The organism is Chitinophaga sp. ARDCPP14 (genome assembly GCF_051362515.1).
Taxonomy (GTDB): domain Bacteria; phylum Bacteroidota; class Bacteroidia; order Chitinophagales; family Chitinophagaceae; genus Chitinophaga.
The window spans coordinates 288,356-403,698 of the sequence record NZ_JBKIXB010000005.1 but is presented as its reverse complement, the minus strand read 5'-3'; the positions used below and the strand labels follow the sequence as shown (position 1 = coordinate 403,698).

Here is a 115,343-nt window from a genome sequence, read left to right as displayed (position 1 = left end):
TGTTATTTTGTATTGTATGTTTTCAAATTCTTCTAAAGAGATGATGTCCTTTTTAAGCATCACTTTTGAATTGTGCAGAATGTGTGCTGTCAGGTTCTTTCTTAATTTCGGTGAATTCATTTTAAGGGCTTCCAGGAAGAATTTTGGTCTTGGTATAATATAAGCCAGGGCAAGCGATTCGGTCAGGGTGAGCTGATTAGCTGGTTTATCAAAGTAGAAGTAAGCAGCTTCCTGGACGCCATAGATACCCGGACCCAGCTCAATGATATTAAGGTATATCTCCAGTATCCGGTCCTTTCCAATGGAAAACACTTCTTCCAGGTACCACGTCAGTATAACTTCCTCTATTTTTCTTTGAAAATTTTTTCTATGATACAGGAAAAGATTTCTGACCACCTGCATGGTTATGGTACTGGCGCCGCGGCTTAATTTCCTGCTTTTTATATTGGATGCCATAGCAAGAAAAATAGCCTCGGAGTCAATTCCTTTGTGAGTGTAGTAATGAGGGTCTTCGGTGCAGATAATTACCTTTTTAAGATCTGCTGATATCTTGTCCAGTGGAAGGAAAAAAGAATTGCTGCTGTCAAGGTTAATTGATTTTACAGCGATATCTCCATCATAGACGGTATGAACAAAAGGTTGTTTTAAATAAGAATAGTCTGCGCCGCCATGATCCAAAATGCGAAGGTTGTTATCCAGTTTGATTTCAAATTCTCTTTTGAATGAGTTGGTTAACTCAAACCGTAGACGGGAAAGGAAGCCCAGGGTGCCGGAAAACGAACTCCTGTATAAACTTTGTGTGCTGAAGTCCTGAAAAGATTTCAATATATCCCCCATTTGACAAGAAACCAGGTTTACTCCCAACTCGATAATGTCATTTTCCCTGTAGAAATGATCCAGGTAGAAGGGGAATCTGAGATTATTCAGATGAAAACTGGATTGACGGTCGATATGAAATCCTTCTAAGTCGGGTTTGGCATACAGCATCATGCCCAGGTCACACGCAAATGCCTGCTGATTACTTACCTTACTATTGTGCAAGGTGAGGTCATGCGTATTGGTTTCAAGATCATAAGAGATCCCGTTGTTTTCGTCTTTACCCCGGCTAAGCTTCAATGTTAATTGTTTGGCGGTTACTGTGGTGGAGGGAGTATCTGTTTGTAGATCAGCCACCATGGTGAAATTACCTACATCTATTGTCAGCTGTTTTTCCGCAACCAGCTTCCTGGATATTCCTTTTGGCTGGAAGCGTCCATCCAGGTGACGGGCGTCTGGCGCCGTGTTGTAATAGCGCTTGTTCAAAGCAAACGAACTGATTTTTACCTGTACATTTTTGGGCCCCGAAAAAATTATTTCCAGGTTCTCCATATTGACCTGCGGAGGAATCGATTCAAAAGCAGTATCTACCCGGGTGGATATGCGCTTGTAAAAGTTTCTGATCATATCCTGGGGATTGGCAACTACCGTACTCTTAGCTGTCGTACTTGCAGGTATAGTTTCTCTTTTGTTAATAATAATTTTACAATCAGATATTTTTACAGCGATCAATTTTATCCTGCCTTTTAAAAGGGAATACCAGCTGAACTTAACCTGAATGCTGCCGGTTTCACATATCATATTCCGGGCGTTATTATGTAAGCTAACAGGCTTTATTTTTATGCTGTTAATACCGGTGATGCTGATAATACCGAGATCTACGCTTATCCGGTAGCGTGATTTTATTTTAAGCAGGATTTTTTCTTTTAAGGATCTGGCTACAGATGAGGTTTGGAGCTTCGTTAATAAACCGGGTTTTGTAACGTTGGATTGCATAAACAGAAATTAATTGATAATTGAAGATTCAAAATGTGTGATGCGCTATAGGAAGGCATATGGATACAGCACAGTAAACATTGGGTTATTATACAAATAATAGAAAAGCAGTTTTGACTCTTCTAATAATTTTGAAATTATCATTTAAAACATTATTTTGCAAATATTAAACCCGAATTTCTCAATTTTTTTTATTGACCCTCGATTTGTAACAACCTTCAGCGGAGCTGTGTCTTGCTCCATTCAAATTCAACCTGATACTCATTTTGCCGTCAGCGTACTTATTTTCCGGAATGTAATAATTCTGCGAACAGAGCAAGCTATGCGATAAAAATTTATGCTATGCCGCTACGTGATTGTACTGACAGGATTTTCCTGTAATTCCACGTGAGCATCCCGCTGAGTTTGGAAGCCAGATCTGAGTTAACTAAGCGATATGCGTATAACAAACCTCATTCAACTTATACAGGCACAAAGTACATTAGGAAATGCTGGTATTACCTTTATTGAAAGCCATACTGATGAACATTTCCTGTTGTATGAAGATTTGTATGAAAAAGCATTGCAGTGCTTACTGGTGCTACAGAAACGGGGCGTTTGCCGGAATGACGAGGTGATCCTGCAAACTGATGATAATAAATCTCTTCTTATTGCTTTCTGGGCTTGCATATTAGGAGGAATGATACCGGTGCCGCTGGCAACGGGAGGAACGGATATGCATCGGCAAAAGCTCTTTAATGTCTGGAAGATATTGAACAGGCCTCACCTCATCTCCTCTGCGGCGCACTTTGAAAAGATGACAGCATATGCCCTGTCAAACTCCCTTTTTGTAAACAGTGACGAGATCGGCACCCGTTACATTAATGAGTCGGAAGCGCTATCAGCAGGTGCGGCGGCTGAGCCGGTAATCGTAAGCCCGCAGGACATTGCGTTTATCCAGTTTTCTTCAGGCTCTACCGGAAATCCCAAAGGCGTTGTACTCACTCATGAAAATCTTATTGCCAACATACAGGGCATTAGTAATGCTGCCCGATATTCGGTTTCAGATTCCACGTTGAGCTGGATGCCACTGACCCATGATATGGGTATGATCGGCTTTCATCTTAATCCTTTACTACATGGAATGAATCAGTGCCTGATGCCAACGAGCCTGTTTGTTCGCAGGCCTGCACTGTGGCTGGATGCACTTTCCCGGCACAGGGCCACCATTACCTGCTCACCTAATTTCGGCTACCGGTATTTTCTGAAGCATTATACGCCCGATGATCATCACGACTGGAACCTCTCCAGCCTGCGGATTATCTATAACGGCGCTGAGCCCATATCTACAGAAATCTGTAAAGAGTTTACAGATAGCATGAAAAGATATGGGTTGCAGAAACAGGCAATGCGGCCGGTGTATGGACTGGCAGAAGCTAGTGTGGCAGTTACCATATCGGATCTTGACAGCGATGTAGTATCTGCAATGGTTAGCAGAAATCATGTTAATATCAATGATAAGGTTGTGTTTAGTGAAGAGACTGCTGACGCTGTTTCTTTTGCAGATGTTGGCAAACCGGTGGACGGCTGCTCACTGAGAATAGCGGATGATAATGATCATCCGGTTGATGCTGCTGTAATAGGCCATATACAGATAAAGGGAGATAATGTAACAAAGGGCTACTACAATGACAAACATGCTTCCGGACAAGTATTCAGTGCTGATGGATGGTTGAAAACAGGTGACCTTGGCTTCCTCAATGATAAGGGATCATTATTTGTCACGGGAAGAGCAAAAGATATCATCTTTATTAATGGTCAGAATTTTTACCCGCACGACATCGAACGCATAGCGGAGGAAATTGATGCCATAGAACTAAACAAGGTAGCCGTTGGTGGCTTTTTTAACAGAAATACGCAGAGAGACGAAGTAATTGCTTTTGTGCTTCACCGGGGTGAGCTTTCTTCGTTTATTCAAACCGCCATGCAGCTGAGGAAATTGATCAATACCAGGTGTGGATTTGAGATTGACCAGGTGATTCCCGTAAAGAATATACCCAGAACTACCAGTGGTAAGCTGCAACGTTTTAAGCTGATAGCGCAATACCTCGAAGGTAAGTACAGGGAAACAACAAATGCATTATTTCGCTTAACGGAAGATGCAGCCAATGATTTTGACGTGTTTCACCCGGGGACACCTGTCGAGCAAAAGCTATTTGATATCTGGCAGCGGATTCTGAAGCATCAGCATTTTAATGGGAAAGGTCACTTCTTTGAAAATGGCGGGGACTCTTTAAGGGCATCTGAGGTATGCATGTTGGTGAAAAAGGAATTAGGAGTGGAGTTGGGCCTGGAAGTATTCTTCCGCTATCCCACCATCCCGGCGCTCGCTGCTGAAATAGCCAACCTGGAGAAAGCGGCGCCTTATCATTCCATCTCCCGTACAGCACCGGCAGATACATATGTATTGTCTGCTGCACAAAAACGGATGTACTATACATGGGAAGTAGATCAAACGTCTACCGCATACAATATACCTGTTATTTTAAAGATAGACGGTCCTGTTAACCGGGAAAAGCTGAAGGCAGCCATAGAAACACTGGTATCCAGGCATGAAGTGTTACGTATGTCATTTAAAGGCCCTCAACAGCCGGTATACAGGATTCACGAAGCAGTGGCTTTGCCGTTCGATTATATAACTTCCACTCCGGAGAACCTGGATCAATTGTTACAGGAGTTGGTTACCCCTTTCGACCTGCATCAATCCCCACTGTTCAAGATTCGCCTGGTAAACATTCCGGGGCAGCAACATTACTTGTTTTTAGATTTTCATCATATCATCTGCGATGGTATATCCGCGAATATTTTTGTACAGGAATTATTCGAATGCTACAGGGGACATGAGTTGCCTTCCCTTCCCGTTAATTACAATGATTATTCGGATTGGGAGCACCGTATGTTTGCATCGGGCAACCTCCAAAGGCAGGAATTATTCTGGAAACAGCAATTGGCTCAATCCGTTCCGGTACTGGACCTGCCCATTGATTTCAACCGTCCCGTTATTTTCAATCCTACAGGAAAAAAGCTGGAAGTACTGCTGGATAAAGATATTACCGCCAGTCTTTCCCGGATAGCCACACAATATGCCTGCTCACTGAATACACTCCTGTTCACATTATACAGCGTGCTGTTATCAAAGTACAGCGGACAGCCACAAGTTGCAATAGGTATTGCCGCCGCGGGCAGAACTCACCCCGATCTATTAAATATAGTAGGCATGTTCGTCAACAGCCTGCCTGTGATAAGCGATATTTCCGCCAGCACTTTTTTTCCGGACCTCCTGGAAAAACATCATCACCTGTTAACGGCCGTGTTGGATAACCAGGATTATCCTTTTGAAAGAATGATACAACAGGCGGGAGTACCTGCTGATGCCAGTCGTAATCGCCTTTTTGATACCATGTTCGTTTATCAGAACATTGGCTACGATCATATGACGACCGGCGATCTGCAGGTGCAGCGCCATTTCTTCGATCCGGGAATTGCCAAGTTTGATCTTTCGATGGAAGTATTTTATTATGACCAGACATTAAAGTACGTCATCGAATACAACACAAACCTCTTCAAAAAGGAAACAGCAGAACGGATTTCCGGTCACTTTGCCAACCTGGTAAAACAAATAACGCAGAAGCCGGACATCAGCCTTCATGAAATAAATTTGTTGGGTGAGGTAGAGTACCGGGATATCATTCATCATTTTAATGACACCGCCACAGATTTCCCGCGCCATACCACTATCCATGAGCAGTTCCGGCGGCAGGCGGAAGCCACGCCAGAGGCGATTGCGATAGAATACGGGGAAGACACTATCACTTACCGTGAATTGAATGAACAGGCTGACCGGTTATCATTTATTCTGAGAAGCAAAGGTATCAACACGGAGAGTATTGTGGCAGTACTGATGGACAGGCGTCCTGAACTGATGGTGGCCATACTGGCAGTGCTGAAAGCGGGTGCCTGCTTTTTGCCCATTGATATATCAACGCCTGTCCGGAGAATCAGCTACATGCTTACAGACAGCAGGGCAAGCATGATGATCACAGGCAAAGACCTGCCGGAGGTAGCTTTGCTGCTTTCTGAGCTGCCCTTGTTGGAGGTATTGGATATCAGTTCGCTGACACTGCCGGAGAATGTTCCTGCTACTTATAGCCCGGCTGAGCCAAACAGCCTGGCTTATATCATTTATACTTCCGGTACCACCGGCAATCCCAAAGGCGTAATGATTGAGCATCATTCATTGGTCAATTATATTACCTGGGCTTCAGACATGTATGTGAAAAAAGAGAAAGCTGCTTTCCCGCTGTATACCTCTATTTCATTTGATTTAACCATCACCTCTTTATTTTTGCCGTTGGTAACCGGTAACAGGATCGTTATTTATAGCGCCGCGGAAGATGAATTTTTGATGCGGAGAGTAGTGCTTGATAATAAAGTGGCGGTAGTTAAAGCCACTCCCTCGCATTTGATATTGATCGCCTCCTGCATTTCCAGGGAAGTTGCGCGCAACAGTAAAATAAAACGCTTTATAGTTGGTGGTGAGGAATTGACCCGCTCCATTGCGGCGGAAATACACCTGCTTTTTGGCGATCATATAGAGATCTATAATGAATATGGACCGACAGAAGCAACTGTTGGATGTATGATTCATCAATTTGACCCGGCAGACAAGGCCGTGGCAGTGCCTATTGGCATACCTGCTGCTAACACCCGCATATATGTGCTGGATGATTCGCTTAGGCCGGTACCTATTGGAGTTAAAGGGGAATTGTATATTTCCGGCGAAGGGGTGGCAAGAGGATATTTGCGTAGCCAGGACCTCACCGGGCAGAAGATCATCAGCGACCCTTTTGTGGCAGGGTTAAGGATGTATAAGACGGGCGATATTGCGAAGCGCCTTCCTTCCGGCCTTATTGAGTATATAGGCCGGACAGATAAGCAAATTAAGATCAGCGGCCATAGGATTGATCTGACTGAAATTGAACACCAGGTGGCAACTTACGAGGGGATTGCTTCTTCGGTAGCCATCATAAGAGAAGGGAAGAAGTCACCTGTTATAATAGCTTATTACATTGTTTCGGGGATGCAGGAGACCATAGCTGAACCGTTGCTCAGGTCGTACCTGTCAGACAGATTACCCTACTATGCTATGCCGGCTTATTTTATTCAACTGGATGCTTATCCGCTTACCTCTAATGGAAAAATAGATCACGCAGCACTTCCGGCAATGGAATTTTCTGAAGCTTCGAATGTTCAGGAGATAGATGCACGCGATAAAACTTTTATAGCCATATGGAATGAGGTATTTGGGGTAGATAATATTTCGGCCAGTGATAATTTTTTTGAACTCGGAGGAGATTCTATCAAGGCTATTCAGATATTATCCCGGTTGGCTGATGAAGGTTTTATGCTGACCATAAAGGATATTCTTATCTATCAAACAATCCGGCAGATCGTTTCTAACCTGCAGAATACAGAAAGTCGCCGGGAATATGAGCAGGGATATATAGAGGGGGCCCGTGAGCTGATGCCTATTGAAGCCTGGTTTTTTGATCAGGATTTTCAATGTCCTGATTTCTACAATCATTCTATGTTGCTTTCGTTTCATGAAGAGATCGATCTCCATTTGCTGCAGTTGTCGTTTCAGGCGCTCATCAGGCAACATGACGGAATGAGAATCAACTATGATCCCCGGCGGAAAACATTATTCTATAACAAGCATCACCGCGATAGCCCATTTGCCATAACATCGTTTGAACTGGATGTTCAGGGCGAGGAAATGAAGGGAATATGCATGTCTCTTAAAAGCAGCTTTGATATTTCAAGGGACCTTCTTTTGAAAGCAGCTGTTTTCAAAATGGGAGGAAACCACAGGATGTTATTTATCACCGCACATCATTTAATTGTTGATGGTATTTCCTGGAGAATTTTGTTGAAGGATCTTTATACTACCTACAAAAGTCTGAAGAACAATAACCCGGTAAAATTCCCCGCTAAAACAGCCACTGCCAGAGAGTGGTATGATGCTTTGCTGCGATATCCGCATGTTGATGGCAATGCGGCGGAACTGGCATTCTGGCAATCAGTGGCCGATGTTCCATTTTCACTTCCCCTGGATAAGCGGCCGGCAGACTGGCGCACGATGAATGCTGCAAATGAGAAACGCACGATAGATAAAGCAGGCACGCGGGCGTTATTGAAGCTTGCACACCAGGTATATAAATCGGACATCACCATTCTGCTAAATGCGGCTTTGGCACTGTCTGTCAGGGACTGGATAGGAAAGAATGTATGTGTTATCGAGCAGGAAAATCATGGAAGATATCTCGATGATCTGAATATCTCCAGGACTGTTGGCTGGTTTACTTCTATGTATCCACAGCAACTGCAACTCCATGAGGGGTCCCTTGAAGCTGTTATATGGGGGGTCAGGGAGCAAATGACCAATGTTCCCGGCAATGGGCTGGGATACGGCATTTTCAGGTACCTGCATCAGGCCCTGCAGGTTAGCAGGGAGAAATTGTCTGAAATCAGGTTTAACTACCTCGGACAATTTGACCAGGAATTCGACAATGATCTGTATGCTTATTCTGATGACACCAGGGGAAGTAACACAGCCCCGGACAATGTAATGACGGCTAAACTGGAACTCAATGTTATTGTGTTAAAGGATTCACTGGAAATAGATATACAGTATAATCGTTTGGCCCATGAAATGGCTACCATTCAATCATTTGCGGACAACCTGGTGAAATGGCTGCTCCATATGATGGCATATAATAAATTCCGGGAAGAGTTACCAGTTACTTCTTTTTCCCTGGGCGCAGGGGCGGATGGACTTGACGACGATGAGTTGTCAGTTCTTTTTAATTAATACCTACCGGTTATTCTTCAAAAATATTACCCACTTAAATCTTATTCCCTTGAAAAAGAAGCTTGAGAAATCAAATGTGCAGGAGATCAGCGAGCTTAGTATGGTCCAGAAAGGCATGTTGTATCATTATTTGAAGGAAGCAGATTATAATCTTTACAATGTCCAGATATCCTTTGCGGTATCGGGGCCGCTCAATATGAACATCCTGAGACAGGCATTCTCCCTGGTACAATCGGAGAATGATGTATTGAGATCTGTATTCAGATGGGAGGAAATAAAGGCTCCCATACAAGTAATTCTGAAGTCCTGTGACCTCGACATTAAATATTACGACTACTCAAAAGATAGCCCTGAGACAGCTGCCGGTATAATCACGCAGGAACTGTTGAACGATCAGCAGGAGAAATTTGACCTCACAGCCTTGCCCCTGCGGGTTAGGATATTTCAGAAGGCAGCGGAAGATTTTATCATTGTCATCACGCATCATCATATTTTATATGACGGATGGAGTACGGCGATAGTGATAAAAGACTTGCTCCGGTATTATAACAGCCTTAATAAGGGGGATACGCCTGAACACACTGATAAACCTGCCTTCGGCGCTGTTTATGCGGATAGCTGGCAACTGGTGGATCACGAGGCGTCAGAAAGTTACTGGAAGAACTACCTGGAGGGATATGAAATCGGACACCCCTTGTCGGAGGCTGCTAACCAGGGAGAACTGTCGCAGGATGTCAGCAAGCTGAGGATCAATAAAAACCTGGATGGCCTTAATGAATTTGTGAAAAAGAATAAAGTTACCAAAGCGGCAGTTATTTATACGGCTTATGGCTTGCTGCTGCAACAGTATGGTAATACAAATGATGTGGTGTTTGGAACGACCGTATCTAACAGGAACCCCTTTGTGCAGGGAAGCCAGGCGGTAGTGGGAAATTTTATCAATTCTGTCCCAATCAGGATTCATGTTGATGAGCGGATAACGCTCGAAGCGCTGGTGAAAAGTGTGAATACGGGATTGATAGAGAGAAGTCAATTTCATCATTCATCTTTGCATGAAATTAACCAGGCAGTTGGCATCACTGCAAATGAAAGCTTATTTCAGTCGAGTATTGGCTTTGAAAATTATCCGGTTGATCAAAACATCCTCGACAGCGTAGAGGGGCTGAACATAGCGCTGCACGGGTATTATGAGAATACAAACCTGCCGCTGTCTATCCAGGTTTTTACCGATGACGCATTGGTGATCGACTTCAACTACAAAAGCAGTATTTTTTCAACGGACTATATAGAGCGATTTTCAAGCTACTTCATTCATCTTATCGGGGATGTGCTAACTTACCCGGATAGGCTTGTCAGTGAGGTGTTGTTGTTAAACGAGGCTGAAAAGGATACCATCCTGTATGCTTTTAACGATACGAAGGCCGATGTACCATCTTATCAGTCTGTTATTGAAATGTTTGAGCGGCAGGTGGCTGCTTACCCGGATAATATTGCGGTCGTTTTTGGAGAAACAAGGCTTTCCTATGCCGCATTGAATAAGCGGGCCAATCAGGTGGCGGCCGTGGTACTCAATAGTCATCCGGGGCTGGATATCATCGGTTTGCGGGTAGAACCCTCCGTTGAAATGATGATCGGCATGCTGGGGATATTAAAAGCCGGGGCTGCGTTTTTGCCTGTGAACCCTGAAACATCCGTATCCAGGCTGAAGAAAATTTGTGAGGATGCAGGCTGCCGGTTAATATTGACGCAGCAACAACTATTGGTTGATGTTCCTGTTGGAATTGATCAACTGGCGATGGATCATCCGGACCTGAATAACAGTTCTCCTGAAAATCCGTTGGTGACCATTACACCCGGTGATCTGCTGTATGTGATATATACTTCAGGAACCAGTGGCCTGCCTAAGGGCGTGATGATTTCAAATGAGAATGTGATTAATTATGCCACCTGGATCAACAAATTTGCAAGAATAAACCATACCGATAAAACCGCATTGGTAACATCATTTGCGTTTGACCTGGGTTATACAGGAATATTTTCCTCCATATTGTCCGGTGCGGAACTGCATATATTGCCTGCGGAAGTTTACATGCAGCCTGCCTTTTTTCTCCGGTACCTCCGGCAAAATCATATTACTTACCTGAAGCTGACGCCTTCCCTGTATGGCGCTGTAACAGATCATCCTGATTTTAAAACAGCCACGGACTTAAGGCTGGTGATACTGGGCGGAGAAAAGATCAGGGTGAGGGCAATAGAACAAACATTCGCACTGCATCCGTCTATCGAAATTATCAATCACTACGGACCAACTGAAACAACTATTGGCGCGGTAGCGAGATATGTTCACCGCGATCAGCTGTTGGACTTTCAGAAAGCACCTACTATTGGAAAACCAATCAGCAATGCCCGGTGTTATATATTGAATCAGCACCTTATGCCTGTTCCTATCGGCATGAAAGGAGATTTGTATATCGCAGGAGCAGGAGTAGCCATTGGATATCTGGAGCAACAGGACTTAACTGATGAGCGGTTTATCGCTAATCCTTTTGAAAGCGGCGCCAGAATGTATATGACAGGGGATGTTGCCCGGTGGCTGCCGGATGGGAATATTGAATTTTTAGGAAGAAAGGATCACCAGGTAAAAGTAAGGGGATACCGGATAGAGCTGTCTGAAATTGAAACGGCGATGCTGTCGCTTGATGGCGTGGACCAGGTATTGGTGAAGGCGGAAGCGCAGGATGACGATACTGTTTTGATTGCCTACTATCTCTCTGAAAGCCTGTTGAGCGAAGTGGCCATCAAAGATTTTCTTGCTGATCTGTTGCCGGACTATATGATTCCTGCGTTTATTGTTCATCTGACAGCGTGGCCCTTGACTGCGAATGGCAAAATCAATATGAACGCCTTGCCGGCGCCATCTGTAAAACAACTTGGTTATACCGCTCCCACCACCGAAACAGAAGAAAAATTGATTGAGATCTGGTCGGATATTCTGAAACGGAATAAGGAGGACATTGGTATCGATCGTACGTTCACGGAACTTGGCGGTCACTCCCTGCACATTATAGTGCTGGCGAGCAGGGTTTATAAGGTATTTCAGGTATCTGTTTCCATAAAAGACTTCTTCCAACACCAGACGGTAAGGAGTTTAGCGTTATTACTGGCACAGTCGGAAACCCGTAAGCATATAGACATTCAAAAGGCGCCGGCGCAGGAATATTATAAGCTTTCATCCGGGCAAAACCGCCTTTATTTCTTATATCAGTATGATAAGCATTCCATTGCTTACAATGGTGGTATCGTAATGATGCTGGAGGGATCCCTCGACAAACTGAGGACTGAGCAGTCATTAAAAACACTCGTATCCCGTCATGAAATTTTACGGACTGGTTTTTTTGTGAAAGAGGGAGAACCCGTGCAGCGTGTGTTTCCGGATGTATCGATGAATTGTGTATATTATAAAGCACAGTTTCCGGATGTGGAGGAGATAGTAAAAAACTTCATTAAACCATTTGATCTTGAAAATCCACCATTGATCAGGGTAGGTATTATTGAGTTATCGGAGAAGGAGCATATCCTGATGGTAGATACCCATCATATTGTTAGCGACGGTGTTTCCCAGCAGGTGCTTTTTGATGAGTTTATGTCCTTGTATAACGGAGTGCACCTCCCTGAACTAAAACACCAGTATAAAGATTTTGCAGTTTGGCAGGCGGGCGAAGTACAACAACGCCAGATGCGTACCCAGCGGGATTTTTGGTTGAAGGAATTTTCAGAATCGCCTCAGCAGCTGGATTTGCCGGCGGATTTTCCAAGACCTGTAATTAACAGCTTTAATGGACATGCGGTTGATTTTTCTATCCCCATCCGGGAAACGCAGCAGCTGAAATCAATAGCAGAAAAGGCCGGCGCTACCATGTATATGGCAGTAATGTCCGTCTTTAACATATTCCTCAGCAAACTAACCGGGGAAGAGGATATTGTTATCGGAACAGGGGTAGCAGGGCGACAGCATGCAGACCTGGAAACGATGGTAGGTATGTTTGTTAATTCATTACCTATACGAAATCATCCTGCTGCCGGCAAATCTTTCAGCGGATTTTTACTGCAAGTGAAAAATAAGATGTTGTCCTGCTTCGATCACCAGGACTACCCATATGAACAGTTAATTGATGACCTCAGTATTGAAAGGAAGACGAACCGCAATCCTTTGTTTGATGTGGCGCTTTCTTACGAGAACTACAGAGAAAAGGAGCTGTTACTCCCTGGTCTGAAGATTTCTGTTTTTAAAACAGCACATGCCATTTCAAAATTCGATATTACCCTGCGGGCATACGAGAAAGACAGTCAGCTGTTTTTAAGTTTTGAGTATGCGACAGATCTGTTTAAGGAAGCCACCATAAAAAGGTTTGTACATTTTTTCACAAATGTAGTATCGGCGGTAACTTCCGATAGCAGCATCAGTATCGCTGCGATCCAGCTGATTAATCCTGTTGAGCAGCATCAGATCCTGCACGAATTCAATAGTATTGCCCCTGCCGGCGCACCGGCGGCTACCGTGCTGGAACGGTTTAAGCAACAGGCAGCACAACATCCGGATGCCGTGGCCATTCGGGATGAGGTAGCTAACCCGATGGAGTTATGGCCTTCTACGGCAGAATATTTTATTTATGACGACATGTTGTACCATGCGATGACGAACGATGTAAGAAGGAATGCGTGGTATGAAAAGGAGATCAGAAGACATGTGAAAGGAAAGGTGGTGGTGGAAATAGGAACAGGGCCTAATGTTATATTGTCGAGGTTATGCATAGAAGCTGGTGCAGAAAAAGTATATGCCATCGAAATACTGGAAGAAACCTATAACAAAGCAAAACAGTTTTTAAAGGATGCCGGATTGGATCAGAAAATTCACCTGATTCACGGGGATGCCATGCTGGTAGACTTACCCGAGAAAGCTGATGTATGTTTGTCGGAGTTGGTAGGTCCTATAGGTGGCTGCGAAGGCGCCGCCGTAGTGTTGAATAATGCCAGGCGTTTTCTGAAGGAAGACGGTATTATGATTCCCGGCAGAAATCTGACCAGGATTGCGCCGGTTAGCTTACCCGGATATTTTATTGATACACCCGGTTTTTCTGATGTTTCGGCTCCTTATGTCCGCAAAACATTTGATTACATCGGTAGAAGTGCCGATATAAGGCTTTGTCTGAGGAACTTTTCACAGGAATATCTTTTATCCGGCGCTGAAACATTTGAAGACCTGGATTTTAACGGGGGAGCGGTAAAACCGGAAGATAGCCATGCTGTGAAATTTTATATCCGGAGGGAGGACACTATACAGGGATTCCTGGTATGGTTAACGATGCCGGGTGCAAATGGGGAAGTACTGGATACACTTGAATATGAATATTGCTGGCTGCCGGTATTCGTGCCTGTTTTTTACCCCGGGCTTCCGGTTGGCAAGGGCGATATGATTGAGATGGTGATTGACAGGCGGCTGAATGATAACGGCATTAATCCCGACTTTAGCATCAAAGGTTGTTTGACCCGCATCTCCGGTGAGAAAATTGATTTTGATACCGATTTGCCTCATTTCCCGCAACGTTTCCGTAGTGAACCATTCTACCATAAAATTTTTGGCGAAGAGGGCGCCGTTGCAACAACAGGCAACCGGAAGCTGTATGAAAGCATGACCTATAAACGGCTGGATGAGAGGTCTGATCAGGTAGCCGGGGTCCTGATGGAGAAAGGGGTATCGCATGGTGACATTGTGGGCATCCTGCAGGAATGCTCCGCAGCTACCATCGCCAATATACTGGGCGTGATGAAGGCGGCAGCCGTTTACCTGCCACTGGATCCGCGTTGGCCGGCGGGGAGGATCTGGTCAATCCTGGAAGAGAGTAAACCGGGATATTGTATTACAGACAGGCTACATCGTGACTTTCTTTCCGGAGGCACAGGGATTATAACAGGCCAGGAAGGCCTGCCAGACAGCCTCCTGCCGGATTTTTTATTACAGGATGATTTACTCATTGAAGGAGATCTGTTTTCCGGTACGCCTGGTGGCCGGGAAGTGCAGGAAGGGGATAATGCTTATATTATTTATACATCCGGATCTACCGGCAGGCCGAAAGGCGTGCTCCTGGGACATAAAGGCCTGGCTAACCTGGCAACGGTTTTTACAAACGTATTGGCACTCGCTCCTGAAACCAGGTTGCTACAGTTTTCGTCCCTGGGATTTGACGCGTCTGTTGCGGAAATTTTCCCGGTACTATCTTCCGGAGCTACCTTAGTCATCTTCAAAAGATCTGATACTTTTTCTACGGATGTTTTGTATTCAGTGCTGAAAGAACAGGCTATTGATGTTGTTACGCTTCCTCCATCTGTTTTAAGGGTGTTACCCGCTGACGGCCTGCACCAGCTGAGGGCCATCATTTCGGCAGGAGAGGCCTGTGACAGGAAGATTGCATTGCAATGGACGCCTGGGCGGACTTTCCTGAACGCATACGGACCTACGGAGTATACAGTTTGTACTTCCATTCTTGCTATGAAAAATGAGGCGCCGGCGCAGATTACTATTGGAAAGCCGATAGCAAATACCAGGATATTGATCCTTGGATTGAATAATGAATTGCAACCTGTTGGCGTACCAGGAGAACTTTGCATTTCCGGGTATGGACTGGCAAAGGGGTACCTGCATAATGAAAATCTCACCTCGCAGAAATTTGTGCCAAATCCTTTTTATCCCGGTGAAATGATGTATAGAACAGGGGATTTTGGGATGTGGCATGCTGACGGTAATATCGAATTCCTGGGTAGAACAGATGATCAGGTAAAGTTGCGTGGCTTCAGAATAGAACTGGGTGAAATTGAAAACCGGCTGCTGGAGCACGAAGAGGTTCAGGGAGCAGCGGTGATCATCAGGGAAGGGAATGGAACAAAATCACTGATCGCCTATTACGTATCAGCATCACCCGTTCCGGTAGCTTCGTTGCGTGCGTTCCTGCAGCAGCAACTGCCGGATTACATGATGCCTGCCTTGTTTGTACAACTGGAATCTATGCCTTTGACTTCGAGCGGAAAGATCAACAGGCGTGGTTTACCCGATCCTGAAATATCTTCAGCCGGAGAGTTCATACCAGCCGTTACAGCGGAGGAAAAACTGTTGTCAGAAATATGGGTAAGTGTACTGGGAATCACAAGGGTAAGTGTAACGGATAACTTCTTTTCACTGGGAGGTGATTCTATCAAATCCATACAAATCATGTCCCGGCTTCGTTCGGGAGGATATGAAACAACGATCAGGGATATCTTCGACAGTCAGACCATCAGGGGATTATCGTTAAAACTGAGACGCTTATCAGCCATCTCTTCCCAAACAGCAGTAACAGGAGAGGTTGGGTTAACGCCCATCCAGCAATGGTTCTTCCATCACCCATTTGAACAACGCCATCATTTTAACCAGTCGGTAGTGCTTCATTTCCCCGGGAGGATAGAGACAAACCACGTACTTGACATATTCAGAAAGCTGACTGATCATCATGATGCTTTACGCATGGTGTTTGAAGAACAGGGAGGGACAATTGTCCAGCGCAACCTGGGTACTGGTGTGCCGGTGTCCCTGGAAGTAATTGAACTATATAAAAAAGACGACTGGCAGGCAGATTTCATATTACATTGTAATGTTCTTCAGTCAGGTATCAACCTGGCCACGGGCCCGCTGTTGAAGCTTGGCTTGTTTTATACGCCAGGCGGCAGCCGCCTGGTGGTGATCGTTCATCATCTGGTTATTGATGGTGTTTCCTGGCGGATCCTGTTCGAGGATATCGAAACGTTATATCGTCAAACCGCGCAGGGAGAACCACTATTGCTACCGTTGAAGACGGATGCTTTCCAGCAGTGGTCGGCTACTTTATTGCGGTATGCAGAAAGCGATGCCTTCCGTTCGGCCAGTGCGTACTGGTCCCGGATCGATGAGCAGCCTGCCTTCCGGCTGCAGCGGGACTATCCCGTTGCGCTGGGAAGACGCACTTCCTTACGCCGTGAAGCCTTTACCTTAGACAGTAATACCACTGTAAAGTTACTCCACCATGCGCAGCACACGCAGGTGAATGATATGTTGTTAGCCGCCCTTTACCTGGGTATGCGCAGGCGGTATGCGATACCGGTGTTACGGGTTGACATGGAAGGACATGGCCGCTCGGATATTGGCGCTACGGTGAATGTAAGCCGCACCGTAGGCTGGTTTACGACTATTTACCCCGTAGTACTAACAAGCGACAGCGATGACCTGGGCATATTGATCCGCGACATCCGGCAAACGCTCAGCAGTGTTCCAAATGGAGGGATCGACTACCTGCTCATGCAGCAGCGCAGGTCAGCTCCGGAAAGGCAGGACAAGTACACCGGAATCAGCTTTAACTACCTGGGACAATTCGACAGCGACACCATGGGCAGATCTTATGGTATCTCTTCAGATCCGCATGGGGAAACCATCTCACCAGAAGAAATACGGTTGTATGATTGGGACATCATCGCGATGGTCAGCTCAGGTCAGTTACAGGTACAATTGAATTATAGCACGTCACAGTATCATCCGGATACGATAGCTGCGTTCATGGATGTATACAGGGAGTGTTTAAGTGAAGTCATTGATTACTGCAGCTCAGGACAGAAGATATTACTGAGTCCTTCTGATCTCACCTGGAAAAGCATCCCGGTAAGTTTGCTGGATGAATTACAGGAACAACAGGAGGTAGAAGACATATACCCGCTGTCTCCCACACAGGAGGGGCTTTTATTTCACGCCTTGCTGGATAAAGGATCCGATCATTACTTTGAACAGATGCTTATCCATATGGATGGCGAACTGGATATTGCAGCGGTTGAATCGGCCATGAATGCGCTGGTAGCACGTTATGCAGTACTGCGGACGCGTTTTTTGCATGATCGTTACCATCGTCCGCTGCAAGTGGTGTTAAAGCGTGGAAAAATCGACTTCCAATATCACGACGTTCGTGAGGAATGCCTGGAATCAGGCAGAAAGCAGGTGCTGGAAGCTTACCGGCATCTTGACAGGTCCCAACCTTTCCTGTTGGAGGAAGGCAGGTTAATGCGGCTGACAGTTCTCCAAACGGGACACAGGGAGTATGAGCTTTTATGGAGCCATCACCACATACTGATGGATGGTTGGTGTATTGGTATTATCGTCAGGGATTTTAAAGAAGTTTATACCAGGATGTTGTCCGGTGAATCCATCTCAATGGGTATGGTTACGCCATATTCCCGGTATATAACGTGGTTAGAGACGAGAAACAGGAATGAATCAGCTGCCTATTGGAAGGAGTATCTCCGGGGATATAGCCAACAGGCGGATTTGCCTGGGAAAGCATTGCGTATTTCAGATAGTTCATCCTATACGATCGTTACACATCAGGCGCCTATCAGTGCGGAGCTGACAAAATCCATTGAATCACTTTCTGCAAAAGTGGGGGTAACCATTAATACAATATTTAAAGTAGCCTGGGGAATAATGCTCGGTCGCTATTGTAATTTGGACGATGTGGTATTTGGTACGGTCGTATCCGGCCGCCCCGGTGAAATTGCCGGTGTGGAATCTATGGTCGGTTTATTTATTAATACTGTGCCGGTACGAATCATACTGGATAATGCAGCGGTAGTGGAAAAACTACTAAAAGATACACAGCAGCAGGACCTGGAAGCGAATTTGCACCATTATTACCCGTTGTCAGAAATACAGGGCGCAAATGAATTGGGCAGCCGTTTGTTCACCCACATTATGGCCTTCGAGAATTACCCGCTTGATGAAGACGTAAAGAACATCAGTGATGGACTCAGCATCACAGCGGTAGAAACATACGAGAAAACGAACTATGACCTTTGGATAACGATATATCCCGGCAAAGACATCCTGCTGAAAATCAGTTATAATAATAACGTATATGCTGATGAGATTATCAGAAATATGTTGCATCATTTACAACAGGTACTTAGCCGGATGGTCGCCGCACCTGCATTAACCCTATCCGGAATCGAGCTGCTTTCTGAATTGGAGAAAGCAGCACTGGTAAATAACCTGGACTATACCAACAGCCACTATCCTGAAGATAAAACGATACTTGACCTGTTTGATGAACAGGTAACAAAGTGGCCTGGGAATACAGCCGTACAATATGAAGGGGCTGCTATTACCTATGCACAGCTGGATGAACAGGCCGGGCAGGTGGCCGCGCAGCTGACGGCCCGTGGAGTGAAACCAGATGCGGTAGTAGGTCTTTTGATGGACCGTTCGATAGAAATGGTGGTAGGCATGTTGGGTATTCTGAAAGCCGGTGGCGCCTATTTGCCGGTTGATATTACCTATCCGGAAGAAAGGAGGAATTACCTGCTGGATAATAGTCAGACCCGGTTGGTGCTGACAACAAAGGAGTTTGCAGACCTGGTAAAGCCAGGTATAGCGGTGGTGTTAATAGAAGACAGGGATCAGTTCAGCGCTGTTTCGCCTGACAAGCCGCTGCCATCGGACTTATGTTACGTTATTTATACTTCGGGAACAACAGGAAATCCCAAAGGCGTGATGGTAGAGCATCGTAATGTAGTGCGGTTGCTCTGCAACGATGATTTCCAGTTTTCCTTTGGTCCGGCAGATGTTTGGACGATGTTCCATAGCCACTGCTTTGATTTCAGTGTATGGGAGATTTTTGGGGCATTGTTAACCGGGGGTAAGGTGATTATCGTTCCGAAGATGACAGCGCGTGATACGGGTTTGTATCTTAAATTATTGCGGGAGGAAGGGGTAACGGTGCTGAATCAGACGCCCAGTGCTTTTTATAATCTTTTGCAATTGACTGTAACGGGTCTGTCTTTACGCTATGTTATTTTCGGGGGAGAAGCACTGAGCCCTGGGAAATTGCATTCATGGCGGGAGCTGTATCCTGCTGTTAAGCTGATTAATATGTACGGGATTACGGAAACGACGGTGCATGTTACCTATAAAGAGATCACAGAAAAAGAGATCAGCAGTAATATCAGCAACATTGGCAAACCTATCCCTACTTTATCAGTTTACCTGCTGGATGAGCATCAGCGGCTGGTTCCGGCTGGTATCACCGGTGAATTATACGTAGGGGGATCTGGTGTTTCCAGGGGTTACCTGGGCAACGAAGTCTTAACATCTGCAAAGTTTGTACAGGATCCGTATAAAATGGGAGGGCGGCTTTACCGCACCGGCGATCTTGGGCGTTTGCTGCCCGGAGGTGAAATTGAATACCTTGGCAGGAAAGACCACCAGGTACAGTTACGGGGTTTCCGTATAGAGCTGGGGGAAATAGCGCACGCCTTATCAGGTAACAGCCGTATTGGTGAAGTGGTGGTGGAAGCCCGTGAAAAAGAAGACGACAAATACCTGGTGGCCTATTATACCGCGGAGGAAGAAATAAGCAGTACCGCATTGCACACTTACCTGTTGGAGAAAATACCGGACTACATGGTCCCTTCTTATTTTATCTACCTGGATCACTTCCCGCTAACCTCAAACGGAAAGCTTGACAAAGCAGCGTTACCCGTGCCGGGGGCTGGAAAACAGGACGCGGGTATTGCGCCTGAAACAGAAAGTGAGAAGATAATGCTGGATGCGTGGGAAGAAGTACTTGGTACGCGTGCCATCTCTTTAACAGATAATTTCTTTGCTATAGGAGGCGATTCCATCAAGGCAATAAGGCTGCTGCCTGCCATCAGGAAACGAGCCGCTACGGGTATCGGGTTAATTGACATATTTGAGTGTCCTACTATCTCCCTGTTGGCTAAACGATTGGAAACAAAGCAGCAGGAGCCGCTTGCCGTTGCTGCTGCCAGCCAGGTGATGCAGGAGCTGGATGAGCTGAATGCCAGGTTTATGGACCGTGAAAATGTAGCGGAAGTTTTCCCGATGAGTGATATCGAAAAAGGAATGATCTATCATTCTCTTTCTGCCAGTGAAGGCGCTTTGTATCATGATCAGAGTACATTCAATGTTCGCTATATCTCATTCAACGCAGATTTGTTTCAGCATGCCTTGCAGTTGATGGTCGAAAAGCATGGGGTGCTCCGGACTGCCTTCAATATGAGTGATGATGAAGTGCCGTTGCATGTTGTGTACAAACACATTGATGCAGCTATCCGTTTCTCTGATATTTCACACCTGGAGAAAAACGAGCAGCAATCCACTGTAATTGAATTTATGGCATCCGACAGGCAGGCGCCCTTCAATTATGAACAACCTCCTCTCTGGAGAATGAATATTTTCAGATTGTCTCCCGAAAATTACTTCCTGGTATGGGTATGTCACCATTCGATTATGGATGGATGGAGTGTTGCCTCATTCATGACGGAACTCAATAATACTTATCTGAAATTATTGGCGGATCGCTCATTCCGCCCGGCAGCCATCAACGTTTCCTATAAACATTATGTGATACAGGAACTGCTTGCCAAACGTAATAAGGCAATATCCCAGTATTGGCAGGAGGAATTGCATGACGTCGCCAAACAGGAACTGGCGGATACAGGGCATGTAAAACGGCACAGTGTAGGACAAGAACAGCAACGACTTTCAGGCGAGCTATATGAAAGACTGACCTCCTTTTCCAGGGATAAAGGGATTGGTATAAAAACAATCCTGGTGTCGGCTTACCTGGCCGTCCTGAAGATGTTTACTTACAACGACGAGGTAATTGTAGGATTGGTATCCAGCAACCGGCCCGCGGAAGAAGGCGGAGACCAGGTACTGGGCTGCTTCCTGAATACCGTGCCTTACAGATTCAGGTTCCCCAATGAGCTTTCCTGGAACGGATTGCTGCAGTTGGTCGATAAAAAGATGATTGATGTTGGCAGGTATCAGCAGTTGTCATTATTTGACATACTTAAACTCATTGACCGCGCAGGATTTAACGAAAACCCGCTATTTGATTCGATCTTCAATTACGTGGATTTCCATATTTACAATGAGGCCTTATACGAGACTGACAGAAATGCTCCCGCAGCGATATCCGCCGACCTGGATATCAAATCTTATGCAGTTACAAATACCGATCTTGATTTTAACATCAGTACCAGGAATGGGAATTTTGAAATCAGCATAAACTACTCGACACAGAAATTCAAACAAACTTTTATTCAACGGTTTATTCAATATTTTGAAAGCGCCCTGAATAATATTGTAATGTCCCCTCAGGCCCTGGTAATTACAGGCAACCTGATGAATCAAACAGAAATAGACCAGCTGCTGGTTGAGTTCAATGATTCCGCTGTTGACATTGACCAGGAAGAAAATATTATTTCACTGTTCGAAAAACAGGTAGCAAAAACGCCGGATAATATTGCAGTCACATCTGGTAACATAGCCGTGACATACCTTGAATTAATGTACAAAGCCCGCCGGATCGGACTGTGTCTGAATAAAGAGCATGGTATCGGCGTAAATCATGTGGTAGGGGTACTGATGCAAAAATCAGAACGCCTGGTGTTTACTATCATGGGAATTTTACGGTCGGGCGCCTGCTATCTTCCGATTGATCCCAAAACGCCTGTTGAAAGGATCAGGTTTATGGCCAGGGATAGCGGAATGAAAGTACTGATCACTGATATTCCGGAAGAAGGTGTATATAGCATAACTGATACAAATATTTTGCGGTATGATGCACTGGAACAAAGCATAAAGGATGTTCCCGTGACCGGGACTTTCCCGCGGGTCTCTGCCGGCGACCTGTTTTATGTGATCTATACTTCGGGGTCTACCGGAAACCCGAAAGGTGCCGCCATTAAAAATATTTCGTTCCTGAACCTGGTGAACTGGTATGTCAGGGCGCTGGATACAACCACATTGGATAACTTCCTGCTGATCGCCCCTATCGCCTTTGACCTTGCACAGAAGAACTTTTTCGCACCATTAGTAACGGGAGCAAGGTTGACTCTGGCAGAGGAGATACAGCATGATTATCTTAAAATGTCAGCTACAATAGCGGCTGAAAAAGTAACCGTGGTCAACTGTGCGCCTGCAGCCTTTTATCCTTTACTGGAAGAATGTGCTCCCAATAAATATGATCGCCTTAAACACATCAGATATGTTGTATTAGGAGGAGAGAATATCAATATGGGTGCTTTTGCCGGCTGGATAAAATCCGGCCACTTCCAGGCAAAGGTCATGAACTCCTACGGCCCTACCGAATGTACGGATGTAGTGTCCTACTATGTAGTGGAAGATTATGATGTACAGAAGAATCACATTATACCGATTGGAAAGCCGGTAGACAATACCCTGTTATACATACTGGATAGTCGTCAACAACTGCAACCGCCTGGTGTAAAAGGAGAGATTTGTATTGCAGGTATCGGTGTGTCAAAAGGATACCTGAATAATAACGATCTGACCAACACGAAATTTTTACCTGATACTATCAGCGGGTCGGGATTAATGTACAGGACAGGCGATTTTGGCGTATGGCTGCCTGATGGTAATATCGAGTTCCTGGGCAGAATAGACAACCAGATAAAGTTGCGTGGGTTCAGAATAGAATTGGGTGAAATCGAGAACTGCCTGCTGGAACACGAACAGGTTCAGGCAGCGGCGGTGATTATCAGGGAATTGAATGGAACGAAATCCCTGATTGCGTATTACGTATCGGCTTCACCTGTTGCGGCAGCTTCATTGCGTGCTTTCCTGCAGCAACAGCTGCCGGATTATATGATTCCTGCCTTGTTTGTGCAACTGGAATCCATGCCTTTAACTCCGAACGGAAAAATAAACAGGCGTGGTTTGCCTGATCCTGAAGTGTCATCATCAGGAGCGTTTTTACCAGCCGTTACCCCGGAAGAGAAACTGCTGTCAGAAATATGGTTAAGTGTACTGGGCATCGCACAGGTAAGCGTTACCGACAACTTCTTTTCTTTGGGTGGCGATTCTATCAAATCTATACAAATAACCTCGCGTCTTCGTTCCGCAGGATATGAAACAACAATCAGGGATATCTTCGGCAGTCAGACTATCCGTGAGTTGTCGTTAAAACTGAGACGTTTGTCCGCTATCTCTTCTCAGGCAGCGGTATCGGGGGAGGTTGGGCTGACGCCAATCCAGCAATGGTTCTTTGATGGTCCACTGGAACAAAAGCATCACTTTAACCAGTCGGTGGTGCTTCACTTCCCGGAGCAGCTGGCCGCAGACCGGGTGCTTAAAATATTCAGGAAGCTGACGGATCATCATGATGCATTGCGTATGGTGTTTGAAGAACAGGAGGGTACAGTGGTTCAGCGCAACCAGGTTACTGGTATGCCGGTATCACTGGAGGTGGTTGACCTGTATAAGAAAGATGACTGGCAGGCCGATTTCATATCACATTGTAATGTCCTTCAATCAGGTATCAACCTTGCCACGGGCCCGTTGTTAAAGCTTGGGCTGTTTCATGTACCGGACGGCAGCCGCCTGGTGTTGATTATTCATCACCTGGTCATCGATGGTGTTTCCTGGCGGATACTGTTCGAGGATATCGAAACATTATATCGTCAGGCTGTACAGGGGGAAACACTATCACTACCGTTGAAGACAGATGCCTTCCAGCAATGGTCCGCTGCTTTGTTGTCGTATGCGGAAAGTGATGCCTTCCGGTCAGCCTGCATGCATTGGTTCCGGATTGATGAACAACCGGTCTTCCGTTTACCTAAAGATTATCCAGGTGTCAGGGGAATACAGGCCTCCATACGTCGTGAGGTTTTTGCATTAGACAGTAACGTTACCAGGAAGCTGATACACCATGCGCAACATACGCAGGTGAATGATATATTGTTAGCCGCCCTTTACCTGAGTATACGCAGGCAGTATGCGGCGCCGGTACTACGCATTGACATGGAAGGTCATGGACGCTCGGATATTGGTGGTACCGTTAATGTGAGCCGCACTATAGGCTGGTTTACGAGTATTTATCCTGTAGTACTAACCAGCGACAGCGATGACCTGGGTGTACTCATCCGCGATATCCGGGAAACACTCAGAAATGTCCCGAACGGAGGAATGGACTACCTGCTCATGCAGCAGCGCAGGTCAGGTCCGGAAGGGCAGGAGCAAGGCGCCGGAATCACGTTTAACTACCTGGGCCAGTTCGATAGTGATACTGCAGGCAGATCTTATAAGATCTCTTCGGATCCTCATGGCGAAACGATCTCGCCGGAAGATGTGCGATTGTATGATTGGGATATTGTTGCAATGATCAGCTCCGGCCAGCTGCAGGTACAGCTGAACTATAGCACATCACAGTATCGCCCGGATACAATCAGCTCGTTTATGAATGCGTACAGGGAGTGCCTAGGTGAGGTAATCGATTACTGCGGCTCCGGGCAAAGGCTATTACTGTGTCCGTCCGATCTTACCTGTAAGAGTATCCCGGTAGATCTGCTGGACGAATTACAGGAGCAGCAGGAGGTGGAAGATATTTATCCGTTGTCTCCCACGCAGGAAGGAATTCTGTTTCACTCGTTATTGAATCCTGATGCGGAAGATTATCATGGTCAAACCGTCATTCATATTGAAGGGGAGCTGGATATTACCGCGGTTGAATCGGCCATGAATGTGCTGGTAGCACGTTACGCCGTGCTACGGACACAGTTTTTACATGACCGGTACCATCGCCCGTTGCAGGTAGTACTAAAAGAAAGGAAGATGGACTTCCACTATCACGATGTGCAGGATGAATGCCTGGAATCGGGCAGGGAGCAGGTACTGGAAGCCTACCGGAACCACGACAGGTTGAAACCTTTCCTGTTGCAGAAAGATATGCTGATGCGACTGACCGTACTCCAAACTGGTTACAGGAAATATGAATTGATATGGAGTCACCATCATATACTGATGGATGGCTGGTGTATTGGTATTATCGTAAAAGACTTCAACGAAATTTATACAAAGCTGCAATTGAATGAATCTCTTATCAATGCTGCCGTTAAACCGTATTCCCGGTATATAGACTGGCTGGAGAGCAGAGACAGGAACGAATCCGCACACTACTGGAAAACTTACCTGGAAGGATACGATCTGCTGGCACGTTTACCTGAAAAAGAAATTCCGGCCGGTGAAGTGGTACAGGGCAGTCACCTGATCAGTGAGTTAAAGCTGACACAGGAAGTGGTCGCATCACTGGCAAAGGTTTCAGCCGGATATGGTGTAACAATTAACACCATTATAAGAGTGGCGTGGGGTATCCTGCTTGCCCGCTTTAACAATGTGAAAGATGTTGTTTATGGCGCGGTGGTTTCAGGCCGCCCTGCGGAGATTGAAGGGGTGGAAACCATGGTTGGATTATTTATTAATACAGTCCCTGTCAGGCTTAAATTAGACCAGGACTGCAGTTTGAGCGAATTGCTGAAGGTAGCGCAGGAGGATGACCTCCGGAGCGAGCAGTATCACTACCATTCTTTATCAGAACTTCAGTCTTTCAGTAAGTTGGGCAGGAAACTGATAGATCATATCATGGTATTTGAAAACTACCCTGTTGCCAGGCAGCTGGAAGATATGTCAGCTGCAGAGAAGGACGGGAAAGGCTTTGATATCATCTCTGCGGCCTATAATGTTAAAACCAATTATGACCTTATTGTACGCATACTGCCGCAAAATGACTTTACTATACAACTCGATTTTAATCAGCGCAGGTACGATCAGGCTACTATTGACCAGGTGCTCAGTGGGATGAAGCATATTATTCACAGTATCGCCACCCGTCCGTTGTCCGCTTTGAGCAGTATCAGTGTGTTCGATGAGGCGGCTGATGCCACGATGAAAGCAACGTTTTCAGCTGACATTGAAGTAGCGCATGGCAGGATGACCATACAGGAACGACTCCACACATCATTTCGTCAACATGCCCAGAACGATGCGGTAGTATATAAAGGCATTACGCATTCCTATGCGGAAATGGAATCAACCATCAACAGAATCGCCAATACTATTTCATCATTGAGGTTAGCGCCGGGTTCATTTGTGGGTGTTTTTTGCAAAAACAAATACCTGCAGGTATGTTCGATGGTAGCACTCTTAAAAGTCAGGCTGGCATTTGTGCCACTGGACCCGGCTTTGCCGGATCATCGGCTGGCTGCAATGGTGAACAGTGTGCAAATGAAATTGATCCTTACTGATCAGGAATCAGAGGCGGTGGCGCAGTTACCTTTTGCTGGCCGTACGGAGTGGCTGTCTGTTACCGGAGAGGAAGCTGAGCGTGCTTCTTCACTGTTTGAGCGGGCAAACGATTATACAATAGAGGATATTATATATGCTTACTTTACCTCCGGCACAACCGGTATCCCTAAAGGAGTGGCGGGCAGGAACGGAAGCCTTTCGCATTTCATCGGTTGGGAAATCAGCACATTGAAAGTAGAGCAATCCTGCAGGATCAGTCAGTTTACCAGCCTGGGATTCGATGCATCCATGAGAGATATTTTCGTGGCACTTTGTGCCGGGGGTACGCTTTGTATCCCGGATGAAGACATCTTTGCCGACGGAGATAGCCTCATTGCCTGGATAGAGCGGGAGCGGATAAACCTGATTCATTGTGTCCCCAGTCTTTTTAAACTGATCAGAACAGGCGATCTGTCCGGACCGGTTTTCCACCAGCTGAAATGGATATTGCTGGCTGGCGAAAAGATTTTGCCCTATGAGTTGAGTGACTGGTATGCCAGGTTCGGAGACAGTATTCAGCTGGTTAATCTCTATGGTGCTACAGAAACAACACTGGTAAAAGGATTTTATTTCATCAAACCGGCAGACTACCTCGCTTCCTTTATCCCGGTAACTGCTATGCCGGGAGCCCAGTTCATGGTATTGGATGATACACTGAACGCTTGTCCGAAGAAAGTAAGGGGAGAAGTATATATACGTACGCCATATAGAACCGCCGGCTACCTCGTGGATGCCGGGATATCCAATGCCCTGTTTATACAGAATCCGTTTGCTGTAAACAACAATGACCTGATATACAGAACAGGGGATATTGGCCGCCTGCATGAAGATGGTAAACTTGAAATTCTGGGTCGTACAGACCAGCAAATTAAAATACGCGGTATACGTATTGAGCCGGATGACCTGAAACATAATATGCTCCGGTATGATGGCATAACGGATGCAGTGGTTATGGTGAGAAGCGACAATGGTGCAGCGCCTTTTTTATGTGCGTATTATGTTGCCGGACAGGAAACAGATAAATCGGACCTGAAAAAATATTTAAGCAGCCTATTGCCGGGATATATGCTCCCAACGTACCTGGTTCAACTGGATCAGTTCCCCCTGTCTTCCAATGGAAAGGTGGACCGCAATGCACTGCCTCCTCCGGAAATACAACAAACAATGGATTTTGCAGCGCCTGCAGATGACCTGGAAAGAGCACTGGTCATCATCTGGGCGGAGGTGCTGAAACTGGATGAGCAACAGATAGGGGTAAGAACAAGCTTTTTTGAGCTTGGAGGACATTCTTTGAAAGCAATTACCATGTTAAACAGGTTGAATAAAACTTTTGGAGTACGGATTACGCTAAAAGAAGTTTTTGTAAGACAGACCATAGCAGAGCTTGCATCTTATATTGCCACCATACTGCCGGCTGAACATGCGTTCGAAGGCGATGATGACGTAATTGAAATATCGTTATGAGAATAGATGAGTACATCACCCGGTTAAGAAAAGAGAATAACATTGTAATTTCTGTTGCTGATAACGATGTAAAAGTTCGTGGCGATAAGGCGGCCCTTACACAGGAAATTATTGCATCTATCAGGCGCCGGAAACCAGAGATACTTGACTTTTTCAGTTCAGTAAGTTCAAGTGAGCTGGCCCCTCCTGTTCGCATAACGTCCGGCACCGGCAGTTACCGGTTGTCGGCTGTTCAGAAGCGGCTTTATTTTCTCCATGAAATGAACAGGACGTCTCTCGCTTATAATATGCCGCAGGGGGTAAGGATTGTGGGTGCATTAGATGTGCTGAAGCTGGAGGAGAGCTTCAGGCAGCTGATCGGCAGGCATGAAACTTTACGGACACAATTTGAAGTGGTGGATGGAGAAATAATGCAAAGCGTGCTGGCAGCACCCGTTTTTTCCATCGAACGCTATGAGCAGGAACACAACGATATGCAAGCAAAGGTACAGGGATTTATCCGGCCTTTCGACCTGAAGCACGCTCCTCTTATCAGGGTGGGGCTTTTTGAATCTGACGTGGAAAAAATACTGATTGTAGATATTCATCACATCATTTCCGATGGAATATCCAACAGTGTGCTTATGCAGGAATTCCTCTCCCTGTATCATGATCAGCTGCTGCCCGGGGTAAGATTGCAGTATAAAGATTATGCGGAATGGCAGCAGGATAAGATAAAAGAAGATCAAATACAGCAGCAGCGGGCATTCTGGGTTAACAAATTTTCGCCCGTTCCCCCGGTAATCGATCTGCCATACAATTTTTCAAGACCGCTTCATAAGACCTATAAAGGAAGCGCAGTTATTTTTCAGTTAGCTGAACTTCAGTCGGCCAGGCTGAGGAGTATAGCCAGGGAGGAGCGTACTACTATATTCATGCTGTTGCTGGCTGTGTATAATATCCTGCTCAGTAAATTGACGAACCAGGAAGATATCGTAGTGGGTACCCCAACTTCCGGCAGGTTTCATGAAGACGTGGAAAGAACAATAGGCCCCTTTGTCAATACAATTGCATTGAGAAACTTTCCCCGTGCGAATCGCTCTTTCCGGGACTTCCTGCAGGAGATAAAATCAACAGCAATTGAGGCTTTCGATCACCAGGACTGGGATTATGAAATGCTGGTAAGAGACCTGGAGATAGATAGAAGCAGCGGCCGTAATCCCCTGTTTGATGTTTTTATGGCGGTGCAGAACTTTGAACAACAGGAGTTTTCACTGCCAGGGATGAAGTTGTCGAGGCTGAAAGCAACAAAGGAAATTTCCAAATTCGACCTCTCTCTATTAGTGACAGAACACCAGTCTATATTTACTTTTGAGTTTGAGTATGCGGCGGATTTATTTGAAAGGCAGACGATTGAAAGATGGGCAGGCTATTTTCAGCAGATAATCAGCGAGGTAGTTAATAATGTCAACATCAGCCTGGCAAATATTGAAATGGTTCCCCCCGATGAGCAGCACCTGCTGCTTCACCGGTTTAATGATACTGCCACAGCCTACCCCAATAAGACCATTACCGCGGTATTTGATGAGCAGGTGAGAAAGACGCCGGATAATATTGCGCTTCGTTTTCATAATGGGAGCAATACTTACCAGGAACTTCAGGAAAGGGTTGACAAAACAGCCCGTTATTTGAGTGAAGTAAAAGGCCTGAAGAAAGGAGAGCTGGTTGGGGTAATGATGGATCGCAATGAGTGGCTGATCCCGGCTGTATTTGGTATCCTTAAAGCTGGAGGTGTGTATGTTCCGGTTGATCCCGGACATCCTGCGCAAAGGATAAAGTCTGTTTTAAAAGACGCAGGTATTCGCATGGTGTTAGCCCGGAATCCTTCCGGCGACATGCAATGCAGCAATGATTACCAGCTGCTGGATCTGAACAGGGTGATTCCTGAAATACTTTCACAGCCGGCCGGATTTGAAAATGCGGGGTTATCAGGTCAGGATCTTGCCTATATTATATTTACATCCGGTTCCACCGGAAAACCCAAAGGGGTGATGATTGAACATCATTCGGTTATCAACCGCCTATTCTGGATGCAAAAGGAATACCCGCTGCAGGAAGAGAGTGTGCTGCTGCAGAAAACGCCGCTGGTATTTGATGTTTCCGTTTGGGAACTCTTCTGGTGGGCATTTACCGGTGCTTCGCTTTGCCTGCTGGAACCGGGAGCAGAAAAGGAACCCGCGAAAATAGTTACCGCCATATCCGAAAATGGTGTGACAACCATACACTTTGTTCCATCTATGTTGAGTGCCTTTCTCCCGGTGCTGGATGCCTCATTCGATTTTACCCGCCTGCATACCCTGAAACAGGTATTTTCAAGTGGGGAGGAGTTGAAGGCTGAACATGTTGCCATGTTCCGGGAATCTTTATTCAGGAATTGTGGCAGCTCGCTGATTAATTTATATGGTCCTACAGAAGCAACGGTAGACGTTACGCACTACAACTGCACAATGGAGGAAACCTCGAAGCCTGTGCCGATAGGTAAGCCCATTGATAACACCAGGCTATATATACTCAGTGCAAATGGTAAACCTGTACCGGTAGGAGTTGCCGGTGAACTGCACATAGCGGGTGCTGGACTGGCCAGGGGATACCTGAATAATCCGGAGCTGACAGATTCAAAATTTATACAGCACCCTGTTATAAAAGGGGAAAGAATTTACAAAACAGGGGACCTTGCAAGATGGACGCCTGATGGTAATGTGGAGTTTTTGTGCCGGGCCGATAACCAGGTAAAGATTAGGGGGATCAGGATAGAACCCGGGGAAATAGAAAATCAACTGCTTTTGCCGGGTATGCTGAAAGAGGTAGCGGTGACCGTAAAAGAAAGAGGGAACGACAAAATCCTGGTAGCTTATTATACTGCGGGAGATCAGATCAATGAAAACCAGTTAAGAGACTTTTTGAAAGGACAGTTGCCCGGTTATATGATTCCGGGGGCTTTCGTACAGCTGGAACAGATGCCGCTGACAGCCAGCGGCAAACTGGACAGGAAGGCTTTGCCGGATCCTGAATTACTGCCATCAGAAAGTTATGTGCCGCCCGCGAATGCAATGGAGGAAAAAATGATCGAAGTTTGGGCGGATGTTTTGCACCTGGAGAAAAATAATGTTGGGGTAGAGGACAACTTCTTCGCTATCGGCGGACACTCCATTATCGCCCATCGCCTGATTAACGCCATTAACAGTACATTTTCTTCGGTAGTTACTTTAAGGGATATTTTCGAACATCCCACCGTAAAAGAGCTTACCAGCCTTATTGAGAACCATCATAAAAATCTCCTGCCTGCTTTTATAAGAGCCAGTGAAGCACCTTTTTACCCCGCTTCCGCGGCGCAGCGCCGGCTGTATTATGAACAGGTGTCCCAAAGAGACAACCTCGCTTATAACATCAACAGTGCCTACAAGCTGGAAGGGGAAGTAGATCCTGACAACTTACAGCAGACATTTGAATACCTGATCCGGCGACATGGGGCATTGAGAACCTGCTTGTTTATTGCAGGTGATACAGTGGTTCAACAAGTGGAAGAAACGGTAACGTTCAGGATTTCCAGGCTGGACGCCGGGAAATATAACGATGCCGCCGCCGCGTTGGCTGATTTTGTGAAACCACATGATTTGTCCAGCCCTCCGCTGCTAAGAGTAGGTCTGTTACAGGACGAAAGACTCGGGAATATTTTGTTGATTGACATACATCATATTGTGTGTGATGGCATTTCGCTTAACATTTTGATGAATGAATTTAAGTTGGCGTATAAGGGTGAAGAACTGAAACAGCTTCCCTACAGGTATATCGACTATGCAGTATGGCAGCACGCTGATGGTGGTGCATATACTGCTCAAAGGGAATTCTGGAGGAGGCAGTTGTCTGGCGAGCTGCGTGCTCCCGACCTGCCGGTGATGATGAACAGGGATAAAGTGACTGTTTACACCGCCGCCAGCAGCGAGCTGGTAATTGATCGCGAACTTTATGCCCGGATCAGGGAATTTACCGCCAGTGCAAACGTATCGGAATTTATGTTCCTGCTCTCCGTGTATTATATCCTGTTAGCCAGGGTGTCGGGTAACACTGATATCATAGTCGGGTCTGATACCATCGGCAGGAACAGGCCTGAGTTCCGCGATATAGTCGGCACATTTGTAAATGAGCTGCCACTGCGAGTGCAGGTGGAAAGGGAACTGCCATATGACGGGTTTCTGGCAGCAGTGAAAGATTGCGTTTTAGATGCATTTGATAACCAGGATTTTCAATTTGATGAGATGTTGTCGCTGATAAAAAGAGATAAACATGAAAAGCTTATTCATATTCATTTTTCCTATGCAAACTTTCTTGACAATGAAGTGGAGCTGGATCAGCTGGCGTTCACTACAATAGACACGAGAAAGGAACGGAAACTAACCCAGTACGAACTCAAAGCGGAAGTATACCCCGGTAAAGGAGAAGGCATTCGTATTGCATTTGTATACAGCAGTGAGTTGTATGAACATGCCACTATTCAAATATTTATGCAGTACTACCAGAACATCCTGGTGAATGTTCTCAATAATCCCCATGGTCGTATCCTGGATATAAATATGAAAAAATCCTGAACGTACCTGTTGCCATTTCTATCTAACTCACAAATTAAATTCTTTAGCAAATGTGTGGTATCTGCGGATTTATAAATTTTAAACGCCCGGCTTCCGGAAATGATCAGGCCATTGTTCAGCACATGAATGCGCAGTTGATCCACAGGGGGCCGGATGCACAGGACACGCTGGTGTCCGGAAACCTTGCCTTTGGATTTAGCCGGTTAAGTATTATCGGATTGGAAAACGGGATGCAGCCCATTCACAATGAAGACAACTCTGTTGTACTTATATGCAATGGGGAGATATTCAATTATATTGAAATCAGGAAGGAATTGATGGAGAAAGGACACCGCTTTGCCACTGGTTCCGATGTGGAGGTGATCGTTCATTTGTATGAGGAATACGGCATGGGATTTCTGAATATGCTCAATGGACAATTTGCTTTTGCACTTTATGACAAGAAGTCCGGCTCGCTGTTCTGTGCCAGGGATCATATGGGTATTATTCCCTTCTTCTATACAGAAACGGATGATAGTTTCATTTTCGGATCGGAGATAAAAGCCATTTTAAAACATCCGGATGCTCCCCGCCAGGTGGATTTTGTAGGGCTTGACCAGGTATTGACGTTTGCGGGATTAATTAGCCCCAGAACTATGTTCCGGGATATTTACAGCCTGGAGAACGGACACTACCTGGAAATCGGTGCCAGCGGAAGTTTGACAAAACACGAATACTGGGACCTTGTTTATCCTGAACAGCATGCAGACATCCCGGTTCAGCATGAAGCATGGTATATTGACCAGCTGGAGTCGCTGTTCGAGGCTTCCTTAAAATTGCGTTTGCGCTCTGATGTTCCTGTTGGGCTTTATCTCAGCGGGGGATTGGATTCTTCCATGATCCTGATGAAGATGCGACACCTGCAGCCTTCTATGCACATAGATGCGTTTTCAATAGATTTCGTGGAATCCGGTTTGTCAGAGTCAATGTACCAGCGGTTGGTAGCGGATCGTGCCAATGCCCGGCTGAGCCAGAAGACTTTTTTTTATGATGACATAAGCCTGCGCCTGAAACATGCGGTGTATCATTGTGAATGTCCTGTAAAGGAAACCTATAATACAGCTTCGCTTTCCTTATCTGAGGCTGCGGGTGGGGCAGGTGTCAAGGTCATATTATCCGGTGAGGGTTCGGATGAATTGTTTGCCGGTTATGTGGGTTACCGTTTTGATAAAATGAGGCATGAGAACGGAGGCGGAAGCCCGGCTACTATGGCTGAAGAGCGTCTGCGGCATCATGTCTGGAATGACAGCAGTTTTTTTTACGAGCGTGATTTTCTCCAGTTTAACAAGGTAAAGAAACAATTATATTCCGAAGAACTCAGGGCCATTTTTGACGACATTGACTGCCTTCAGCATCCTGTTGTGAATACAGACCGGATCAGGAACAGGGATGTGCTGCATAAAAGGGCCTACATAGATTATAAACTGCGGCTGGTGGATCACCTGATCTCAGATCATGGAGACAGGATGGCGCTGGCGAATTCAGTGGAGGTAAGATATCCGTTCCTGGACAAAGACCTGGTGGAGTTTTCTACCAGGATACCCGCTCAATTGAAATTAAAGGATTACACAGAAAAATATATACTGAAGAAAATGGCGGAACGGTTTGTTCCGCAAAAGGTGGTAGACCGGGAGAAGTTTGGTTTTGTGGCGCCCGGAAGTCCCTACCTGATACAACGGAATATCGCGTATATCAATGAATTGTTGTCTTTTGAAACAATTAAGAGACAAGGCGTTTTTGATCCGGCAGAAGTGCAGCGGCTTGTTGATATTTACAAACAACCAGGTTTTTATATCAATGCCCCATTTGAAGATGATTTGTTAATGACCGTCATCTCATTTGGCATTTTGCATGATTTATATTTTTAGTGTCAGTCTAACTTTAAGTGGACTATGGAATCGCCTGTTCATCACCATCAAAATATATAATGCTATGAATATCGCAGGAAACATCGACACCGTCAGCGCTTTATCTGACGCAGATTTTAATACATTCTACTATAACAGGAAGCCGGTAGTAATCAAAGGCGGCCTGGAAGGTACCACCTGCTTCAGTAAATGGTCGGTTGATTATCTGAAGGAAAAGATCGGATCAACCACGGTGCGGGTGGCCTATACGGAGAAGGGTAGTTATAACTATGCTATCAGGGAAGTTAAGTGGATCGGCGGCCCTTTCGATGAAGTATCCGATTTATTCACCTTGCCAGCCAGCAAGGGAACCTCTTATTACCTGGCGCAGTTATCAATACCGGGATTCTTCCCAATGTTGATGGATGATCTTGAAATACCTGCATTCATCCGGGACGGGGACATCCTGGATAAGGTAAATTTATGGATGGGCGGGGCCGGTTGCGATTCAGGACTGCACTATGATAACAGTCATAATTTCTTTTACCAGGTATGCGGAAGAAAAGACATGGTGTTATTTTCTCCGGAAGATACCCCGTTATTGTATCCGAGTCAGTTGCCGGGTAAATGGCATATGAGTGAAGTGGAACTGCACGATGCAGATGTAGAACAATTTCCGCTTTTTTTACAGGCGCAGCCTTATCATTGCATTGTTGAGCCGGGTGACATTATTTATATACCCACAGGCTGGTGGCACAATGTGTTGTCGCTTGATATGTCCGTCAGCGTTAATTTCTGGTGGCACCGGTTTGACATTCCTATTGGAAAGGGCATTGATATGTTTAGTGTTCCGGAGTTGTCATCTTTTCTGCAACGCTTCCTGCAGAAAGGGGTGGATATAGATCAACCTGATGCTGAGGGCGAATCATTGTTGATGCGCGCAGTAGATAAAGGGCATGTGAATTTCGTTGATGCCCTGCTTCGTAACGGCGCCAGCCTGGCGTCTGTGAACCGTAAAGGAGAGTCCCCTGTTGAATGTGCGCAGAAGAATGGGCGCAGGGATATCGCAGTGCTATTACTGAAACATGCTGAGCAGGAAGCGAATATAAAAAAATTAGAAAAGCATTAAAATATTTTCGAAAACCTGAAGTAAATAATTATATTGTGAGAAGATAGGCAAATAATTTTCATGAAGCCCTCATTTTTGTTTTGTTGTTAACTGTAACTTGTGACAACCTTTAGCGAAGCTATATTTGCCTGAATATTCAACTGAAGCCTTATTACTTTTTTTAACCCGGGACTATGCCAGGCCAACCTGCCTGAAGCTGTCGCACACACTTCTCTTTACAGACGCAACATACTGTGTTGCTGAAAGTTTGTAAATCTGTTTTCCCATAATAATTTTATCATGATTCTACAAGCGGAATTAAACAAAAGTCTGCGTGCCCATGCAGGCAAAATTGCGATTGAAGTAGACGAGGAGAAAATATCATACTCCAGGTTGTTATCCATCTCTGATAAAATCTCCGGTTTTTTTATACAGCAGGCATGCCCGGCTGACACCATCGTTGCGGTAATAACCGACAACAGGCTGCTGAATATTTATGCCATGATTGGCATATTCAATGCCAGATGCGTGTATGTTCCTATCGACGCATCGCTTCCCCAGAAAAGAATGCAGGCCGTCCTGGATGAGCTGCAACCTGCTTTTCTGATCACCTCCACCACAGACAACATCGCTGCCACGTCCGGCAATTATTGTTCCGCCCGGGTTATCCTTGCAGAGGAGCTGCTGGAATCCACTGCGGACAACATTGAGCAGCCATTGAACTATCCGGCTTTTCAGGAAAATGACAGTATATATGTATACTTTACCTCCGGCTCTTCCGGGATACCTAAAGGCATTGTTGGCAGGAATAGCAGCCTGATACAATTTTTGCAATGGGAAACAGGCGCGTTCCAGGTTACCGCAGGCAGCAGGTTCAGTCAATTCATCAGTCCCTACTTCGATGCATATCTCCGGGATATTCTTGCGCCGCTGCTAACGGGTGGTACTATCTGCATTCCGCCTCCTAAACAGGACATTTCATTGCCCGAACAAATGGTTGCCTGGGTAAATGATGCTGGTATACAGTATATTCATTGTGTACCCAGTTTGTTCAGGATAATCAGTTCAGCGGCATTATCACCGGATCTTTTCCAGCACCTGAAATATTGTTTGCTGTCGGGAGAAAGAATTAACCCATTGGAACTGCGGGGATGGTATGAGGTGTTTGGCGCCCGCATCCAACTGGTGAATCTGTACGGTCCAACAGAAGCCACCATGATAAAATCCTGCTACCGGATTACGCCGGAAGATGTAAACGCTGCAAGGATTTCAGTGGGTACTGCTATGGATGGTGCAGCCCTGTTGATCCTGGATGAGAACCTGGAATCCTGCGATCCGCTCATAGTGGGCGATCTGTACATTGCTTCTGCTTATCTCACAAAAGGATACCTGAATAATCCGGAGCTGACTGCACAGAAATTCCTGACTTTCAGATCTGCTGCCGGAGACGAAACAGCAGTTTATAAAACAGGAGACAGGGCACGGTGGATGCCTGATGGAAATGTAGACCTGATTGGCCGGGAAGACCGCCAGGTGAAAATAAGAGGAATCAGGATTGAACTGGATGAAATTGAGTATATGCTTCTGACAAGCCCCTTTATAAAGGAGGCAGTAGTGACAAAGCATGCAGGAGAAAATATTGACGATGCACTGGTTGCCTATATCACCAGGAAGAATTTTCAGGAAGAGGCACAACAGCTCTCTGACGCTGCCATGAAACATTTGCAGGAACTGATTCCCGCATCCATGCTGCCTGCATCCATTGTAGAAATAAGTGAGCTTCCGTTGCTACGCAACGGAAAGGTAGACTACCAGGCGCTGCAAAGTAAAATAGTAGCCCGGGAAATTTCCGTCCCGGAGAATGAACTGGAAGAAAAAATACTGGAGATATGGAAAGATATTTTAGCAGATAAGTCGATATCTGTTAAGGAAAATTTTTACCGCATTGGGGGGAATTCATTAAGTATAATGAGATTGTCATCCAGGCTCTTCAAAGAGTTTGGTGTCCGGGTTTCTTTAAGTGAGTTGTTTGAAAATCTTACGGTAAAGAAGCAGGCAACCCTTATCGGATCACTGATGAAGGATGATGTATTTGTTATACCCAAAGCAGATATAAAGCCGGCCTATCATGCCTCTGCCGCGCAGCGGCGTGTTTATGCCAGTTATCAGCTGGATAGAAAAGTGACATCCTATAATCTTCCTATGGCCTGGGATGTTTCACAATCATTCGACCAGGACAGAATTGAACAGGCGCTGCACGTACTTGTGAAAAGACATGAAGGCCTGAGAACCGAATTCCATATCAGGGATGGGGAACTCTATCAGCATCTCCATGATAAAGTAGATTTCTCCCTGGAGCATATTACCACATCTGCTCCCGACCTCCATAATACTATTTCTAAACTTATACATCCATTTGAACTGGATAAAGCCCCTCTTTTCCGTTGCACACTCATTCACCAGGAAGGCGGCCGGAAAATACTGGTAATAGATTGTCATCACATCATCTGTGACGGCATCTCAAAGAAAATTCTTCATCACGACTTTTTGAACAGTTATTACGGTAAGCACCTGCCCGAACTGGAAATACAGTATAAGGACTATTCTGAGTGGGAGCATAAATTCCGGCTTACGGAAGAATACCTCTCGCACAGGGAATTTTGGCTGAAGACATTTGAAGACGGTGTACCGAGGCTTACGCTTCCTGTAACAAAAGAAATCATCGATGGGGTATCTCATCACGGAGGGAATGTTACGCTCAAAATTGACAATCATCTTTTAAAGCCTTTTACTGATTTTCTGAAAGAGCAACATGTAACCGCATTTTCAGGCTTTTTCACTGTATATTTTTTGTTTCTATCCCAGCTTTCCGGGCAGGAAGACATCGTTGTGGGAACGGCTGCTTCCGGCAGGATGCAGGAGGAAACAGAAAATGTGGTGGGCATGTTCGTGAAGATGTTGCCGGTCCGCTTCCAGATAAATCCGTATACCCCGTTTAAAGATGCAGTTGCTGAATTACATAATTATATGCTGCAAGCCAACAGCAGGCAGATATATGACCTGGGAGATATTGTAAGAGAGCTGAATAATAACAGGACCAATCCTGTTAAAAGCCTTTTTGATGTGGCTTTCGTTTTCCAGAACTTCGAGGAAAGAAAGGACCGGCAGCAAGACGGGTTTATTATATATCCGTTTGAAAACAACAGCTCCAAATATCCGTTGACACTGTATGTATACGACAGCGATCAGTCATTTACTTTCCGTTTCGAATATTCTTCCGACTATTTTACAAGACCCGATATAATATTGCTGGCCCAACAGTTCAAAGCATTGCTGGAGAACGTGGTGGGCAGGCTGGATGAAGATCTTGCCAGTATCATACAAAGCTCGGATCAGGCAATAGATCTGATGGAGGATGATATCTCCTTCAATTTTTAACCCGGCACTTCCTCTCTTTTTGCCGCAGTTTATCCTCGCTGCAGTGTCCTTTACCCTAAAATGTATCTGGCCATGTCTGAAAATTATATGCTAAATATTAAAGCTTTAGAGTCCAACAAAAATATATCTGCCAGGAATTACTGGAAGCAGCGATTAAAGAACTTCAGGGCTGAAAACTACTTCGATGGCGCTACCGACGATCAGCAGCTGCCTTCGGGGAATACCTATGGGGTTTATACAGTGGAAATACCCCGGCGTGTCAGCGGGAACCTGAACGGTATTGCCTCGTCAGAAAAAGCGAAGCATATCGTGCTGTTGTCTGCGCTGTCGGTACTGATACAAAAGTATTCATCAACCAGCAAAGTATTGCTGTTCACCCATACTTATTCCGAAGAAGAGAAACAGGATGCAGGAAAAGGCATCATACCCGTAGGTATTGACATTGCTCCCGACACAGATTTTAGCACGCTGGTCAACGCTGTTAAGGAAAATTTATTCAGTGATTTCCGGCACGCCAGGTATCCGCTGGAAAGAATCCTGGCGGGTAGTCCGGCTATCAAACGCATATCAGGTGTAGGTTTGGGTATGAAAGGGATTGCTTTACCAATCGATGTTGATGGCTGCTCACTGGATCTTTACTTTTCTTTTCATGCAGAAGAGGACCAGAAGCTGGATGTCTGGTATCATCATAGCAGGTTCACTTACAACTTTGTTCAGAATATCACGGCAGTTTTTTTGAGCCTGCTTTCCAGGATTACACAGAACAGCAGGAATTCCCTGCAAAACATCCCGCTGCTCACTGAACAGGAGCGGCTGCAGGTATTCGATGAATTGACGGTGTCCGGCAATCATACTTCCCAGGCAGAGTCGGTTCTGGTACGCACCTCTTATCACCAGGAAAGATTATGGTTTATTGATAAATTCGAGAAGGACTACCTGTACAATGGAAGCCCTGTTTATCACAATATCCCTTTGGAGATTGACCTGAAAGGAACGTTGAATGTTGAATGGCTGGAAGAAAGTATCAATAGCGTAATCAGACATTATTCCGCACTCCGTACCTGTTTTGTTGAGGTGAAAGACATCATCTTCCAGCAACCTGTAAACGATGCCGGTATACAGCTGGAAAAAAGGACCCACCGGCACAAAGACAGTTCCCTGGAAGCTGCAATTATGTCGGAGAGAGACAAGCCTTTTGATCCTGCCAAACCGCCGGTAAGGGCCGTGCTGTTTGAAGCAGACACAGATAGCTGTAAGCTGCTGCTCATTTTTCATCACCTGGTGGTGGACAGGCATACTACCTTACAGATAGCGCGGGATATTTTAGAGAACTACCGCAGAAGGTTAAAGGGGGAACTTTTCCTGGAAGAAACAGAGAGACTGCGTTATGCACAGTTTTCAGAATGGCAGCGGGGACCCTTATCTAAATTGTATTTTTATCTTTTCCCTTACTGGAAACAACGGTTGGGAACAAGACTTAAAGCATTGGAGTTACCAACAGATCGTCCACGGTCTGCCGTTCATATTTATAAAGGTGCGGCAATTGATGTTAGTTTATCCTGGCACATTTCTTCCCAGGTGCTGCGTTATGCAGAGCAACGGCTTATTTCACCCCGGCTGATCTTAATGGCGGCTTTTAAAATCTTACTCTATAAATATGTTCAGCACGAAGAAATTGTTATCGGCACCAGTACAGATAACAGGAACAATGGCGCATTACAGGACGTGGCTGGGCCGTTGGCCAATCTGCTGCCAGTACGTAGCCAGATATTCCCTTCAGATAGTTTCCAGGAATACCTGACAAGGCTTAACAATCAGTTTAATGCGGATCTTTCGCATAGCGATATCCCTTTTGATAAGCTGGTAAGTTATCTCGCTCCTGAAAAAGATATGAGCAGAACAGCATTGTTTGACGTGCTGTTCCAGTATGAAAATAAATCTTACGAAATTCCCCGGATTGACGATCTGCATATTGATTTATACGAGAGCAACTATGGATACGGTAAGTATGACCTCAGTCTCTTGCTGCTTCAATCGGAAGATGAGGTTGAAGGTAAGATGCTGTATAACTCGGAATACTTCGACCAGGCTTCTGTTGCGTTAATGATGCAACGCTTCTCCAGGTTGTTGGATAGTTTGCTTCTGCAACCTTCGCTGCAATTATGGGAGATAGATATCCTGGATGATGCAGAAAAGCAGGGATTGCTGGATAGCCTGGACTATACCAGCAGCCACTATCCTGAAGATAAAACGATACTCGACCTGTTTGATGAACAGGTAACAAAGTGGCCGGGGAATACAGCCGTACAATATGAAGGCGCCGCTCTTACCTATGCACAGCTGGATGAGCAGGCCGGGCAGGTGGCCGCGCAGCTGACGGCCCGAGGAGTGAAACGGGATGCGGTAGTAGGTCTTTTGATGGACCGTTCTATTGAAATGGTGGTAGGCATGCTGGGTATTCTGAAAGCCGGTGGCGCCTATTTGCCGGTTGATATTACCTATCCGGAAGAAAGGAGGAATTACCTGCTGGATAATAGTCAGACCCGGTTGGTGCTGACAACAAAGGAGTTTGCAGACCTGGTAAAGCCAGGTATAGCGGTGGTGTTAATAGAAGACAGGGAGCAGTTCAGCGCTGTTTTGCCTGACAAGCCGTTACCATCGAACTTATGTTACGTTATTTATACCTCGGGAACAACAGGAAATCCCAAAGGCGTGATGGTAGAGCATCGTAATGTAGTGCGGTTGCTCTGCAACGATGATTTCCAGTTTACCTTTGGTCCGGCAGATGTTTGGACGATGTTCCATAGCCACTGCTTTGATTTCAGTGTATGGGAGATTTTTGGGGCATTGTTAACCGGGGGTAAGGTGATTATCGTTCCGAAGATGACAGCGCGTGATACGGGTTTGTATCTTAAATTATTGCGGGAAGAAGGAGTAACGGTGCTGAATCAGACGCCCAGTGCTTTTTATAATCTTTTACAATTGTCTGTAATGGGTCTGTCTTTACGCTATGTTATTTTCGGGGGAGAAGCACTGAGCCCTGGGAAATTGCAGTCGTGGCGGGAGCTGTATCCTGCTGTTAAGCTGATTAATATGTACGGGATTACGGAAACGACGGTGCATGTTACCTACAAAGAGATCACAGAAAAAGAGATCGGCAGTAATATCAGCAACATCGGCAAACCTATCCCTACTTTATCAGTTTACCTGCTGGACGAGCATCAGCGGCTGGTTCCGGCTGGTATCACCGGAGAGTTATACGTAGGTGGATCCGGCGTTTCGAGGGGTTACCTGGGCAACGAAGCCTTAACATCTGCAAAGTTTGTACAGGATCCGTATAAAATGGGAGGGCGGCTTTACCGCACCGGCGACCTTGGCCGGTTGCTGCCCGGAGGTGAAATTGAATACCTTGGCAGGAAAGACCACCAGGTACAGTTACGGGGTTTCCGCATAGAGCTGGGGGAAATAGCGCATGCCTTATCAGGTAACAGCCGTATTGGCGAAGTGGTGGTGGAAGCCCGTGAAAAGGAAGACGACAAATACCTGGTGGCCTATTATACTGCTGATCAGGAGATCAGGGTATCAGAGCTGCGTACTTACCTGTTAGGGAAAATACCGGACTACATGGTCCCCTCTTACTTTGTTTACCTGGATCACTTCCCGCTAACCTCAAACGGAAAACTGGACAGGGCAGCGCTTCCGGAGCCTCATGTATCCGCTACGGATGAGTATATACCACCATCCGGAATAGTAGAAACGAAACTGGTGGAAATATGGGCTGATATATTGAAGCTGGATAAAGATGTCATCAGCGTAAATTCCAGCTTCTTCGACCTGGGAGGACATTCGCTGAGGGCAACTGTACTGGTGAACAAAATATTGAGCGAGCTGGGAACAGAGGTGCCACTCAAAGAAATTTTTGAAAGACGCGTGATTGCCAGCCTGGCGGAGTATATCCGGCAGGTGGGGGCAATGCAGGTATCCCGTGTGCCCAAAGCAACCCCCAAGCCTTATTATAGTCTCTCGCCGGCACAAAAAGCGATATACTATTTCTCAGAATACGACAAACAGACCCTCGCTTACAACATGCCCAGGGTAGTGGTGATGGAAGGAAACCTGGATAAAGACAAGTTGAAACAGGTAATGGAGCAACTGGTAGCCCGGCATGAGGCATTCCGTACTTCTTTCCAGGTGATAGGGGAAGAGGTGGTGCAGCAGATTGCAGATAGTGCCGCGCTTACCATAACACATTATGTGGCAGCAGAGGAAGATGTTAAACAGCTGGTGCAGCAGGTCATCGCACGTTTCGACCTTTCCCGCGCACCGTTGTTAAGAGTAGCATTAATTGAAGTGCAACCGGAAAAGCATGTACTGGTAGTGGATACCCATCACCTGGTAATGGATGGTACGTCCTGGGGAATATTTATCAGGGAATTCAAGACATTGTTTAATAATGGCACACTCGCGCCGTTAACCTTACAGTATAAGGATTATGTGGAATGGCTGGATACAGAGGAGAGAAGGGCCGAAATGGACAAGCAGAATGATTTCTGGTACCAGGAGCTTTCCAGGGACATGCCGCAATTAGATTTGCCGGTTGACTTTGAACGGCCGGAACAAAAGAACAATCATGCAGGAAACGTCAACTTCAGAATTGAAGAGGAACATACCGGTCATCTCAAGGCAATTGCCGATAAAGAAGGGGCTACTTTGTTCATTGTACTGCTTTCCGTTTACAATATTTTGCTTGAAAAAATTACTAACCAGGAAGATATCATGATCGGTATCCCCGCATCGGGAAGGGATCATAGTGACCTGCAGCATATGTTGGGCATGTTTGTTAAAATACTGCCCTTCAGAAATTTTCCGGCAGAACAACTAAGCTTCCGGCAGTTCATGAATGAGGTGAAGGAAAGGACATTCGCTTTCCTGGAGAATCAATCCTATGAATATCACCGGTTATTAGACAGATTAAAGATCAGGCGGGCAAGAGCGCACAGCGCATTGTATGATGTCATGTTCGTATTTCAGAATTTTGAAGAAACCAGGTTTGTCATTCCTGATTTAAAAATATCCTCCTACAAAGCCAGCCATCTTGTAGCTGAATTTGATATGTCTTTAACTGCGTTTGAAAATAATGGTGAAATAAGACTGGCTATTGGTTACCAGGATAGCCTGTTCAAACCGGAAACTATCTTGAAATTTGCCGCTTACTTCAGAAAAATAGTAGCAGCGGTGGTAGCAGATCCTGACATTAAAATTGCCGATATTGATGTAGTCAGCGAAGACGAACGGAAAGCGCTGTTGGGTCGTTTCCCCGGAAATGGGAATAGTGTGCCAACAGAAACGATTCTCTCCCGGTTCGAAAAATCCGTTAGCCGTTTTCAGGAAAAAACCGCTATAAGATACAAGGATGTTTCCTGGAGTTATGCGGATGTTGACCGCATCTCCAGTCAGATCGCATATCACCTTAAAGAAAATACAGGTCTCGGGAAATCGATGCTGGTTGGTGTAATGATGGAGCGGGATGAATACCTGGTTCCCACTATATTAGGCATTCTCAAAACCGGTGCAGCCTTTGTTCCATTGGATCCCGCTTATCCTCCCGGTATTTCCGGTACGCTTATCAGCAAGGCGGGTGTTGGGGTTTTAATAACGGGGAACACCACGTTCGATGTTTCAGCTATAAATGTAAAGGTCCTTAACATACAGCAGGAGTGGACCTCCATATTGGAATGCAGGGAACTTCCACCGGCATCCGGTGTAACCGCCGATGATCTGGCATACGTGATGTATAGCCTGGAATCTTTATCAAATCCTGTTGGATTCATGTTCAGTCACCAGGCACTCTTCAGCGCCCTCGCAGGAATGCAGGATACATACCCTGTACAGGAAACAGGCGGCTACTTATTAAGGACGAATACCAGTCTGCAATCTTCCCTGCAGGAGATATTCAATTGGTGTTTATCAGGAGGATGCTTGTCCATTCTCCCTCCGGAAAACGAAAGCGAAATAGATAAGATCATAAGCTGGATAGAGGTTTATGGCATCACACACATACATTTTGAAGCGCCGGTATTCAATGTGTTTACTGACGTGCTAACACGCCGGGGACGGGAGAAAATTAAATCCCTTCAGCATATCTTTCTCACCGGTATGGGCGCGTGGGCAGATCCTGTCCGCAAATTCAGCCAGCTGAATACGGGCATCCTGCTGGAAGACATGTTTGGAGTACCGGAGTATGCAATTTTTGCCTGCGGACGTACGCTTCCTGCACCTGGCACCACAAATGCGAGGATACTATACCAGGCTTTACCGGGAGCTGCTTTATACACCGTTGACAGGAACAACAAATTACAGGCAGATGGCTTATATGGCAGTTTGTGTATAGGCGGTACCGGCCTGGCGAGTGATTATCTGACGGAAGAAGAACTGTGCCACCAGCTATATTTTCCACTTCCGGAACTGGAAGTAAGTGTAATCAAAACTCCCTGGCAGGCAAGATACTTAGCGGAGAAAGGAATTGAATTTTCCGCAAGGGAAGCCGGGCCGCTGATGCTGAGCGGGCACCGGGCAGACTTATCAGAAATTGAAGCTGTGATCATGCGGCATGGAGAGGTAACCAATACTGTAGTCATTATTCCCGGGAATCAGCAACCTGGCAAGCGGCTGCTGGCATTGGTGGAACTGCCTGATAAGTCGGTCACTGTTGGAAAGATTAAAAAGTATTTGAGAAGCCAGCTACCCAGGCATCTGATGCCTACCGACGTCATAAAATTTGGACACCTGCCATTGACAGCGGCTGGAACAGTGGACCGGGATGCCATTCCTGCATTGCTGGAAAGATCGGCCATTGTGATAGACGAAGCCGCTCAGCCACAAACAGCTGTGGAAAAACAGATTGCACTGATATGGAAGGAATTGATGGGACTGGAACAGGTGACACTAAATGATACATTTTTTGGTTTGGGCGGACACTCGTTGTTACTGGTGACCAATAACGAAAGAATGAAGAAACAATTTAATGTGGATCTCCCTTTCAGTATATATTTTAACTGTACCCTGAAACAGATTGCTGAAAAAGTTAGCCAAACCTCACCGCACAAAGTAGCAGAATGAGCAAATTCATCGCATCTTTTATCGTGACTGCCTTAAGACCTATACCGGTTTTTGTTTTTTTACTGGTATACTCCGGCCACCTTTGTTTTGCCGGCCCCGGGGCTGACACTATTCCATTACATGCGGTAGACTCCATTGTGAGTAAGCTGATGAAAGACGGCAGCATTCCTGGACTCAGTGTTGCTATTATCTCGGGGAATACAACCGTTTTCAGGAACTACGGGTTTGCTGATTTGGATAAAAAAACACCGGTCACCCCCGCCACATTATTCCAGATAGGTTCATGCAGCAAGGCTTTCACTGCATTGGCGGCACTTAAGCTGCAACAGGCCGGATTGCTCGACCTGGATGCGAATGTCAGGGACTACCTGCCCTGGTTTGAGGTGAGTTACAACGGGAGGCCGGCGCAAATAAAAATCAGGCATTTATTGCATCATACGAGTGGATTACCCTGGAAAACAATTTCACTTATTCCGGAAGGTGATAGCAGCAACGCCCTGGAAAGGACCATACGGAATCTTTCCGGCGTCAAACTGGCGAATAAGCCGGGTCTGTACTTCGAGTACGCCACAGTGAACTATGATATACTGGCTTACATTATTGCGCTGCGCAGCGGAGGTTCCTTTGAGGATTATCTGCAGAAAAATGTATTGGATTCCCTCGGTCTTACCCAAACTACTATTGGTGCGCCGAAAGACAGCACCTTTATGTCTGCCGGTTATAAGATTGGCTTCTTTAAACCCCGGAGATATGATGCACCTGTGTATAGGGGAAATAATGCGGCGGGATACATCATATCCGATATACGGGATATGGCGAAGTGGCTGAAGCTGCAAATGGGGCTGCAACCTTCAAATCTTTATCCGCTGATAGCAAAAACGCATGAAGGGGACGTGACTGTGCCCATACATGATATGTCTTCCTATGGAATGGGCTGGCAGGTTTCATTGATGGGGGATGGGGCTGTTTATCACGGGGGACTGAACCCTAACTATACTTCTTACGCTGCATTTGATCCTGGGGAAAGAACCGGTGTAGTAGTGATGGCCAATTCAAACAGCGGCGCTACGCGTATTATTGGCGCCTCACTGCTGGACCTGGTGTCAAAAGAAATAAGAGACAGGGAATTTACGGTTGCAGATGGTAATGATAAAGCTTATAGCATTGTATGTGCGGCACTGTGTATCTACCTGCTGGTGCTGCTGGGCTTCACGGGAATGGTGATATACCAGATATTCACCGGCACAAGGCGCCTGGAGGGAGGGAACATCAACACTGTGGGACGGATAGGACTTTCAATTGTGCTGGCATTGCCATTTTTATATGGATTTTATATGTTACCGCACGCCCTGTTAGGGATGAGCTGGCAGCCCGTTATTGTCTGGAGCCCGGTTAGTTTTGTGGCAATGGTAGGTCTTGCGTTATTATCGCTGGTGACAACCTACCTGGCATACTTTATCACATTGCTGTTCCCGCAACAGAATAAGTACAAACGGGTGATTCCCAAAATATTGCTGGTAAGCATCGTGTCCGGAATGTCTAACATGGTATTGATACTCTTGATTGTATCTGCCATTAACAGTAAAGTAGAATTACAGTACCTGGTGTTTTATTTCCTGTTAACTGTTGCTGTGCATATGTTCGGGAGGAAGTTTGTGCAATCCAGTTTAATTGAGCTCTCCAAGGGTATCGGATTTGAACTGCGGATTAAAGTCTTTGAGAAAATATTTTCTACCTCTTACCAGAAATTTGAAAACATGGACAGGGGAAGGGTATACACCTCTGTAAATGATGATGTGGACACCATCGGCAATTCTTCCAATATGGCCATTACGCTGGTGACCAGTGTATTCACTGCTGTGGTCGCCTTCCTGTACCTGGCTACCATGGTTTTCTGGGCAACACTCATGACATTGATACTCATTATTGCGTTGGCGACGCTCTATTATTTTGTCAGCAAAAGCACCAATAAATATTATGAAGAAGCCCGTGATACCAGGAATATTTTTATGCGACTGACCAATGGCATGATCGACGGGTTTAAAGAGATCTCCCTGCAACGGAAAAAGAAGCTGGAGTACTATAAGGACATTACAGATGCAGCGGATAGCTATCGCCAGAAAATATCATTCGCAGCCATGCGTTTCCTCTATGCCTCTTTGCTGGGAGAGTCCATGCTGATACTTTTACTGGGTACGGTGGCATTTATTATCCCGCGTTTGTTTACAGATACTAAGTCAGGTACCATCATGAATTTTGTGATCGTACTTTTATATCTTATCGGACCGGTAAACAGGTTACTGACGGCAGCACCTTCTATATTACAGTTGAGGATTGCCTGGAACCGGATCCAGCAATTTTTGTCCGAAATACCCTCCAATCTCGACTTACATGAACTTTGCCCTCCTTTGGAGCCCGAAGTGATGAGTATAAAGGCACAGGGTTTGAAGTTTGCCTATAACAGCCAGGAGGGGTTCCAGGTAGGAGCCATTGATCTTGAAGTGAAGAGCGGGGAAATACTCTTTATCATTGGGGGAAACGGCAGTGGTAAATCCACGTTGGCTAAACTGCTCACGGGTTTATATGAGCCCTCTGAAGGAACGATCACTATTAATGAAAAAGAGCTTAAAAGCTGCGACCTGAGCGAATACTATTCTGCAGTATTTTCCCCGTTGTACATCTTTGGAAAACTGTACAATATTGACACTGTCAGTAAGAAAAATGAGATAGAAAAATACCTGCGGGTGCTGAACCTCGAAAATATCGTCGGTATCCTGGATAACAAATACACCACTATTAACCTGTCTGGCGGGCAGCGAAAGCGATTGGCGCTGTTGCAATGCTACCTGGAAGATGCCCCCATCTACCTCTTTGATGAGTGGGCAGCGGATCAGGACCCTGCATACCGTAATTTTTTCTACAGAACACTGCTGCCACAAATGAGGGAAGCGGGAAAGATCGTTATAGCCATTACTCATGATGACCATTATTTCGATGTGGCGGATAAGATCCTGAAAATGGAACATGGCAAGCTGGAAATTTATAATGACGAACGTTCCTTTACATCTCTCACGATGAAAATAGAGAAATTCTAAACGGCTCCACGTAATCATTCATCTTATTATTTTTTATGAGAATATTTGATTTTTCAGCGGCATATGCCCGGAAGGTTTTGAATGCAACGATGGTATCAATGTTATTGCTCACCGCTTGTTTTCAGTATAGCCTGGGTCAATCACCGAAATACTTTAAAACCGATGGAAGAAAGGTGAATATCAATGCATTTAATGCTGAAGTAAGCCACATGATGGAAGAGGTGGGGATTCCCGGTGTATCCCTGGCCGTTATCGAGAATAATAAGGTTGCTTTTTACCATACCTATGGTTACAAGCAGTCGGGGCAGCCGGAAACTGTAGATGATGAAACTCTTTTTGAGGCCTGTTCACTGTCGAAAAATTTCATGTTGTTCATGGTATACCAGTTGGTGGATCAGCATAAGCTTGACCTGGATAAGCCCATGTACCAGTACCTGGAGTACGAGCGGCTTAAACATGATGCGCGTTATCGCCTGATAACTCCCCGGATGATTCTGGGTCATTGCTCCGGCATTGAGAACTGGAAATCCGATTTTAATCCCGATACCCTCGATATTGTTTCCAACCCGGGTGAGAAATTTATTTACTCCGGGGAAGGGTTCCATTACCTCGCCCGGGTAATTGAAACCATACTCAAAGAGCCTTACCAGGATATTGAAAAAAGGATGGTTTTATCCCGGTTGGAGCTGGAAAGGACCTTTACCAGTTTTAAAGATAGTGTTCCGGGTAATTATTCAAATGGACATGATGTGCTGGAGAGAAAAATTCCCAAATGGAAAAATAAGTCGGTTTTTCCGGCCGGGGGCGTTAACACTACTGCCCTGGACTACGCCCATTTGCTGATAGGCATGTTCAATGGTAAATATTTATCACGGGATCGCATAAACGATATCCTGCACAAAACGACCAGCCTGGATGATTATTTTCCTCCCAACCATTACTTCGGAGGAGGATATGAAGTTATTTATACGCCAAAAGATACCATCATCGCACACGGAGGTAGCAATCCCGGTTATAAATGCCAGGTTTTCTATTCTGTTGTTCATAAACGGGGAATAATATTTATGACCAACTCTGACCGGGGTAAGCTTATTTCGCAGCGACTCGTGGATATGTCTGTCCGGCTGGATATCAAATCGGAGTTTGCCAAACAATACTATGAGCAGTATCCCAGTAATGCCATTACATTGCTGAAAAAGTACAAGCAGGCAGGAGGGGATGCGATGATAGCAGATGCAGGAAGATTGAAGAGCGAACAAAAGCTGGGTGTTAATACGTTGAATGAGCTGGGACATATTTTTATAGGAATAGATACTGCCATAGCCCGGAAATTACTAACGGAAAATACCATCCTGTACCCGGATGCATCCAGGGCTTTCTACCTGCTGGGCACACTGGATATGAAACAGAAAGATTTTAACGCGGCCTACCAGGATTTTCTCAAAGCAAAAGCCCTCCATTCAGAAGAATTTACATTGGATTTTAATTTGAGGAAATGTGAGAAGGAGCTTCAGAAGCAGGCCGTTTATTCCGGCAGCAGCAGCGGAGCCGCTTCAAATGATTAATACACCGGCAATTTTATTTTCTATGAAGACCAGGACGTATGAAGAAATCACGGCGAGGGCTGATGAAGTGAAAACCCGTTTGGCGCTCATTAACCACGAGATAGAGAAGGAACTCTCCCGGCCGTTTCTTGACAGATGCCAGTTCCGGTCAAGGGTACTGGACCAGAATAAAAAGGTATGTACAGCAGCTTTAGAACAATTGAACTGGATTTTAAATGCGTGAAGAAATTATTGTAGTTACCTGGGGTGGTATCGGTGATCTGATGCTCTGTACCCCCGCTTTGAAAGCCCTCAAAGAGGAAAATCCCCACTCAAGGATCATCGTGTACTACCAGCACTTTCATCCGGGACATAAGCAGGTGTTACTGAACAATCCTCATATTGATTCATTGAGGGAATTGCATGTTACATCCATGTGGAGGTATCCCCGTCACTTGTTTGTATATCTTTTTAAAAGGAAAAAGTGGATCAAAGACAGAAAGTATTATCACATGTATCTGAACCATGTTCCGGCTACATGGATATACGAAAAGAATTATAAAGAAGTTGCGGCTGATGTTTTCGATGTGAAGCTGAGTGGGGATCGTAAGATACAGCTGTTTTTCACAGCAGCGGAGGAACAACAGGCCAGGGAGCGGATCAGGCATTTTAAAAACGTTGTTTTTATTCATACCTATTCCAAATGCTCCGTCAATCATTTATGGGATATTAAAAAATGGAACCGCCTGGTAAAAGAGTTACCGGAGCTGACGTTTATCCAGATTGGGATGCCAAATGAACCAACCGTGGAAGGAGCCATTGACTGGAGGAGTAAATTATCGCTTCGCGAAACACTTTGCCAGCTTAAATATGCCACTTCATTTGTAGGGGTGGAATCAAGCTTTGCGCATGCAACCAATGCTTTCAATCTGCCAGGTGTGGTATTGTTTGGAGATACCAGTCCCCAGCACTGGGGACATGAAAACAATGTTAATATTTATAAAGGCGTGGCGTGTTCTCCCTGCTTTCATTATTTGTGGGGCCGGTCATGCCCGCTGGGTAATGATTGTATGAAGCTAATTGAAGTGGAAGAGGTAAAGGAAGCCCTGATCAGGCAGGTAAGTATCAGCAGTGCCGGTTTCCGGCAGGAAGCGCCGGCTGCAGAACTGATCGGGAAATTACATTTATAATATTTATTGCAACAGATATGAAGCCCGGACGAAACAAGGTAATTGGTATAGTAGGCGGAATGGGGCCTGAGGCAGGGCTTGCCCTTTTTAAGAGCATTCTGCTGATGACGCCCGCAACGCTTGACCAGGAACATTTGCCGGTTATATTGATGTCATTTCCCGATGCTATCGGCGACAGGACCCAATACCTGGACGGATATATCTCAGTAAACCCTGCGTACAGTATTGTTAAGATGATCCGGAAACTGGAGGCTGCCGGCGCGGAGGTGGTGGGCCTGGCTTGCAATACAGTGTATTCGCCCGCCATATTTGATGTTATTGCCGGCAGGATACAACACCCCGACAGTCGTATTGCTTTGCTTAATATGCCTTTTGAAACCTGCCGGCATATTAAGGATAACCTGCTGGGCGTGCGGCGTATCGGGCTCATGACCACCAATGGTACTTACAGATCCGGTATTTATAAAACCGTCCTGGAAACAATGGGGTTTGAAGTGGTGATACCGGATGCCCGTTTTCAGAATGATATTATCCATAGAATGATTTATGATCCCCGCGATGGTATCAAAGCTTGTCCTGGTAATATAACACACCAGGTAAAGCAATGGAGCGGGCAGGCACTCAGTTATTTCAAACAGCAACAGGTGGATGCCATTATCCTGGGTTGCACGGACTTGTCCCTGGTATTTACAGAAAGTACGATAGATGAGATGATTATAGTCGATTCCACGGCATCTTTTGCCCGGGCTCTTATCAGGGAGGCATTGGCTGAAAATCCGTTTACAGGAGCTGGTAAACAGGAAATCTGACGGGAGCATTCCCCTGTACTTTTAACCACAAAAAAGAAATTTGTGAACGCTGCAACTTTTTAGGTTTTATGGGTGTCTACTGGGGGAAGATCATTTTATAAACGAACTGACATGCATCCTAAAACTTTGGTATTTCTTTTACCGGTAGCGCTTTTCATAACAATTGCGGTGGTGATAGTAGCTTATTTCAACTATAAGCTAAAAAAACATATTATAGATTCAGGTATAACAGATGCTGCCGCAGCAGAGCTTCTCGGGCAGCTGTCTGCTTCCCGCCGCGAGGCACTTAAATGGGCGCTGGTGCTCTTTTTTGGAGGGCTGGGCCTGGTGGTGATCGGGTTCCTTTCTTTTGCTGATGCTGAATCCCCGGTGCCATATGGTATCGAGGCTATTTTCATTGCATTGGGTTTTGGGCTTTATTATTTCATCGTACAAAAGGACAGGTAATTTGTTCATCATCAGTTTTAAACTCAAGGCAATGAATAAATTAACCCGGAAAACCTGTTTGTTCTTTACTGTATGTTGCTTGTTTGTGTTACCCGTATTTGGTCAGGCTCCCCTGAATGATTCAACAATTACTGGTGTTGTGGTTGATTCTGCTACAGGATCACCTCTTGCTTATATCACTATCGGATTAAAAAACGATACCGGTATTATTAAGGCTGCCGTGACGAAGGAAGACGGTTCTTTTATATTTTCTGATTTGAAACCGCTCAGTTATTCATTAACGGTAATGGCTATGGGTTTCCGTAAGCAAACGCTCCAGGTAAACCTGGCTGCGGCAAACGGACATGCCGGGCTCGGCAAAATAAGTATTGTAAGAGCATCAAGTACCCTGAAAGAAGTAAAGGTGACCGGGGAGAAACCCATCATTACCCAGCAAATTGACGGCATTTCTTATGACTTGCAGGCCGATCCGGATAGTAAGGGCAGTAATGTGCTGGAGATGATGCGGAAAGTACCGCATATTTCGCTGGATGCCGATGATAATATCTTGCTGAATGGAGATGCAGGGTACAAAATACTGATCAACGGTAAACCTTCCAGTATGGCAGAAAGAAATCCGAAAGCCATTCTGCGATCCATGCCAGCCTCCACTATTCAAAGGATTGAAGTGATTACAACGCCTTCCTCAAAATATGACGGTGAAGGCTTTGCAGGAATCATTAATATCATCACCAACAAACGCCCGGCGGATGGATACAAAGGCACCATCAACCTCAACGGGCGTACCCCGGTGGGTGGTCCCGGAATGGGCGGCTCCCTTTCCCTGAAAAGTGGGAAATGGGGCATATCAGCTTCCGGCGCCGCCAGTATTTATAATTCCCCGGAAACGGAAACTACGATAGACAGATCGGCGACCGGCGCCAAAAAAGACCATCTGCTTCAGAACGGAACACAGAAATCCAATAGCAACAATGGTTATATTGGTGCGGAAATCAGTTATGAAGCGGACAGTCTTAACCTGGTATCGGTGCAGCTGAATATCAATGGCAACAAGGATAAGGATAATAATAAGCAACAATCCGTGCTGACGGCAAGTGATGGCTATCTGCAAGGGTACGATATAGCCGGGGAGGGAGAAACACATGGTAATGGAAAAGATATTTCCCTGAATTATCAGCTTGGATTCAAAAGGAATAAAAAAGACCTGCTGACATTTTCTTATCGTTATTTTACATATGACTCGAGGCAGCAGACAGATGTATCAGTATTAGATACCATTAACTACCCGTTATCAGATTATAAACAATCGAACAGGCAAAGCGCCTCAGAGCAAACAGTGCAGGTGGATTACGTGTTCACTATAGGTAAAGTGGCTGTCGAGTCAGGAGTGAAAGCTATTTTCAGAAAGAACGAGGGGGATTTTCAAACAAGTATATTTGACCATTTAACAGGTGATTTTAACCAGGATACCAGCCTCGGCAACGTACTCCGCAACCGGCAGAATATACTGGCCGCTTACAACACATATGAGTATGGAATTAATGGCTGGTCATTTAAAGGAGGGGTGCGGATTGAACAAACTACTATTGATGCAGACTTTATTTCCAACGCCTCAAATGTTAAGCAGAATTACTTTAATGTGATGCCTGCAATTTCCATTGGCAAGAAGTTAAGTAAGAAAAGTATGATGACGCTGGGATTCAGGCAGCGGATAAAGCGCCCGGGTGTGAACCAGCTCAATCCTTTTATAGACCGTTCTAATCCTAATGTGGAACATACCGGTAATCCGGAGCTCAGCCCGGCGTTGCTCAACGGCGTTCAGCTGGGATACACTTATTCCGGTAAAGTGGTCATTGTAACAGGTGTGGACTATGCCTATTTTAATAAACTGGCGATACCGGTATCATTTTTTATTCCGGAAACAAATGTAGTGCGGACAAGATTTGAAAACGCCGGCAGCGGCAAGGGATTAAGCGGAAGCCTGAATATCAGCTATCCTGCAACGAAGCGATTGAGCTTAACCCTGAATAATAATTTCGTTTATATATGGACAAAAAGTGTTTCCAAAGGAGCCAATATTGATAATCAGGGTTTCATGTATACTATTGCCGGGTCAGCAGGGTATAAGTTTGATAAGGGATGGCGCGTAAGCAGTAATGTAAATGTGATCAGTCCGAAAGTAACCTTTCAGGGGACTTCTAATTCCGTTGTTACATCTTCATTTGGCTTAACAAAATCCCTGCTGAATGATAAACTGTCCCTGTCAGCCGCGCTCATCAACCCTTTTGGTAAATTCCGGAACGACATCAGAAGCACTTTTGGAAATGATTTTGAACAAAATATTACCAGACGGTTGTATTTCAGAGCAATTAGTTTTAACTTAAATTATAATTTCGGAAAACTCAGAGAAACGATCAGGAAGAATAAGCGTGGAATTAAGAATGATGATGTATCCAATGAAGACTTTAATCAATAATATCCATATGATGATACCCATACCCACCAACGCCGAATTCCAGAGAAATTATGGTTGATGAAAAAGAACTGATTCCTGTTATCTTAAAGGGTGATTTACATGCATTTGAGATACTGGTGAAGGAGTATCAGCGGCTTGTGTTTTTTATAGCAGGTAAAATAGTAACAAACAGGGAAGAAGTAGAAGATGTTTGTCAGGAAGTATTCATCAAGGTGTACCGTCATCTGGGTAGCTTTAAATTTCAGTCGAAACTGTCAACCTGGATAGCCCGCATTGCCTGGGTTACCGCTGTTAACCATAATAGAAAACAACGAAGGGAACACAGACAAAAAATCACAGAAATAGAAACCATTGAGCAGGCCAGCGAAAACCCGGAAGAACTTTTAGATAGAAAAGATGTAGCAGCTTATCTGAATCAGCTAATAGATCAGATGCCGGAACAGTACCGGACAGTGATCGTATTATATCATCTGAACGAATTTTCTTATGAGGAAATTACGCAGATAACAGGAATGCCATTGGGAACGATAAAGAGTTATCTTTTCAGAGCGAGGAAGCTCTTGAAGGATAAATTAACGGGTAGTTTAAAAAAGGATATAGTATGAGCAATACAAACGATGAAAGTATCCAGAGAATGCTGGAAGAAAAGGGAGAGGGGGCCGGTGAACAGGCGCCTTGCAATGATCCCCGATTCAGTGCAGATGTAAAACTGTACCAGTTATTATTTGATGAACTGAAAAAACTGCCTGAAGCTGATCCTCCACCGGATTTTGCCCGGAATGTTACCGCCGCATTAGCCGCATCCGGTAAGAAATTGAAGACAGGCCGGGAAGAACTTGTTATTGTAGTTTCCCTCTCCGTTATTGGCGTATTGCTGGCTGTGAGCATGATAGGGTGGATAGGTATGGATACGGTCCCATTGGCCTCCATTGCTACGCCCGGTATGCTGTTTATTGCTGTATTTGTATTGACCTGTTTTCTGATTATGCAATCGCTTGAGAACAAGCTGTTGAGAAAGAAGTACAGTTAAAAATCACGTATGTACTAAAAATTGTTGCCACGTAAAAGACCATTATTGAATAAACGCGATTAGTAAGTAAAAGTACCGTTAGTTAATCCATCTGCTATATTTGATAACCCACCTATATTCCATCATCAAAAATGGGGATTGACTCAATTTGCCGGTAGCGTTATTCTTTGCCAGCATATTCATTTACACAGCTTAAAATACACCCTATGCGCGAATTAGCACTTCAGCAAACTGTATGCAGTTGGTATGTCGTTTACACATACCCACACTATGAGAAGCGAATTCTCAATCAATCCAAAAAGATAGGTATTCACTGTTTTCTGCCTACAAAAAAAGTTGTCAAGCAATGGAGCGACAGGAGAAAGATTGTCGATGAACCGCTTTTCCCGAATTACGTTTTTGTATATGTGGAAGAACAGGCAAGGTTCAGGTTGTTGGATATTACGGGGGTATCACGTTACGTGGCCTTTGATGGAAAGCCTGTTGTTGTATCGGAAAAGGAGATAAACACCATTAAAAAACTAATGATTGAACCGGAGGTGACAGTTGAGCAGGAACTGCAAAGTGGCAATAAGGTGCTGATCACAGAAGGACCTTTCATTGGAATAGAAGGTGTTATTTTTCAAAAGAAAGGAAAAACAAGATTTGGGGTAAAAATTCCGGTGCTTAACCACTCCATTTCCGTGGAAATACCAGCCTCCTCATTCAGCAGGATCTGATGGCATGTAATACTCAAATTTTTTACCATTTATGAAGAGAAAAATAATAGTGCTGTATCATCGTCAGCCATATGAAGAGGTGATGGTTAATGGCAGCACCATTTACAGGCGGGATGCTGGTAAACCAAATGGTATTATTCCCCTGCTGAAGGGATTTTTTTCTGTAGTGCCTGATGGCATGTGGATTGCCGGAAGTGAATTCGTGGATAGCCCGTCCGTTCCGGTTTATGAAAGGATTGATATGCCGGAAGCAGCGGCGGCTTGTACGCTTAAACGGGTGCTTATTACAAAAGAAGAGCTTAATTGCTTCTATCATAAAACATCGAAGGAAGGATTTTGGCCCATACTGCATTCATTCCACGAAAACTTTGACTGCCAGAAGATCAACTGGGAAAATTTTGTAATGATCAACAAAAGGTTTGCTGAGGCTGCATTAGAAGAAGCCGATAGCAATACCACTGTCTGGATCCACGATTATAATTTGTGGCTTGCTCCATACTTTATAAGAAAGAAGGCGCCGGATGTGAAAATTGCTTTTTTTCTCCATACGCCTTTCCCCGGACCGGATATCTTCAATGTTATATCATGGAGGGAAAAAATCATAGAAAGCCTGTTATGTTGTAATCATATCGTTTTCTCTATCCCCAGGTACATCGAGAACTTTATAGCGGTAGCCAAATCAGTGACCAATATTTCGATTAAGCAACGTAAGAAGGTAACACCTTATTTTTCGCAATCCGGTAACGCCCTGAGCGAGCCTGTAGTAACATCGAAAGTGTTGTTTGATAACAGAACCGTTCAGCTGGATGCTATCCCGGTGGGTACGAGTTGTGCCCGTATTGACCAGCTACTTAAAAACCGGCGCATAAAAAGCAGCGTATCAGCTATCAGGAGCCAGTTCAAAGACAGGATACTGATTTTCGCGGCTTCAAGAATGGATTATGTAAAAGGAATGGATAAACTGTTGGAGTGCTACAGCCGTTTGCTGGACAGGCGGCCGGAATTAAAAGGTAAAGTGGTGCTGTCTCTCGTAGCGGTGCAACCGGCGGCCGGCATAACCGCTTATGATCAGTTTCAGATAAAAATCAGGCAACAGGTGGCCCGGATTATCAGCGCTCATGGCGCCGCAGACTGGACCCCGGTTATTTATTCGGAAGCAGCCCTTTCTTTTGAGGAAATGGTGAGTTGGTTTTCCGCTACAGATATTATGTGGGTACCCTCGTTGCGGGATGGCACTAACCTCGTGTGTAAAGAGTTCCTCGCCGTGAAAAAAGGTGGGAAAGGCGTACTCGTCTTGTCTGAGTTTGTTGGCGCTGCTGTTGAGCTTCATGAAGCAGTACTTACAAATCCTTACTCTTACAACAGCATGGACAATGCGATAGATCAGGCATTGGAGATGTCTGTACAGGATCAGGAAGCGAGGAATCGTAAACTTTACCTGAAAGTCAGGCATTCGGATGTGCAACGCTGGTCGAAACGCCTGACGGATCTTGGTGGAAAAAAATTGAACAATCACCCGTCTTTCGCTTTGAAAACAAGTTAAATATAGCATCATGAACAAAAAGGCGCCCAGCATCAGTATTATTATTCCAACGTACAACAGGGCATATCTGTTAGACTACACATTAATGAGTATCAATGCCCAGACACTGGATAAATCCCTGTTTGAAGTGATTGTAGTGGATGACGGGTCCTCGGATAACACCAGGGAGACTGTCAGTAAATACGAGGGCAATTTTCCATTGAAGTACCTGTTCCAGGAGGATGACGGCTACAGGGTGGCAACGGCCAGAAACCTGGGAATTGCCAATGCAGAAGGAGAGATCCTGTTGTTTATTGATTCCGGCATTGTACTGGATCCCGGCTGTATCAGCGCACACCTGGCGTCGCACGCAGACCAGAACGTGGTCGTGATCGGCTATGTGCTGGGTATTGAAGAAGTATATGATCCCGGTGAAACCCTTTTGAAAGAGATTGATCTGCTGAACCCCAGGGATACGATCAACAGGTTTATTGCCGGAGATAAATACCTGGATATCAGGGAATCCGTTTATGCTGCCTGTGGTGATGATATTATGGCCCTGCAGGCGCCATGGGCTATGTTTTGGACTGGAAATTTGTCCGTGAGATCGGGTGAATTGCAACGGACCGGTGTGTTTGATACTGCTTATGATCAACGATGGGGCGTGGAGGATATCGATCTGGGCTACCGTATCTACAAGAATAATGTTCGCTTTGTACTGAACAGGAAAGCAGCTTCACTGCATTGCCCGCATTTCAGTGACACAACGGAGAAACTGCGTCAGGAGCATCACAACAAGTTATATTTCCTCCAAAAGCACAACATCCCGGAAGCGGAAGTGTTTATGTCATGTACCGCAAGAGATCTCAATTTTGAACTGGAGCAACGCAGGGCAGGTATTCCCCTGACCTAATCCAGGTTATTTAAGAAGCTTTTAACATCGGTTTGACTATCGCCGGTCATCATCTCCAGTATCTCTTCAAATTGCGCTGCCAGGAGTTCAATAAGTGTCCGGTTGAAAAATTGAAGATGATAAGACCATTTCAGCACCACGGTATTCTTGTATTCAAACGCCTGGCAAACTAAAGGAGATTCTGCCCAGACATTGCTGCTAAAGGCGGGTTCTTTATAATTATACAGGGAGTTATTCTGCATTTCCTTTGGCAGAAAGTTAAAGAACAGGAAGTTGCCTGTAGTGAGCTCAAGAGGATTTAGTTTTTCTGAACTGAATATAATATGAGAGGTTGCTTCCTGGTAACGGTGGCTTGTTTGGTTCATCAACGCTGAAATGCTTTCATCAGGATGGATGTCGGTAAAAATAAGCAGCTTACCCAGTAAGTTGCCTATGATATTCGCGGTAATAGCTTCCTGCCGGCAGGCATGATGACATTGTATCAGTATTTGCCGGTTATTGGTCAGCTTTGCACCTAGCAGGTTAATGGCAGTAAGCAGGATATTCAGCATGCTGGATTTTTCATTATAGCGAAGTTGCTGTAGCCGTTCGTAGAGATGTTCGCTGATAGCAGCAGTATATGCTTCTCCCGTGGGGTTTGCGATAAGGTCTGTGCCTGTCAGTCCCTTCCATGGAAAAGCCTGTTCGGCTGGCGGAGGTGACAGCAGGTTCCGGTGAATGATATCATAGTCTGAATGCCAGCTTTTTGTTTGCAGTTTTGATTCCCAGTACCTGATTACGTTGTCGTGATGTTCATTGTAGAACGCTGTTTTGGAAAGTATATAGGCTCCGAGCTGTTCGGATGGTATTTCATAATGTGTTACCTGGTTGTTGGCATGTTTGAGGTACAATTGCTGCAGGTCATTTTTGATGATGTTGACAGACCACTGGTCCGAAATGATGTGATGGACGATAATGTGTAGCCTGTAAAGCCCGGCTTCTTTTTTACAGGCTATTCCCCTGATCAGAGGTCCGTTTTCCAGGTCCTTCATTTCCCTGATAACCATTTCAGAAAGCGTGTGCAGAGAGGAAGGGGTATATTCATCCACATACATCAGTTCAAATTTGCCGGAAAGTTCTTCTACCTGCTGTATAACCTGGTTTTCAATTACCCGGAAGGTGGTGCGCAGACTTTCATGTTTTTGTATTAACGAAGAGAAGGCGGATTTCAGTGTGCCGATATCGATGCCGGCCAGATCAGTTTCAATTCTCATGATGGTGGGTGGAACACCGGGCTTCAGGTTATAATTATATTTCCAGTCTTCCAGTTGCCTTGGGGATAGAGGGTATTGTTTCATGGTGTGTTGATTGAATCCTATGGGTCTGTTTTTTTAGTATGTAATAATCTCCGAAATCTAATAAAAAAATATGTCAAATAAATACCTGGAGCATCTTATTCCGGAATTCAAAGTGAAGGTTGAAGCATTGATCGGGAAATGCCTCGACAGAAACGTGATAATGCGCCCTTTCGAAGGTATCCGTAATCCCATTGTCCAGGCAAAATACTGGAGGCAGTCAAGATCTGAGGAGGAAGTCAGCAGCAGGTTGAAAGAACTGGAAAAGGAGGGAGCATACTTTCTCGCCAGCTGCATCGCTATGGTGGGACCACAAGCCGGAAGAAAGTTAACCAACGCAATACCGGGCTTGTCGTGGCACCAATGGGGAGAAGCCGTGGATTGTGTATGGATAGTAGATAACAAAGCGGTATGGGATGTTGACGGGCTGATTGACAATGTGAATGGGTACCATATTTATGCAGAGGAAGCGAGGGCCCTGGGGTTGGAGGCCGGGTTGTTCTGGCCGCGGTTCGTTGATGCCGTTCATGTTCAGTTACGGACTGCTGCCAGTCCGCAGGAACTCTTTTCTATTCAATACATAAATCAGTTTATGGAACAGTGTTATTCCAGGTTGGTGGATGATGTTAAACTAAAAGATCATTAATTATTTCATCGTATTTCAGTCATATGTCAGGAACGCAGTTATTTGTTATACATTTTGCCGGAGGAAGCTCCTATTCGTTCAAGCCCATCCTCTCTTTGCTGGAGGATATAGATATTATTCCCGTAGAATTGCCTGGCAGAGGCAGGCGGATGGCTGAACCCCTTCTGGTTGATTTTGAAGCCGCCGCCCTTGATCTTTTTAATAAGGTATTGGACAGTGTGGAGTATCCCGGTTTCCTGCTATATGGGCATAGTATGGGCGCTTCTCTTGCATTTAAAGTATGCAGTATGCTGGAAGAGGTAGGGGAGTCGCCCGGGCATCTTATTGTAAGCGGCAATGCCGGCCCGGGGATAAAAGCTCAGCAAACTAAAAGCCTGCTGGCGGATAAGGATTTGATAGAAGCGATCAGGAAGATGGGAGGGATACCGGCTGAGTTGCTCGATAACAGGGACTTCCTGCATTTTATATTACCCATTTTGAGAGCAGACTTCCATTTATCTGAAAATTGCCAGCTAAGCAGGATTCCACCTGTTAATACACCTATCTGGGCTATCATGGGGAACGAAGAGGAGAATGCCGGGAATATCACCAACTGGAAGGCATTTACCAGGGCGGGGTTTAAGGGTAGTATTTTGCCCGGTGGGCACTTCTTTATCGATCAGCATCCTGAGAAAATGGCGGAAATCATCACGGACTGTATTAAATCATCCTCTGCTATTTCAAAATAGAAGAGTCAATAACTTATCAAATCGTATGAGTAAACCAATTTATGTACTTGGTACAAACCTTTCGCACGATGGGTCAGCCTGCCTGTTAAAGGATGGGGAGATTTGTGTTGCTATTGAAAAGGAGAGGATAACAAGGAAGAAGCATGACGGAATGAATGACACCGCTGCCATTCAATACTGTTTGAATGCGGCAGGCATCACCATAAATGAGGTGGACCTGGTTGTTCAGAATGCGCTTTATGGCGGAAGCTTCGATTATGGTAATGGAAGTTTCAAAGGTCCCAGGATTTTTACGGATGATGTAAAAGTTCCTGTTGTCACCATTTCTCATCACCTGGCGCATGCCTATAGTACCATTGGTACCAGCCCGTTTGAGGGAGATTTTAATGTACTGGTGATAGATGGATCGGGAAGTCCTTTCTGCGAATGCATGGATCTGGAAGGAGCATTCATTCCTGACAATGAAAAAATTCATGCAGATGTATCCCACTTGTATTTTGAGAAAGATAGCTTTTATACCTATCAGAACGGGTGCCTTACACCTGTTATAAAAGATTTTTCCCCTTACGGGGTTTTCTATAAAAATGCGCCGGTAGCACCTTATACCATGCATTCTCTGGGAAGTGCCTATCAGGCTATCAGTCACTATTGCTTCAGGAATATGAGTGACGTAGGAAAGCTGATGGGACTTGCCCCATATGGGAATCCTGGTGTGATAAAGGAGGATATATTTCATCTGCGGGGCGGCCGGGTTTTTATTAACTATGATTTGATGAAGTCACTGAACAGACCGGCCGGTACGCATAGTGAATTTAAAAGAAACTTTACCTACTATGCCAATATTGCGTATAAAATGCAGGAGGAGATAGAAAGGGCAATTTTATACCTGGTGGAAGACCGGCTAAACAGGGGAGTGGGAAACAAATTATGCTATGCCGGCGGCGTAGCATTGAATGCGGTAGCCAATAACCTTATTTTGAAAAATACCAGGGTTGGTGATTTGTATATTCAGCCTGCCGCCGGTGACAACGGTATTGCTATCGGGTGTGCTTATTATGGCTGGCTGGAAGTAATGAAAAGGGAGCGGAAAATAAAGGCGTCCAGGTCTACCTGCTTTGGCCAAACCTATTCGCAGGAAGAAGTAAAGAAGGCCATCTACTCCTATTCCAATACGCATCACCGGGATAATATCAGGACGCGCATCGACAACTTTTTCCGTTTGATAAAACAGCATGCTGCCACCGGGAAGGCGAAGGGAGCGGTAAGCCTGATTGAATTCAACATCAGTGATTACTGCAGATACCAGCTGAAGGTCAGTGACAGCGGGGTTTATATAGAAGTGGATGGTGAAGGCCGTGCGGATTGCATTGTAAACATTGATGCGCATCAGTTGGGTGCTGTGATTATGGATCCTTTATATTCCGGTATTTTACTGGATGCAGGCAATGTACAGGTTTCTCATCCTCCGTCTATTGGCCTCCTCGGTAAAGTAGTGGACCTGGGAAAAGTATTTGGCAACAAAGAGCTTTTTAACGGAACGCTCCACAGAAGTATTATAGAGCAGGTTATTTACAGTGATAATTATATCAAACAGGCAGCGCAACTGCTGGCAGCAGGGAAGGTGATTGGCTGGTTTCAGGGAGGGGCTGAATTTGGGCCGCGCGCCCTGGGCAGACGCAGCATATTAGCTGATCCCCGGAATAGTGGCGTACGGGATTATATTAATACGGAGATCAAGTTCAGGGAAGACTTCCGTCCTTTTGCCCCTGCTGTATTACGTGAAGATGTAGGAACATATTTTATGACCGACCGGGAGAGTCCTTATATGATCCTGGTAGATGATGTAAAGCCGGAATGGCATCAGCAGATACAAAGTATTGTGCATCGCAATAATACTTCCAGGATACAAACCGTAACAGCAGATTGGTCACCTGAGTTTTATCAGCTCCTGGTTGAATTTAAAGCATTAACCGGTATTTCACTGCTGCTGAATACATCGCTGAACAAACGGGGAATGCCTATTGTGGAAACGCCGGCAGAGGCCCTTGACTTCTTTCACTCCTGTAAATTAGATCACCTGGTGATCGGCAATTATATTGTTGGAAAAGAGCTGCCGCCAGAGAACAATGGTCCGGCTAATCATTTACTGGCAGTAAACAGCAGCATTTCAGAATAGTATGATCTGCTGTATTAAAATCTAAAATATGCTGGAGAACGAGCTTGTTAAACAAAGAGCACTCTCTGAATATGGTCCGTGGAAAATATCATTCTGCATTATCTGTATGAACAGATTATACCATTTAAAGGAAACCTTGTTAAAGAATCTTACTAATAATACCGGGTATCCTGGGCTGGAAGTACTGTTGCTTGACTATAACTCGGGCGATGATATGGAGCAATGGGTGAAAAACAATTTATCGGATCACATAGAAAGGGGCGCATTAGTTTACTATAAAACATTTGATCCTCTGGAGTTCAACCATAGCCATGCCAAAAATATGGCGTTCAAACTTGCCTCCGGTGATATTGTTTGTAATATAAATGCGGACAATTTCACAGGAAACAGGTTTGTATATTATATCGATGAGGTTTTCAGGACGAATAAAAAGGTGTTTATGAGACCTTTGGGGTTACATCCCGGTGTAGCGGGCGTTGTATGTGTGAACAAGGCCGACTTCCTGCAGGTAGGTGGGTTCGATGAAAGGATGTCTGTTTACGGATGGGAAGATGTAGACTTCAGAAACCGTCTCCGGCTTGCAGGCGTAGAGGAATGGAAGATCAGGGAGAAATTCTACCTTGATGCCATTGGTCATGAAGAGAAGTATGACAGGCAAAAACTCCTTTCCAGGATAAAAGCTGCTTATGTAAGTGAAGCCAATCCCGTTAATGCGGTTACTACAAAGGTGTTGATATTATTTGAGGATTACAGATTCAAATATGGTACTGTGATAAATAATAAGAGAAAAGGAGAGCAATTCGAGTACCTGTTTGATCTGGAAGAAAATTATTGGACAGAAGGGTGTTGGCAAAAAGAGGGTGGCGATCTGAAGTTGCAGGATGAAGCCCGCGATGTTGTATATGACGCAACTATATTTGATGGCTGCAATATACGATTACCCGATAATAATGCCGGAAGTGTGTTGTTGTATCATGTGACAGACGAGTATGTACTCAATATGATAAGCTATTTTGAGATGGATTATCGTAATCGTACAATTATGATTAATAATATGGAACGCAAGGCAGTTGCAGTGAATAATGGGATGTTTGGGCAAGGACGTGTTTTTAGAAACTTCAATTACGAAATGAAGATAGATATGGAGTAAATAATTTTGCAAGATGGGATACGCAGGCAATAATATTTGGCGGGGCTATTGGCTTTTGATCATCATTAAAGTAAAATAATGGAAAGCAATTTTTCGGACAACATACCTTCAGGTCCGGCAACGACCATAGACACCGTCATTTCCGGTGTGAACAGATCATCCCTGAATGATGAAACCAGGCTCATGCCTCTTGTAATCAGTTCTTCGCAGCCTAATGGGGATCTTGTAAGTTGGATGAACGCCAATAAGACAGTTTTTGAATCCGATCTGGTAAAACACGGAGGCATACTGTTCAGAGGTTTTAATATCAGGACCTCTGCGGACTTTAAAGAATTCATGAATTGTTTTAACACTGATCCGCTTCCTTATCTGTTCAGGTCTTCCCCAAGAAAAGAACTTTCATCTGATATCAAAAATATTTACCTGTCTACAACATATCCGCAGGAGAGGCCCATTAACATGCATAATGAAACTTCATACAGTCGCGTATGGGGAAGGAAGATCGTTTTCTGTTGTCTTGTGCCTGCTGAAAAGGGCGGGGAGACACCCCTGGCAGATTCTCGCCTTGTACTGTCCGATATTCCTCCGGAGCTGCTGACCAGGTTCCGGGAAACAGGGGTAAAGTATCGCCGGAATTTGTCGGAGGGACTTGGAATGCCCTGGCAGGAAGTGTTTCAGACAAACGACAAAGAGGAGGTTTTAGGTATATGTAAAAGAAATGACATTACCTGCGTTTTTACGGGCAGGAACGATGCTGTTATAGAATGGGTGAAACCTGCTGTTTACCGTCATCCTGTTTCCGGAGAGGAGATGTGGTTCAATCATGTCCTTTTCTTTAATAAATATGCCCGTTACGAGGAAGTAGGGCTTGATCATAATAGTTATCTGCCGGAGGATTATCTCAGCTCTGATACCTTTTTCGGGGATGGTTCAGATATCAGCTATAACCAATATCGGAGCATATGGGAAGCGTATGAAAAAAATAAAGTAGTATTTTCTTATCAGCAGGGAGATATCATTTTTCTCGACAACATGCTTACCTCACATGGCAGGAATCCGTATTCTGGCGAAAGGGTAATAGCTACTGCCATTATAGAAGCTTCGTATGATGAGGGATACTCAGCTGTATCCTTTAATGTATAGTATTCTCTTAGGCTTACGCAGCTACTCAAATGACGCACTTCTTTCAATACTCCCTATAATACTGATACTACTACCTTTGGCCAGCTCAGGACTTACTTTTCCAATTTTTTGAGCAATAAATCTGAACGAGAGTATGTTGACCTGGTGCGTTGGACTATCAAAAGTTGACTTAGATACCACATGACGCCCTTCAGAATGAATGCTGATCGTATCTGGCATATGCTCCTCATAGGTAGTAATATTGGGCTCCTCCTGTTTTTTTACTTTCAGGGTTCTCTCGATGGCCAGGTAATTTACGCCGGTCAGCTCTTTCCAGGTTATTTCATAATCCTTATTGAGATTCCCTTTTTCAGTATAACTGATGTTTTGACCATTCACCAGGTCAAGGGCATCCACCTCGGCCAGGAATGATTTTTTACCATCCGGAAGCGCTATTTCAAAATTGAATTGATTGTTTTTTGGATTAGCACTATCCTTTAAATAATAAGTGCTGGATGTGTAATAGAGTCCTTGTCTGACCGTGTACTTTACTTCGGCCCCGTTCACATAGATTTTAATAGAATCGTTTTTAATGGTCTTCCCTTCTTCATCGGACAAAATGACCACCACCTGGTTTTCGATCTTGCTATGTAAACGTTGTGTGATATTGATTTCTGCGCGGATGAGCGAGAGGCTGGCTACAGGGCCTTTAGACAATTTTGATTCATCACACGACAGTGCAACGATCAGCATGCAGAAGATAGGAAATAGTTTTTTCAATTTTGCCATGATTGTACGGTGTTATCATCTGTCGTGAGATGTCTGTCTGGGTGAATGTTTTGTTGATTCAATCTTCCTTCTCAATGGGGACAAATCCGTTCCCCCTTTTCACTTTTGATGCTATCAACACTTTCATAGGCAAAACCGAGAAAGTGCTCCCGGCCGGTGATGTATACTACCGTACCTGGTCCGGGATCAGGGTTGGTGCTGCATTTATAACCATCTTCTGTATTGGCAGCGGCATACACCCAGAATTTCTCCCTGCTCCCGTTCGGGAATTGCATATTCCAATACCGGTGATAGTAATATTTTCCTCTTACAGCACCATTGCTGGTAACCACCGCTGTGATATGAACTTTTTTCCCGGGTAACAGGTAGATACCCGTGCAAACAAATTTATCCCATGCTCTCCAACAGAGAAACACTCCGAATGCCAGCATCGGTAGTGCAAAAATCTTATAAAAAAGTGGCTCATGGTTGTTAGTAAGCTCCTTGCGAAGTGTCGCCGGGGTTAAACGGAAAACCCGGATAATAGCGATAACGAGAACCAGCAGCAACATGATTTCGATAGCAATAATAAGGGCCAAAGGCTTGTGCCACAGTATGGCGGCTGGCCAGAGCAGGTCTTCGGTCATAAAAAGCGACACGAATATTAATACACCTGCCCAGATCATGGAGAATTTAAATGCGGGCTTGTAAATAGAGACCATGCAAAGTATGACTGTAATCAGCAGGTAACCAGTGGCGACCGCCGGCAGTCGCATTCTTTTATCAATAAACGGCAGCGCACTGACCACCAGATATAACAATACCCCGGTTAGCACTGGTAGCATCGCTGCAAGCACATACATTATTTTTTTACCGGTTTCTTTCTTCATTGATTAACGGCACTGGTTTTTATTTTCATCTCCGACTGCATATACAGCAGGTATAGCACTTTTTGTACGACATGCCTTAACCATTGAATCTTTTTTGATGGCAATTTGAAATTACTTTGAAAGTAGTATTTTTTGTGGTAATCCAATATGGTAGTTTAGATTAATTATGGAATGACCTGAAATTTTTTTTAATGAAGGTAGGGACGAACGGCTGTTTTGATACTTTATTAGTGAGTAGTGTCTAATTACAGTACTAAAAATGAATGTTGAATCAATAAACATATATATGAGACATCTATTGGTTGCAGTTTTCCTGCTTTTACTATCCCATCTTGCCAGTGCGCAAATCGAGAACCCCGTAAAATGGACATTTAGTGCAAAGAAAATCGATGAAAAGCGAATCGAACTGCAAATGACAGCGAATATTGATGTACGCTGGCATATCTATGCTCAGGAAACCGGAGAAGGCCCCATTCCTACTTCATTCCGGTTTAATAAGAATCCGTTGGTTACGTTCGTGGGAAAAGTTGAGGAATCCGGAACTTTGAAGAAAGCTTATGACGATAATTTTAAAACAGAATTGAAGTACTATGAGAGAAGAGTTAATTTTATTCAGCAGATAATGCTAAAGGGGAAGGCGGCCACTAAGATTAAAGGATGCGTGGAATTTATGGCCTGTGACGACCACCAATGTTTGCCGTCAAAAGTAGTGGAGTTTTCACTTAGTGTTGGCGGAAAGTAGTGCTGTGATCACTGGATTTTAGAAAAACCCGTCTCTACTCAGTAGAAACGGGTTTTTGTTTTTAACCTATAATTCTTTCTATAGAAGCAGGAGGGGCTCTTGCCAACGACTTCTCACGGTAATTCCTGCCGATAGGAAACCTTATCCACAATCAGCCATTTCCCGTCTAACTTTATCAGGTTAAACCGGTCAATGAACCGAAAGGTGGCAAAAGTCAATTGCACGTGGGCTGAGCCAGTGTCTCCGTCCCAGGTAAATGAAATGAGTTCGGGTTGGCATTCCTGTATTGTTGCCTGGGCAACGAGGTCCAGGTATTGTGGCAGCGCCCACTGAACCAACTTTCCATCTATGACGGTCCTGATGTTGGCATCAGGGTGAAACGCCGCCCGGATCCTTTCGATATCCAGTACCGGGCGTCCTTGAAGATAATCATTAAGTGTAAGTAGGATCAATTGCTTTTCCTCTTCTACAGTAACCTGGCTTGTTTGGGTTTCCATTTTTTTTGCCACAAATTTATTTGTTTTTCCTTATAAATACATGCCGGAAATAAATCGCTATGTTAGCTTATTTTACCACCTCACTCACCAAAATGACAGGAACGACATTGGTGTAGTTTATAAAATCTGCACGAATCGCATCCCTGTTTGGAGCAATAGCCGCCTGATATTCACTCAGGCTTTTTACATAGAACGTACCAATAGCCATAAAGGGTAAAGGTTGGTTAGGAATACCGCTGGAAAGCCCTTTTTCAATAGTATATTTAACCAGGTTTGCCCCTAAGAAACCAGCCACCATGGGCATATGCTTAGTTTCATAATACTCCATATTGAAAGTTTTACCCTCGGCATATGGATACATGACGGATATCTTTATTAAGCCTTTTTCAGTGACAGCAATGTCGTGATTTTGGGATTTTCCGGATGGCATATCTTGACTAAATGAAACAAAACAGGTGGTTAAAAGAAAAAACGATAAAATTAGTTTAAACTTCATGATCAGTTAACTTTAAGTTACAAACAGGAACAGAACTATCATGATCAATTTACGATTTTTGTTGATGTGGATATAGTTTTTTGGTTAAGACCGGAAAAAATCCCACTCCTCAATTGCATTTTTATAGCTTGATTTTTTGACTATTTTTACATTTCAACTAAAATCGGGGTGCAAACTTGTCGCGGAAATCTTTTAATAATGAGTATCAGCTTTTGCGGGGCTTGACTTCGGGGGATACATTGCATTATTCTTATATCTTTAAAGAGTATTATAATGCCCTTTGCCATTACGCCGAATCTATCATCGGTGAGCCTGGGCATGCAGAAGATATTGTGCAGGACGTTTTTGAAAAATTATGGCAGAAGCCATATGCGTTCGAGGATCTCCGGCATCTGAAGGATTTCCTGTACAAGGCTACACGTAATGCAGCCCTTAATTTCCTGAAAGGGGCACAGCATAGCAAGGAACGCCAGGCTAAATTCCTTCACGAGCAGGAAAAGGCCACCACAGGTGAGGACCTGGATATCATCCGCATGGAGGTGTTCAGGGTAATTTACCGCGAGATCAGCAACCTGCCCGAACAATGCGGGAAGATCGTCCGTATGAGTTACATCGACGGACTGAAGAACGAACAGATCGCCGAAATCCTTTCTATTTCACTCCAAACGGTTAAAAACCAGAAAACCAGGGGCATGAAGCTGCTGAGAATGCGCGTGTCGCCGGCTGTAGTAGCCTTATTTTTGTCGTTTTCCCTCCACTCATAATTTTTTTTTGGTTCTTTTGGTACGATCGGGACACCATGTTGTAATAAGATAAACACATCAGACATGGGGTCTTCTTTAAACGATCCATTCATCATAGCTGCGCTTATTTCCCGTTCGCAACAGGGCACGCTTACGGCCGACGAGCAGGATCAGCTGGATGCGTGGATCGCTGCCAGCGACGAGAACCGGCAGTTATGGATGGAATTGAACAATACCGACATACAACAGCAAAATGTGCGGGCCATGGCCCGGTTTGATGAAACCGCTGCGATGGAACGTTTTCTTTCTAACAAACCTGCAAAATCAAATATACGCCGGATGCAGTTCCTTCGCACCTGGAAATGGGCGGCCGCGGTACTTGTGCTGGGGTTAGGCATATCCACTTATTTCCTCCTCACACCTGGTGCGCAAAATGCTGATCCTTTTGGCCGGAAATCCGCCCTGCACGACATTCCACCGGGTAAAAACGGCGCTATCCTGACACTGGCAGACGGTACGCAACTGGTACTGGACAGCCTGGGCGAAGGAAAAATCGCTACACAGAACGGAACGCAAATCTCGCTGAGCAATAACGAGCTTAAATACGACGCTTCCGCCGCAACAGACGGGGAGGCCCATAATACCATTACCACACCTAAGGGCCGCCAGTACCACGTCACTCTTCCCGATGGAACGGAAGTATGGCTGAATGCCGAGTCTTCTATACAATACCCGGTCGCTTTCAAAGCGGGGGAACGAAGGGTGAAAATCAGCGGGGAGATTTATTTTGAAGTAGCCAGCAAGAGCTGGCAGCCATTTGTAGTGGAAACCGGTCAGATGAAACTGGAAGTATTGGGTACTTCATTTAATGTGAACACGTATGATGACGAAAAAACAATCCGCACAACCCTGTTGACCGGCGCTGTGAAAATAACGCCGCTGGCAGGCGATAAGCACACCACGCCTCCCCAGGTACTTGTGCCCGGCCAGACAGGGGTTTTAAGCAAACCGGATGCATCGGAGGGAGTTACGCTGACCGTAACGGAAACGCCTGATGCGGGCAACGTGATCGCATGGAAAAACGGCCTGTTTAATTTTGACGGCATGGATTTATACAGTGTAATGCGCCAGCTGGAAAGATGGTACAATATAGATGTACAATACGTTGGGAAGCCGGATAATGTCATCTTCAAAGGGAAAATGCACCGCAATACCAATTTGTCTAATGTATTAGAAGTGCTGGAAACGATGGATGTGAATTTCGAACTGAAGGGAAATATTTTGTATGTAAGATAGCAAGTAATAAAAGAGGTTGCTTAAAACGAAACCGGAAGTGCTTGCGACACTCCCGGTAGATGTTCAAGTAATGTAATCATCACAATCAGGTTAAAGACTGCTTATTTATTCACTTAAACATTCCGCCCTTTATGAAAAGGACGGACGATGCAAAGCTATGCTAATTATTTCTTATTGCATACGGGTTCCCTATGGATGGAAACGTGGCTCAACCAAATCTCTGTTAGTTATGAAGCTAACATTCTTTCTCCTTACCGCTGCCCTGTTGCAGGTATCTGCCAGAGGGCTTTCACAGAGCATCAATTTTAATGGTAAAAACGTTGCACTGGAAAAAGTTTTTGCAGCTGTAGAATCGCAAACCGATTATGTTTTCCTGTACAAGGCTACTGCCTTATCAGTGGCAAAACCGGTCACCATCACTGCCAGGGGAATTGACCTGGGAGCCTTTCTCAACAAGGTATTTGAGAACCAGTCACTGACCTACAAGATCATCGACAAAAACATCCTGGTATCCCAGAAGGAGTCCAGGCCGGCTGTAGCCAGTCCGCCCGTTGATACGGTGCCGGCGAAACAGGAATCGATCACGGTCTATGTCTATTCTTCCGGTTACACGCCGTTGGTCAGCGCTACCATTAGCAATCTTACCGACAAGCGGAATTATCTGACCGCAGGGAATGGGTCGGTCCAGGTGCCGATGAAGGTGGGCGACCAGATGCGGATCAGCTATATCGGCTATGTGGACCATCTATTTAAAATAACTGAACCCATTTTTGCTGCCAGGGCATATAACACGGAGCTGGTGCTTTCTGAAAACAAACTGGATGAAGTGCAGATCACTGTTTTGGGTACTACCAATAAAAGAATCGGCACCGCTAATATCGCCACGGTGAAAGCCAGTGATATTGAAAGGCAACCCGTCGTAAATGTGCTGGACGCGATCGCAGGCCGCGTCCCTGGCCTCCGGATCAGTCAATCGGCCAACACGGCAGGAGCGAGGAAAGTAGAGCTACGCGGACGGAATGTGCTGAACGAAAACATGTTTACAGATCCGCTGTATGTGGTTGATGGATTACCGATTGCTACTTTATCCGTTAATCCATTGGGTGCAGGCACACCGGTTAGCGGCGGGTATTCAACTACTGAAAGCCCTTTGTATATGATCAATCCCCTGGACATTGAAAGTGTGGATGTACTGAAAGATGCGGATGCCACCGCGTTGTATGGCTCCAGGGGCGCCAACGGCGTGATCATCATCACTACCAAAAAAGGAAAGCCAGGTCCTACCAGGTTTAACGTAAGCTATTCCAAAGTGTTTTCGGGCGTGCAGCGCTACATGGATATGATGAACACAGAACAGTACCTGGCGGTGAGAAGGGAAGCGATGCTGAATGATGCAGTTCTCCCTACCCGGGATAATGCCCCGGATCTCACGATCTGGGATCCCAAAGCCTATACCGACTGGCAACGTGTCTTCTTCAAAAATGAGCAGTCGAATGATGTACAGCTGAGTGTGGAAGGTGGATTGCTGCAGAATACCTACCGCGTGAGTGTGGGATATACCTCCACAACGGAGATGTATAACCAGGGGAGAGGGAACGATCGTTTAACAGTGGGATTGTCTTTCAACCATCGCAGTCCGAACGGCAAGCTGATGGTGGAACTTTCTTCCAACAGTACCTATTCCAACAATGAAACTGCCGCTACGTTGGACTTTTACTCGCTGGCGCCCAATGCTCCCGGGATTTATGATGAGAACGGGCAATATAATTTTGAGCCGTACAGGAACCAGTATGGGAGCATTTATCCATTCAGGGATATTAAAAACTGGGGAGAGAATCAAACGCTGAAAAGTCAGACCAATGTTGGGTTTACTTACGAAATATTTAAGGACCTGACGGCGGGTGTTCGCTTTAGCGGGGAATTTTTCTCCAATAAATCCGGCTACTATATGCCTAAAGCCGGGAAAGATCCCATGTATTTTCCCATGAGCATGGCAATTTTTGGTAATGGTTCCGGAAAGAGCCTGCTGGTGAGGCCAAGTATCAACTATGTTAAACTGTTCGGCGGCGCCAGGGTGTCGGCTTCACTGGCAGCAGACTACAGTTATGCCGATCAGGATGTGATAACAACGATAGCGATGATGTTCTCGAACGATAACCTCATCAAAAGCTACTCGAATGCCCAGGTGCTGCAGGCAATGAATAATTATGCCCAGCTGAAAGTTGCTTCGTTGCTGGCAACGGTGGCATTCGACTGGGAAAATAAGTACATCGTTAGTTTAAACGGCAGGAGGGATGGCTCTTCGCGCTTCGGTGACGGGGCCCGTTTCGGGAACTTCGGATCTGCAGGGGTGTCATGGGTTTTATCTAATGAAGAATGGTTTAAAAATGCCGGCATGGATTGGTTCTCGTTTGCCAAAATCAGGTCTACCTATGGCGTGATGGGGAATGCCAATGTGGGCGATTATCAATACCTCTCGCGCTGGTCGAACATTCCAACGGGCATTCTGGACAAACTGCCGGATTATGACGATCAGACTATTTATACGCTCATACAACCCGTTAACCAGAAATACAGCTGGTCCAGCGCCAGCAAGTTTGAAGTAGGCGCCAGGGTGGGATTTTTCAACAGCACCGTGAACATTGAAGGTAACTTCTACATCAACAGGGACGGAAAGCAGCTGACAAGCATTACCACGCCGGCATTCACAGGGTTTGCTTCTGTGGTGGGAAACTGGCCCGCTGTTATCCGGAACAGAGGGGTGGAGCTAATGTTGGATGGAACGATTTTGAACACGAAGACCTGGGGCCTGACCGCACGTTTCCAGGTAAGTAAGAACAATAATACGCTGGTAGCTTTCGAAGGGTTGGAAGATTCTCCTTACAAGGATATGTACAGGATAGGGACTTCTGTAACCGCCAAGTCCTACTCGCACTATATCGGCATCAACCCAATGAAAGGAACACCTGAGTTTGAGGATTATAACGGGGATGGGGCGAAACCTGTTGGAATATCTTCCACGAATTTTCCTGATACGGAGCTGGACGATCATTACCGGGTGATTGACCTGAACCCTAAATATTTCGGTGGGATGGGCTTCCGGGTAGATTTCAAGCGGGTGTTGTCGCTGGATGCACAATTCAGCTTCGAAAATTCCCTGGTCGCAGATCAGTTGAATAATCTCGGGTACGGGAATGTGGCCAACATGGTGATGTATAAGGAGGTCCAGGACAGGCACTGGCAGCAACCGGGCGACAAAGCGCTTTACACCAAGTATTCCACTTTCAACAGCGGCGGATTTTCCGGGTCGGATGCCTACTATGCCAAAGGGGCTTATGTCAGCCTGGACAATCTTAGTTTGTCGTACATGCTGCCGGCAGCATGGTTAAAGAAAGTAGGCATGACGCAGGGAACGGTCTCCGTGAATTCATCAAAGATTTTCAAATTCTCGCAATACAGGATGTCGGATGTTGAATTGGGTACTACACCGCAGATCAGAAGAATTGCCGCTAACCTGAGATTAAGTTTCTAAAATCAATCGTATGAAAAGATTTGCTTTCAATATATATGCAACCGGTATGCTGTTGTCCGGCGTGCTGGTAACGGGGTGCAATAAATTGCTGGATATAAAGGACCCGGTAAATTCGATTACTACCAACCAGGTTTTCCAGAGCGATGATCAGGCATCCATTGCGCTCAATGGTTTGTATTCTTACCTGATCAGCGGAGGAGAACTCGAAGTCAATTCGTACGAGCAGCTGGGCAGCGATTTATACAGCGCCGGGGGAGTTACGCTGGCTGCCGGGCATTCGGCGGATGAATTATATCAGCCTTCGCTCAGCGGGGACTACCAGTACTATGTAGAGATGGCCGCCAGGATTACATTGCGGAACCCTGGATATTCCACGAAAATATGGAAGACGGCCTATAAGGCAATCTTCAATGCCAATGCGCTGATAGAAGGTGTAAAAGCTGCTACGTCAAATGAGTTTACGCAGGACTACCGGAAACGGGTGCTGGGCGAAGCGCTGGCAGTGAGGGCAATGGGATATTTCTACCTGGTAAACCTGTTCGAAAAAATCCCCCTCGCTTTATCCATCGATTATAATAATACAGTAAAACTCCCTTCTGCCAGCCCTGGCGCTGTATACCAACAAATCATCAACGACCTGGAAGAGGCGTCAGGGTATCTTTCCGAAAATTACGATGGCAACAACACGGAGCGCATCCGGATCAATAAATGGTATGTTAAGGCAATGCTGGCAAGGGTATCTCTCTTTACCAGGGATTATGAAAAAGCCTGGCAGCAGGCGAACGACGTGATCAGCCGGACAGACTTGTTTAAACTGGAAAGTCTGAACAACGTGTTCAGTATATCCAGCCGGGAAGTTATTTTCCAGTTGAAGCAGACCAATATTTCAGCGACGCGGCGCAATGCCACGCCAGAAGCGATTTCCATGACAGGCCGGTATCTCACGCCGGCGCTGATGAATGCTTTCGAAGCGGGCGACAACAGGAAAGCGGCATGGACGACGGCTATCACCGGCGGTACATCAATACCTGCCGGTTTTTCTCCGGCCAAGTATAAGATCAATACCACCAACTTCGAATTGGGAGGGTTCAGGTCCGAATATTATGTAGTGATGCGGCTTGCAGAAATGTACCTGATCAGGGCGGAAGCGAATATGTTGCGGAGTGCGGGCAATAAAAATGCTGCGATCGATGACCTGAACGCTATCAGGTTACGCGCCGGATTGAATGGTCTTCCTTATACTTTAACCGATCAGCAGGTAACGGATGCCATCGCGCAGGAAAGGCGCATAGAGTTGTTTGCAGAGTGGGGACATCGCTGGCTGGACCTGAAAAGGACGAACAAGGCCACGCAGGTGCTTTCGGAGATATTTTACAAACAGCCGTGGAGTCAGCATCAGTTGCTATACCCCGTTCCGCCGGACGAAATTCTCCTGGACAACCATCTCTCCCAGAATGCCGGCTACTAATAAAAAGTTGATCACTATATAAATCAAGCAAGATGTTTCAATTCAGCTATAAAGAATGTTTCAAAGCGGTCCTGTTAGCCGGAGGGATGCTGATTGCCGGTACTTCCTGTAAGAAGGAGTTACGGGAAGAGATATTTCCGGCGTCTTTGACGATTGTGAATGGCGTTAACGACAATACCTCCTCTCTGTTAGCCTATTTTGGAAATTCACAGCCAAAATACTACAACAGGCTGTCATATATTGTCAGCGGCGGCTCTTTTGATTATGCTACCGATAAAATGAACCAACCAGTTACGGTATTCAGAAACTACGATACGCTCCAGTCCAATAATCCCTTTCTGAAAACCACGCTGCAACTGGAGCCTGGCGGGATCTATACGCATTTTGTGTATGGTAGTCCGGCGAAAGTGCAACAAAAAACGGTGAAGGAACAACTTCCTTCCCGTAGCCTGAATGACAGTGTGGTGAACCTCCGGATTATTAATCTTTTCGATAACAGGCCGATCGATGTGGTACAGCTGGAGCCGGTACCGGGCACTATGGTCACCGATCTCGCTTATGAACAGCTGTCCGGTTTTATAAAGGTTCCTGCTAATGTATCCGTAAACAACTTCCGTTTTGAAGTGAGGGATCATGCAACAGGCTTCACACTGACCACCTTGTCCAGCGAAAATATTGCCCCGGGTACTACTACGCCGAATACCCAATGGCTGTTTAAGGCACGTACGATGCTGGTAACCGGAACATGGACTTCAGAAGGTGTTTTTTCGGCCAGGGCAAAAACTATCGGTCATTTTTAATCCAAGTTTTTAATCATAAGTAACATTATATGCAGCCTATATTAAAGGTGGAGAACCTATCGCATAAGTATGCCAGTTCCTGGGCCATACGCGAAATAAATTTTGAGATCAATGATACCGGTGTTGTCGGATTGCTGGGTTCGAACGGAGCAGGCAAGTCTACCACCATGAATATCATTTGCGGCACCTTGCTGCAAACGGAAGGGAATGTTTCCATCAATGGTTTGAACATCAAAGATGATCCTATTGAATATAAAAAGCAGATCGGCTTTTTACCGCAGCAGGCGCCCCTGTATCTGGATTTTACCGTGCAGGAGTACCTGGAGTATTCCGCGCAGCTGAGGTTAATGGACAGGCGTCTTATCAAAAGCGCCGTGGATGAAGTACTGGAGAAAACATCCATTACACAGATGAGGTCACGTCTTATAAAGAATTTGTCGGGCGGATACCGCCAGCGGGTGGGCATCGCGCAATCCATCATCAATAAACCGAAAGTGGTAATCCTCGATGAACCTACCAACGGTCTTGATCCCAACCAGATCATTGAAGCAAGGAAACTGATCAAGGAAATTGCGCAGGACCGTGCGGTATTGTTGTCGTCGCATGTATTGTCCGAAATTAACCTGCTCGCCAAAGAGATCATCATGATCGAATCCGGGCAGGTGGTGTTTTCTGATACCCTCGATGCTTTCAATAATATTCTTCAGCCCAATACCATGATGGTGAGAATGCTCCATATGCCTCCGCCGGAAGAATTGATGGCGATGGAAGATGTACAGAAAGTAGAGTTGCTGCCGGATAACAAATGCCGGATCTATTTCCAGCCCAACGACGATCTGGCTGAAAGAATTGTGAGGAAGAGTGCAGAGAAAAACTGGAGGCTCACTTCTATTCATATCGAATCTTCCGGTATGGACAATGTATTCAAACAATTATCATCAAATTCTTCTTCAACATTACACTAATGAGAGTAGTTTTTAATATAGCGCGGGCAGAATTACGATATTTTTTCTTTTCGCCGATCGCATGGTTTATATTGATTTTATTCCTGATGTCCAGTGGGGGCATCATTATGGGAAACCTGGCGGAAACTGCGTTACAGCAGGACACCTTCCTTGAGTTGCAGGGGAGTGCTTTCAATGGTTTTCTCAATTTGCCGTTAACCCGGGTGGTGATCGGCAAAGGACTCGATACGGTGATGATGATCTTCTTTTTGTTCATTCCGCTGTTGACTATGGGTGTGATTAACCGTGAATATTCTGCCGGAACCATTAAGTTGCTTCATTCGTCGCCTTTGAAAACACGCCAGATCGTCTTGGGTAAGTTTTTGGGTGTATACAGTTTTGTATGCCTGATGATCCTGATTTTCCTGGCGGAGGTGCTCATATTGACCTTTTCTATTAAGAATGCAGAATTCCCGCATATTATGTCCATGGTGCTCGGGTTCTTTTTACTGGCGGCAATGTATGTGGCGGTAGGTATGTATATCTCCAGTTTAACCTCGTATCCGATTGTTGCCGGGATCGGAACATTTGTGGTGCTGATCATGTTTACTATGCTGGGTATGCTGTTCCAGGGAACGGATTACGTGAGGGATGTCACCTATTTCCTTTCCAGCTCGGGAAGAGTGGAGAGCTTTCTGTCTGGCCTGATTACCACAAAGGACCTTGTCTACTTCTTTAGCATTATTTCCCTTTTTATCATATTCACCATCATCAAAACGAAATCCGTTACTGAGTCGAAGTCGTGGCGTGTATCGGCAGGCAGATACCTGTTGGCGTTCGCGATAACGGTTGTTGTACTCGTTGTTACCTCCCTGCCCAGGTTGATCGGCTATTGGGATGTGACGAGAGGCAAGATAAATACACTGCATGAAAATACCCAGGGCGTATTGAAACAGCTGGATGGATCGCCACTGAAGGTAACGCTGTATACTAACCTGTTAGGGTATAACCTCGGCAGTGGTTTGCCTACTGCGCGCAATGCATATCTGTGGAACTTCTGGGCCAGGTACCGACGCTTTTATAACAATATGGAGTTTAAATATGTGTATTATTACGATGTAAACGAGGGAGACAGTTCAATATTCCAGGCATATCCGGGTAAAACGCTGGATGAAATCGCGGAGAAGTATGCGGAAATGTATAAAACCGATCTCTCGATATATAAAAAGCCGGCAGAAATCAGGAAGATCATCAACCTGGAATCGGAAGCGAAAGGCTTATTGATGGAGGTGGAGTATAAAGGGAAAAAGACGATCCTGAGAACGTACCCCGACCCGGAGGTTTTTCCGTATGAGAAACATGTTTCCGGCAGCTTGCTGCGTTTAGTGAATGATACAACACCTACGTTTAAATTTCTTACCGGGCACTATGAGCGTTCGCCGCTGAAGTTCGGAGAACGGGAATATGGGAACCATGCAGTCAATAAAGCTTCCAGGGGCGCGATGATTAATATGGGATTGAATTTCGACACCATCCCGGCGGTGGGTTCCGGCAGGTTTAAGCCCAACGATGTACTGGTGGTTTCCGATCCGAAATCATTATTGGATAATGCCATTATCGATAGCGTTAAACGGTATATCGACAATGGAGGAAATGCTATGTTCTATTCCGAACCAGGCAAGCAGTTTATCATGAACCCTATTCTGAATCATGTGGGGGTAAATGCGGATGAAGGCACCATTGTACAGGTGAACCCGCAGGATATGCCGCACAAGTTTTTAGGATTGATTGCTAAGAAAGGTTCGGATATGGCAGATGAGCAGCCGTTTTTCTACCTGAGAAACGGTATCGTCAAAGCTTGCTATACCGCTATCGTTGGCGCCAGTGTATTAAGCTATTCTGATACCACCGGATTTAAGGTAGAACAGATTACCACTTTACATAACAATGAAAATACCTGGGTAGAAAGAGGCTTGTTGGTAGTGGACTCCGCAGCGCCGGTATTCAGTACCGCGGAAGGGGATTACAGGAGGGAAGCGCCTTATCCTGTGGGCCTGCAGCTTACCCGCAAAATTGGCAACAAATTGCAGAAGATCATTATTTCCAGCGATGCGGACATGATGTCTGCGGCGAGAGGGGATGGAAGGGATTATGGCAATGCGTTCTACAGCTATACGGTTGATAACAAATACCCGGTTTACCATAATTTCAAAGTGCCTACAGATATATGGCTGACGATCAAAAAGGCCCCGGCGCAAACATTGAAGACGATACTTCAATATGTTATACCTTCCCTGATCCTGGTGGCAGGTATCATCATACTGATACGAAGAAAACGCAAATAGCGGGTACTTTAACTGTTTCATAAAAAGTATAATTATGTATTTGCAGACAGATATGCAGACGATGGATGATCTGCGGTTGTTTTCGAAAGCAGACACGCAAGGTATTTACGATATTTATAATCATTCGTTTACCCGTGGCGGGCAAACCATTATGGAAGCGATGTTCAGGAAGCCACTGAACAACAGGGAAGCGATCATCAAGCGGATCAACATCATTACTGCTTTCGTGAAAATGAAGGCCAGCTTTCCTTTTGATGGCGCTATGCTGGACCAGGCCGAGAAATACATCTCTTTTGACGATAACCCGGATGGCGGAACAAAAGTGTCGCTCAGCGAGAAGGAAGTACAGAATGGGATTATTTCCATCATCGATCTTTTCCATGCACTCAGAAAATACCTGGAGTCGCCCGAAATGGCGGGGGTGAAGGAGCTGGAGGAAGAACGGCTGGCGGCTATCGGGGTATTGAATGACCCGGTTTTTATACCGGTGTTTAACGAAAAACCGAATGCCAGGATTTCATTCGCTGCCGTTACGGCTTTTGATGTGTTGATCCGTAGTAAGGAGAAAAGAAAGGTGCTGCAACTGCTGCATTTTATTTATCATATCGATGTGTATGTTTCAGTGGCGCAGGTTACCCTGAAGCATAACATGGTATTCCCCGTGGTGCACCCGAAAGGCACCAGCATTTTAAAAGTGGATGGTGTATACCATCCGCTTTTAAAAAATGCGGTGGCTAACAGTCTGCATATGGGACCTTCCCGTAACCTGGTTTTTCTTACGGGAGCCAATATGGCCGGGAAGTCTACCTTCCTGCGTTCGTTCAGTACCGCCGTTTACATCGCGCATATGGGCTTCCCGGTGGCCGCGGCCTTCATGGAATTTTCCGTGATGGACGGCGTATATACTACGATCAACCTGCCTGATAACCTGGGCATCGGGGCCAGCCACTTCTATGCAGAAGTGTTGCGGGTGAAGAAAATAGGGCAGGAACTGAGTGAAGGAAAATCACTGTTTGTATTGTTCGACGAATTATTCCGCGGTACGAATGTGAAGGATGCCCTGGAAGGAACCCTGGCTGTGTGTAATGCGTTTACCAACCGGAAAGACAGTAAGTTTATCATCTCCTCCCATATTATAGAAGCGGCAGACGAGTTGCGGAAAAAAGAAAGTGCCGCATTTTATTTTCTGCCCACCGTGATGAAAGGGACTGTACCTGAATACACGTATACCCTCGAGGAAGGCGTTACCAATGATAAGCATGGAATGATTATCATTAATAACGAAGGTATACTGGACATTCTTAAGCACGGAAACAAAGGCGGAAAAAAATTAAATAAGCAATTATGAGTTTTAAAATAGATCGCCAATCGATAGGGGAGCTGAACCTCATGGGAAAATTCCGTCAGGGGTCCGTATACTTTTTATTCAATAAAGTGAGAACACGGATCGGGGAGAAGCTGATGGATGAGATGTTTTTCCATCCACTGAATGATGCCAACGCGATCAACCGGCGGGTAGCGATTTTTGAGTTTTTTGAAGAGAAGGGTGTTGCATTTCCTTTTGAGGCCGACCAGGTTGCCCTGATGCGGGAATATATCGATACTACGGCAGGAAAATCGCAATGGGCGGTAGCGGTGGATATACAACTGCAAAAAGTACTGGCGGGCCTCACGAAAGACGGTCGTTTCAAAAATACGCTGCTGCAGTTGCAGGCGACGATCGTAACACTGAAGAAGTGTTTCGGACTGCTGGAGTTGCTGAAGCTCGAAAACAGTCCTTTGCAGGACCGTGTGGAAGGTTTACTGGCCATCATGCACCAAAAGGATATTCGCAGAATCCTGGACAGCGACATCTACAAGTCAATGTCGACGGGGACGGTATCCGAGTACGATTTCCTGCTACGCAACCGGCACAATGAAGCTATGAAAGACGTGCTGCAGTTCATTGCGGAAACAGATGTATACATCGCAGTCAGCAATGTATCGCGGGAGCGGCATTTTTGTTATGCAACGGCAGTGGAGAAAACCGAAAACCTGTTCCATGCCCGGGGGCTGAGGCATCCCTGTATTTCAAAAGCAGTGGGCAACGATATACAAATGATGGAGGGCAGCAATGTACTGTTTCTTACGGGAGCCAATATGGCGGGTAAGTCTACCTGGATGAAATCTATTGGCATCGGTATGTACATGGCGCATATCGGTTTCCCGGTGGCCGCTTCCGAAATGGTGTTTTCGGTACGGGAAGGCATCTTCTCCAGCATCAACGTGGCCGACAACATAGCGATGGGGTACAGCCATTTCTACGCAGAAGTAGTAAGGGTGAAGGATGCTGCGCTGGCCGCAGCCACCGGCGAACACCTGCTGCTGATGTTCGATGAATTGTTTAAGGGCACCAACGTGAAAGACGCCTTTGATGGTACTCTGGCCGTTACGAGAGGGTTCTCCGAATACAACAATTGCCTGTTTATCGTATCCACTCATATCATCGAAGTAGGGGAAGCGCTGGAAGACCTTCCCAATGTGCAGTTCCGGTTCATGCCTACTGTGCTGGAAGGCAATGTGCCCAGGTACACTTACACTTTACACGAAGGTATCACCGAAGACCGGCAAGGCATGATGATCATCGAAAACGAAGGAATTATTGCGCTTATCAATAAAATGTAGCCTGGGAGAAACGCTCACCTGAACATATCAACTATTTAAAAAATTACAAATAGCATGAAGCAAATTTTTGCCTCAGGGATACTTATGTCCCTGCTCTCCACCTCTGTTATGGCCCAGGTACAACCTTTTACCGGGTTTACCAGGCAGGATTTGAAAGATGATTTTAAATATGCCGTTGAGCTGTTGAAGAAGCAACATCCGAATCCTTATAAGTTCACGGACACTGTTACGTTTAACCGTAAAATGGATTCCCTGATGAACAGGCTGGATAAAGATCCATCGATATTAAGCGGTTTGCGGTATTCTCCCGTACAGTTATTCAATGATGTGCATCTGAAACTGGATTATGATGAGGAACGCGTGGTGAATGTATTATATGGCATGAATCACTTTCCCCTGGCGACTACCACTTTTAAAGACAGGATCATTGTTAATGCGAAAGGAGAAACCATTCCTTTTGGTGCAGAGATACTGAGTATTAATAAAGTGCCTGCCGCAAAGCTGCTGAGCGAAATTGGCTACGCCACTTATAGTGATGGCTTTATCAGAACAGGCGCCGATCGCACCGGAACAAGTCTTAGTTTGTTTATCAGCCTCATTTTTCCGGAAGCCACCAGCTATGAGGTGGTATACAAAGAGTACGGCGCTAAAAATTCCACGACCATACAGCTGAAAGCAGTAGACGCCAAAACCGGTTATCATAACCGGAGCCTGGGAGAGCTGCCCTTTAATACTTTCCTGAAGCGTGCCTACGTAACAAAGGAATACCAGGAGAAGGAATCTACCGCCATCCTGACGGTTCTTACATTTATGCTGCAGGAAAATGCGATGTATAAGGAGCTGAACGACTTTTTCGCAGAAGTAAAGAAGCGGAATATCAGTAACGTTATCATAGATATCCGGTCGAACGGAGGTGGTAACCCGAACATGTCTGCCCTGTTGTATTCCTTTGTGGCGTTACGTCCGTTCGATAATGTATTCAATTACCGCACAAAGAACATACAGATGCATGATCCCGAAAACCTGTTGAATGGTTACGGAACCAAGATGGCAGAAACGGAAGTAAAGGAGACGGAGAACTTCCTGAAACAACGGTTCGATTACGACAGCGCGGCGGGGTTTTACTATGGCAATGCACGCCTGACGGAAGGTTCCATTTCCAACTATCCGCCAGATAAGAATAACTTTAAAGGGAACGTATATGTGCTGATCAGCGGCGGTACGGTAAGTGCGGCCACCTACTTTGCGGCGCTGGTGAAGAATAACAAACGTGGTGTGCTGGTAGGCACCGAAACCGGTAGCGGCGAAGCGTCTACAACAGCCGCATGGTTCAATACCTATATACTGCCTAAAACGAAAAGTAAGTTAACCGTTCCGATGAGCGAAGTATATTTTATGAAGGCAAAGCAGGATAACGGCCGGGGGAGTCAGCCAGATAAGGAGCTGACTTTTGAAGCGTTTCAGCAATATATCCATGCTGGTAAAGATCCGGAGATTCAATATACATTGGATATGATCCGGGGCGGTAAGTAATGGGTTTGGGGTTTGCACATAAAAAGAACCTGCGTATAACGCAGGTTCTTTTTATGAATACTCCGTAAGTATTGAAGTTCGACAAGTCAATCGGCTCCGGGTTTCTTCAACCCGATATCTTTCATCGGATATTTTTGATAGGTAGCCATATGTGCCGAAATAAGCCCCATCATCCCTGGTATTCCCCATTCAAAGTAGCGATGACCGCTACTCAGTTGTTCCTTAGGGTCAACATACAGGTTATATACCCATGGACTCATTCCAATACTCTCGATAGTTGATTGATCCAGGTTTTTTCTTGGAGCAGAAGTATTAAATACTTTCATGTGCAGCTTGTATTCCTGCCATCTGATGGCCATAAATTTGGTTTCTGAGTACATAAAAACTGCGTTTCTGTTGGACTGGCCGGTATCCGAGAGTAAGAATGATGCCTGATCCACGCCATCGATGTAATTGCCGGCCGGTATTTTATCTGCTACGCCGGCGAGTGACAGTGAGGTGTTAAAGAGATCACAGAGATCAAATAAGCCATCGCTGATGCGTCCGGATTTGATCATGTTTTTCCAGTATGCAATACCAGGCACGCGTACCCCCCCTTCCCAGGTAGTGCCTTTGCCTCCTCTGAAAGGTGTGTAGCCTCCATCAGGCCAAACATCTTCATTAGGCCCGTTATCTGAAGTCAGGAATACAAAGGTGTTCTCTTCGATATTCATTTCTTTTAACAGTTGCATAATTCGTCCCACAATGTCGTCCACTTCCACCACGGCATCTTTGTAGGGAAATGCCGCCGGGCTCTTACCCTTGTAGCCTTTAGAAACATAATTATCATTATGCACTTTAGAAAAGGAGTGAATAAGATAGAAAGGCTTATTTTCTTTCACGGAGCGTTTGATGAAGTCCTCGCTGTAATCAGCGAAAATCTGATCAACTTTGGAAAGTTCTTCGATATTGGCGATAGGCTGTACTACCTTGTTATCCTCACCTTTCTTACCGGTTAGTATGGATTGGTCAACCAGTTTTTTCATGGCTTCAAATCTGTCCGGTTTATTAATCAGATCCGGATAAATCCATTCATTTACAAACTGTGCATATTCCGATTGTACAGCAGAGAATCCAAGCCATTCGTCGTACCCCACTTCATTTGGCAAGCTTCCTTTGGTTTCACCAAGATGCCATTTACCGGAAATAGAAGTTTTATATCCATTTTGAGAGAGGATTTTCGCGGTCGTATTTTCGGATGCCCAGGGGTTTACTTTTGGATGTTCACCTGTTAATGTCGGTCTTGTTAGACCAGACCTTGCCGGGATCCTTCCTGTCATCAGGGCCGCGCGGCTTGGGGTACAGGTTGGCTGGGCATAAGTGGAGGTTAATTGTAATCCTTCATGTGCAAGTCTGTCCATATTGGGGGTAGGGGCGCCCACAGCATATCCTCCTCCATAAACACCGATATCGCCATACCCCATATCATCTACCAGGAAGATAAGGATATTGGGTTTCTTATTAAGGCGCGACAGCTTATTACGTAATTCTTTGTCCTGGCTGGCATGAGGGATAGCAGGTTCAAGGTAGTCCTTCACCCTTACGGTGGGATTAAAATAGTTTTGTTGCGCGTTTATCCCGGTAAAAAAGGAAACGAGTGAAAGTAATAAGATCAACTTTTTCATACTAATTTTTTTGTTACTTATTCGGGAGCATACCCGGTCAGTTCCTGTAGCGGTATGTCGGATAATTTTAGAGAAAGTTTTTAGCGGAAGCGTTTTTGGAAGGCCGTTTGCTGCTGGTTAATAGTAACTGTTCTACAAGTGAACGATTTATTGTTCATTATCGAACAGGTGAACCGAAAGCACTACTATAATTTATTGATTATCATATTGCTTAATTCCTGGCATTTTTTTGGCGACCCGGCTCAAATGCTAAAGACTTATTTCAGGGCTGCATGGCGCGGTATCATACGCAATAAAGTATACAGTGCGTTGAATATTCTGGGATTGGCTTCCGGAATGGCCGCGGCCTTGCTCATCGGCTTATGGGTTTATGTGCAGGTTTCGTATGATCGCTTTCTACCTGGTTGCCAACAGGTCTACAAGGTAAGATATAATACAAATAATAACGGTGAGATCAATACTTCCAATTCCACCAACCTGCCATTGGCACAGGCACTGAAAGAAGAATTTCCGGAGATTAAGTATGTTGCACAAACGGACTGGATGGGGCCGCATCCGCTGAGCGTTGGTGATAAAAGAATAAACGTTAATGGCGCAATGGCCGGAAGTGACTTCCTGAAAATTTTTCAATATCCGTTTATACAGGGTAATGCAGGTACAGCGCTGAGTGATCCATATTCCATTGTGCTGTCACAAACTACGGCAGTTGCCTTATTTGGCCAGGAAGACCCGGTGGGAAAAATGGTGCGCATTGATAATTCGCATGATTTACGTGTTTCCGGTATACTCAAGGACCTGCCAGCTAATTCTACATTTCAATTTAGCTTTATTGTGCCTTTTGCCTACTATTCAGCTACTGATGAAGGGGTTAAAAATTCACTTGATGACTGGAACAATAATTCTTTCCAGACCTTTGTTGCCTTGCAGCCTAATATTTCTTATGCAGATCTGGCACCTAAAATAAAGGGAGTACTGGTTAAGCACAGTCCTAAGTATTTTGGACAGACAAAAGCGGCGCTGTTCCTGGAACCTTTAAAGGACTGGCATTTATTTTCGGAGTATAGGAATGGAGTAGCAACTAGTGGCCTGATAGATTACGTGAAGATGTTCGCGCTCATCGGAATCCTCATCCTGGTTATCGCCTGTATCAATTTCACGAATCTCTCCATAGCACGTTCAGAAAAAAGGGCGCGCGAAGTGGGCATCCGTAAAGCCATAGGCTCCCGCCGTAAAGACTTGATTTTACAATTTTTAACCGAATCCATGACCTTAACCCTGGTGGCATTTTTGCTTTCACTGCTTTTAGTCGTCCTGGTACTCCCGGCTTTTAACAATCTTACCCATACCACCATCAGCATTCCTTTTGCTAATGGCTTGTTTTGGCTGGCCATGGCAGGCTACGTCCTGTTTACAGGCCTGCTTTCCGGAAGCCGGCCAGCTTTTTACCTGTCTTCCTTTAACCCGGTAAAAGTTTTAAAAGGATCCATGCAGGCAGGAAAAGGCGGCAACCTTCCCGGAAAAGTCTTGGTAGTGGTGCAGTTTACCTGTTCTATTATACTGATCATTAGCACGATCATTATTTATCAGCAGATCCAGCATGCGAGGAACAGGCCTGTAGGGTATGATGCCAGCCGTTTATTGATGACTGATGCTACCGGGGACCTGACGCGTAATTATGAGGCCTTTAAAAACGAAATAATGGGTACGGGCGTTGTTAGCAGCGTCACTAAATCGTCCAGTCCCGTTACTGAGCTTTGGGCCAGTAACAGCGTAACAGATTGGTCAGGCAGATTGCCTGGTGAGACGCTGAGCCTGGCAGTTATCGGTGTATCCGATGCGGATTATTTTAAAACGCTGGGTATGAAAATGGTAAACGGACGAAATTTCACCGGAAATCAAGGTGCGGATTCCCTGAGCGTTGTTCTCAATGAAGCGGCTGTTAAGCGTATGCGGTATAGGGATCCAATCAACCAGATCATTACCTGGCACACAGTGGAACAACGGGCTACAGTCATCGGCGTAGTTAAAGATGCGTTAATGTTGTCGCCATTTTCAGGCTCGGTTCCAACCATTTTTGTTTACGAGCCAGGCTGGTCAAATGTAGTGACCTACCGTTTATCACCTCACGTCAATACACAAGCAGCGCTCGCAAAACTTGCTCCGGTTTTCAATCGTTATAATCCAACTATTCCATTTCAATATCGTTTTGTAAATGAAAGCTATGCGGCAAAATTCGATTTTGAATCGCTGATTGGAAAGCTCGCAGGCATCTTTGCTTCGCTGGCTATCATGATCTCTTGTGTCGGCCTTTTTGGCCTGGCCTCCTACATAGCAGAAAAACGAACCAAAGAAATTGGAATACGCAAGGTGCTCGGTGCTTCTATTCCCCAGGTATGGTTACTGCTTTCAAAAGATTTTCTCCTGCTGGTGTTGATCAGCTGCCTGATCGCATCCCCGGTTGCTTATCATTATTTGCAAAACTGGCTGACTAAATACGAATACCGGATCACAATCAGCCCCGTGGCATTCGTACTGGCGGCGATGGCGGCTATCCTCATCACTGTATTTACCGTCAGTTTCCAGGCTATTAAAGCGGCTATTGCAAATCCGGTAAAGAGCCTGAGGTCGGAATGATTATCTTTTTCCGGGAGACTCTATTTTTTATGAGACAGGCAGCCCATAACTGCGCAACTCACCCTCACCGGTCGTCATCAACAGCATGTCATGCACAATCATTACATTGATAATATTACTGCTGTAATCAAAGATATAATCCGGGTTGGTAGTCGGATTGCCATCCAGGTTGTACGCTGTAAATTCAATACCCTCCGGCATTACCTCTGCTTTACATCGTAAATCTTTTCTGTCCAGCAACAGCAATCGTCCAAACTGCGAAACCACCAGGATGTTATGATCATCTACAAAAAATACACTGTAGTTGATATTATCCGGTTCAGCAGCGGGAAAATCTTTACTGCCGTCGAAAATAGCCTCCTGATCCTGCTCTGCTACTTTGGCAATTTCAGGGAAGGAGTAGATGGCTAACGGCCCATCATAATGCGGAGCCATAACAAACTCTTTCCCGGATGGGGCAAAGTTGCCCATGATCATATCACTGCATTGGGTAAGTTCAGCGAGGGAAATGACGCCGTTGTTCAGCTGTAACTGCATCAGGATGGTTTTCTCCTGACCAGCAGAGGCTTCGAGCAGGATAATACCATTGTTGGGCGTCGTGTGAAAAGCATAGGCGTATTGCTGGCTTTCCAGCAGGGGGTAAGCAGCAATTACTTCAAAAGTAGCCGTATCCATTACCTGCAGCTTGTCAGTTTCATTTTCATCGCCTGGTAGTACATACCAGATCGTCTTATTATCCCTGGCGAAATAACAGGCCGCACCCAGGAACCAGCCCCAGGACTTATGTTCCACCGAATGTAATACCATGGTCCCTTCTGCATCGAGAATGCGCATATCGGTTATACCCGCAATGGCAATCAGGCGGCCATCAGGAGAGGCCGACAGCTTGCTGCTGACATAGTTCGCATTCCGTCCCTGCATGATTTTTTCCCAGACAATTTCAAGATTGGCATTGAGCTTTGTAATCAGCGGCTGACTTGCAAAGTTCATCAGGATCTCTCCATCCGGCAATGGTACTACGTTTACCGGGTTGGCCGTGAATGTCAGTTTGTTCTTTAATGACAGGTTTATATGCGGAAATTGACTCATGTATTTTGCTTGTAAGTCGCAAAGGTAATACACAACAGCTTTTCCAGCAAGCCTGTATTTTTTTTAGATTATGCAAAAGGAAAAGGCATTTATTCCGGTGCATAAATCATTTCCGCATCCTTCTGCAACTGCCGCACATGCACCATATAAGCCGTTACATCCCTATCCCAACTTTCCGGATACTCATAACCCAGCTGCGTTGCAACAAACCTGGCGGAATTGCTGAAGAGATCCATGGTAGTATACACTGCCTGCCATATATGTTGCAGGTCGGCATCTGAATAAGTGGCCAGCATTTTTTCGTAAACTTCCGGCTCCAGGTAACGCTGGTAGAATTTTCCAAACTTGCCTGGGTTGACTGTAAATCCATGACGGCAGCCAATATACCAATCCATCATCTGTATCAATGCCTGGCGAATAACCTGGTTGAGTAATTCCTTGACCAGTATCACTTCTTCGCGCCACAATCCCTTTGCCAGGCCGGCATTGGTATACCAGAATTCGTTACAGCAATCGATGAACGAACGTGCTGATGGCTTTTGTACGATATAACTCCCGTCGCTTGCAGGAGGGAGGGGATGATCATTTAACACGCCCTTTTTATCCCATATAACTTTACAAAGACTATCACTGGTGAAGTGATCCAGTATTTCCAGGGGTACTATTACCAGATCAATACGGTTCCCATCTTTGAACTGCAACAGGTAAGAGAATGCGCCTGCCAGTTCCGGTGAAGGTGGGTACAGTTCCATGTCTTCCGGCATCTGCATTATCATTCTTTCTCCAAATACATCCACCCAACTATGATCCTGTACGAATGGGTCGAGACTCTCTACCACATAAATAATATCGTAATCCTGGAAGATATCCTTTGTTACATTAGGATTAGATCGCGATCCATCCTGCAATACAGCCAGTATCTGAGGTGTTCTTTCTGCCACTCCCATTATTAATTCCATCATTTCAGTTTCACTCCTGCTAACCATATTATGCTTAGTTTAATGATATTTCTCCTGTTACTCGCTCTTTAAAACCGCTACCGGGTTGCTCCTCGCGGCCTTTAATGTTTGTGATCCGATCATAATCAACGCGATGAGTAACACCGCGAGTAAGCCTGCGAAAAGCTCGGTGATATGAACGGGTGTATGATAGGGGAAATTCGGGAGCACAACGGCGCTGAAGAAAATGTAAGTTACCGGCAGGGCGATGATCGCCGACACGGAGAGCAGCAATAGAAAGCCACGGCTCAGCAGGTATATAAGGTTGCCTATGCTGGCGCCCATCACCTTGCGGATGCCGATTTCTTTTAGTCTTGTTTCGGTAGTGAATACCACCATTCCGAACAACCCCATTGATGCGATGGAAATGGCCAAAACCGAAAGGAAACCAATGATCTTGATCATAGTGGAAAATTCGCTGTATGCATCTTCTATTTCTTCGGTATAAAATTCAGCCGTAAACGGGTGAACACGATCGATCTTCTTCCATATGGATTCGATCCTGGCTAAGGTAGCCGGCATGTCGGTGCTATGTATCTTGGCGCTGATGATGGCCCTGTCTTCAGGTATCCAGAAGGTGAAGGCTACCGGTCCGATGAGGTTGTCCACTTTGCCGTAGTGAAAGTCCTGCATTACACCAACAATGGTCATTTTGCGTCCATTCAATATGATTTGTTCCCCGATGGCTTTCCGGGGATTATTGGCGCCGATGTTAAATCGCTTTACCACCTGCTCATTAACGATTACCTCGCCGGTGGCCTGGGCGGTGGCCGGCCGGGCAATGAAATTTCCGCCGGCAACGAGTTTATAGTTATGCAGCGGCAAATAGTTTTCATCAACGTGGTTGGTCATGACCAGCACAGAATCCCGCGAGTCTTTGTATTTCATATTACTGCCCCATGCATTCCCAACGCCTGTTGTAATCAGCGACCGGGACAGCGCCGTTACTTCCGGCAGCTCACTGAGTTCCTGGAGCATGGCGTCGGGTTTATTATCCAGCATGTTGATGTTCAGAATATTGGCGGTGCTGAATCCCAGGTCGAATGCCAGTATGTTTTTATACTGCACATAGCCGACGGCGGTAGTAGTGATAAAGATCAGTGTAACGGTGTATTGAATCACCACCAATGCGCGCCTGAAGGTCAGGTGTTTGAACATTTTCACGGAGGAAGCATTTCCGAACGCATTGATCGGACTTACTTTCGAAAAGAATATAGCAGGAATGAATCCGGCGATAACACCTACAGCCACCGCAAAAACGATGAAGGCTGCAATCATGGATGGTGTGAGATCGAGCTTTACGGTATGCTGCATCTCGGGGGCCATGTTGATCAGCATCGGCCGTAATATAAGAAACAGGAGGAAGGAAAGCAGAAGGGAGGCCAGGGAAATCATGACCGCCTCGGCCAGGAACTGCAGCCTCACCTGGCTCTTTCCGGCGCCGATAGCTTTGCGGAGACCTATTTCCTTAATGCGGCGCATTGCGCGTGCTATGGAAAGATTGGTGTAGTTGAAGCAGGCAGACAGTATCACAACAGATGCGAGCCCGCCAAGTATCCAAAGCACCACAGGGGGCATGTGAGGGCCTGCAAAGCCAGGCCCACCCTCGGATTGACGGAGGCTCTCTCCAACCACGATGTGATATAAAGGAAGCAGTTCGAGCTGAATCTTTGTATTTTCTTCAGCGAGATTTTCCGTTCCTGCAAGTGCGTTGAGCTGCGACCGGATGGCATCCATGTCGGCATTTTTTGAGGGGAGCACGTACACCGAATGGGACCACATGTTGGTCCATGCGTCAAAATTTTTATCACCTTTATTGGTTTGCTCAGCTGTGGACAACGACACCAGCGCTTCAAAACTGAGATGAGAAAAGAAGGGAACGTCCTTCATAATACCGGTCACCTGGTAAACGGCGGTATCAATCCTGATGGCCTTTCCGAGCGCCGCCTGGTTACCGAACAGTTTTCTTGCTGCCGTTTCAGTGAGCACAACCGAATACGGATCTTTCAGTGCCGTTTCGGGGTTGCCTTCCAGCATCGGAAAAGTAAAAACCCTGAACAGCGAAGGCTCTGCCCAGTAGCCCTGGATGGGAATAATATTGTCTCCTACCTTCGCATCACCCGAAAAGTTGTTGCGCATCGTAGTCACTTCTTCAATACCGCTTACCTTCTCGCGGATGAGCTTTCCCGTCTTTATGGAGGTAGACGCAAACTTGCCGTTTTCTTCACTGTTGGAGGTTAATACGTTGGTGATGCGATAGATCCTGTCGCCATTTTTATGGAACCTGTCGTACGAACGCAGGTCGAGCAGAAACGCGATCAGTAGTAACCCAACGGACATACTGATGGCAAGTCCCAGGATATTGATGAAGGAGAACAGCTTGTTGCGCATGATGTTGCGCCCTGATGTTTTAACGTAGCTTCCGATCATAATGCGGTTCGTAAAAAGGTTGACAAATATTGATCTTCGTACCGTATAACTTCTGAAGAATTTGAAGGCGTCAATGATGTAGATCAGCTTCGCACGGCGTGGCCCGATGGATTGTACATTCCGGTCGAAGCACTCGTGGAGGTCGCCCGTAAGGTCTTCCACAAGTCCGGGTTTACAATACCATTCTACAAAGCGCTGCGCCCAGGCGGGCGGATGGTGTTGCCGTTGTTCTTTCATGCTACATTTTTTTCCAGGCAAGCGCCGGTATCCTGGCCCACAGCTGATCCCGCATCGATTTGGCGTTGATCAATGCTGCCTGTCCGTGCATCGTGAGTTGATAGAATCTTTTGCGTTTACCGCCACGGGCTTTCGTTGCTTCCCCCAGCTCACTTTTCACAAGTCCCTTTTCTTCAAGACGGTTGAGCACCGAGTGCACTACGCCAAGTTTCACAGAACGGCCGGTATGGTTTGAGAGTTCGTCGCATACCGCTACGCTATATGCTTCGTTTGTCAACGCTGCAATGGTGAGTAGCACCAGTTCTTCAAATTCTCCGAGGTTTGTACCTTTCATTTCCGATATTAATTACGTAAATGTATGTAAAAGGATTTTATTATACATACAAAACGGGAATAATTAATTTGATCAGGATTAAAACAGGGGAGATAAAAGCAGGAAAAGCCGCACAAATCCTAAGATTCGCGCGGCTTTTCTATTCTATCTATAATCTTATAACGTACTAACCAGTTCAGCTATACGATTAGAGATACCCATCTCATTATCGTACCATGCCACCACTTTAACGGTATTGCCTATATTTTTTGTCAGCAGGCTGTCCACGATAGAGGAATGGGTGTTACCAAGGATATCAACAGAAACGATGGGGTCTGTGGAATATTCCATTATTCCCGCCAGATCAGTGTCAGCATGATGCTTAAGCAACTCATTTATTTCCGCTGCGGAGGCAGACTTTGACAGGTTAAGCGTCAGTTCTGCAATAGAGCCGTCTATAACCGGTACCCTGTAGGAAAAGCCGTCCAGCTTACCTTTAAGATCAGGTAAAACATCTCCTATTGCCTTGGCTGCACCCGTAGTGGTAGGGATGATCGATTGGGCGGCTGCCCTGGCCCTGCGCAGGTCTTTATGCGGACCATCCTGTAACATCTGATCCATCGTAAATGCGTGTATGGTAGTCATAAAGCCGGATTCAACACCATAGGCGTTATGCAGTACATGTAAAACCGGGGCGATACAGTTGGTGGTGCAGGATGCCGTGGACAGAATGGTATCTTCCGGGCTGATGATATTATTGTTAACGCCATCTACAATGGTTTTCACACCACCACTTGCAGGCGCCGTGATCAACACTTTTTTTGCACCGGCCGTAATATGCGCCTGCGCCTGTTCCTTCGCGGTAAAGCGTCCGGTAGATTCAATGACAACCGCTACTTCCAGCTCCTTCCAGGGCAGGTTTTCCGGGTTTCGTTCATTCAATAACCGGATATGTTTACCATTGATCACCAGGTCGTTATTATTTACTGCCACTGTTCCGGGAAACTTACCGTGTGCCGAATCAAATCGGAAAAGATGTGCCAGCGTATTAATATCTGCGAGATCGTTGATGGCAACTACTTCAGCGCCTGGTTGGGCAAGGAGTGCCCGCATGGTCATTCTTCCTATCCGGCCGAATCCATTGATAGCAATTTTCATGATATCCAATTTTATAAGATGAATAAATTAATCGGTATGCAGTGCAGTACGGAAAGTACTGCGATAAGTGCCGGGCGATATTTCCAGGTGACGCAGGAATACCCTGCGCATGGAAACGAGGCCGCCCAGACCACATCTCACGGCTATTTCCTCCAGGGAGAGCGCGGAGTTTTCGAGGTAATTGCGCGCCATCTCCACTCTTAATTTCTCGAGGAATTTAGCAGGAGTGAAGGCTGTTTCTTTCAGAAATACCCGGGCAAAATTACGGGCACTCATATTGCATTGAGCTGCCATTTCCTCCACACTGATGTTTTCGTGCAGGTGTTCCAGTAACCAGGGACGTAATTGTACCAGCAACGGAGACACCAGCTCATAGCCCGGCAGCAAACCGCCAAATTGTTTCTGATTCCCCGGCCGCTTCAGGTGTATAACCAGTTTCCTGGCAACCCGCAGCGCAATGTCCCGGCCATAGTCTTCCTCCACCATTGCGAGCGACAAGTCCATGCCGGAGGTAACACCTCCAGCGGTGTAGATATTGCCGTCTTTTATAAAAAACGGAGTAGTATCTACTATAATATCAGGGTATTGGCGCTGCAGGTCATCATTACGCTCCCAGTGCGTGGTAGCACGCCTGTTATGTAACAGTCCGGCTTTAGCCAGCACAAATGTGGCCACACATACGCCTGCTATTCTCCTGATCTTCGGTGCATGCGTGGTCAGCCAGTGATAAAACTGATCTGAATCCGGTTGGTTTTCCAGTCGCGCCCCAATCAGCATCAGGGTATCTATCTCCCGGTCTATTTCATGCACCGTGGTGGCAGCCACCAACCTGGCGGAACTGTTAAGTTGCAGGTCCTTCTTGTTAGTGGCACTTGCCAACACTACTTCATATCCTTTGGAATGCCCCCCGGATTCCGCTTCCAGCATCTGCTGCGCAAAGGAAAACACATCTGCCGGGCCTGCCAGCGTCAGCAATCTGCTGCCGGGAAGGACAACAATAACAACAAGTTTGGAAGTATTGGTAGCCATGATGCGTTGCTTTGTGACCACAAAAATACAACCGAATCGGCGTGGCTGCAATGACAAAAATTATACAGTTTCTGCCAAACCGGGTTCTTTGGTGATAATCATTACGTTAAATTCCCATTCTATATGTCGGCTATAGTAAAAAGAAAACAGCTCGTATAGTTATCATGTTTTTTTAATTGTCATTATTACAATTATATTTGCCGCACATATATAGTTCATTTCCTATGAGAACAACTCGACTTTGCTGGTTTACTGCAGTTTTTACCTTGTTATATTTAATGGCATGCAGGAAAGATATGTCAACGAAAACGCAGCAGCTGGCGCTTAACGACCATGATACCGCTTTTGTACATCCCGGGCTATTGCATAAACAAGCCGACCTGGATCGTATGAAAACAAAAGTGGCGGAGAAGGCAGAGCCCTGGATGTCCGGTTGGAACAAGTTACTAACCAACTCACACGCAGCCCTCACCTGGCAGCCGAATCCGGCTGATACCATTTACAGGGGCAGAGACGGTGTTCACCCGGAAAATTACCCACGGCTGTATAATGATATCGCCGCAGCCTACGCCACTGCCTTACGATGGAAGATTTCAGGAGAAAAATCCTATGCCGATAAATCCATAGAGATCATGAATGCCTGGTCAGCCAGGTTGAAAGGACTCGGCGGCAATAATGATGTGAACCTCGCCGCCGGTTTGTATGGATACCAGTTTGCCAATGCAGCGGAAATCATGCGGTCGTATAATGGCTGGGCAGCGGCCGATTTCACCCGTTTCCAGCAAATGATGCTGCATGTTTTTTATCCGTTAAATCATAACTTTATTACAAGAAAGGAGAGATGTATGAGCCATTTCTACGCCAACTGGGACCTTTGCGTGATGAACTCCCTGCTGGCTATCGGTGTGCTTTGTGATAACCGGGACATCTACAATGACGCCATCAGTTATTTTAAATCCGGGGCCGGTAATGGTGCTATTGGAAATGCGGTATATTTTATTCACCCGGGAGGGCTGGGGCAATGGCAGGAGAGTGGCCGCGACCAGGGCCATGCAACATTAGGTATTGGCCTGATGGGCGCCTTTTGTGAGATGGCATGGAACCAGGGGCAGGACCTGTACGGCTATGACGATAACCGCTTTCTCAAAGGTGCTGAATACGTAGCAAAATATAATCTCGGCGATTCCGTACCATACGTTACCTACAGCAATTGCGTAGGCGTTACCCAACCGGTAATCAGCAGCGGGGGAAGAGGTAATATGCGGCCCATCTGGGAACTGGTATATAATCACTATGTGAACCGTAAAGGCCTTGCGGCGCCGAACTGCCAACGGATGGCACAGGCAGTAAGACCGGAAGGCGGTGGTGGTAACTATGGGCCCAACAGTGGCGGTTATGACCAGTTGGGATATGGTACGCTTACCTGTTCTTTAGATCCTGTTAAATAAGTAAACCAGTAATACATGAATCCGGATAATAAAGCCATACTGGAAAAAGCAAATGCAGCTATCACTAAAGGCGATAATGAGGGGTTCCTGTCGTTCTGTACAGACGATACGGAATGGACATTTGTAGGCGACAAAACCCTGCGGGGAAAGGAAGCTGTTCGACAATACATGGCTACAGCATACCTGGAGCCGCCCAGGTTCATGGTCGAAGCCCTCATCGCCGAAGGGGAGTTTGTTACGGCAACCGGCAAAATAAGCATGAAGGACGAAAACGGCACGATGGTCGATTACGACTACTGCGACGTATGGCAGTTTCGTGATGGTAAGATGGCTGCATTAAAGGCGTTCGTTATAGCAACCGGGTCAAGATAAAAATCCCGGTTATCAGGTATATTCAAAACAAATTACCGCCTTCTTTATCTCATCATTATGAAATAAATAGAGCTGATCTGCGGCATTTTCCTGGAAATGGTATCCTTCCATACAGGCTATGTAGTTAAAAAGGTGTCCATCTGCATTCACAGGCTTTTCCATCAGGTTGTCACCCGTGTATTGGCATTCTTCAAGTGGAAGATGACCGGTATTAATTTCATCTATTACCCCGTTGGTTTTTTTGCCGATAATTTCTGACATGTAATCCGAAGGTGCATCGTTCCGTAAATCATCCGCAGTAAGTTTCAGCAGCCGTTCTAATCTCCTGATGTCGTCTACCGTTAATCCCGGCCGGTGGAAATCCCGGTCGTATAATTCTCCGAATTTTTTATAATACGACTTCTTTAACTGATACATCGCATCATTAAAATTAAATTGGATCTCTTCGTCGCTATATTCCAGGTGGTAATTCTCCGGCGAAATTTCAGTGGAAACGGTAAAGTATTCCCACGGCGCGTCAAACTTATATTTACTATCGATAATATCAAAACCAAGCATATCGCACCTGGTATAGTCGGTATGAAAAGAGGTGGTGTTTTCGCCTAACCGGCCGTTGTATATCTCTTTTACCGATACAAAATGCAGCCACTGATCTTTTCCCTGGGGCAGGAACTGCAAATTAACAGAACACAACGGCAGGAAATATTTCCTGTGATTTTCTATATCACCATAAAAAACATCCTCATATTCCGGAAATATTTTAATGAAGTTTGCTGGTATTTCCATTAACGCCTGATTTTATCTATTTGAATTATTAAAGATAGTTTTTTACCTGTTGATTGTAATGTTAAATGAATATTGTATTATACTTGCTATTCAATGAACCTTTATGACAAGCCAGGAGAAGATCGCTTTTAAAGCCAGGTTAAAACAGGCAGGGCTGCAGTTAATATCCGAACGTATTGCCATGGCTAAATCGGCCGGGGACCGCGCACAGGAGGCAGCGAATGGTGAAGATAAAAGTTCGGCGGGGGATAAATATGAAACAGGAAGAGCAATGGGCCACCTGGAGAAAGATATGTATGCACGGCAACAGGCGGAGCATGTAAAGGAACTGGCAAGGTTGCAGCAGGTAAATACGGATAGTATTTATACCACCCCGCAAACAGGCGCCCTGGTACAATGTGCAGAGCAGTCTTTTTTTATTGCAGCAGGACTGGGCAGGCAACTGATAGATGAGCAGACCATCTTTTTCCTGTCTCCCTATACACCCCTGGCGAAATTATTGCTGCAAAAAAAAGCGGGAGATCAATTCCTGTTCAATAAAGAAGAATTAACGATCCTCACAATTTATTAGACGCTTCTTTGCAACAATAATTTTCACCGGCTGATATCGCTAATGTGAGGCCGCTTTCAGCCCAACAATAGATCCTATTAATGTTGCTATAAAGAACAGTCTCCAGAAATGAGCGGGTTCGTTAAAAACAAAAATACCCATCAAGGCAGTGCCCACTGCGCCGATACCTGTCCATACCGCATAGGCCGTTCCCAGGGGCAGGTTTTGAGTAGCCTTCATCAGTAAAAGCATACTGGCCACCAGTGAGAACAGGAAAGCGCCATACCACAAATACATGGTGGTGCCTGTTGATTCTTTTGCTTTTCCAAGGCTGGAGGTAAATGCCACCTCGAACAAGCCAGCGATGATTAAAATAATCCAGTTCATGATAATTGATTTAGAGTAGCTAAGGTCGCACGTTGCCGGCAGTAAAAATTTTACAAATGATAAAAACTTTGAAATCTATTTCAATTCAGACCTGATCCTGCTCAAACTGACCTGTGTCATACCGAGATAAGAGGCGATATGACCAAGTTGTACCCGCTGCAGTAATTCCGGATCAGTTGTCATTAGTTCTTTGTAGCGTTCCATGGCTGTTCTGCACTGCCTGAAAATAAGCCGTTCTTCAATTTTTATCAATTCCTGCTCCGCAAATTTTCGCCCCCAATTAGCGATATGAATATCTTTATTAAACAGCTTACGCAAATGATCCGTATTTAATTCATACAGGTCGCATGATTCCAGCAATTCTATGGTTTCATATCCTTTTTGATTGTCCACATAGTTTTTCATGGAGATAACAGCGTCGCCTTCTTTTCCAAACCAGAAAGTTACTTCTTCCTCACCCGGATTGGCGTATGCCCGTACCACACCTTTCGCTATGAAATACATTTTAGATTCTATCCTGTTCACTTTAAATAAAACATGTCCTTTAGGATAGGTTATTTCGTAAATATTTTCTTTTAGTAAGACTTTTGATTTTTCCGGTAACGGATATATGCTGTCAATTATATTGTCTATATTCATAAGGCGCCTGCGTTAAAAAGTGAATATACTATATATTAAGAATTGAATTTATGGAGCGATATGAGTTTTTCCGGCAATTTCATGATATCAGTATAGCCGATTATCAACTGCTGACGGATAGTCTTGGCGTAAGGTTGTTTAAGAAAGGGGAGTTCATTACGGTACCGGGGCAGATTCAACGCGAGCTGTACTTTGTGAAAAGCGGCGTCCAGATGTCGTACTTTGATACGGGCGACAAGATCTATACACTTGCCTTTACTTATTTCCCTTATCTATGCGCCATCGCAGCATCTTTTTCGTTCCAGGAACCTTCGAAATACTTTTTAACCTGTTTAACCGACAGTGAACTCGAGTATATTACTTACGATAACCTGCAGAAACTGATCGATCAGTCGCAGCAAATAGAGAGGCTTTTCAGGCGAATGACGGAAGCCATGTTAGCAGGTATGATTGACCTGCATATCGATCTGCGTGCCATGACCATTGAAGAACGGTATAAAACGTTTTGCAGGAAAAACCCCGACCTGCTTCAACTGGTGCCCCACAAGTACATCGCGTCTTACCTGGGGATAGATCCCACTAATTTCAGCAAGCTGTTTAACAACGTTATATTCTGATGTTGGTGTATACCAAGATTTGTTTGCCGGCAAGAAGCGAATTTAGCAGGCAAATAAACAGCTATGCAGATCTCAGAAAAATATACGATCCATGGGAATTATGCGGAGGTGAATGGACTAAAGATGTATTATGAAATACACGGAGAAGGAAAGCCGCTCCTGCTGTTACCGGGAGCGCTTTCCGGAATCGGCACTGCATTTGGAAAGCTAATTCCGCTACTCGCCGGGGAGAGACAGGTGATCGCCGTTGAGTTTCAGGGATACGGGCATACCACTGACATCCCGGAGCGTCCGCTTTCTTATGAGCAATTTGCGGATGATGTGATTGCTTTACTCAGTGTGCTGAATATATCACAAACAGATATTTTCGGCTATAGCACGGGAGCAGGTGTAGCGCTGCAGGTGGCTATCCGCCAACCGGGCGCCGTCAGAAAACTGATATTGGCCTCCGTCAGCTACAACAGCAGCGGGCGCCATCCGGATCTTAGCATCCTGTTTACCCCGGAAGTGATGAACGAAGCGCTGAAGGGGAGCCCTTATGAAGCGGAGTACCTGCGTACAGCCGCCCGGCCGGAAGACTGGCCCGCACTTCTTGCCAAAGTAAGGGCCTTTGAAGAAAAGGTGCAAGACTGGCCGGTAGAAGAAATAAGGAATATTAAGACCCCTGCCCTGATTATAGCCGGCGACGCGGATATCGTTCGGCCGGAGCATGTGCTGGAGTTATACAGATTATTGGGCGGTGGGAGCCTGGGGGAGTTGTCGATGCCCGCATCGCAATTGGCCATATTGCCCGGAACCATGCATACCGCGTTAACCCAAAGGACTGATTTACTCATGGCAATGATTCCTGGTTTCCTGGACACAGAAATAATGTAGCGAATACTTTACGAATGCCTATACCATGGGTAGGCTATGGGTAACCAATGGGGTTCGCATGGACTTCTGATGCACTTCCAATGCACTACTCATGGACTCCCCATGCACTTCCTATACACTATGCCCGCTCCAATTTTCCGTAGAATCCACTTTTCTAATTCCCAATTTTATTACATTTATGCCAAATGGGGGATTCCACGATCACTGAAGCAGAATACCTGGAGCGGCTCCGGAAGGGCGATGTAGCCGCATATATGCAGCTGTACGACCAATACAATGGGCACGTGTATGGATGGGTGCTTCGTTTTGTGAAAGTACCCGCTTATGCGGAAGACATTGTACAGGACGTATTCCTGAAAATATGGGAAGTCCGCGACCGGCTGGACCCTGCGCAATCTTTTCCCGCTTATCTTTATAAAATCAGCCGTAACAAAACTTTTACTTTCCTAAAAAAGAATGCTTCCGACGAAGCTACCCGCCTTCAGATCATGCAGCGGATCGGCGAAATAACAGAATCGCCCTATCACCAGACGCTGTGGGCCCAGTACCAGCAAATGCTCAACAACGCTATCACCCAACTGCCTTCCCAGCGGCAAAAGGTGTTTGTGCTGTGCCGGCAGGAAGGCAAAAGCTATGAGGAGGCCGCAAAGGAGCTGGGCATTTCCCGTAATACTGTGAAAGAACACATGGTGATGGCGCTGAAGGATATCAAAGCGTATTTCTACCGGCACGGCGACCTCTCTCTGGCCATACTGCTTTTCCTACACCGGCTCTGACACCGGCTGTTTATATAATAATAAAAATTATTTATTCACCCACCCACCCTCTTTTTTCCGGCGACAGTATATATTACAAGCAGGTCCACGTACTGCGTACAAAACTGATACATGCCACAGGAAAAAGATCATTACCAGCAACTGCTGCGGCGCTTTCTTGACAATAACTGCACTCCCGCGGAAACCAGGGAGCTGTTCGACTTCCTGCAGCAGGACGCATCCAACCGTTTGCTGCTGGGGGAAATGAATGCTTCGTTTGGCCTGCCCGCTCCTGAAGTGCAAGGGCCCTGGCGCGACCGGGTAAGAGAAAAACTGCTGCTTGCCGCGCAACCCGTGAAGGTAATCCCGCTCTATAAAAAATGGCTGCCGAAAGTGGCGGCGGCGGTGCTGTTGCTGGCAGTCGCCACTTTTGCGTGGCAGTATTCCCGTACCACAAAAATTACAGCGCCCGCCACCACGCTGGCCAGCGCCGCAAAGGATGCTATGCCGGGCGGCAGCAAAGCGACGCTCACCCTGGCCAATGGCGCCACAGTAGTGCTCGACAGTGCCGCTCATGAAGTGATCCCCAGTCAGGGTACGGCAAAAGTGATCCGGATAAACGGACAATTAAAATATGAAGCAGGCCGGGTGGCAGATGCTGCCGTGGTGTATAATACACTGGCCACACCACGGGGTGGTCAGTTCAAAATAGAGCTGCCGGATGGTACGATGGTATGGCTCAATGCAGCATCATCCCTGCGTTTCCCGACTGCGTTTAACGGGAAAGAGCGCACGGTGATACTCAACGGCGAAGGCTACTTTGAAGTGGCACACCGGGATAATATGCCGTTTAAAGTACAGCTGGGCAGCGGCGTAGTAGAGGTGCTGGGCACCCGCTTTAATATTATGGCTTACCAGAATGAAGCAAACGTAAAAACCACCTTGTTACAGGGCGCGGTGAAAGTGAGTCATAACAGTCAGCGTGTTCGCCTTGTTCAGGGGCAGCAGGCCAGTTGGGCGGCCGGTGGCAGCAGTATCACCGTTGGTCCGGCAGATACCGACGAAGCAGTGTCCTGGAAAGAAGGCTATTTCCAGTTCAACAGGGCGCCGCTGACGGATGTAATGCGGCAGCTGCAGCGATGGTATGATGTGGAAGTTCGTTATGAAGGCAATACCGGAAAAAGAGAGTTCTGGGGCAAGATACCGAGGAATGTGCCGCTGAGTGAAGCGCTCAAAATACTGGAGCTTAGCAGCATTCAATATTCCATGAAAGGCGATACCATTATTATTCACCAATAAAAACGATCAACAACCAACATTGTCCACTTATGAAATGACAGCAATGGTAATATAACCAAAAACGGAAGTGTCGTTACCACCTCCGTTTTGTTCAGGTTATCATTACAATAATTCCGTGTATGAAAGATTGATTATCTCACCTAAACAATTCCAATTTATGCAATTATCAGGTCTCTTCAAAAACCTGAGCGAGAAACATTTTCCTGTTACCAGGCGATTCCGCCTTTTACCGGGCAGAAAAATCAGGCTCATTATGAAACTGACATACTTTCTTTTACTGGCATGTTTTTGCCAGGTACACGCCAGCAGTAGTTACGCGCAAAAGGTCACGCTTCATGAAAAAAACGTATCCCTCGAACACCTGATCAGGAATATTGAGCGGCAGTCGGGCTACGTATTTTTTCTTGACTATGCACTGCTGGATCCCGCAAAAAAGGTCAGCGTAGATATTACGGAGGGCACATTACAGGACGCGATAAACCTTTGTTTCCGGCAGTTTGCGCTGACTTATACCATCGTAGGCAAAACGATTGTTGTAAAACAAAAAACGTACGAGGCGGCCGATCCCGCCATTGAGGTGCGTGGTAAGGTAACGGATGCCGATGGCAAACCGGTTCCGGGCGTATCCGTTTCGGTGCCGGGAACAAAACAAGGCACGGTTACGAATGATAGCGGCGACTTTATATTATCGGTGCTGCCTACAGCCACCCTGCATTTCAGCATGATTGGCTATAAGGCAACAGATGTTGCGGTAAATGGACGTAAAACTATTACGGTAGTTATCACGATGGAGAATACTGCCCTGAGTGATTTCATCGTGGTAGGTTATGGCACACAACGCCGGGGAGATGTAACCGGCGCTATCGCTTCGGTAAATACCAAAACGCTGGAAGGAACGCCTATCCGCTCTGTGGATCAGGCATTGCAGGGCAGGGTAGCGGGTGTTACCTTTGTGCAGAACTCCGGTATGCCCGGCGCAGGATCTTCTATCCGCGTGCGTGGTGGTAACTCCATCAATGGCAGCAATGAACCGCTGTATGTGATAGATGGTGTGCCGGTATTTGCGGATCAGGGCAGCGATGGTACATCGCTTAACCCACTGAACAGTATCAGTCCTACCGATATCGCCTCCATTGAAATATTGAAAGATGCTTCGGCAACGGCGATTTATGGTTCACGCGGGGGCAACGGCGTAGTGCTCATCACCACTTCCCGCGGACAACGCGGCGATTCACGCGTTACATTTGATTCCTACTACGGCTCGCAGCAGGTGCTCAAAAAATATTCGCTGCTGAATGCGGGGCAGTTTGAGCAGCTGGCCAATGAAGCCAGTGTTGCTGAAAACGGCCCTGAATTATATGATCTCAGCAAAACGCCCGCCACCACCGACTGGCAGGACGCGATCTTCAGAACGGCTCCCATACAAAGCTATTCCCTGTCATTTTCCGGCGGCGATCCAAAGACCCGCTTCCTTGTTACTGCCAATTACTTTGACCAGCAGGGTATTGTGCGGGCGTCTGATCTGAAGCGGTATTCGTTGCGGGCTAATCTTGATAAAGATATCCGGGATAATGTTAAACTCGGCAGCAGCCTTACCATCAGTAATGTGCGCACCAACCGGGTGAACAGTTCCTCCCTGTTTACAATGGCCACTACCGCTCCCAACCTTCCTATATACCAGCCGGATGGCAGTTATACAGAAGTGAACAACCAGGGCGCGCCTTTCGATAACCCGGTGGCGTTGATTGAAAACTATAAGAACTATAACAACGTTTACCGTACGCTGGGAAATGTATACGCCAGTATTGACATCATCAAAGGGCTTACTTTCAAAACACTCTGGGGCGCCGACGTTAGCTTCGCCCGCAATGATACATACCTTCCGCAAGCCGTGTATTCCGGATCTCAGCTGGGCGGAAATGCAGCAGTATCCACCAATCAAACCTTTACATGGTTAAACGAAAATACGCTTAACTACACGATGAACCGTGACGGGCATCAGCTCAACCTGCTCGGTGGTTTCACCCAGCAAAGTTCTTCTTATCAGTCGCTCGGTGCAGAAGCACAAGGTTTCCTGAACGATAACCTCGGCACCAACGCATTGGGCAATGCGGCCTCTGTGCAACCTTCTTCTTCCAGCATTGCCAGGTGGGCGCTGCTCAGCTACCTCGGCAGGATCAACTATAGCTTCCGGAACAAATACCTGCTTACACTCACCGGCCGGTACGATGGCTCTTCGCGTTTTGGGAAAAACAACCGCTTCGGTTTTTTCCCTTCGGCAGCAGTGGGCTGGAAGCTGGACCAGGAGCCTTTCATACGCGACCTGCATGTTTTCAGTAACCTGAAGTTAAGGGTGAGTCATGGCCTCACCGGCAACCAGGACGGCATCGGCAATTATCCTTCACTCGACCTGATGGGCAAGGCTAACTATTCCATCGGCGGCGTGAACGTGATAGGGCTTACGCCTTCACAGGTAGGCAACCCGGATCTGCGCTGGGAATCTACCGCGCAATCGGATATCGGTCTTGAATTCGGATTCTTTGATAACAGGCTGACTTTTATCACAGATGTGTACTATAAAAAAACAAGCGACCTGTTGTTGTATGTGAAAATTCCTACCACGTCGGGTTTTTCCACTTCACTGCAAAACAGGGGACAGGTAGAAAACAAAGGGATAGAGTTCACGGTAAATGCTACGCCGCTGGAAAAGGATCTCCGCTGGGAAACCGGTTTTAATATTTCTTTCAACAGGAACAAAGTGCTGGACCTTGCCGGTGCCGAACGCCTCTTTGCAGGCCAGGGACCTAATCAATCCACCATTGTGCAGGTGGGACAGCCGCTAGGCACTTTCTTCGGCTTTGCCAGTGATGGCATTTTTAAGTCGAAGGAAGAAGTGGATGCTTCTGCCCAAAAAACTGCCAAACCTGGTGATATCCGCTTCAGGGATGTAAACGGCGACAAAAAGATCAACGACGACGACCGCGTATTACTGGGTAACGCACAGCCGAAATTCTCTTTCGGATTCAGCAATACATTTTCACTGAAAGGATTCGACCTGATGGTGCTGCTCCAGGGCGTTTACGGTAACAAGCTGTATAACGTTAACACCAGTACGCTGGAAAATCTTACCGGCCTGCAAAACCAGAGCACTACCACGCTTAACCGCTGGACACCCGATAACACCAATACGAATATTCCGCGTGCTACCACCGTGAAGCCAACCGCCCGTTCGTGGGACCGGATGGTGGAAGACGGCTCTTACATGCGGGTGAAAACGGTACAGTTGGGATACAATCTGCCGCAGGCAAACCTGCAACGCATCAAACTCGCTGCAAAGGTATATGTGAATGTACAGAACCTGTTCACCATCACCAACTACTCGGGGCTTGATCCGGAAGTAAGCCGTTATGGGTCAGACAATGTAAGCCCGGGCTTCGACTCCGGCGCTTACCCGAACGCACGTACGATTTCTTTTGGTATTAATGCCAGCTTCTAATCAAAATCATTTGTCATGAGATCTGCATTTTATTTCATCATCATATTTTTTACGCTGGCGGCAGCGGGTTGCGCCAAGCTCGACGGCGTTCCGGAAGGCACTTATACCACGGACAACTTTTATAAAACAGAAGCAGATGCGGTGTCTGCCGTCAATGCCGTGTATTCCGGCATGACCAGCTCTTATCTCTACAACCAGTTCATGGAAGTGATACAGTCGCAAGGCACGGACGACTGTGAGTGGGGCTTTGGCCGCAACACCAGCAATACCGATAAAACGGCGCTGGATAAATTCAATTTCGATGCCGGTACTAATTTGTTCTACCAGTTCTGGAGCACTTCTTACCAGGTGATCAACCGCGCCAACACAGCGGTGGAAAATATCGGGGCCATGACGGCCGTTGGCAGCGATAAAAAGCAACGTATGCAGGCGGAAGCCCGTTTTGTGCGGGGGCTGATATATTTTAACCTCGTTCGTCTTTTTGGCGGGGTACCATTGCAGCTTGCACCTACCACTTCGTTGAATAATCTTGCCGTTAAAAGAGCTACTGAAGAAGAAGTGTATGCGCAGATTATTGCCGACTTCCAGTTTGGTGCGGAGCACCTGCCGCCGGATTACGATGCGGTGAACGCCGGAAGGGCCACCAGTGGCGCTGCTACGGCAATGCTTGTAAAAACCTACCTGACCCGGAAGGAATATACAAAGGCAGTGGAAGAGGCCCGGAAGGTGATCACATCGGGGCGTTACTCGCTTTGGGCATCTTACCAGGATGTATTCCTGATCGCTAATGAAAATAAAACGGAATCCATTTTTGAAGTGCAATTCCTGAGCGGTTCCGGTAATATTCCCAGCAGCTTTGCGGGTTTCTATCGTCCGTCGTTTGATAAGCGTCCCGGCTTCGGCGGCAATGGCGATAATCCTGTTACTAAGAATCATTATGAAGCCTATGCTGAGGGCGATCTGCGGAGGGATGTAAACGTGATTAAGTATTCCTATACCACTGATCCCAAAGCGCCTGCCACGATAAAAAATCCTTATTACGTTGCCAAATTTAAAGATCCTGCAGCGCTGAATGTGAATGATGGCGGTAATAACTATTACATTGTCCGTTATGCAGATGTATTGCTGATGTTCGCGGAAGCGCTGTATATGTCCAGCCCCGGCAGCACCGAAGCGCTGGAGGCATTTAACCAGGTAAGAAGGCGTGCGTATGGCCTGCCGGTAAATACGCCGTCTGCAAAAGATCTTGCAGGAGGTTTGAGCGCTGCGGCATTTCAGGATGCCGTACTGAAAGAAAGACGGCTGGAATTTGCGTTTGAAGGGCAGCGGCGCTTCGACCTGTTGCGTACCGGCAAACTGAAACAGGCCATGAACGCGCAGGATCCGGCTATAACAGTGAGGGATTCCGACACGCTTTTCCCTATTCCGTCGCAGGAAATGGATACCAATCCGCTGCTGGAACAGAACCCGGGATTCTGATCAGATAACTTTTTTCCGGCTGGCACGAACAGGAAGGTACCTGTTCGTGCAGCTATACTCATGCTTAAATAATAACGAAAATGAGGACTTCAATTATCCGTAGCCTGGTGATAATGATCATTTTGCTGGGCAGTAACCGGTTGCAGGCCCAGAAGCGCTGGGATGTATGTGTGTATGGAGAAACGCCCGCGGGCATAATGGCGGCCATACAGGCGGCGAAAATGAATAAACAGGTATTGCTGATCAGCAACACGGGACATCTGGGTGGTGTGGCTACTTCGGGCCTTACGGCCACCGACCTGAATAATTTCAGGAGCGCCGGCGGGCTCACACGCCAATTTTACCAGCGCCTGTATACGTACTACAGTGATAGCAGCGCATGGCGTTGCGAATCGAGAGACGTATTTTTTGAACGTTCCAAAAAGCGCACCTTCTCCGGGAAGAACGACTCCCTGAAAATGCAGTGGGTGTATGAGTCCCGCGTAGCGGAAAATATCCTGAAAAAAATGCTGGAAGAAGCCGGCGTGGCTGTGGTATATAAAGAAAGGCTGCAGCTGAAAAAAGGCGTAGGAAAAAAAGATGCCCGCATAGTTTCCATTCAAATGGAGAATGGCCATCGCTATCATGCAAAAATATTTATCGACGCTACCTACGAAGGAGACCTGATGGCAACCGCCGGTGTTTCCAACATCGTGGGCAGGGAAGCAAATAGTGTTTATAATGAAACGTTGAATGGTATTAAACTGAACGATATCATTGGCAAAGGCAGTAGTTCTATCGATCCTTATATTAAAAAAGGTGAGCCTTCCTCCGGTGTGCTGCCTTTCCTGGAACCAAAAATTCCGGGTGCAAACGGGGAAGGTGATCACCGCACGCAATCGTACTGTTACCGGATGACGCTGACCGATGATCCGGCGAACCGTATCGACATTGTAAAACCTGCCGGCTATCAGCCGCTCTGGTATGAATTCCTGGCGAGGATGCTGGAAATGAATCCCGGCTACATGCTGAAAAATATTATTTCTTTCACCCCCATGCCCAATAAAAAAACGGATACCAACCAGGCCGATTTCGTTGGCGCCAATTACGGATGGCCGGAAGGCAATTATGCAGAGCGGGACAAGATCGCTCAAATGCATAAGGACTATGTACTGGGTTTACTCTGGTTCCTGGGTAACGATCCGCGGGTACCCGATTCCCTGCGCACAGAAATGAAGCGCTGGGGTTTACCGAAAGATGAGTTTACAGATAATGGCAACTTCCCTCATCAACTGTATGTGCGGGAGGCGAGGAGAATGGTGAGCGATTATGTGATGACAGAAAGGAACTGCAATGGAGAGGAGCCGGTAGAAGATGCCGTGGCAGTAGCCACCTATCCGCTGGATTGTCACCATGTTTCCCGCGTGGTAGACGCGCAGGGGAGAGTACATGCGGAAGGCAGTTATGGTAAACAGAAGAACACTTATTACACGATCAGTTACCGTTCATTAAGACCAAAGTCCTCCGAAGCGGTCAACCTGTTGGTGCCGGTATGCCTGTCGGCCTCACATGTGGCTTACAGTTCTATCCGCATGGAGCCGGTATTCATGGTGCTGGGGCAATCTGCCGGCACAGCTGCCGCACTTGCGCTCGACCGGAATATTACCCTGCAGGAATTGTCTTATGATGTTTTACAGCCGGTATTGCTGAAAGACGGGCAGGTACTTTCAATTGAGCGGAATAAATTATAGCAGATGACGAACATACAACAGTCGAACAGGGGCGCCGTTTTAGCCGCCGTAGTAGTAGCTTCTCTCGGGTATTTTGTAGACATCTACGACCTGCTGCTTTTCAGCATCGTCCGTGTGCCCAGTCTTCAGTCGATTGGACTGCGTGGGGAGGATGTAACCAACAAAGGTATTTTATTACTCAATGTGCAGATGACCGGCATGTTGCTGGGTGGTATTCTCTGGGGCGTGCTGGGCGACAGGAAAGGGCGGTTGTCTGTACTTTTCGGCTCCATTTTTCTTTATTCCGTGGCCAACATTGCCAATGGTTTTGCAGACAGCGTGTGGAGCTATGCGTTATGGCGTTTTGTTGCCGGTCTGGGCCTGGCTGGTGAACTGGGTGCGGGCATCACGCTGGTGGCGGAACTGATGCCCAAAGAAAAGCGTGGTTATGCCACTACCATTGTTGCGGCGGTAGGTATCAGCGGTGCGGTGGCGGCATATTTTGTTGCACAGTATTTCACCTGGAGAACCAGCTTTTTTATTGGCGGTGGCCTTGGCCTTTTATTATTGCTGCTGCGCATTGGTGTGGCAGAATCGGGCATGTTCGGGGCGGCGAAGCATTCGGAGAACAGGGGCAACTTCCTGGCGCTTTTCACAAATGGGAAGAGATTCTTTAAATATCTGCGCTGCATCCTCATTGGCGTGCCGCTCTGGTTCGTGGTGGGTGTGCTGATCACGCTCTCACCTGAATTTGGGAAAGTGCTGCATATCCAGGGCGATGTGAATGCCGGTGCGGCGGTGGCATGGTGTTATGGCGGCCTTGTAGTGGGCGATATTTTCAGCGGCGCCCTTAGCCAGTTATTAAAAAGCAGGATCCGGGTAGTATATGTTTACCTGTTTTGCTGCATGGCTGCTGTCAGCATTTATTTCCTGGCGGCAGGTATCAGCCTGCAGCTCTTTTATTGGATATGCGGCCTGCTTGGTTTTTCGGTTGGCTATTGGGTAGTTTTTATGACGATTGCCACCGAACAATTTGGCACTAATATCCGGGCAACGGTGACCACTACCGTCCCAAATTTTGTGCGCGGCGCAGTAGTGCCGCTCACCTTTCTCTTTCAATCCATGCAACTGCTTTTTAACGGATCCCTGGTGTATGCCGGCATCAGTGTGGGCGTGATATGCCTGGCACTGGCTTTCTGGTCGCTTACCGGCATGCAGGAAACATTTCATAAAGACCTGGATTACCTGGAGGAATGGTAGATATACTCACTTTTTAAAACCACGTTCCACTTATGAAAAAACTGATACTTATGCTGACGGTGCTGGCCGTTGCGGGCAACGCGATTGCGCAGGCCGTCAAAACCACGTTGACAGAAACTGCGGGCGTATATACCCTGCATCGCGGCGGTGTGCCGTATTACATTAAAGGCGCCGCCGCCAACAATTTTCATGTGCAGGTAGCTACCTATGGGGGCAATACCATCCGTACTTACAGTATCAACGATTCCACCGCAGCGTGGCTCGACAGCGCCAATGCGCATGGCATCACCGTTTGTTTGGGATTGGGTATTAAGAAGCAGCAGGAAATGAATTACGGAGATACCGCTGCCGTGCGGTTGCAATTTGAAAATATGCGGAGCCAGGTACTCGCATTCAGGGATCATCCTGCCGTGCTGATGTGGGCGATCGGTAATGAAACAGATGCCAACTATAACAGCCTGGATACAGCTGCCAATATCCTTTTCTGGGATGCGCTCAACAATATTGCCGAAATGATCCATGAGGTAGACACCAACCACCTCACCACTGCGGTACTGGTGAACTCCGATGTAAAGAAGATTAAGTTGCTGAAAGAAAGATTTACAGCATTGGACATACTTTCCATTAACAGCTATGCGCCTAATATTCCCGGTGTGTTGGGCAACCTGCAAACCGCTGGCTGGACAAGACCCTATATGATTACGGAGTTCGGGCCGAGAGGCACCTGGCAAATGAATCCGGAGCCTTCACGGAAAATGCCCTGGGGCGGATTGGTGGAACAAACCAGTACAGAAAAGGCGGTAGTGTACCGACAAATATACCAGGATCATATTGCTGCGAATGCGTCCAATAATTGTCTTGGTGGCTTTGTGTTTGTATGGGGATATCAATCTTCCGGCGACGTAGTTACCTGGTTCGGGCTGTATAACCGGCTGGGAGAAGCTTTCGGAGCTGCTGATGAAATGCAGTATGTATGGACGGGACAGTATCCTGTGAATCACGCACCGGTGATCCGCAACAGGGATTCGCTGCTTTTCAACGGGAAGCGCGCCGAAGATACCGTGATCGTGGAAGCAAATTCTCTTAATACCGGGTGGGTACGCGCCAGTGATCCCGATAATGATTCATTGCGTTACGAATGGCTGATCATTCCTGAAAACAGTATTATGGCCGGAGGAGAGGCTACGGCCAGTTTGCCTGCGCTCCCGGGTTTGATTGTTTCGCAGCATGCCGACAGCGCCCGCTTTACGGCGCCGGCGGCCGCCGGCAACTACCGGTTATATGTATACGTACATGATCAGCGCGGGAAGATTGCCAATGCGTCTATCCCGTTTAAGGTAACACCATCTATTATCGGAAAACTCATAAGGTCTGCTTCCACCGGCGGCAGCTGGTCCTTGCCTGGCAGCTGGCAGGGTGGTGTGGTACCCGCAGATGCGGATACCGCTGTGATCATCGCAGGCAGCACCATTACGATCAATACGCCGGTGAAAGTAACACGCACGGAAATTGCCGGCACACTGGGCTTCAATACCACTACCACTCACACCTTCACTACCGGCGACCTGGTAGTGAACAACACCGGTACATTTTATGCAAGAAACGGCACCATTGGCAGAACAGTTACGGTGAACGGCAACCTGGTAAACAACGGCACCGCCGACTTTTCAAAGGGGAGCACCACCCTGATCATGGGGCCGGCAGCAGATAGCACCGCGATTGGCGGAACAGGAAGTTATACGAATGGTATCATCCGCAGTGTTACAATCAATAATGCCGCCGGTGTGACGTTGCAAACACCTGTAAGCATCCCGTCGGTGCTAACGCTTATCAGTGGCGTGTTTCATAACGGTAGTAATCTCACCATGGACAATACACAGGTAGGCGGCAGCGCCAGTTCTGTGAACTGCCAGATCAGGCGTT

The 115,343-nt window shown here is 46.1% G+C and carries 64 protein-coding genes (2 of these 64 running past the window's edge); 48 read left to right on the top strand and 16 right to left on the bottom strand.

The window, feature by feature from the left end; genetic code table 11:
* Positions 1-1,443: the 5' portion of a transglycosylase domain-containing protein gene (locus ACLHR0_RS16550; RefSeq protein ID WP_436488040.1), read on the bottom strand. It extends 63 nt beyond the left edge of the window; 1,443 of the gene's 1,506 nt are visible here — the first part of the coding sequence; its start codon is at positions 1,441-1,443; its stop codon lies beyond the left edge, outside the window.
* Between the two features lie 805 nt (positions 1,444-2,248).
* Between ACLHR0_RS16550 and ACLHR0_RS16545 the strand changes: the two genes are divergently transcribed.
* From ACLHR0_RS16545 to ACLHR0_RS16455, 19 genes are all read left to right on the top strand, one after another.
* Complete coding sequence (locus ACLHR0_RS16545; protein ID WP_436488039.1) at positions 2,249-8,722, top strand: amino acid adenylation domain-containing protein; 6,474 nt, start codon at positions 2,249-2,251, stop codon at positions 8,720-8,722.
* Positions 8,723-8,771: 49 nt separating this feature from the next.
* Positions 8,772-28,400, top strand: a complete 19,629-nt coding sequence (locus ACLHR0_RS16540) for an amino acid adenylation domain-containing protein (protein ID WP_436488037.1) — start codon at positions 8,772-8,774, stop codon at positions 28,398-28,400.
* Complete coding sequence (locus ACLHR0_RS16535) at positions 28,397-33,025, top strand: amino acid adenylation domain-containing protein (RefSeq protein WP_436488036.1); 4,629 nt, start codon at positions 28,397-28,399, stop codon at positions 33,023-33,025. The genes ACLHR0_RS16540 and ACLHR0_RS16535 overlap by 4 nt, the downstream gene beginning before the upstream one ends.
* Positions 33,026-33,075: 50 nt before the next feature.
* Positions 33,076-34,932: an asparagine synthase (glutamine-hydrolyzing) gene (gene asnB, locus ACLHR0_RS16530; protein WP_436488034.1), complete on the top strand. Its 1,857-nt coding sequence runs from the start codon at positions 33,076-33,078 to the stop codon at positions 34,930-34,932.
* Positions 34,933-34,996: 64 nt separating this feature from the next.
* Complete coding sequence (locus ACLHR0_RS16525) at positions 34,997-36,040, top strand: cupin-like domain-containing protein (protein ID WP_436488032.1); 1,044 nt, start codon at positions 34,997-34,999, stop codon at positions 36,038-36,040.
* Positions 36,041-36,319: 279 nt separating this feature from the next.
* The gene (locus ACLHR0_RS16520) at positions 36,320-39,457 is read left to right on the top strand and encodes an amino acid adenylation domain-containing protein (RefSeq protein WP_436488030.1); all 3,138 of its coding nucleotides are present in this window, start codon (positions 36,320-36,322) and stop codon (positions 39,455-39,457) included.
* A gap of 72 nt (positions 39,458-39,529) precedes the next feature.
* Positions 39,530-46,576 (top strand): amino acid adenylation domain-containing protein, encoded by a 7,047-nt coding sequence (locus tag ACLHR0_RS16515; RefSeq protein WP_436488028.1) that lies wholly within the window; start codon positions 39,530-39,532, stop codon positions 46,574-46,576.
* Complete coding sequence (locus tag ACLHR0_RS16510; protein WP_436488026.1) at positions 46,573-49,671, top strand: cyclic peptide export ABC transporter; 3,099 nt, start codon at positions 46,573-46,575, stop codon at positions 49,669-49,671. Before ACLHR0_RS16515 ends, ACLHR0_RS16510 begins: the two co-directional genes overlap by 4 nt.
* Positions 49,672-49,706: 35 nt before the next feature.
* A complete protein-coding gene (locus tag ACLHR0_RS16505) occupies positions 49,707-51,236 on the top strand; it encodes a serine hydrolase (protein ID WP_436488024.1) in 1,530 nt (509 codons plus the stop codon).
* Between the two features lie 22 nt (positions 51,237-51,258).
* Positions 51,259-51,459, top strand: coding sequence for a hypothetical protein (locus ACLHR0_RS16500; RefSeq protein ID WP_370911887.1), 201 nt, complete (start codon positions 51,259-51,261; stop codon positions 51,457-51,459).
* Complete coding sequence (locus tag ACLHR0_RS16495; protein WP_436488021.1) at positions 51,452-52,405, top strand: glycosyltransferase family 9 protein; 954 nt, start codon at positions 51,452-51,454, stop codon at positions 52,403-52,405. The genes ACLHR0_RS16500 and ACLHR0_RS16495 overlap by 8 nt, the downstream gene beginning before the upstream one ends.
* A 17-nt stretch (positions 52,406-52,422) precedes the next feature.
* Positions 52,423-53,214: an aspartate/glutamate racemase family protein gene (locus ACLHR0_RS16490; RefSeq protein ID WP_370911889.1), complete on the top strand. Its 792-nt coding sequence runs from the start codon at positions 52,423-52,425 to the stop codon at positions 53,212-53,214.
* Between the two features lie 111 nt (positions 53,215-53,325).
* A complete protein-coding gene (locus ACLHR0_RS16485; RefSeq protein WP_370911890.1) occupies positions 53,326-53,661 on the top strand; it encodes a DUF6249 domain-containing protein in 336 nt (111 codons plus the stop codon).
* Between the two features lie 31 nt (positions 53,662-53,692).
* Positions 53,693-56,137 (top strand): outer membrane beta-barrel protein, encoded by a 2,445-nt coding sequence (locus tag ACLHR0_RS16480; RefSeq protein ID WP_436488019.1) that lies wholly within the window; start codon positions 53,693-53,695, stop codon positions 56,135-56,137.
* Between the two features lie 50 nt (positions 56,138-56,187).
* Positions 56,188-56,742, top strand: a complete 555-nt coding sequence (locus tag ACLHR0_RS16475; RefSeq protein ID WP_436488018.1) for an RNA polymerase sigma factor — start codon at positions 56,188-56,190, stop codon at positions 56,740-56,742.
* Entirely contained in the window at positions 56,739-57,167 is a 429-nt protein-coding gene (locus ACLHR0_RS16470) for a hypothetical protein (protein ID WP_436488016.1), read from the top strand. The genes ACLHR0_RS16475 and ACLHR0_RS16470 overlap by 4 nt, the downstream gene beginning before the upstream one ends.
* Before the next feature lie 206 nt (positions 57,168-57,373).
* The gene (locus ACLHR0_RS16465) at positions 57,374-57,886 is read left to right on the top strand and encodes a UpxY family transcription antiterminator (RefSeq protein ID WP_370911894.1); all 513 of its coding nucleotides are present in this window, start codon (positions 57,374-57,376) and stop codon (positions 57,884-57,886) included.
* A gap of 31 nt (positions 57,887-57,917) precedes the next feature.
* Positions 57,918-59,429 (top strand): glucosylglycerol-phosphate synthase, encoded by a 1,512-nt coding sequence (ggpS, locus tag ACLHR0_RS16460; protein WP_436488014.1) that lies wholly within the window; start codon positions 57,918-57,920, stop codon positions 59,427-59,429.
* 10 nt (positions 59,430-59,439) lie between these two features.
* Positions 59,440-60,321 carry a glycosyltransferase gene (locus ACLHR0_RS16455; RefSeq protein WP_436488012.1) on the top strand — a complete coding sequence of 294 codons (882 nt, stop codon included), beginning with the start codon at positions 59,440-59,442 and terminating at the stop codon, positions 60,319-60,321.
* Here ACLHR0_RS16455 and ACLHR0_RS16450 read toward each other — a convergent pair.
* Positions 60,318-61,658, bottom strand: a complete 1,341-nt coding sequence (locus ACLHR0_RS16450) for a condensation domain-containing protein (RefSeq protein ID WP_436488011.1) — start codon at positions 61,656-61,658, stop codon at positions 60,318-60,320. The genes ACLHR0_RS16455 and ACLHR0_RS16450 overlap by 4 nt on opposite strands.
* A 70-nt stretch (positions 61,659-61,728) precedes the next feature.
* Here ACLHR0_RS16450 and ACLHR0_RS16445 point away from each other — a divergent pair, with 70 nt between their 5' ends.
* From ACLHR0_RS16445 to ACLHR0_RS16425, 5 genes are all read left to right on the top strand, one after another.
* Entirely contained in the window at positions 61,729-62,301 is a 573-nt protein-coding gene (locus tag ACLHR0_RS16445; RefSeq protein ID WP_436488009.1) for a M15 family metallopeptidase, read from the top strand.
* 23 nt (positions 62,302-62,324) lie between these two features.
* On the top strand, positions 62,325-63,029 hold the full coding sequence (locus tag ACLHR0_RS16440; protein WP_436488007.1) for a thioesterase II family protein: 705 nt from the start codon (positions 62,325-62,327) through the stop codon (positions 63,027-63,029).
* 25 nt (positions 63,030-63,054) lie between these two features.
* Positions 63,055-65,205, top strand: a complete 2,151-nt coding sequence (locus ACLHR0_RS16435) for a carbamoyltransferase family protein (protein WP_436488005.1) — start codon at positions 63,055-63,057, stop codon at positions 65,203-65,205.
* 28 nt (positions 65,206-65,233) lie between these two features.
* Positions 65,234-66,355: a glycosyltransferase family 2 protein gene (locus ACLHR0_RS16430; protein ID WP_436488003.1), complete on the top strand. Its 1,122-nt coding sequence runs from the start codon at positions 65,234-65,236 to the stop codon at positions 66,353-66,355.
* 78 nt (positions 66,356-66,433) lie between these two features.
* Positions 66,434-67,498: a TauD/TfdA family dioxygenase gene (locus ACLHR0_RS16425; protein WP_436488001.1), complete on the top strand. Its 1,065-nt coding sequence runs from the start codon at positions 66,434-66,436 to the stop codon at positions 67,496-67,498.
* 21 nt (positions 67,499-67,519) lie between these two features.
* On the opposite strand, the gene ACLHR0_RS16420 is transcribed toward ACLHR0_RS16425, so the two are convergent.
* Together ACLHR0_RS16420 and ACLHR0_RS16415 are read right to left on the bottom strand one after the other, a co-directional pair.
* Complete coding sequence (locus ACLHR0_RS16420) at positions 67,520-68,266, bottom strand: hypothetical protein (protein ID WP_436487999.1); 747 nt, start codon at positions 68,264-68,266, stop codon at positions 67,520-67,522.
* 71 nt (positions 68,267-68,337) lie between these two features.
* Positions 68,338-69,135 carry a hypothetical protein gene (locus tag ACLHR0_RS16415; protein WP_436487997.1) on the bottom strand — a complete coding sequence of 266 codons (798 nt, stop codon included), beginning with the start codon at positions 69,133-69,135 and terminating at the stop codon, positions 68,338-68,340.
* Positions 69,136-69,421: 286 nt separating this feature from the next.
* Between ACLHR0_RS16415 and ACLHR0_RS16410 the strand changes: the two genes are divergently transcribed.
* Positions 69,422-69,877, top strand: coding sequence for a protein-disulfide reductase DsbD domain-containing protein (locus tag ACLHR0_RS16410; RefSeq protein ID WP_436487995.1), 456 nt, complete (start codon positions 69,422-69,424; stop codon positions 69,875-69,877).
* Positions 69,878-69,990: 113 nt separating this feature from the next.
* Here ACLHR0_RS16410 and ACLHR0_RS16405 read toward each other — a convergent pair whose 3' ends face one another.
* Positions 69,991-70,374 carry a nuclear transport factor 2 family protein gene (locus ACLHR0_RS16405; protein ID WP_436487993.1) on the bottom strand — a complete coding sequence of 128 codons (384 nt, stop codon included), beginning with the start codon at positions 70,372-70,374 and terminating at the stop codon, positions 69,991-69,993.
* Positions 70,375-70,441: 67 nt separating this feature from the next.
* The gene (locus tag ACLHR0_RS16400; RefSeq protein ID WP_436487991.1) at positions 70,442-70,870 is read right to left on the bottom strand and encodes an EthD family reductase; all 429 of its coding nucleotides are present in this window, start codon (positions 70,868-70,870) and stop codon (positions 70,442-70,444) included.
* A 176-nt stretch (positions 70,871-71,046) separates the two neighbouring features.
* Between ACLHR0_RS16400 and ACLHR0_RS16395 the strand changes: the two genes are divergently transcribed.
* The 10 genes from ACLHR0_RS16395 (at position 71,047) to ACLHR0_RS16350 (ending at position 86,195) form a co-directional block, all read left to right on the top strand.
* On the top strand, positions 71,047-71,634 hold the full coding sequence (locus tag ACLHR0_RS16395; RefSeq protein WP_436487989.1) for an RNA polymerase sigma factor: 588 nt from the start codon (positions 71,047-71,049) through the stop codon (positions 71,632-71,634).
* 63 nt (positions 71,635-71,697) lie between these two features.
* Positions 71,698-72,909: a FecR family protein gene (locus ACLHR0_RS16390; RefSeq protein ID WP_436487987.1), complete on the top strand. Its 1,212-nt coding sequence runs from the start codon at positions 71,698-71,700 to the stop codon at positions 72,907-72,909.
* Positions 72,910-73,138: 229 nt separating this feature from the next.
* A complete protein-coding gene (locus tag ACLHR0_RS16385) occupies positions 73,139-76,441 on the top strand; it encodes a SusC/RagA family TonB-linked outer membrane protein (protein ID WP_436487985.1) in 3,303 nt (1,100 codons plus the stop codon).
* Between the two features lie 10 nt (positions 76,442-76,451).
* The gene (locus ACLHR0_RS16380) at positions 76,452-77,909 is read left to right on the top strand and encodes a RagB/SusD family nutrient uptake outer membrane protein (RefSeq protein ID WP_436487983.1); all 1,458 of its coding nucleotides are present in this window, start codon (positions 76,452-76,454) and stop codon (positions 77,907-77,909) included.
* A 32-nt stretch (positions 77,910-77,941) separates the two neighbouring features.
* Positions 77,942-78,709, top strand: a complete 768-nt coding sequence (locus ACLHR0_RS16375; RefSeq protein ID WP_436487981.1) for a hypothetical protein — start codon at positions 77,942-77,944, stop codon at positions 78,707-78,709.
* A gap of 29 nt (positions 78,710-78,738) precedes the next feature.
* The gene (locus ACLHR0_RS16370) at positions 78,739-79,674 is read left to right on the top strand and encodes an ABC transporter ATP-binding protein (RefSeq protein ID WP_436487979.1); all 936 of its coding nucleotides are present in this window, start codon (positions 78,739-78,741) and stop codon (positions 79,672-79,674) included.
* Complete coding sequence (locus tag ACLHR0_RS16365; protein WP_436487977.1) at positions 79,674-81,998, top strand: ABC transporter permease subunit; 2,325 nt, start codon at positions 79,674-79,676, stop codon at positions 81,996-81,998. The genes ACLHR0_RS16370 and ACLHR0_RS16365 overlap by 1 nt, the downstream gene beginning before the upstream one ends.
* Positions 81,999-82,032: 34 nt before the next feature.
* On the top strand, positions 82,033-83,346 hold the full coding sequence (locus ACLHR0_RS16360) for a MutS-related protein (protein ID WP_436487974.1): 1,314 nt from the start codon (positions 82,033-82,035) through the stop codon (positions 83,344-83,346).
* Positions 83,343-84,662 (top strand): MutS-related protein, encoded by a 1,320-nt coding sequence (locus ACLHR0_RS16355; RefSeq protein ID WP_436487972.1) that lies wholly within the window; start codon positions 83,343-83,345, stop codon positions 84,660-84,662. The genes ACLHR0_RS16360 and ACLHR0_RS16355 overlap by 4 nt, the downstream gene beginning before the upstream one ends.
* A 54-nt stretch (positions 84,663-84,716) precedes the next feature.
* On the top strand, positions 84,717-86,195 hold the full coding sequence (locus tag ACLHR0_RS16350) for a S41 family peptidase (protein ID WP_436487971.1): 1,479 nt from the start codon (positions 84,717-84,719) through the stop codon (positions 86,193-86,195).
* Positions 86,196-86,281: 86 nt separating this feature from the next.
* Here ACLHR0_RS16350 and ACLHR0_RS16345 read toward each other — a convergent pair whose 3' ends face one another.
* Positions 86,282-87,859 carry an arylsulfatase gene (locus ACLHR0_RS16345; RefSeq protein WP_436487969.1) on the bottom strand — a complete coding sequence of 526 codons (1,578 nt, stop codon included), beginning with the start codon at positions 87,857-87,859 and terminating at the stop codon, positions 86,282-86,284.
* A gap of 138 nt (positions 87,860-87,997) precedes the next feature.
* Between ACLHR0_RS16345 and ACLHR0_RS16340 the strand changes: the two genes are divergently transcribed.
* Complete coding sequence (locus ACLHR0_RS16340) at positions 87,998-90,493, top strand: ABC transporter permease (protein WP_436487967.1); 2,496 nt, start codon at positions 87,998-88,000, stop codon at positions 90,491-90,493.
* Positions 90,494-90,520: 27 nt separating this feature from the next.
* Here the strand turns inward: ACLHR0_RS16340 and ACLHR0_RS16335 are convergent, their stop codons facing one another.
* The 6 genes from ACLHR0_RS16335 to ACLHR0_RS16310 form a co-directional block, all read right to left on the bottom strand.
* A complete protein-coding gene (locus ACLHR0_RS16335; protein ID WP_436487965.1) occupies positions 90,521-91,582 on the bottom strand; it encodes a hypothetical protein in 1,062 nt (353 codons plus the stop codon).
* An 89-nt stretch (positions 91,583-91,671) separates the two neighbouring features.
* Positions 91,672-92,568 carry an aminoglycoside 6-adenylyltransferase gene (locus ACLHR0_RS16330; protein ID WP_436487963.1) on the bottom strand — a complete coding sequence of 299 codons (897 nt, stop codon included), beginning with the start codon at positions 92,566-92,568 and terminating at the stop codon, positions 91,672-91,674.
* Positions 92,569-92,598: 30 nt separating this feature from the next.
* Entirely contained in the window at positions 92,599-95,247 is a 2,649-nt protein-coding gene (locus tag ACLHR0_RS16325; protein ID WP_436487961.1) for an ABC transporter permease, read from the bottom strand.
* A gap of 1 nt (position 95,248) precedes the next feature.
* Complete coding sequence (locus ACLHR0_RS16320) at positions 95,249-95,581, bottom strand: PadR family transcriptional regulator (protein ID WP_370911929.1); 333 nt, start codon at positions 95,579-95,581, stop codon at positions 95,249-95,251.
* A 156-nt stretch (positions 95,582-95,737) separates the two neighbouring features.
* Positions 95,738-96,718, bottom strand: coding sequence for a type I glyceraldehyde-3-phosphate dehydrogenase (gene gap, locus ACLHR0_RS16315; protein WP_436487958.1), 981 nt, complete (start codon positions 96,716-96,718; stop codon positions 95,738-95,740).
* 27 nt (positions 96,719-96,745) lie between these two features.
* Entirely contained in the window at positions 96,746-97,747 is a 1,002-nt protein-coding gene (locus ACLHR0_RS16310) for a GlxA family transcriptional regulator (protein ID WP_436487956.1), read from the bottom strand.
* A gap of 296 nt (positions 97,748-98,043) precedes the next feature.
* On the opposite strand from ACLHR0_RS16310, the gene ACLHR0_RS16305 reads away from it, so the two are divergent.
* Both ACLHR0_RS16305 and ACLHR0_RS16300 read left to right on the top strand, forming a co-directional pair.
* Positions 98,044-99,195 carry an alginate lyase family protein gene (locus ACLHR0_RS16305; protein ID WP_436487954.1) on the top strand — a complete coding sequence of 384 codons (1,152 nt, stop codon included), beginning with the start codon at positions 98,044-98,046 and terminating at the stop codon, positions 99,193-99,195.
* Positions 99,196-99,210: 15 nt separating this feature from the next.
* A complete protein-coding gene (locus tag ACLHR0_RS16300) occupies positions 99,211-99,567 on the top strand; it encodes a nuclear transport factor 2 family protein (RefSeq protein ID WP_436487952.1) in 357 nt (118 codons plus the stop codon).
* A gap of 12 nt (positions 99,568-99,579) precedes the next feature.
* On the opposite strand, the gene ACLHR0_RS16295 is transcribed toward ACLHR0_RS16300, so the two are convergent.
* A complete protein-coding gene (locus ACLHR0_RS16295) occupies positions 99,580-100,353 on the bottom strand; it encodes a hypothetical protein (RefSeq protein WP_436487951.1) in 774 nt (257 codons plus the stop codon).
* 103 nt (positions 100,354-100,456) lie between these two features.
* Here ACLHR0_RS16295 and ACLHR0_RS16290 point away from each other — a divergent pair, with 103 nt between their 5' ends.
* Entirely contained in the window at positions 100,457-100,924 is a 468-nt protein-coding gene (locus ACLHR0_RS16290; RefSeq protein ID WP_436487950.1) for a hypothetical protein, read from the top strand.
* 39 nt (positions 100,925-100,963) lie between these two features.
* On the opposite strand, the gene ACLHR0_RS16285 is transcribed toward ACLHR0_RS16290, so the two are convergent.
* The gene (locus ACLHR0_RS16285) at positions 100,964-101,290 is read right to left on the bottom strand and encodes a DMT family transporter (protein WP_370911936.1); all 327 of its coding nucleotides are present in this window, start codon (positions 101,288-101,290) and stop codon (positions 100,964-100,966) included.
* Between the two features lie 75 nt (positions 101,291-101,365).
* Entirely contained in the window at positions 101,366-101,929 is a 564-nt protein-coding gene (locus tag ACLHR0_RS16280; RefSeq protein ID WP_429049310.1) for a Crp/Fnr family transcriptional regulator, read from the bottom strand.
* Positions 101,930-101,979: 50 nt separating this feature from the next.
* Between ACLHR0_RS16280 and ACLHR0_RS16275 the strand changes: the two genes are divergently transcribed.
* The 9 genes from ACLHR0_RS16275 to ACLHR0_RS16235 form a co-directional block, all read left to right on the top strand.
* Complete coding sequence (locus tag ACLHR0_RS16275) at positions 101,980-102,546, top strand: Crp/Fnr family transcriptional regulator (RefSeq protein WP_436487947.1); 567 nt, start codon at positions 101,980-101,982, stop codon at positions 102,544-102,546.
* 63 nt (positions 102,547-102,609) lie between these two features.
* On the top strand, positions 102,610-103,422 hold the full coding sequence (locus ACLHR0_RS16270; RefSeq protein ID WP_436487945.1) for an alpha/beta fold hydrolase: 813 nt from the start codon (positions 102,610-102,612) through the stop codon (positions 103,420-103,422).
* Between the two features lie 185 nt (positions 103,423-103,607).
* A complete protein-coding gene (locus ACLHR0_RS16265; RefSeq protein WP_429049303.1) occupies positions 103,608-104,198 on the top strand; it encodes an RNA polymerase sigma factor in 591 nt (196 codons plus the stop codon).
* Positions 104,199-104,309: 111 nt separating this feature from the next.
* Positions 104,310-105,476 carry a FecR family protein gene (locus tag ACLHR0_RS16260; RefSeq protein ID WP_436487944.1) on the top strand — a complete coding sequence of 389 codons (1,167 nt, stop codon included), beginning with the start codon at positions 104,310-104,312 and terminating at the stop codon, positions 105,474-105,476.
* A 253-nt stretch (positions 105,477-105,729) separates the two neighbouring features.
* Positions 105,730-108,972 carry a TonB-dependent receptor gene (locus ACLHR0_RS16255; protein WP_436487942.1) on the top strand — a complete coding sequence of 1,081 codons (3,243 nt, stop codon included), beginning with the start codon at positions 105,730-105,732 and terminating at the stop codon, positions 108,970-108,972.
* A gap of 15 nt (positions 108,973-108,987) precedes the next feature.
* Positions 108,988-110,451, top strand: a complete 1,464-nt coding sequence (locus ACLHR0_RS16250) for a RagB/SusD family nutrient uptake outer membrane protein (protein WP_436487940.1) — start codon at positions 108,988-108,990, stop codon at positions 110,449-110,451.
* An 80-nt stretch (positions 110,452-110,531) separates the two neighbouring features.
* On the top strand, positions 110,532-112,181 hold the full coding sequence (locus tag ACLHR0_RS16245; protein ID WP_436487938.1) for an FAD-dependent oxidoreductase: 1,650 nt from the start codon (positions 110,532-110,534) through the stop codon (positions 112,179-112,181).
* Positions 112,182-112,184: 3 nt separating this feature from the next.
* A complete protein-coding gene (locus ACLHR0_RS16240) occupies positions 112,185-113,420 on the top strand; it encodes an MFS transporter (RefSeq protein WP_429049288.1) in 1,236 nt (411 codons plus the stop codon).
* Between the two features lie 32 nt (positions 113,421-113,452).
* Positions 113,453-115,343: the 5' portion of a T9SS type A sorting domain-containing protein gene (locus tag ACLHR0_RS16235; protein ID WP_436487935.1), read on the top strand. Its footprint extends 1,025 nt past the window's final position; only the first 1,891 of its 2,916 coding nucleotides appear in the window; the start codon lies at positions 113,453-113,455; its stop codon lies off the right edge, out of view.

Excerpts from the sequence above, each read along its gene's own strand:
- ACLHR0_RS16545 (WP_436488039.1), top strand. The coding sequence starts at position 2,249 with ATGCGTATAACAAACCTCATTCAACTTATACAGGCACAAAGTACATTA.
- ACLHR0_RS16535 (WP_436488036.1), top strand. The coding sequence starts at position 28,397 with ATGAGAATAGATGAGTACATCACCCGGTTAAGAAAAGAGAATAACATT.
- asnB (WP_436488034.1), top strand. The coding sequence starts at position 33,076 with ATGTGTGGTATCTGCGGATTTATAAATTTTAAACGCCCGGCTTCCGGA.
- ACLHR0_RS16525 (WP_436488032.1), top strand. The coding sequence starts at position 34,997 with ATGAATATCGCAGGAAACATCGACACCGTCAGCGCTTTATCTGACGCA.
- ACLHR0_RS16520 (WP_436488030.1), top strand. The coding sequence starts at position 36,320 with ATGATTCTACAAGCGGAATTAAACAAAAGTCTGCGTGCCCATGCAGGC.
- ACLHR0_RS16515 (WP_436488028.1), top strand. The coding sequence starts at position 39,530 with ATGTCTGAAAATTATATGCTAAATATTAAAGCTTTAGAGTCCAACAAA.
- ACLHR0_RS16510 (WP_436488026.1), top strand. The coding sequence starts at position 46,573 with ATGAGCAAATTCATCGCATCTTTTATCGTGACTGCCTTAAGACCTATA.
- ACLHR0_RS16505 (WP_436488024.1), top strand. The coding sequence starts at position 49,707 with ATGAGAATATTTGATTTTTCAGCGGCATATGCCCGGAAGGTTTTGAAT.
- ACLHR0_RS16500 (WP_370911887.1), top strand. The coding sequence starts at position 51,259 with ATGAAGACCAGGACGTATGAAGAAATCACGGCGAGGGCTGATGAAGTG.
- ACLHR0_RS16495 (WP_436488021.1), top strand. The coding sequence starts at position 51,452 with ATGCGTGAAGAAATTATTGTAGTTACCTGGGGTGGTATCGGTGATCTG.
- ACLHR0_RS16490 (WP_370911889.1), top strand. The coding sequence starts at position 52,423 with ATGAAGCCCGGACGAAACAAGGTAATTGGTATAGTAGGCGGAATGGGG.
- ACLHR0_RS16485 (WP_370911890.1), top strand. The coding sequence starts at position 53,326 with ATGCATCCTAAAACTTTGGTATTTCTTTTACCGGTAGCGCTTTTCATA.
- ACLHR0_RS16480 (WP_436488019.1), top strand. The coding sequence starts at position 53,693 with ATGAATAAATTAACCCGGAAAACCTGTTTGTTCTTTACTGTATGTTGC.
- ACLHR0_RS16475 (WP_436488018.1), top strand. The coding sequence starts at position 56,188 with ATGGTTGATGAAAAAGAACTGATTCCTGTTATCTTAAAGGGTGATTTA.
- ACLHR0_RS16470 (WP_436488016.1), top strand. The coding sequence starts at position 56,739 with ATGAGCAATACAAACGATGAAAGTATCCAGAGAATGCTGGAAGAAAAG.
- ACLHR0_RS16465 (WP_370911894.1), top strand. The coding sequence starts at position 57,374 with ATGCGCGAATTAGCACTTCAGCAAACTGTATGCAGTTGGTATGTCGTT.
- ggpS (WP_436488014.1), top strand. The coding sequence starts at position 57,918 with ATGAAGAGAAAAATAATAGTGCTGTATCATCGTCAGCCATATGAAGAG.
- ACLHR0_RS16455 (WP_436488012.1), top strand. The coding sequence starts at position 59,440 with ATGAACAAAAAGGCGCCCAGCATCAGTATTATTATTCCAACGTACAAC.
- ACLHR0_RS16450 (WP_436488011.1), bottom strand. The coding sequence starts at position 61,658 with ATGAAACAATACCCTCTATCCCCAAGGCAACTGGAAGACTGGAAATAT.
- ACLHR0_RS16445 (WP_436488009.1), top strand. The coding sequence starts at position 61,729 with ATGTCAAATAAATACCTGGAGCATCTTATTCCGGAATTCAAAGTGAAG.
- ACLHR0_RS16440 (WP_436488007.1), top strand. The coding sequence starts at position 62,325 with ATGTCAGGAACGCAGTTATTTGTTATACATTTTGCCGGAGGAAGCTCC.
- ACLHR0_RS16435 (WP_436488005.1), top strand. The coding sequence starts at position 63,055 with ATGAGTAAACCAATTTATGTACTTGGTACAAACCTTTCGCACGATGGG.
- ACLHR0_RS16430 (WP_436488003.1), top strand. The coding sequence starts at position 65,234 with ATGCTGGAGAACGAGCTTGTTAAACAAAGAGCACTCTCTGAATATGGT.
- ACLHR0_RS16425 (WP_436488001.1), top strand. The coding sequence starts at position 66,434 with ATGGAAAGCAATTTTTCGGACAACATACCTTCAGGTCCGGCAACGACC.
- ACLHR0_RS16420 (WP_436487999.1), bottom strand. The coding sequence starts at position 68,266 with ATGGCAAAATTGAAAAAACTATTTCCTATCTTCTGCATGCTGATCGTT.
- ACLHR0_RS16415 (WP_436487997.1), bottom strand. The coding sequence starts at position 69,135 with ATGAAGAAAGAAACCGGTAAAAAAATAATGTATGTGCTTGCAGCGATG.
- ACLHR0_RS16410 (WP_436487995.1), top strand. The coding sequence starts at position 69,422 with ATGAGACATCTATTGGTTGCAGTTTTCCTGCTTTTACTATCCCATCTT.
- ACLHR0_RS16405 (WP_436487993.1), bottom strand. The coding sequence starts at position 70,374 with ATGGAAACCCAAACAAGCCAGGTTACTGTAGAAGAGGAAAAGCAATTG.
- ACLHR0_RS16400 (WP_436487991.1), bottom strand. The coding sequence starts at position 70,870 with ATGAAGTTTAAACTAATTTTATCGTTTTTTCTTTTAACCACCTGTTTT.
- ACLHR0_RS16390 (WP_436487987.1), top strand. The coding sequence starts at position 71,698 with ATGGGGTCTTCTTTAAACGATCCATTCATCATAGCTGCGCTTATTTCC.
- ACLHR0_RS16385 (WP_436487985.1), top strand. The coding sequence starts at position 73,139 with ATGAAGCTAACATTCTTTCTCCTTACCGCTGCCCTGTTGCAGGTATCT.
- ACLHR0_RS16380 (WP_436487983.1), top strand. The coding sequence starts at position 76,452 with ATGAAAAGATTTGCTTTCAATATATATGCAACCGGTATGCTGTTGTCC.
- ACLHR0_RS16375 (WP_436487981.1), top strand. The coding sequence starts at position 77,942 with ATGTTTCAATTCAGCTATAAAGAATGTTTCAAAGCGGTCCTGTTAGCC.
- ACLHR0_RS16370 (WP_436487979.1), top strand. The coding sequence starts at position 78,739 with ATGCAGCCTATATTAAAGGTGGAGAACCTATCGCATAAGTATGCCAGT.
- ACLHR0_RS16365 (WP_436487977.1), top strand. The coding sequence starts at position 79,674 with ATGAGAGTAGTTTTTAATATAGCGCGGGCAGAATTACGATATTTTTTC.
- ACLHR0_RS16360 (WP_436487974.1), top strand. The coding sequence starts at position 82,033 with ATGTATTTGCAGACAGATATGCAGACGATGGATGATCTGCGGTTGTTT.
- ACLHR0_RS16355 (WP_436487972.1), top strand. The coding sequence starts at position 83,343 with ATGAGTTTTAAAATAGATCGCCAATCGATAGGGGAGCTGAACCTCATG.
- ACLHR0_RS16350 (WP_436487971.1), top strand. The coding sequence starts at position 84,717 with ATGAAGCAAATTTTTGCCTCAGGGATACTTATGTCCCTGCTCTCCACC.
- ACLHR0_RS16345 (WP_436487969.1), bottom strand. The coding sequence starts at position 87,859 with ATGAAAAAGTTGATCTTATTACTTTCACTCGTTTCCTTTTTTACCGGG.
- ACLHR0_RS16335 (WP_436487965.1), bottom strand. The coding sequence starts at position 91,582 with ATGAGTCAATTTCCGCATATAAACCTGTCATTAAAGAACAAACTGACA.
- ACLHR0_RS16330 (WP_436487963.1), bottom strand. The coding sequence starts at position 92,568 with ATGGTTAGCAGGAGTGAAACTGAAATGATGGAATTAATAATGGGAGTG.
- ACLHR0_RS16325 (WP_436487961.1), bottom strand. The coding sequence starts at position 95,247 with ATGAAAGAACAACGGCAACACCATCCGCCCGCCTGGGCGCAGCGCTTT.
- ACLHR0_RS16320 (WP_370911929.1), bottom strand. The coding sequence starts at position 95,581 with ATGAAAGGTACAAACCTCGGAGAATTTGAAGAACTGGTGCTACTCACC.
- gap (WP_436487958.1), bottom strand. The coding sequence starts at position 96,718 with ATGAAAATTGCTATCAATGGATTCGGCCGGATAGGAAGAATGACCATG.
- ACLHR0_RS16310 (WP_436487956.1), bottom strand. The coding sequence starts at position 97,747 with ATGGCTACCAATACTTCCAAACTTGTTGTTATTGTTGTCCTTCCCGGC.
- ACLHR0_RS16305 (WP_436487954.1), top strand. The coding sequence starts at position 98,044 with ATGTCAACGAAAACGCAGCAGCTGGCGCTTAACGACCATGATACCGCT.
- ACLHR0_RS16300 (WP_436487952.1), top strand. The coding sequence starts at position 99,211 with ATGAATCCGGATAATAAAGCCATACTGGAAAAAGCAAATGCAGCTATC.
- ACLHR0_RS16295 (WP_436487951.1), bottom strand. The coding sequence starts at position 100,353 with ATGGAAATACCAGCAAACTTCATTAAAATATTTCCGGAATATGAGGAT.
- ACLHR0_RS16290 (WP_436487950.1), top strand. The coding sequence starts at position 100,457 with ATGACAAGCCAGGAGAAGATCGCTTTTAAAGCCAGGTTAAAACAGGCA.
- ACLHR0_RS16285 (WP_370911936.1), bottom strand. The coding sequence starts at position 101,290 with ATGAACTGGATTATTTTAATCATCGCTGGCTTGTTCGAGGTGGCATTT.
- ACLHR0_RS16280 (WP_429049310.1), bottom strand. The coding sequence starts at position 101,929 with ATGAATATAGACAATATAATTGACAGCATATATCCGTTACCGGAAAAA.
- ACLHR0_RS16275 (WP_436487947.1), top strand. The coding sequence starts at position 101,980 with ATGGAGCGATATGAGTTTTTCCGGCAATTTCATGATATCAGTATAGCC.
- ACLHR0_RS16270 (WP_436487945.1), top strand. The coding sequence starts at position 102,610 with ATGCAGATCTCAGAAAAATATACGATCCATGGGAATTATGCGGAGGTG.
- ACLHR0_RS16265 (WP_429049303.1), top strand. The coding sequence starts at position 103,608 with ATGGGGGATTCCACGATCACTGAAGCAGAATACCTGGAGCGGCTCCGG.
- ACLHR0_RS16260 (WP_436487944.1), top strand. The coding sequence starts at position 104,310 with ATGCCACAGGAAAAAGATCATTACCAGCAACTGCTGCGGCGCTTTCTT.
- ACLHR0_RS16255 (WP_436487942.1), top strand. The coding sequence starts at position 105,730 with ATGAAACTGACATACTTTCTTTTACTGGCATGTTTTTGCCAGGTACAC.
- ACLHR0_RS16250 (WP_436487940.1), top strand. The coding sequence starts at position 108,988 with ATGAGATCTGCATTTTATTTCATCATCATATTTTTTACGCTGGCGGCA.
- ACLHR0_RS16245 (WP_436487938.1), top strand. The coding sequence starts at position 110,532 with ATGAGGACTTCAATTATCCGTAGCCTGGTGATAATGATCATTTTGCTG.
- ACLHR0_RS16240 (WP_429049288.1), top strand. The coding sequence starts at position 112,185 with ATGACGAACATACAACAGTCGAACAGGGGCGCCGTTTTAGCCGCCGTA.